The organism is Pararhizobium capsulatum DSM 1112, assembly GCF_030814475.1.
GTDB lineage: Bacteria > Pseudomonadota > Alphaproteobacteria > Rhizobiales > Rhizobiaceae > Pararhizobium > Pararhizobium capsulatum.
Map to the genome: position 1 here is coordinate 285,108 of NZ_JAUSVF010000001.1, position 115,343 is coordinate 400,450.

97 protein-coding genes, 1 tRNA gene and 1 pseudogene (2 of these 99 cut by a window edge) are annotated in these 115,343 nt (G+C 58.4%); 40 read left to right on the forward strand and 59 right to left on the reverse strand.

What is annotated here, in order from left to right:
* From QO002_RS01335 to QO002_RS01345, 3 genes are all read right to left on the reverse strand, one after another.
* A protein-coding gene (locus QO002_RS01335; RefSeq protein ID WP_307225932.1) for a RidA family protein crosses the window boundary here: on the reverse strand, positions 1-39 show its 5' end (the start). It extends 348 nt beyond the left edge of the window; only the first 39 of its 387 coding nucleotides appear in the window; it begins with the start codon at positions 37-39; the stop codon falls past the left edge of the window.
* Positions 40-45: 6 nt separating this feature from the next.
* Complete coding sequence (gene leuD / locus QO002_RS01340) at positions 46-651, reverse strand: 3-isopropylmalate dehydratase small subunit (protein WP_307225935.1); 606 nt, start codon at positions 649-651, stop codon at positions 46-48.
* Between the two features lie 163 nt (positions 652-814).
* A complete protein-coding gene (locus tag QO002_RS01345) occupies positions 815-1,060 on the reverse strand; it encodes a hypothetical protein (protein WP_307225937.1) in 246 nt (81 codons plus the stop codon).
* 114 nt (positions 1,061-1,174) lie between these two features.
* Here QO002_RS01345 and QO002_RS01350 point away from each other — a divergent pair, with 114 nt between their 5' ends.
* Both QO002_RS01350 and QO002_RS01355 read left to right on the forward strand, forming a co-directional pair.
* A complete protein-coding gene (locus QO002_RS01350; RefSeq protein ID WP_307225939.1) occupies positions 1,175-2,083 on the forward strand; it encodes an HpcH/HpaI aldolase/citrate lyase family protein in 909 nt (302 codons plus the stop codon).
* Positions 2,080-2,286, forward strand: coding sequence for a DUF1737 domain-containing protein (locus QO002_RS01355; protein ID WP_307225941.1), 207 nt, complete (start codon positions 2,080-2,082; stop codon positions 2,284-2,286). The genes QO002_RS01350 and QO002_RS01355 overlap by 4 nt, the downstream gene beginning before the upstream one ends.
* An 8-nt stretch (positions 2,287-2,294) precedes the next feature.
* On the opposite strand, the gene QO002_RS01360 is transcribed toward QO002_RS01355, so the two are convergent.
* Complete coding sequence (locus tag QO002_RS01360; protein ID WP_307225942.1) at positions 2,295-2,729, reverse strand: metallopeptidase family protein; 435 nt, start codon at positions 2,727-2,729, stop codon at positions 2,295-2,297.
* A gap of 164 nt (positions 2,730-2,893) precedes the next feature.
* Here QO002_RS01360 and QO002_RS01365 point away from each other — a divergent pair, with 164 nt between their 5' ends.
* The 6 genes from QO002_RS01365 (at position 2,894) to QO002_RS01390 (ending at position 13,252) form a co-directional block, all read left to right on the forward strand.
* Positions 2,894-3,826 carry an ImuA family protein gene (locus QO002_RS01365; protein WP_307225944.1) on the forward strand — a complete coding sequence of 311 codons (933 nt, stop codon included), beginning with the start codon at positions 2,894-2,896 and terminating at the stop codon, positions 3,824-3,826.
* A gap of 40 nt (positions 3,827-3,866) precedes the next feature.
* Complete coding sequence (locus QO002_RS01370) at positions 3,867-5,279, forward strand: Y-family DNA polymerase (protein WP_370878435.1); 1,413 nt, start codon at positions 3,867-3,869, stop codon at positions 5,277-5,279.
* Complete coding sequence (locus tag QO002_RS01375; RefSeq protein WP_307225946.1) at positions 5,276-8,692, forward strand: error-prone DNA polymerase; 3,417 nt, start codon at positions 5,276-5,278, stop codon at positions 8,690-8,692. Before QO002_RS01370 ends, QO002_RS01375 begins: the two co-directional genes overlap by 4 nt.
* 307 nt (positions 8,693-8,999) lie before the next feature.
* On the forward strand, positions 9,000-9,311 hold the full coding sequence (locus QO002_RS01380; RefSeq protein WP_307225948.1) for a (2Fe-2S)-binding protein: 312 nt from the start codon (positions 9,000-9,002) through the stop codon (positions 9,309-9,311).
* On the forward strand, positions 9,277-9,762 hold the full coding sequence (gene bfr / locus QO002_RS01385) for a bacterioferritin (protein ID WP_307225950.1): 486 nt from the start codon (positions 9,277-9,279) through the stop codon (positions 9,760-9,762). Before QO002_RS01380 ends, bfr begins: the two co-directional genes overlap by 35 nt.
* A gap of 457 nt (positions 9,763-10,219) precedes the next feature.
* Positions 10,220-13,252, forward strand: a complete 3,033-nt coding sequence (locus QO002_RS01390; protein WP_307225953.1) for a calcium-binding protein — start codon at positions 10,220-10,222, stop codon at positions 13,250-13,252.
* Between the two features lie 68 nt (positions 13,253-13,320).
* On the opposite strand, the gene QO002_RS01395 is transcribed toward QO002_RS01390, so the two are convergent.
* The 15 genes from QO002_RS01395 to rplU form a co-directional block, all read right to left on the reverse strand.
* Positions 13,321-13,848, reverse strand: coding sequence for an RNA pyrophosphohydrolase (locus tag QO002_RS01395; protein ID WP_307225955.1), 528 nt, complete (start codon positions 13,846-13,848; stop codon positions 13,321-13,323).
* Between the two features lie 64 nt (positions 13,849-13,912).
* Complete coding sequence (locus QO002_RS01400) at positions 13,913-15,112, reverse strand: divergent polysaccharide deacetylase family protein (RefSeq protein ID WP_307225956.1); 1,200 nt, start codon at positions 15,110-15,112, stop codon at positions 13,913-13,915.
* Between the two features lie 130 nt (positions 15,113-15,242).
* The gene (locus QO002_RS01405; RefSeq protein ID WP_307225958.1) at positions 15,243-16,565 is read right to left on the reverse strand and encodes a S41 family peptidase; all 1,323 of its coding nucleotides are present in this window, start codon (positions 16,563-16,565) and stop codon (positions 15,243-15,245) included.
* A complete protein-coding gene (locus QO002_RS01410) occupies positions 16,555-17,985 on the reverse strand; it encodes a murein hydrolase activator EnvC family protein (RefSeq protein ID WP_307225961.1) in 1,431 nt (476 codons plus the stop codon). Before QO002_RS01410 ends, QO002_RS01405 begins: the two co-directional genes overlap by 11 nt.
* A 127-nt stretch (positions 17,986-18,112) precedes the next feature.
* Positions 18,113-20,380: a diguanylate cyclase gene (locus tag QO002_RS01415; protein WP_307225963.1), complete on the reverse strand. Its 2,268-nt coding sequence runs from the start codon at positions 20,378-20,380 to the stop codon at positions 18,113-18,115.
* On the reverse strand, positions 20,373-20,855 hold the full coding sequence (gene rlmH / locus QO002_RS01420; RefSeq protein ID WP_307225965.1) for a 23S rRNA (pseudouridine(1915)-N(3))-methyltransferase RlmH: 483 nt from the start codon (positions 20,853-20,855) through the stop codon (positions 20,373-20,375). The genes QO002_RS01415 and rlmH overlap by 8 nt, the downstream gene beginning before the upstream one ends.
* 257 nt (positions 20,856-21,112) lie before the next feature.
* Positions 21,113-21,544, reverse strand: a complete 432-nt coding sequence (gene rsfS, locus QO002_RS01425; RefSeq protein WP_307233065.1) for a ribosome silencing factor — start codon at positions 21,542-21,544, stop codon at positions 21,113-21,115.
* A gap of 151 nt (positions 21,545-21,695) precedes the next feature.
* Positions 21,696-22,280 carry a nicotinate-nucleotide adenylyltransferase gene (locus tag QO002_RS01430; protein WP_307233067.1) on the reverse strand — a complete coding sequence of 195 codons (585 nt, stop codon included), beginning with the start codon at positions 22,278-22,280 and terminating at the stop codon, positions 21,696-21,698.
* 36 nt (positions 22,281-22,316) lie between these two features.
* Positions 22,317-23,597: a glutamate-5-semialdehyde dehydrogenase gene (locus tag QO002_RS01435; RefSeq protein ID WP_307225967.1), complete on the reverse strand. Its 1,281-nt coding sequence runs from the start codon at positions 23,595-23,597 to the stop codon at positions 22,317-22,319.
* Positions 23,590-24,756 (reverse strand): glutamate 5-kinase, encoded by a 1,167-nt coding sequence (proB, locus tag QO002_RS01440; protein ID WP_307225969.1) that lies wholly within the window; start codon positions 24,754-24,756, stop codon positions 23,590-23,592. The genes QO002_RS01435 and proB overlap by 8 nt, the downstream gene beginning before the upstream one ends.
* A gap of 1 nt (position 24,757) precedes the next feature.
* Complete coding sequence (obgE, locus tag QO002_RS01445; protein ID WP_307225971.1) at positions 24,758-25,768, reverse strand: GTPase ObgE; 1,011 nt, start codon at positions 25,766-25,768, stop codon at positions 24,758-24,760.
* 188 nt (positions 25,769-25,956) lie between these two features.
* Complete coding sequence (locus QO002_RS01450) at positions 25,957-26,538, reverse strand: GNAT family N-acetyltransferase (protein ID WP_307225973.1); 582 nt, start codon at positions 26,536-26,538, stop codon at positions 25,957-25,959.
* Positions 26,535-27,167 (reverse strand): GNAT family N-acetyltransferase, encoded by a 633-nt coding sequence (locus QO002_RS01455; protein WP_307225975.1) that lies wholly within the window; start codon positions 27,165-27,167, stop codon positions 26,535-26,537. Before QO002_RS01455 ends, QO002_RS01450 begins: the two co-directional genes overlap by 4 nt.
* Positions 27,168-27,294: 127 nt before the next feature.
* Entirely contained in the window at positions 27,295-27,564 is a 270-nt protein-coding gene (gene rpmA, locus QO002_RS01460; protein WP_158476700.1) for a 50S ribosomal protein L27, read from the reverse strand.
* A 33-nt stretch (positions 27,565-27,597) separates the two neighbouring features.
* Positions 27,598-27,975, reverse strand: coding sequence for a 50S ribosomal protein L21 (rplU, locus tag QO002_RS01465; protein ID WP_307225979.1), 378 nt, complete (start codon positions 27,973-27,975; stop codon positions 27,598-27,600).
* 293 nt (positions 27,976-28,268) lie between these two features.
* Between rplU and QO002_RS01470 the strand changes: the two genes are divergently transcribed.
* Positions 28,269-28,358 (forward strand) — tRNA-Ser (locus QO002_RS01470).
* A gap of 475 nt (positions 28,359-28,833) precedes the next feature.
* Here QO002_RS01470 and QO002_RS01475 read toward each other — a convergent pair.
* The 3 genes from QO002_RS01475 to QO002_RS01485 form a co-directional block, all read right to left on the reverse strand.
* Complete coding sequence (locus QO002_RS01475) at positions 28,834-30,270, reverse strand: DUF6880 family protein (protein ID WP_307225981.1); 1,437 nt, start codon at positions 30,268-30,270, stop codon at positions 28,834-28,836.
* 239 nt (positions 30,271-30,509) lie between these two features.
* Positions 30,510-32,171, reverse strand: coding sequence for a methyl-accepting chemotaxis protein (locus tag QO002_RS01480; protein WP_307225983.1), 1,662 nt, complete (start codon positions 32,169-32,171; stop codon positions 30,510-30,512).
* A gap of 1 nt (position 32,172) precedes the next feature.
* A complete protein-coding gene (locus tag QO002_RS01485) occupies positions 32,173-32,523 on the reverse strand; it encodes a hypothetical protein (RefSeq protein WP_307225985.1) in 351 nt (116 codons plus the stop codon).
* A gap of 484 nt (positions 32,524-33,007) precedes the next feature.
* Here QO002_RS01485 and QO002_RS01490 point away from each other — a divergent pair, with 484 nt between their 5' ends.
* Positions 33,008-33,907 (forward strand): alpha/beta hydrolase, encoded by a 900-nt coding sequence (locus QO002_RS01490; RefSeq protein ID WP_307225987.1) that lies wholly within the window; start codon positions 33,008-33,010, stop codon positions 33,905-33,907.
* A 29-nt stretch (positions 33,908-33,936) separates the two neighbouring features.
* On the opposite strand, the gene QO002_RS01495 is transcribed toward QO002_RS01490, so the two are convergent.
* The 7 genes from QO002_RS01495 to QO002_RS01525 all read right to left on the reverse strand — a co-directional run bounded on the left by QO002_RS01495 (position 33,937) and on the right by QO002_RS01525 (position 42,055).
* Complete coding sequence (locus tag QO002_RS01495; protein WP_370878529.1) at positions 33,937-34,674, reverse strand: ATP-binding cassette domain-containing protein; 738 nt, start codon at positions 34,672-34,674, stop codon at positions 33,937-33,939.
* 18 nt (positions 34,675-34,692) lie between these two features.
* Positions 34,693-35,892: an alanine racemase gene (locus QO002_RS01500; RefSeq protein WP_307225991.1), complete on the reverse strand. Its 1,200-nt coding sequence runs from the start codon at positions 35,890-35,892 to the stop codon at positions 34,693-34,695.
* An 11-nt stretch (positions 35,893-35,903) separates the two neighbouring features.
* On the reverse strand, positions 35,904-36,893 hold the full coding sequence (locus tag QO002_RS01505) for an ABC transporter permease (RefSeq protein ID WP_307225993.1): 990 nt from the start codon (positions 36,891-36,893) through the stop codon (positions 35,904-35,906).
* 65 nt (positions 36,894-36,958) lie between these two features.
* Positions 36,959-38,020: a substrate-binding domain-containing protein gene (locus QO002_RS01510; RefSeq protein ID WP_307225995.1), complete on the reverse strand. Its 1,062-nt coding sequence runs from the start codon at positions 38,018-38,020 to the stop codon at positions 36,959-36,961.
* Positions 38,021-38,051: 31 nt separating this feature from the next.
* Positions 38,052-39,314 carry a M20 family metallopeptidase gene (locus tag QO002_RS01515; protein ID WP_307225997.1) on the reverse strand — a complete coding sequence of 421 codons (1,263 nt, stop codon included), beginning with the start codon at positions 39,312-39,314 and terminating at the stop codon, positions 38,052-38,054.
* On the reverse strand, positions 39,311-40,525 hold the full coding sequence (locus tag QO002_RS01520) for an ROK family transcriptional regulator (RefSeq protein WP_307225999.1): 1,215 nt from the start codon (positions 40,523-40,525) through the stop codon (positions 39,311-39,313). Before QO002_RS01520 ends, QO002_RS01515 begins: the two co-directional genes overlap by 4 nt.
* Positions 40,526-40,696: 171 nt before the next feature.
* Positions 40,697-42,055 carry an amidase gene (locus tag QO002_RS01525; RefSeq protein WP_307226001.1) on the reverse strand — a complete coding sequence of 453 codons (1,359 nt, stop codon included), beginning with the start codon at positions 42,053-42,055 and terminating at the stop codon, positions 40,697-40,699.
* Positions 42,056-42,225: 170 nt separating this feature from the next.
* Between QO002_RS01525 and QO002_RS01530 the strand changes: the two genes are divergently transcribed.
* Positions 42,226-43,437 carry a TIGR03862 family flavoprotein gene (locus QO002_RS01530; RefSeq protein WP_307226003.1) on the forward strand — a complete coding sequence of 404 codons (1,212 nt, stop codon included), beginning with the start codon at positions 42,226-42,228 and terminating at the stop codon, positions 43,435-43,437.
* 13 nt (positions 43,438-43,450) lie between these two features.
* On the opposite strand, the gene QO002_RS01535 is transcribed toward QO002_RS01530, so the two are convergent.
* The 4 genes from QO002_RS01535 to QO002_RS01550 all read right to left on the reverse strand — a co-directional run bounded on the left by QO002_RS01535 (position 43,451) and on the right by QO002_RS01550 (position 48,413).
* The gene (locus tag QO002_RS01535) at positions 43,451-44,788 is read right to left on the reverse strand and encodes a sensor histidine kinase (protein ID WP_307226005.1); all 1,338 of its coding nucleotides are present in this window, start codon (positions 44,786-44,788) and stop codon (positions 43,451-43,453) included.
* Entirely contained in the window at positions 44,785-45,447 is a 663-nt protein-coding gene (locus QO002_RS01540; RefSeq protein ID WP_307226006.1) for a response regulator, read from the reverse strand. Before QO002_RS01540 ends, QO002_RS01535 begins: the two co-directional genes overlap by 4 nt.
* An 83-nt stretch (positions 45,448-45,530) precedes the next feature.
* Positions 45,531-47,171: a phosphoethanolamine transferase gene (locus QO002_RS01545; RefSeq protein ID WP_307226008.1), complete on the reverse strand. Its 1,641-nt coding sequence runs from the start codon at positions 47,169-47,171 to the stop codon at positions 45,531-45,533.
* Between the two features lie 84 nt (positions 47,172-47,255).
* Positions 47,256-48,413, reverse strand: coding sequence for a fumarylacetoacetate hydrolase family protein (locus QO002_RS01550; RefSeq protein ID WP_307226010.1), 1,158 nt, complete (start codon positions 48,411-48,413; stop codon positions 47,256-47,258).
* Between the two features lie 341 nt (positions 48,414-48,754).
* Between QO002_RS01550 and leuB the strand changes: the two genes are divergently transcribed.
* Complete coding sequence (gene leuB, locus QO002_RS01555) at positions 48,755-49,867, forward strand: 3-isopropylmalate dehydrogenase (RefSeq protein WP_307226012.1); 1,113 nt, start codon at positions 48,755-48,757, stop codon at positions 49,865-49,867.
* A 108-nt stretch (positions 49,868-49,975) separates the two neighbouring features.
* Here leuB and QO002_RS01560 read toward each other — a convergent pair whose 3' ends face one another.
* The 5 genes and pseudogenes from QO002_RS01560 to QO002_RS01580 all read right to left on the reverse strand — a co-directional run bounded on the left by QO002_RS01560 (position 49,976) and on the right by QO002_RS01580 (position 56,312).
* The gene (locus QO002_RS01560) at positions 49,976-51,862 is read right to left on the reverse strand and encodes an MFS transporter (protein WP_307226014.1); all 1,887 of its coding nucleotides are present in this window, start codon (positions 51,860-51,862) and stop codon (positions 49,976-49,978) included.
* A gap of 190 nt (positions 51,863-52,052) precedes the next feature.
* On the reverse strand, positions 52,053-53,303 hold the full coding sequence (locus QO002_RS01565; RefSeq protein ID WP_307226016.1) for an ABC transporter permease: 1,251 nt from the start codon (positions 53,301-53,303) through the stop codon (positions 52,053-52,055).
* Positions 53,300-53,989: an ABC transporter ATP-binding protein gene (locus QO002_RS01570; RefSeq protein WP_307226018.1), complete on the reverse strand. Its 690-nt coding sequence runs from the start codon at positions 53,987-53,989 to the stop codon at positions 53,300-53,302. Before QO002_RS01570 ends, QO002_RS01565 begins: the two co-directional genes overlap by 4 nt.
* 9 nt (positions 53,990-53,998) lie before the next feature.
* A pseudogene (locus QO002_RS01575) lies at positions 53,999-54,462 on the reverse strand (hypothetical protein).
* 92 nt (positions 54,463-54,554) lie between these two features.
* On the reverse strand, positions 54,555-56,312 hold the full coding sequence (locus QO002_RS01580) for an alkaline phosphatase (RefSeq protein ID WP_307226020.1): 1,758 nt from the start codon (positions 56,310-56,312) through the stop codon (positions 54,555-54,557).
* Between the two features lie 402 nt (positions 56,313-56,714).
* Between QO002_RS01580 and QO002_RS01585 the strand changes: the two genes are divergently transcribed.
* Together QO002_RS01585 and QO002_RS01590 are read left to right on the forward strand one after the other, a co-directional pair.
* Positions 56,715-57,749, forward strand: coding sequence for an aspartate-semialdehyde dehydrogenase (locus tag QO002_RS01585; RefSeq protein ID WP_307226023.1), 1,035 nt, complete (start codon positions 56,715-56,717; stop codon positions 57,747-57,749).
* A 209-nt stretch (positions 57,750-57,958) separates the two neighbouring features.
* Complete coding sequence (locus tag QO002_RS01590; RefSeq protein ID WP_307226025.1) at positions 57,959-58,780, forward strand: lytic murein transglycosylase; 822 nt, start codon at positions 57,959-57,961, stop codon at positions 58,778-58,780.
* Between the two features lie 69 nt (positions 58,781-58,849).
* On the opposite strand, the gene QO002_RS01595 is transcribed toward QO002_RS01590, so the two are convergent.
* The gene (locus tag QO002_RS01595; protein ID WP_307226027.1) at positions 58,850-59,491 is read right to left on the reverse strand and encodes a carbonic anhydrase; all 642 of its coding nucleotides are present in this window, start codon (positions 59,489-59,491) and stop codon (positions 58,850-58,852) included.
* 179 nt (positions 59,492-59,670) lie between these two features.
* On the reverse strand, positions 59,671-60,546 hold the full coding sequence (gene pdxY / locus QO002_RS01600; protein WP_307233070.1) for a pyridoxal kinase PdxY: 876 nt from the start codon (positions 60,544-60,546) through the stop codon (positions 59,671-59,673).
* 277 nt (positions 60,547-60,823) lie between these two features.
* On the opposite strand from pdxY, the gene QO002_RS01605 reads away from it, so the two are divergent.
* The gene (locus QO002_RS01605) at positions 60,824-65,611 is read left to right on the forward strand and encodes an NAD-glutamate dehydrogenase (RefSeq protein ID WP_307226029.1); all 4,788 of its coding nucleotides are present in this window, start codon (positions 60,824-60,826) and stop codon (positions 65,609-65,611) included.
* A gap of 133 nt (positions 65,612-65,744) precedes the next feature.
* Positions 65,745-67,112 carry an MFS transporter gene (locus QO002_RS01610; protein ID WP_307233072.1) on the forward strand — a complete coding sequence of 456 codons (1,368 nt, stop codon included), beginning with the start codon at positions 65,745-65,747 and terminating at the stop codon, positions 67,110-67,112.
* Positions 67,113-67,164: 52 nt separating this feature from the next.
* On the opposite strand, the gene purH is transcribed toward QO002_RS01610, so the two are convergent.
* The 4 genes from purH to htpX all read right to left on the reverse strand — a co-directional run bounded on the left by purH (position 67,165) and on the right by htpX (position 73,186).
* Positions 67,165-68,775: a bifunctional phosphoribosylaminoimidazolecarboxamide formyltransferase/IMP cyclohydrolase gene (purH, locus tag QO002_RS01615; protein ID WP_307226032.1), complete on the reverse strand. Its 1,611-nt coding sequence runs from the start codon at positions 68,773-68,775 to the stop codon at positions 67,165-67,167.
* 187 nt (positions 68,776-68,962) lie between these two features.
* On the reverse strand, positions 68,963-70,648 hold the full coding sequence (locus tag QO002_RS01620; RefSeq protein ID WP_307226034.1) for a heparinase II/III family protein: 1,686 nt from the start codon (positions 70,646-70,648) through the stop codon (positions 68,963-68,965).
* Between the two features lie 187 nt (positions 70,649-70,835).
* Positions 70,836-72,230, reverse strand: a complete 1,395-nt coding sequence (locus QO002_RS01625; RefSeq protein ID WP_370878436.1) for an RsmB/NOP family class I SAM-dependent RNA methyltransferase — start codon at positions 72,228-72,230, stop codon at positions 70,836-70,838.
* On the reverse strand, positions 72,227-73,186 hold the full coding sequence (gene htpX / locus QO002_RS01630; protein WP_307226036.1) for a zinc metalloprotease HtpX: 960 nt from the start codon (positions 73,184-73,186) through the stop codon (positions 72,227-72,229). Before htpX ends, QO002_RS01625 begins: the two co-directional genes overlap by 4 nt.
* Positions 73,187-73,317: 131 nt before the next feature.
* Here htpX and QO002_RS01635 point away from each other — a divergent pair, with 131 nt between their 5' ends.
* Positions 73,318-73,527, forward strand: a complete 210-nt coding sequence (locus QO002_RS01635) for a DUF1674 domain-containing protein (RefSeq protein ID WP_307226038.1) — start codon at positions 73,318-73,320, stop codon at positions 73,525-73,527.
* Positions 73,528-73,709: 182 nt separating this feature from the next.
* On the opposite strand, the gene acs is transcribed toward QO002_RS01635, so the two are convergent.
* Entirely contained in the window at positions 73,710-75,659 is a 1,950-nt protein-coding gene (gene acs / locus QO002_RS01640) for an acetate--CoA ligase (protein ID WP_307226040.1), read from the reverse strand.
* Between the two features lie 232 nt (positions 75,660-75,891).
* On the opposite strand from acs, the gene QO002_RS01645 reads away from it, so the two are divergent.
* Positions 75,892-76,590, forward strand: coding sequence for a DUF1013 domain-containing protein (locus QO002_RS01645; RefSeq protein WP_307226042.1), 699 nt, complete (start codon positions 75,892-75,894; stop codon positions 76,588-76,590).
* A 74-nt stretch (positions 76,591-76,664) separates the two neighbouring features.
* Here the strand turns inward: QO002_RS01645 and QO002_RS01650 are convergent, their stop codons facing one another.
* Positions 76,665-78,578 carry an AMP-binding protein gene (locus tag QO002_RS01650; RefSeq protein ID WP_307226045.1) on the reverse strand — a complete coding sequence of 638 codons (1,914 nt, stop codon included), beginning with the start codon at positions 78,576-78,578 and terminating at the stop codon, positions 76,665-76,667.
* Positions 78,579-78,676: 98 nt separating this feature from the next.
* On the reverse strand, positions 78,677-79,336 hold the full coding sequence (locus QO002_RS01655; RefSeq protein WP_307226047.1) for a YggS family pyridoxal phosphate-dependent enzyme: 660 nt from the start codon (positions 79,334-79,336) through the stop codon (positions 78,677-78,679).
* A gap of 228 nt (positions 79,337-79,564) precedes the next feature.
* Between QO002_RS01655 and leuS the strand changes: the two genes are divergently transcribed.
* The 3 genes from leuS to holA are packed head-to-tail and all read left to right on the forward strand — an operon-like array spanning position 79,565 to position 83,746.
* On the forward strand, positions 79,565-82,195 hold the full coding sequence (gene leuS / locus QO002_RS01660; protein ID WP_307226049.1) for a leucine--tRNA ligase: 2,631 nt from the start codon (positions 79,565-79,567) through the stop codon (positions 82,193-82,195).
* The gene (locus tag QO002_RS01665; protein WP_307226051.1) at positions 82,182-82,706 is read left to right on the forward strand and encodes an LPS assembly lipoprotein LptE; all 525 of its coding nucleotides are present in this window, start codon (positions 82,182-82,184) and stop codon (positions 82,704-82,706) included. The genes leuS and QO002_RS01665 overlap by 14 nt, the downstream gene beginning before the upstream one ends.
* A 5-nt stretch (positions 82,707-82,711) precedes the next feature.
* Positions 82,712-83,746 carry a DNA polymerase III subunit delta gene (gene holA / locus QO002_RS01670; RefSeq protein ID WP_307226054.1) on the forward strand — a complete coding sequence of 345 codons (1,035 nt, stop codon included), beginning with the start codon at positions 82,712-82,714 and terminating at the stop codon, positions 83,744-83,746.
* Between the two features lie 57 nt (positions 83,747-83,803).
* Here holA and QO002_RS01675 read toward each other — a convergent pair whose 3' ends face one another.
* From QO002_RS01675 to hemE, 8 genes are all read right to left on the reverse strand, one after another.
* Complete coding sequence (locus QO002_RS01675; RefSeq protein ID WP_307226056.1) at positions 83,804-84,691, reverse strand: ParB/RepB/Spo0J family partition protein; 888 nt, start codon at positions 84,689-84,691, stop codon at positions 83,804-83,806.
* 38 nt (positions 84,692-84,729) lie between these two features.
* Complete coding sequence (locus QO002_RS01680; RefSeq protein WP_307226058.1) at positions 84,730-85,524, reverse strand: ParA family protein; 795 nt, start codon at positions 85,522-85,524, stop codon at positions 84,730-84,732.
* A gap of 20 nt (positions 85,525-85,544) precedes the next feature.
* A complete protein-coding gene (gene rsmG, locus QO002_RS01685) occupies positions 85,545-86,180 on the reverse strand; it encodes a 16S rRNA (guanine(527)-N(7))-methyltransferase RsmG (protein WP_307226061.1) in 636 nt (211 codons plus the stop codon).
* A complete protein-coding gene (mnmG, locus tag QO002_RS01690) occupies positions 86,177-88,057 on the reverse strand; it encodes a tRNA uridine-5-carboxymethylaminomethyl(34) synthesis enzyme MnmG (RefSeq protein WP_307226062.1) in 1,881 nt (626 codons plus the stop codon). Before mnmG ends, rsmG begins: the two co-directional genes overlap by 4 nt.
* A gap of 72 nt (positions 88,058-88,129) precedes the next feature.
* Entirely contained in the window at positions 88,130-89,440 is a 1,311-nt protein-coding gene (mnmE, locus tag QO002_RS01695) for a tRNA uridine-5-carboxymethylaminomethyl(34) synthesis GTPase MnmE (protein ID WP_307226066.1), read from the reverse strand.
* Between the two features lie 101 nt (positions 89,441-89,541).
* Positions 89,542-90,807, reverse strand: a complete 1,266-nt coding sequence (gene rho / locus QO002_RS01700; RefSeq protein WP_307226068.1) for a transcription termination factor Rho — start codon at positions 90,805-90,807, stop codon at positions 89,542-89,544.
* Between the two features lie 197 nt (positions 90,808-91,004).
* Positions 91,005-91,547 carry a protoporphyrinogen oxidase HemJ gene (gene hemJ, locus QO002_RS01705; protein WP_370878437.1) on the reverse strand — a complete coding sequence of 181 codons (543 nt, stop codon included), beginning with the start codon at positions 91,545-91,547 and terminating at the stop codon, positions 91,005-91,007.
* A complete protein-coding gene (hemE, locus tag QO002_RS01710; RefSeq protein WP_307226072.1) occupies positions 91,544-92,584 on the reverse strand; it encodes a uroporphyrinogen decarboxylase in 1,041 nt (346 codons plus the stop codon). Before hemE ends, hemJ begins: the two co-directional genes overlap by 4 nt.
* A 405-nt stretch (positions 92,585-92,989) precedes the next feature.
* Between hemE and QO002_RS01715 the strand changes: the two genes are divergently transcribed.
* Genes QO002_RS01715 through dnaQ form a run of 5 tightly spaced genes read left to right on the forward strand, consistent with a single transcriptional unit; the run spans position 92,990 to position 96,586 of the window.
* On the forward strand, positions 92,990-93,811 hold the full coding sequence (locus QO002_RS01715; RefSeq protein ID WP_307226075.1) for a pyruvate, water dikinase regulatory protein: 822 nt from the start codon (positions 92,990-92,992) through the stop codon (positions 93,809-93,811).
* 29 nt (positions 93,812-93,840) lie between these two features.
* Positions 93,841-94,440, forward strand: coding sequence for a Maf-like protein (locus tag QO002_RS01720; protein ID WP_307226077.1), 600 nt, complete (start codon positions 93,841-93,843; stop codon positions 94,438-94,440).
* Positions 94,433-95,293, forward strand: a complete 861-nt coding sequence (locus QO002_RS01725; RefSeq protein ID WP_307233076.1) for a shikimate dehydrogenase — start codon at positions 94,433-94,435, stop codon at positions 95,291-95,293. The genes QO002_RS01720 and QO002_RS01725 overlap by 8 nt, the downstream gene beginning before the upstream one ends.
* Entirely contained in the window at positions 95,290-95,877 is a 588-nt protein-coding gene (gene coaE, locus QO002_RS01730) for a dephospho-CoA kinase (RefSeq protein ID WP_307226079.1), read from the forward strand. The genes QO002_RS01725 and coaE overlap by 4 nt, the downstream gene beginning before the upstream one ends.
* Positions 95,878-95,881: 4 nt before the next feature.
* Positions 95,882-96,586 (forward strand): DNA polymerase III subunit epsilon, encoded by a 705-nt coding sequence (gene dnaQ, locus QO002_RS01735; RefSeq protein WP_307226081.1) that lies wholly within the window; start codon positions 95,882-95,884, stop codon positions 96,584-96,586.
* 71 nt (positions 96,587-96,657) lie between these two features.
* Here the strand turns inward: dnaQ and secB are convergent, their stop codons facing one another.
* A complete protein-coding gene (secB, locus tag QO002_RS01740) occupies positions 96,658-97,149 on the reverse strand; it encodes a protein-export chaperone SecB (protein WP_307226083.1) in 492 nt (163 codons plus the stop codon).
* Positions 97,150-97,238: 89 nt separating this feature from the next.
* Entirely contained in the window at positions 97,239-97,763 is a 525-nt protein-coding gene (locus tag QO002_RS01745; RefSeq protein ID WP_307226085.1) for an FxsA family protein, read from the reverse strand.
* 136 nt (positions 97,764-97,899) lie between these two features.
* On the opposite strand from QO002_RS01745, the gene QO002_RS01750 reads away from it, so the two are divergent.
* From QO002_RS01750 to gyrB, 5 genes are all read left to right on the forward strand, one after another.
* A complete protein-coding gene (locus QO002_RS01750) occupies positions 97,900-98,598 on the forward strand; it encodes a Tim44/TimA family putative adaptor protein (protein ID WP_307226087.1) in 699 nt (232 codons plus the stop codon).
* Positions 98,599-98,611: 13 nt separating this feature from the next.
* Positions 98,612-99,724, forward strand: a complete 1,113-nt coding sequence (gene mltA, locus QO002_RS01755) for a murein transglycosylase A (RefSeq protein WP_307226090.1) — start codon at positions 98,612-98,614, stop codon at positions 99,722-99,724.
* Positions 99,717-100,283: a Smr/MutS family protein gene (locus QO002_RS01760; RefSeq protein ID WP_307226092.1), complete on the forward strand. Its 567-nt coding sequence runs from the start codon at positions 99,717-99,719 to the stop codon at positions 100,281-100,283. The genes mltA and QO002_RS01760 overlap by 8 nt, the downstream gene beginning before the upstream one ends.
* Positions 100,280-100,657, forward strand: a complete 378-nt coding sequence (locus tag QO002_RS01765) for a helix-turn-helix domain-containing protein (RefSeq protein WP_307226094.1) — start codon at positions 100,280-100,282, stop codon at positions 100,655-100,657. The genes QO002_RS01760 and QO002_RS01765 overlap by 4 nt, the downstream gene beginning before the upstream one ends.
* Before the next feature lie 149 nt (positions 100,658-100,806).
* Positions 100,807-103,245, forward strand: coding sequence for a DNA topoisomerase (ATP-hydrolyzing) subunit B (gyrB, locus tag QO002_RS01770; protein WP_307226096.1), 2,439 nt, complete (start codon positions 100,807-100,809; stop codon positions 103,243-103,245).
* Between the two features lie 84 nt (positions 103,246-103,329).
* Here the strand turns inward: gyrB and QO002_RS01775 are convergent, their stop codons facing one another.
* Positions 103,330-103,929: a nitroreductase family protein gene (locus QO002_RS01775; protein ID WP_307226098.1), complete on the reverse strand. Its 600-nt coding sequence runs from the start codon at positions 103,927-103,929 to the stop codon at positions 103,330-103,332.
* Between the two features lie 396 nt (positions 103,930-104,325).
* Between QO002_RS01775 and gabD the strand changes: the two genes are divergently transcribed.
* A complete protein-coding gene (gabD, locus tag QO002_RS01780) occupies positions 104,326-105,786 on the forward strand; it encodes an NADP-dependent succinate-semialdehyde dehydrogenase (protein WP_307226100.1) in 1,461 nt (486 codons plus the stop codon).
* 102 nt (positions 105,787-105,888) lie between these two features.
* The gene (locus QO002_RS01785; RefSeq protein WP_307226102.1) at positions 105,889-106,692 is read left to right on the forward strand and encodes an aldolase/citrate lyase family protein; all 804 of its coding nucleotides are present in this window, start codon (positions 105,889-105,891) and stop codon (positions 106,690-106,692) included.
* Positions 106,693-106,707: 15 nt separating this feature from the next.
* Here the strand turns inward: QO002_RS01785 and QO002_RS01790 are convergent, their stop codons facing one another.
* Positions 106,708-107,586, reverse strand: coding sequence for a GntR family transcriptional regulator (locus QO002_RS01790; RefSeq protein ID WP_307226104.1), 879 nt, complete (start codon positions 107,584-107,586; stop codon positions 106,708-106,710).
* A gap of 286 nt (positions 107,587-107,872) precedes the next feature.
* On the opposite strand from QO002_RS01790, the gene QO002_RS01795 reads away from it, so the two are divergent.
* The 7 genes from QO002_RS01795 to QO002_RS01825 form a co-directional block, all read left to right on the forward strand.
* Positions 107,873-109,378 (forward strand): UxaA family hydrolase, encoded by a 1,506-nt coding sequence (locus QO002_RS01795; RefSeq protein ID WP_307226106.1) that lies wholly within the window; start codon positions 107,873-107,875, stop codon positions 109,376-109,378.
* 25 nt (positions 109,379-109,403) lie between these two features.
* The gene (locus QO002_RS01800) at positions 109,404-110,423 is read left to right on the forward strand and encodes an aldo/keto reductase (protein WP_307226108.1); all 1,020 of its coding nucleotides are present in this window, start codon (positions 109,404-109,406) and stop codon (positions 110,421-110,423) included.
* A gap of 27 nt (positions 110,424-110,450) precedes the next feature.
* Positions 110,451-110,897, forward strand: a complete 447-nt coding sequence (locus QO002_RS01805) for an RbsD/FucU family protein (RefSeq protein WP_307226110.1) — start codon at positions 110,451-110,453, stop codon at positions 110,895-110,897.
* 266 nt (positions 110,898-111,163) lie between these two features.
* Positions 111,164-112,150 carry an ABC transporter substrate-binding protein gene (locus QO002_RS01810; protein ID WP_307226112.1) on the forward strand — a complete coding sequence of 329 codons (987 nt, stop codon included), beginning with the start codon at positions 111,164-111,166 and terminating at the stop codon, positions 112,148-112,150.
* Between the two features lie 114 nt (positions 112,151-112,264).
* Positions 112,265-113,818 carry a sugar ABC transporter ATP-binding protein gene (locus QO002_RS01815; RefSeq protein ID WP_307226114.1) on the forward strand — a complete coding sequence of 518 codons (1,554 nt, stop codon included), beginning with the start codon at positions 112,265-112,267 and terminating at the stop codon, positions 113,816-113,818.
* A 30-nt stretch (positions 113,819-113,848) separates the two neighbouring features.
* Positions 113,849-114,823, forward strand: a complete 975-nt coding sequence (locus QO002_RS01820; protein ID WP_307226116.1) for an ABC transporter permease — start codon at positions 113,849-113,851, stop codon at positions 114,821-114,823.
* Positions 114,824-114,892: 69 nt separating this feature from the next.
* Positions 114,893-115,343 carry the start of a zinc-binding alcohol dehydrogenase family protein gene (locus QO002_RS01825; RefSeq protein WP_307226118.1) on the forward strand. 569 nt of this gene lie beyond the right edge of the window, so only the first 451 of its 1,020 coding nucleotides appear in the window; its start codon is at positions 114,893-114,895; its stop codon lies off the right edge, out of view.

Here is a 115,343-nt window from a genome sequence, read left to right on the forward strand (position 1 = left end):
CGGCGAGCCGGATGAAACCAGTTTGCGTGGACTTGGCATCGACGCTCAGGCCCAGGGATGCAACGTGGCGTTTGCCTTCTCGAACGTGTCGATCGAGGAGACCTTCTCCAGTGTCAGGCCGATATCGTCGAGACCGTTCAACATGCAATGACGCTTGAAGGCGTCGAGCTCGAAGGTGATCTTGCCGCCATCCGGGCCGGTGATTTCCTGGCTTTCCAGATCGACCGTCAGCACGGCATTGGAGCCACGGCTGGCGTCGTCCATCAGCTTTTCGAGATCTTCCGGAGAGACGACCACCGGCAGGATGCCGTTCTTGAAACAGTTGTTGTAGAAGATATCGGCAAAGGACGTGGAAATCACGCAACGGATGCCGAAGTCGAGCAGCGCCCACGGCGCGTGCTCGCGCGAGGAACCACAGCCGAAATTGTCGCCAGCGACGAGGATCTTGGCGTTCTGGTAGGCCGGCTTGTTGAGGACAAAATCCTCGTTGACGGAGCCGTCTTCGTTATAGCGCGCTTCGGCGAAGAGGCCGGTGCCGAGGCCGGTGCGCTTGATCGTCTTCAGGTAATCCTTCGGAATGATCATATCCGTGTCGATGTTGACGACGGGAAGGGGCGCGGCAACGCCGGTGAGCTTGACGAACTTGTCCATGACTGTGCGCTTTCAATTCAACGGGACACAAGAAATTGCGTCCAGCGTTTAGATCAATTCTGCGCCAAAATGAAGGAAAATCTGCTCTGCTGGCACTTGCAAACCGCCCGATCGCAGGCATTGCCGAGACAAGGAAGATATTGTCCCGGCAGAAGGCATGTCATCAGAGATCGATGATCGTGCCGCGGCCGTCGTTCCAGATACGCGGCTCCCGTCGCGGACGTGTGCTATTCGCGCGCGCTGTCGCACGAACAGGCTTGGGGGAGAGACGCGCCGAAACGGCACTTCCCACCATCAGCACGGCCACGATGCCGGCCAGGGCCAATCCGAGCGACGCCGTAAAGACGAATGCCATCAGCGTGAACGCGATGCCCGCGGCAGTCAGGAGAAAAGAGCGAATGCTTTGCATGTTCATCACCTTTCGTTACCCGGAATGTGGGATGGCCGGAGGAGCCTTGCAAGGGGCAGCGTCCATACGCATGTCTGCCTTGCGAAAATGGCGAAAGCCGGGCACAAAAGCTTCATGAATTCTACCATCGACCGACATCCTGCCCGCCTGCGGCGCTCCGTTCTCTGCGTTCCCACCGACAATGAAAGGGCGCTTGCCAAGATCGCCGCGCTTTCCTGCGATGCGGTCGTCTACGATCTTGAAGATGCTGTTCTGACTGACAGGAAGGCCGAGGCCCGCGCCATGCTGGCGAAACATCTGGGCGCATCTCGACCGATCGGCATCGAGATCATCATCCGGATCAACAGTCTCAACACCCTTTTTGGGGAACAGGATCTCATCGAGGCAATCGGACTGCAGCCGGATGCAATCCTGCTGCCCAAGGTGGAAAGTCCTCAGGACATTCAGATCGTCGCCGATATTCTGGCGGAAGGAGATGCGCCCGACGGCCTTCGTCTCTGGGCCATGATCGAGACACCGCGCGGTGTGTTCAACGCGGCCGCGATTGCCGAAACTGGCCGTACTCGTGGTGGCAGGCTCGATTGTTTCGTGCCCGGCCTGAACGATCTTCGCAAGGAAACCGGCGCCGCAGCCTTGCCTGGGCGGCAATATCTCGTTCCCTGGCTGATGCAGATCCTGCTTTCAGCCCGCAGTTGCGGCCTCGATGTGATCGATTCCGTCTTCAACGATTTTCGCGATGGTGAAGGCCTCGATGCCGAATGCCGCCAGGGCCGCGATATGGGTTTTGATGGTAAGATGCTGATCCATCCGGCCCAGATCCAAGCAGCCAACGCGCATTTCGGGGTCTCGCCGGAAGCCACAGCCGAGGCAAATGCGATCATCGAGGCCTTCGCTCTAGCGGATAATGCCGGCAAAGGCGTCATCAATCTCAGCGGGCGGATGGTCGAGAGACTGCATCTCGACCAGGCCCAGAAAATCGCCGCCAAGGTGAAAGCCATTCAACGCAAGGACCGAACTGCATGAAACTCTACCGCTTCCTCACCGGCACGGACGACGCCGCCTTCTGCCACCGCGTTACCGACGCCCTCAACAAAGGCTGGTCCCTGCACGGCTCGCCGGCACTCTCCTTCAACATCCAGACCGGTCAGCCGATGACTGGTCAGGCGATTGTCAAGGACGTCGAAGGTAAGGATTATCATCCCGACATGAAGCTTTCGGAGCAGTAGGGGCGGCTTTAGCCGCCCACATGCTCCACGCCGGCTTCGATCCGCTCCATGTCATCGTCCGAAAGACCGAAATGGTGGCCGATCTCGTGGATCAGCACATGGGTGATGATATCACCCAGCGTCTCCTCGTTTTCGGCCCAATAGTCGATGATCGGACGGCGATAAAGCGTGATCCGGTTCGGCATTTCGCCGGTTTCCATGGTAAAGCGCTCGGTGATGCCACGGCCCTCGAACAACCCGAGGAGATCGAAGGGTGTTTCCAGCGCCATATCTTCGAAGACGTCGTCGTTCGGAAAATCCTCGATCTCGATGATAAGATTGCTGGCAAGGGCACGGAACTCCTCCGGCAGATGGCTGTAAGCCTCCAGCGTAAGCGACTCGAAGGTACTGATTGTCGGCGCGTGACGTTCCCGCCAATCGCCTGTCTGGTCTATATGGGCCATGGATACTCCTTGCCCCTCATATAGCACTTTGCCCGGCTTTTTCGAGGGTTCGCATGCCCATGCACAGCCAAAGGAATAAATTCTCAAGATTCAATCGTTGACTCTTTTGAGAAGCTCTGGAATCAATAGGAACATAACAGGAACAAATTGAATTGGAGACAGTCATGGTTGGCACGGCCATGGCGCGTGAGCGGCTTTTTGCGCTCCGTGAAACAATCGCCCGGCTTGAGGGCAAAACGACACCTGAGCGTGTGGTCGCTCCTCCGATGGATGGAGCAACCCTTGAGCGAAAGACAACACGTCGTCTCAGTCTCGGGATTGCTGCGCTCGATGAGGCCCTGGGCGGCGGCGTGCCGCTTGACGGCTTGAGCGAAATCCGTTGCCGGCTTCTGGTCGATGCCGGTGCCGCCAGCGGTTTTGCAGCAGCATTGATGTCGCGGTTGCAGGCTGAGGAAGAAGAACAGCGCGGCCGATCGGCATCTCCGGTGCTCTGGATTGGCGAGACGGTGGCAACGATGGAAGCAGGCATGCCCCATCCCATCGGGCTCTTTCATTTCGGCCTTGCCCGTCGGAACTTCTTTCACGCCGCGCCGCGAAAACTCGACGAGGCGCTCTGGCTTGCAGAAAGCGCCGTGGAAAGCCGTGCTTTCTGCGTCATCATCTTCGAGGTCAGGGGCAATCCTGCTCATTTCGGCCTGACGGAAAGCCGGCGGCTCAGCCTCAGGGCCAAGGCGGCAGGCAAGCCTTTGATCGTGTTGCGGGCGGGTGGCGAAGAGGAGGCGAGCAGCGCCGCCTGTCGGTTTCTCGCCGAACCTGCACCTGCCCGCCCCCGCCCCTTGCCGGATGGTTCGGAGCTTGCAGGCAGCATCGGCAATCCTGTTTTCCGCCTGACCCTCGAGAAAAGCCGAAGCCCGGCTCCTTTTTCCCTGTTTCTGGAGTGGAATTCCCATGACCGCCGATTTGTTTTACTCGAACAACCGGAGCATCTCGCCGTCGACGCACCCGCGCATTCTGGCGCTCTGTTTTCCGCACCTGCCGACAGATCGGATCGCACGGCGCAAATGGGGTCCGTCCTGGCGTTCGACCGGGCGTCCTGAGGGACCGGCATTTGCCTGTGCCGGTCGACACGAAAACACCATGCGCCTGACCGCCCTCGACGAAAGAGCAGAAGCGATCGGTCTTCGCAAACATCAGGGCCTGACAGAGGCACGCGCGCTCTATCCGCAATTGGAAATCGAGGAGGAAAGCCCGGCAAAGGATCGCGACCTGCTCCTGTCCATCGCCGACTGGTGTGATCGCTATACGCCACTTGTGGCCCAGGATGGCGACGACGGCCTGTTTCTCGATATCACTGGGTGCACCCATCTGTTCGGCAGCGAGGAGGCTTTGCTTGAAGACGTTTTGCGACGTCTCTTTGTCATAGGGTTTGATGTGCGCGGAGCGGTGGCGTCTTCACCCGGTCTTGCCTGGGCGATCGCACATTTCGGGCGCGGCGGCGTCGTTAAACAAGAAGAGAACGTGCGCAATGTGCTCTTTCCCCTCCCCATCCAGGCACTTAGGCTTGAAACGAGCCTTGTTGCCTCCCTGAGCAAACTCGGCCTGAAACGCATCGGCGACCTTGCCATAGCCCCACGCGCACCGCTCGCACGCCGTTTCGGCACCCGGCTGCTGCAAAGGCTGGATCAGGCGCTTGGCCGTGAGGAGGAACCAATCTCGCCGCGGCGCCCGGTCGCGAACCTGTCAGCCGAACGGCGGCTGGCCGAACCTATCGTCTCGCAGGAGGATATTCTGTATCTTACAACCCGGCTCGCCGCTTCCTTAAAGCGTGGTCTAGAGGCGCGCGGCGTCGGAGGGCGACGGTTCGAACTGGTGCTTTTCCGGGTCGATGGCAAGGTTTTGCGCATCGCCATAGGTGCATCCCAACCGTTGCGGGATCCTGAGCGCATCAGTCGGCTGTTTTCAGAACGGCTCGCCGCCATCCATGACGATCTCGATGCGGGCTTCGGTTTCGAAATCCTGCGCCTCAACGTCCTGAGCCAGGAGGACTTCAACGCGCGTCAAGGCGATTTCGCGGGAAAGGAACAAAGCGAGACCTCGCTACCGGATTTCATTGATCGGGTTTCGGCCCGACTTGGTCCGGATTGCCTGCACGGCTTTTTTCTGCAGGAGAGCCATATTCCCGAAAAAGCCGCCGTCGCCATACCAGCCGCCGCGAACCTGCGGATGAGAACACCCATCGATGTCACCCCACCCTCTGTCGAACGTCCCTTGCGGCTCCTCAAACATCCCGAACCCATGGAAGCCTATACCGCCGGTGTGCCTGACGGTCCGCCGGGCACCTTCCGCTGGCGGCGGACGCTTCACCGTACGGCCCGTAGCGAAGGGCCGGAAAGAATAGAACCGGAATGGTGGAACAACCCCCAAGACGCTCGGGTGCGCGATTATTTCCGACTAGAGGACGAGCAGGGTTATCGCTTCTGGATTTACCGCGAAGGCTTTTATAGCGACGGCGTTCCGCCTCGCTGGTTCGTTCATGGGATCTTCGCATGACAGCCGAACCCGATTTTTGCGAGTTTGGCGCCCGCACCAATTTTTCCTTTCTGGAGGGCGCATCCCAACCGGAGGAAATGGTGGTGGCCGCTTCAGCATTGGGCCTGGCGGGGCTCGGGATTGCCGACCGCAATTCGGTTGCCGGCGTTGTTCGCGCCTGGCGGCAGCTGAAAGTGCTCGAAGAAAAATACAAAAATCCGGAATCCAGAAGCGATGACGAAAAGAAGGAAGGCCCTCCTCTCAAGCCAGTCGAGCGATATCAGCCAGGCGCGCGCCTGGTCTTCTCCGACAATACGCCGGATATCCTAGCCTATCCGCAGGACCGGCGTGGATGGGGAAACCTCTGCAGGCTGCTCAGCACTGGAAACCTGCGCGCCGAAAAAGGAACCTGCACTCTGTTCCTGGCCGATCTGCTCGAATGGGGAGACAGGATCATGCTGGCCATTGTTCCGAATGCAGCCACTGTCCTTGAAAAGACGGGTTTCGAAAGCCTTGATGATTGTACACGGCGGATCCGGGAACGCTTCCCCAAAACACTCCATATCGCCCTCTCTCCCGCTCGTGATGGGCGGGATGCTTTGGTTTTTGCCCATCTCGCCCAGTTGGCGGACAAGCATCGCCTTCCCCTCGTCGCCACCAACCAGCCGCTTTATCATGGGCCAGACCGCCGTCCCCTATCGGATATCGTGACCGCCATTCGCGAAGGTGTTCCGGTCGCCAAGGCCGGGTTTCGCCTCGCACCAAATGCGGAGCGCCATATGAAGCATGGGCACGAAATGACGCGGCTGCTGCAGCGTTACCCGGAGGCGGTCGCCAATAGCTGCAAGTTTTTTAGCCGGCTTTCTTTTTCGCTCCAGGAGATCAGTCATAATTATCCCGATGAGAGCATTGACGGAGAACATCCCTTTGAGACCCTCAAGCGTTTTACCTATGAGGGTGCGGCAAAGCGTTATCCTGAGGGCATTCGTGGCAAGGTCCTTGCTCAGATTAACTACGAACTCGATCTTATCGGGCGTAAGGACTACGCGGCTTACTTCCTTACAGTCTACAAGATCGTCCAGCATGCCCGCTATGAACTCAAGATCCTCTGTCAGGGGCGTGGCTCGGCGGCAAATTCGGTCATTTGTTATTGCCTGGAGATTACCGAAGTCGACCCCGGCAAAAGCACGTTGCTTTTCGATCGCTTCCTGTCGATGGACCGCGACGAGCCGCCGGATATCGACGTCGACTTCGAGCACGGCAGGCGCGAGGAAGTCATCCAGTATATCTACAAGACCTATGGCATCGCCCATGCCGGCCTGACTGCGGGCGTGACCACCTATCGCAGCCGTTCGGCCGGCCGCGAGGTCGCCAAGGCCTTCGATCTTGCCGAGGATGTACAATCCGCGATCTCTCACGCCGTCAGCGGCTGGTGGACGAAGGAACTCACGGAAGCGGATGCGCGTGCCGCAGGGCTCGACATCAGCGATCCGACGACAAAGAACGTGCTTCACTACGCAACGACATTGATGGGTTTCCCCCGCCACCTGACCCAGCATGTCGGCGGCTTCGTCATCACCCGCGATCGGCTCGACGAGGTCGTGCCGATCATGAAAACGGCAATGCCGGATCGCTACATGATCGAATGGGACAAGGACGATCTCGACAGCGTCAATATCCTGAAGATCGACATTCTGGCGCTCGGCATGCTGACCTGCATGCGCAAGGCCTTCGCGATGCTGCAAAGCCATTACGGCGTCACGAAAACATTGGCCGACCTCGGCAATGCCACGCATGAGGATGAAAAGCCGGTCTACCACATGATCTGCCGCGCCGATACGATTGGCGTCTTCCAGATAGAAAGCCGTGCCCAGATGAGCATGCTTCCACGACTGCGACCACGCCGCTTCTATGATCTCGTGATCGAAGTGGCGATTGTCCGGCCAGGACCAATCCAGGGAAACATGGTTCACCCCTATCTCAAGCAGCGCGAGGCTGCCCGCACACCCGGTTACAGGACACCTTTCCCGAAGGAGGAACTGCGGCCTATCCTCGAGCGGACATTGGGCGTCCCCCTGTTCCAGGAACAGGCCATGCAGATCGCGATCACCGCCGCTGAATTTCCACCTGCGAAGGCTGACCAGTTACGCCGATCCATGGCAACATTCAAGCGCACCGGCAAGGTCAACAGCTTCAGGGATGACATGGTCAATGGCATGATCAGGCGGGGGTATGAGCGCGACTTCGCCGAACGCTGCTTCAGGCAGATCGAGGGCTTCGGCGAATACGGTTTTCCTGAAAGCCATGCCTCCTCCTTCGCGCTGCTCGTCTATGCCTCCTCCTGGGTCAAGGCCTATTATCCGGATGTCTTCTGCGCGGCGCTTTTGAACTCCCAGCCGATGGGGTTTTACCCAGCCGCCCAACTGGTGCGCGATGCCCGCGAGCATGGCGTCGAAGTGCGGCCGGTGGATATCAACTTCTCGAACTGGGATACGCTCCTCGAAGAGGCCGCCTTTAACAGGCAGGACATCGATCGTCGTCATGAAACAATGATCGCGGTCATCCGCACCCGCCATGCCGTTCGGCTCGGCTTTCACCAGGTCACCGGCCTCTCCGAAACGGACATGATGGAGAAGCTCGTCGCCCATCGCGGCGATGGTTATACTTCGATCCGCGACCTCTGGCTGAGATCCGGGCTGGAGAGGCCGGCAATCGAACGGTTGGCTGATGCCGATGCCTTCCGCTCCCTGGGGCTATCGCGACGTCAGGCTCTCTGGGAAGTGCGCGCGCTTGATGGCAAGAGTGCCGCCGAAAAACTGCCGTTGTTCGACCTCGCCGGTCATGAAGACCTTCAGAGCGAGCCGGAAACGAAGCTTCCGACCATGCCCGCCGGCGAAGAAGTAATCGAGGATTACCGCCGTCTCTCCTTGTCCTTGAAGGCGCATCCAGTCTCGTTCCTGCGCGACAGGCTTGCGCGGATGGCCATTTTGCCGAGCCGGGCGCTTCTCAATGTGCAAAACGGGCGCAGAGTGACGATCGCCGGCCTGGTGCTTGTGCGTCAGCGTCCTGGCTCGGCCAACGGCGTGATCTTCATGACGCTGGAAGACGAAACGGGCATCGCCAATGCCATTGTCTGGCCGGCGACCTTTGCGCGTTACAGGACAATCGTCCTTGGCGCCCGGTTGGTAAAAATCAGAGGCAAGCTGCAGAGTCAGGATGGCGTCCTCCATGTCGTCGCCGAACACATGGAAGACATGACGTCGATGCTTGGCCTGCTTCTCGAACCATCACCGGTACGAAACCCTTTTGCCGACAATCAACAAGGCTTCCAGGACTCGACACAATACGAAACGATCCCTCCAAAACGGATCGCAAGAACCATCTCAGCCGACGCACCCGCCGCCGTGATGCCGAAGGGGCGCAATTTCCATTGATTCCCGGATGCACACCTAAAATTGCAAAAATAACTAGAAGATACGCCCCTGCGTTGATAACGCACTTCCATGTAACAAAAAGTGTAAAATATTTTTTGATCAAAAAATGGTGAAAGCGCCACGATGTCAGAATTTTGTGATCAAGTTATTTTTCCATAAACAGATGAAAATACGATGTTTTTTATCAAGTTTAGAATTGATCTAAATAATTCACCGGCAAAATACAGTTAGGTTTTTTGTTGACAACAAATGTCCGCTTTTGCTTTATGAAAAAAATTCAGTGCTTTGCGTATGACGGGCAGACAACATGCTGGTTTGCAGCTGTAATTTCATCAGCGAAAAAGAGATCGAAGAGACGATCATCGACCTTCTCAATGAAGACTGTTGGCAGTTGATCGTGCCGGCGAAAGTCTACCACGCCATGGAAAAACGCGGCCGCTGCTGCGGCTGTTTCCCCAATGTCGTCGATATCATCATCCGCACGACCGAGCAGTATCATGCCGGCCGCGACTCGACGGACGTCGAAATATTTGATTTCATGAACCGCCTCAAAAAATTCCATGAAGAAAACAGGAGAGCGGACATTGAAAGGCGACAAAAAAGTCATCGAGCAGCTTAACGAAGCGCTCTATCTCGAACTCGGTGCAGTCAACCAATATTGGCTTCACTACCGCCTTCTCGACGATTGGGGCTATACGCTGCTCGCCAAGAAGGAACGCGCCGAATCGATCGAGGAAATGCAGCATGCCGACAGGCTGGTTTCCCGCATCATCTTCCTCGAAGGCCATCCAAACCTGCAGACCGTCGCACCGCTGCGTATCGGCCAGAATGTCAAGGAAGTGCTGGAAGCGGATCTTGCCGGTGAATACGACGCCCGCAAGGCCTACAAGAATTCCCGCGACATCTGCCATGCCGCCGGAGACTATGTCTCCATGAAGCTTTTCGAAGAACTGCTGATGGACGAGGAAGGTCACATCGACTTTCTGGAAACCCAGCTCGATCTTCTGAATTCTATCGGCGCCGGGAAATACGGGCAGCTCAACTCCGCTCCGGCCAACGAAGCCGAATAATTTACGCCAGAAGACAGGAAAGCCCGCCCGACCATGTCGCGGTGGGCTTTTTTATGCCGAAATTTATGGCCGCGTCAGAAATTTCCCTAATATTTCAAACAGATAAAAATACCGCTCCGGGTAAAGGACGAGGTCTCGTGTCTGCCGATATGCCACAATCCTGAATTGCGTCTTCGCTGATTTTTCCGCGTTTTCTCTGTTGTTCCCGCAGGAACATAAACAGTGCCCCTGCCCGATATACCCATAGGCATCCGATTGAAAAGGCTGAATGTCCAGCCTTCAGACCGGAACGGCAATCGAAGGAATCCGTCATGGATGGAACAGTCTAGTCGCGTCCAACCCTGAGCCTGGTGCAACCGCGCCTCCGGCTCGTTCCAAACAGCTCGAAGACCTTGCACCGCAGACCTCCCGGTCTGCGAACGATGGCCGCATTTCTGCAACCAACCCGGAGAATAAAATGGGTACGATAATGGGTACGCCGAATGTGGATACGCTGATCGGCAGCGATCTGGAAGATGATTTCATCATGGCCCTAGCGGGCAGCGATAAGGTCAATGGCGGCATGGGTGGCGATACGATCTATGCCGACGATGGTGACGATACGGTCAATGGTTCCTTCCAGAACGACTTCGTCCTCGGCGGAGCCGGCAACGATACGTTGAACGGCAACAGCGGCAACGATTCACTGACGGGCGGCGGCGGCAACGACACGTTGAACGGCGGAAGCGGCCGGGACACACTCACCGCCGGAACAATGTCAGAAGCATCCGGTGACGTCGCCGACGGCGGCTCCGGTACCGACCGGCTAGCGATCGACTATGCTGCTTCGACGACGAAGCTCGATATCACCATCAAGGACTGGATTACATCCCAGACGCTCACGGGTGGCATTCAATGCAAGAACGTCGAATCGTTCCAGATCACCGGCAGCGAGTTCGGCGACAAGATCACTGGTGGCAACTATGCCGACTTCTTCATGGGCGAGGAAGGCAGCGACACGCTTTACGGCGGTCGCGGCAACGACATGCTCCTTGGTGGCACCGGCAATGACAAGCTCTATGGCGGTTATGGCGTGGACTACCTCTCAGGCGACGAGGGCGACGATACACTCTACGGCGACAAGGGCATGGACTTCCTGAATGGGGGAATTGGCAACGACAAGCTCTATGGTGGTGATGGCCTCGACTGGATCAATGGCGACGAAGGAAACGACACGCTTTCGGGCAGCAATGGCAACGACACACTCAACGGTGGAAGCGGAAACGACACCCTCTCCGGCGGAGACGACGGCGACTTTCTCGACGGCGGGACGGGTAACGACACCGTGGAGGGTGGCTCGGGTGATGACACAACCACTTACGTCTACGACGAAGGAAAGGATATCATCACGGATAGCAGCGGCAGCGACCGGCTGATCCTCAAGGAGGTCACCGGCAATTTCACCTCAAAAGCCGCAACCGAAGTCAACACCATCTCCGGTGGCACGACCGTCAAGGGCTTCGAGCACTACACGATCGAGGCGACGGGTACTGGAAAGAACACCATCAAGACCCTCTCCGGCAATGACCAGATCGACGTTGGGGCAGGTGATGACACGGTGGACAGCGGTTCCGGCAATGACCGGATCTATACCGGCCTTGGCAAGGACACCGTGACTGCAGGCAGCGGCAACGACTATGTCAGCCTTGGCGATGGCGGCGCAGACAAGGCCGACGGGGGGACCGACACGGATATCGTCGTGGTCGACCGGCGATCCGCAACGACGGCCCAGACGTTCACCGCAACTGGCAGCACCGCAACCATCAGCGATGGCACGAGCCTGAAAAACTTCGAAAACTATGTCGTCTCCTTCGGCAAGGGCAACGACATGGTAAAATCGGTTGGTTCCGCCAAAAGCGTCGAGTTCTACGGCTATGACGGTAACGATACGCTGATTGGTACCGTGGGTAATGACAGGCTCGACGGTGGCGACGGCAATGACAGCCTGAAGTCCGGCGACGGTAGCGACAGCATCTACGACAACGGCGGCACCAACACGATCGATGCCGGCAAAGACAATGACTTCGTGTCCGTTGGCGATAGCTATGATGGCAAGTCCACCGGCAACTACGCCGTACAACTCGGCGATGGAAGCGACAATTTCTATCGCTCTGCCTCGACGGGCAAGCTGACACTTGATGGTGGCGCAGGTACCGACCTCGCCAGTATCGATTTCAGCAAATATACCAAGGATATCACCTTCAAGCTGTCACCATCGGTCACGGTCACCAATGCGCCTGTCACCATCAAGAACGTTGAACGTGTCGCCTTGACTGGCGGCAGCGGAAACGATGTCTTCACCGGCGGCAATCTCAGCGACGACCTGCGCGGCGGTACCGGAAACGACACGCTTTCCGGTGGTGGCGGCAACGACCATATCCTCGGCGGCACGGGCAATGATACGCTGCGCGGCGGAGATGGCGACGATGATATCTACGCCGACGGCCCAAAGCTCTATGGCGGCAGGGATGCGGTCTATGCCGATGCCGGCAACGACGTCGTCTATATGGGGATAGGTGACAAGGCCGATGGTGGTAGCGGCTCCGACCGCATCGCGATCGACGCCGGGGATCAGACGAAGGACATCGCTTTCAACTTCTCCACCGGTTCCGTCAACATCGATCCAGGCACATCGTTCAAGGCGTTCGAAGCCCTCGATTACTACGGCAGCAAGGGCAAGGACACCGTAACCGGCGGCGGCCTCGATGATGTGCTGTCCGGCAACGCCGGCAACGACATCCTGCGCGGCGGCAGCGGCAATGATGATCTGGAAGACGGAAACGGCAGTGACCAGCTGTTCGGAGATGCCGGAAACGACTTCCTGCTGCGCACCGACGCTCTGGGCAAGGATGTCTTCGATGGCGGTTCGGGTATTGACACCCTCTCTTTCCGGCCCGGCGCGACCTCGGTCGTTCTTGACCTCATGACCCAAAGCAAGAACAAGGGCATGGCCCTTGGCCTCACGGTCAAGAACATCGAGGTCATCAACGGAAGCGGCAACGACGACGATATTCGCGGTGACGCCAAGGACAATGTCTTCAACGGCGGTGACGCGGACGACGTCCTCGACGGGCGTGACGGCAACGATACGCTCAATGGCGGCGCAGGCGACGATTGGCTGACGGGTGGCAAAGGCAACGACAAGTTTGTCTTCGACTTTGCCGGCCGCGATGACGAGGAAGGTGACGTCATAACCGACTTCACCCGAGGTCAGGACAAGCTGGTCATCGACAAGAGCGACTACGGCATCGCTTCCGGCGACAGCACCGTCACTCTCGTCGTCGGCGCAGACCCGGTTGCCACCAGCACGAAGGGCACATTCCTCTTCGAAAGCGACAATGCCCGCCTGTGGTTCGATGCCGACGGCAAGGGCGGGGATGCTGACCTGGAACTGGTTGCCATCCTCCAGAATGTCAAAACACTCTCGACAAGCGATTTCAGCTTCATCTGATATCGCTCAAGAAAAGGCGTCGCGTCCGGAAGGGCGCGGCGTTTGATTCACGTGAAAACGTGAAATTATCAGCCAGCGAGATGAGCAAAGGCTGCAACAACCTCGTCATAGACCTTGCGCTTGAAAGGCACGATCAGCTCTGGCAGTTCCTGCATCGGTTTCCAGGCCCACTCGTCAAATTCTGCCTCATGCCCGCCCGGTGGCGGATCGATCGCAATCTCGCTTTCTGCACCTTCGAAGCGGAAGGCAAACCAGCGCTGCGTCTGACCGCGATACTTTCCTTTGAGACCAATACCAATCAGATGCTCCGGCAAGTCGTAGTTGATCCAACCGGGAGCTTCCGCCAACAGGGAAACACTCTTCATTCCCGTTTCTTCGTAGAGTTCGCGGTAGGCAGCCTTCAGCGGGTCCTCTCCCTTGTCGATGCCGCCCTGCGGCATCTGCCAGAGTTGGGGAGAGCTGTCATATTCCGAGTTGCCGATTGCAATACGGCGACCGGCCCAAACCAGTCCCTCCCGGTTCAACACCATCACGCCGACGCAGGGTCGATAGGGAAGATCCTCCGCCTTGACCGGCCTGCCTTTTTCCTTGCTCATAACCCCTGCCCTCATCCAAGTTCTGCCGCTATTCGAGACACCTCCCGAACACCTTGGCTATATCCTATTGTTGTTGCGGATCCTTGACGAGAGACGAAACCCCGACAAATTCGATCCCCCGGGCGGAAGCCTCATCGACCCATTGCTCAATGGCGGAGACACTCTCGTCGAACGCCGAGGCAACGCCAATGGCGGAGCCGTTGCGCCGCGCAATACGCTCAAGTTCGTCGAGTTTCTTCAGGATTGCAGTCCGATCGAGCTGGCCATCAACCACGAGGTCGGCAAAGCCCTGCGGCACGTCGAGGGTTTCCGCCAATGTGCCAGACAGGGACTGCGCCGAGGTGCCATCGTCGAGAAACAGCAGCCCTCGCTTCGATATGTCCCGCATCACAGGTTCCAGCGCGTCCGCATCCGACAGAAAACGCCCACCGAGAAAATTCATCACGCCGGCATAGTTGGTAATTTCCGCAAGAGCCGTGTGAAACAAGGCGAGGTTGGTCTTGGCGCCGACATCGACACGAAGGGTCAAAGGTCCTGGATCGTTCGCCGGATAGTCGAAGGGCTCGAACGGTATCTGCAGCAATATCTCGTGCCCCTGGCGCCGCGCTTCCTGCATCCAGCGCTGAAGACTGTTGCCAGAGGCTGCAAATGCTAACGTCACCTCTGGCGGAAGATCACGGATCGCATTCTGCGTTCCGGTCTGGCTGAGCCCCAGGCCACCAACGACGAGACCGATGCGAACGCCACGCGCTCCGGACCATGGACGGGCATACTGGTCCATTGGCCGCAAACCATCCGGGCCGATAATCGGCAACTTCCCTTGCGGGCTTTCTTCCAGCAGATCGTCGTTGGGGATAGCCGCCATCCGCGGATCCTGCCCCTTTTTCTGAACTTCGATGAATGCTGGACCATCACCGTCACGCTGCTTGGGCGAATATTTGGTGACGACTGCGCCATTATCGGTCAGCGTCTCTTCGACGTTGGCGCCCGAGAGCGCGCCGCTTTGCTTTTGCCCCTGCCGCGGCTTTTCCTCCTGACCGGATACCGGCTTGCCTGCCGGCGCACCCGCCTCTGCCACCACCCGTTTTTCCGGTTCTGCCTTGCGCAGGCCGGAAGGTGACAGGAATGCCCAGGCAGACACGCCTGCAAGCGCAAGAACACCAAAGGACAAGGCCAGACGGGACATGGAAAAGCGGGAACGGGAGGTCCCAGAAAGGCGCGTCTTGCGATTTTGCCCAAGAGGCGCGTTCAGATCTGTTCCCAAGGATGAAACCCGTCGACCGGAGGTGGCATTTTGGCTGCAGACGAAGTGCGGCCGTCTCAATAAACAGCCGCCCGGCACTAGGCCGGGCGGCGTGATGATTCTAAACGCGAATGCGGCCGTGTCGCAAGGATCAGGGCTTCAACTCGGCCTTCTCCGGATTAGCCGGGAAGGACGGGTCCGTCTTCTTGCCGCGCAACAGGTCCAGCGCGTAGTTGAGCTGGATATCGTCCTTTGGTTCCGGCGGAACATAGGCGACTGAACCGGAGCCTTCTTCCGTCTCGTTCTGGCCCTGGATATGGCCGCGAAGGCTCGACTCGCTGGTCGCCTCGACCTTGCCGAGCAGTTCCGGCGGAAGCGGCTGATCGACCTTGATGTCCGGGGAGATGCCCGTGCCCTGGATCGATTTGCCGGACGGCGTGTAGTAGAGCGCCGTCGTCAGGCGAAGCGCACCGGCCTCTCCCAGCGGAATGATCGTCTGTACGGAACCCTTGCCGAAGGAACGGGTGCCAAGCACAGTCGCCCGCTTCAGATCCTGCAGTGCACCCGCGACGATCTCGGAAGCCGAGGCCGATCCGCCATTGACCAGCACGATAACCGGCTTGCCATCTGTCAGGTCACCCGGTGTCGCATTGAAGCGGCGGGTTTCATCGGCATTACGGCCACGGGTCGAAACGACTTCCCCCTGCTCGAGGAAGGCGTCAGAAACATTGATCGCCTGATCGAGAAGGCCGCCCGGATTGAGCCGGAGATCGAGCACGTAGCCCTTCAGCTTGTCGGCCGGGACATCCGCCTTGATCTTTTCGATCGCGGTCTTCAGGTCGTCATAGGTCTTTTCCGTGAAGGAAATGACCCGCACATAACCGACATCACCTTCGGTGCGGAATTTCACGGCGCGAACCGCGATCACATCGCGAATGATCGTCAGATCAATCGGCTTCTCGGCACCCTTGCGCAGGATGGTGAGCTTGATCGGCTTACCGACCTCGCCGCGCATCTTGTCGACCGCCTCTTCAAGCTTGAGGCCGCGAACGTCCTGGCCATCGATCTTCGAGATGAAGTCACCGGCGAGAACGCCGGCGCGAGCGGCAGGCGTGTCGTCGATGGGGCTCGTCACCTTGACGAGATCGTCCTCCATCGTGACCTCGATGCCGAGACCGCCGAACTCACCCTTGGTCTGGGTGCGCATGTCTTCCGCGTCCGTCGCGTTCATGTAGCTCGAATGGGGATCGAGCGACGAGAGCATGCCGTTGATCGCGTTTTCGATAAGCTTGTCGTCCTGCGGCGGCGTGACGTACTGAGCACGAACGCGCTCGAACACATCGCCGAAGATCGCCAGTTCGCGATAGGTGGACGGATTTGCGGCGACGGCCGGGATAGTGGCCGAATAGACCACGCCCATGGCGGTCGCACCCATCAGTGCCCCGACCAGAACAAGTGATGCCCTACGTATCATTGCGTGCCTTTCCGGTGTCTTGAGCGGTCCACCAAGGTCGGGAATCAACCGGTTTTCCATCTTTTCTAAATTCAATGTAAAGCGTTGGCCGATCCGTTTCCAGCGCCAATGCAGTTGCACTCGCCACTCTTTTTGCCCCCATGACCGCAAGCGGTTCGCCGGCGACGACGAACTGGCCCTGCTGCACGTTGACAGCATCCATTCCCGACAGAACGACATGATAGCCGTCGCCGGGATTGAGGATGATCATCTGGCCGTAGCTGCGGAACGAACCCGCAAACACGATCCATCCGTCCGATGGCGCGGTCACGACCGCTCCCGCATCGGTTTCGAGCATCATGCCCTGAAGACTATGCCCCGTACCATCCGCATCCCCGAACCGCCGAACCGGCTTGCCGGCAGCGGGATAAACAAGTTTCTTCTGCAAATCCGAAAAAGCATATGCAGGCGCAATGCGGTTTTTGTCGGGCACGGCAGTCCTGGCCAATTCCCGAGCCTGCTCCCGCTGCGCTTCCGACATCAACCGCTGCCGCTCGACTTCGGCCCGCGTGGCATCCGCTGCAGCGCGTACCGACGCAATCTCGCCTTCAAGAGAGCCGATCAGGCCCTCCAGGCTGGTGGCTTGCGCTGCAAGCTCTTCCGATTTCCGGCGCTCGGACAGCAATTCCGCTTCGCTTTCGTCGCGAAGCCTGGATTTCTCCACCATCAGAAGCGACATGCGCCGCTCCTCTTCCATCCGGGCGGTCATATCGTCCGTCAGGGATTTCTTCTGCGCGGCAATATCGATGCGCACGGAAGACAGCGCCCTGAGGTCTGCAGCGAGATTTTCGGTTTCCTTGCGAATTCCGGGCACCACGGCGCCAAGAAGGATCGCGCTTCGCACTGATGCAAGCGCGTCTTCCGGTGCGACCAGGAGCGCCGGCGGCGGGTTTCGCCCCATCCGCTGCAACGCCGCAAGCACTTCCGCCAGCACGCTCCGCCGGGCGCGAAGCGACTGATGAACCGCATCCTCCTTCGAGCGCAGATTGCCCAGCTTAGCTTCACCATCAATGATCTGCTGCTCAAGTGCTTGCCGCTTGCCGGCCGATTCCACCACGGCAGCCCTCAGGCTTTCGCCGGTCTTTTCCAGTTCTGCGATACCCTGTTCAAGCGTTGCCGTCCGTTCCTTTGACAAGGTGATGGATTTCGACAGGGCATCGAGTTCGCCGCGCGTCTTGTCACGTCGCTGAGAGAGATCGGCTTCCGGGTTTGTTGCTGTCTGCTGGGAGACGGGCGGCAACTCCTGAGCCCAAACCGGTGTTCCCACCCGTGGCAGGATCAGAGCAGGCGTCGCCGAAAGCGCAAACACGATACAGCAAAGCGACGCACGCGCCGTCTTAGGCTGCTTGTCTTGTGTGCCGTTGCCCTGGAATACTGTCATGCTGCCTTTGCGCCGCGCCCAATTGTCTTGCGAATCTAAGCTGATTTGGCCCTTCCGCCAACAGCCATTCCGCGCAATTACGGCGGCCGCGTGGCAGGGAAATCACCAGTCGCATAATGAGCGGTGATCAACCGACTGCGGCCCGTTGTCGAGGCGGGGCCTGGTTTTGGCGGAGACATATTTGTATCTGCTCGAGGGCCATGGCGGCAAACCCGGCAAGGAGCGTGTGCTGTTCTCGTGTAAAGCCGCTGTGGGGCACCGTATCCACGACACAAAGCGTTCCGATTGTCACTCCGCTTTGTGGCTCCTTCAGCGGCGCTCCGGCATAAAACCGAAGGCCGCGGTCACCCTTTACCAACTCGTTTCCGGAGAAACGGACATCGCGTGCCGCATCGAGAACGACCATTGTCTCCGAACTGCCAAGCGCATGGGAACAGATGGCAAGATCGCGTGAGGTCGATTCGATTTCAATGCCGAAACGCCCGACGAAACGCTGCTCTTCGGCATCGACGACAGTGACTACCGCAAGGCTCATACCCAATGCCTGGGACGCCATCTGGCTTATATGATCGAGGGATTGTTTTGCCGACGGCGTGAGCGCGCTCAGCACTTTTTCAACGCATGCCAGACGCTCGGCCTCGTCGGCGGGCGGTAAGGCAGGAATGCCGTTCTTCACCACGTCATGGCTGATGACCCGGTTGCGCCCGCTGCGCTTGGCGCCGTAAAGCGCCTCATCGGCACATGCGACCAGTTCTTCCATGCCATTTGGCGGTTCATTCGAATGCGGTTCGTAAGTCGCAACGCCGAAACTCGCCGTTACATAACCGAAACTCGAGCGCGCATGCCCGATTCTCAGATTTTCGATCGCCAACCGAACATCCTCTGCGATGCGATCCGCGGTGGCGGCATCCGTTACGGGCAGGATAATGGCGATTTCTTCCCCACCGTACCGCGCCACGATATCGGTGGTACGCTCCAAGCGCTGGCGAATGGTCTGGGCAATGAGCCGCAGACAATCGTCACCCTTCTGGTGACCATAGAAATCGTTGAACATCTTGAAACGATCGACATCGACCATGACAACGGAAAGTGGCGTTGCTGTTTCGCGTGCGTCGAAAAAAGCATCTTCCAGGCAGGTATCGAAACGGCGACGATTGAACAGACCGGTCAGCTCGTCGACATGGGCGAGCCTTCGGTAGCGCATTTCACTACGCCGCCTGTAGCGGAACTCCCGCGCCAGCATGATCGAAAGGAAGACCACACAACCGGCAAGAGCCGCAAAGGAAATCGCCGTGATGGAGGCTAACCGAAGCCAGCCGGCATATATTTCCTCCACGGACAAACCGACCGCGATGATCAAGGGAAGAGATTGAGCCTTGGCAACACTATAGAGTCTTTCGACTCCATCGATAGCCGAGGGCGTTACGAATGGTTCCTCGGCCGTCGCCAGCTTCCAGAACATCTGGGTCGTCACATAGTTCGTGCCGATAGCGCCCTGAATTTCTGGCGCGCGCAACAGCAATGTACCATCTGTGCCGTAGAGGCTGATGGCACCTTTTTCGCCCAGCTCCAGCGAACTGAACAGCGGGAGGAAGGCCGACAGGCGAAGGGAGAATACGGCAACGCCCGAAAACTTGCCCTTGGCATCCGTAAGCCTCCGGCTGAGAATAACAGCGGCTTCCTTCAAGGGAGAAATACTGACCATCTTTGCCGTAAAAAGCAGATCCTGCTTGCTGCGCTCATGGGTGAAGAAGAAGGCTTCGTTGGCAAAATTCGTACGCAAACGCGAACCGGTTTCAGAACTGAGCGTCAAATTCCCCTTGGCATCGAGAACATAGATTTCGCCAATTCCCACATCGCTTCCGGAGCCGCCCAGGAAAGCCCGGCGCTTCTGAGGATCAAATTGGAAATCCGGATCGACGCGCAACATTTCGCGCACCGACATCAGGGCTTGATCAGCCCCATGGAAAGTTTGCATGATCTCGCGCTTGACGGATACGCCGAGATTGTTTGCGGCCACCTCGGCCTGCGCCCAGTCCTGGTGCCGCTGGTCGGAAAGCAACAGACCGAAAAGCGCAATAAAGCCCGAAAGCGTGGCGACGAGCACAATGGTCCAAAGTATGACAGTAACACGCCGGCGACGGGACAACGCGACATCGTCTGCCGACAGAGTATGGGATGCGCCTTTCAACGATCGTCCTTCCGAAAGGGACGCGGCACGCACATTGAAAACGATGCTCCCGCAGTCTTTCGCAGCCAGGAACTGCGGTAGTGACCGTAGCATCGCGACGATTAACACCCTGTTACGGGAAAGCCTGCGTGCTTCCAGCGTAAAGCAACAGCCATAGGCAGCGCGCGGCACAACCGAACCACCGCTGAACTTCGTATCAGACACGATGATAGGGATGGCCCGAAAGAATGGTAACCGCGCGATAAAGCTGTTCGGCAATAAGGATGCGAACCAGCTGATGGGGCCATGTCAGCTTGCCGAGACAGAGCACGGCATCGGCTCTGGCATAAAGCGAAGGATCAAGGCCGTCCGCGCCACCGATTACGACGGCCAGATCGCGCTTTCCCATATCGCGGTAGGATCCAAGCAAAGAAGCGAAAGCGGGAGAATCCATCGCTTTGCCGCGCTCATCAAGCAGAACGAGCAGGGCTCCTTCAGGCAACGATTTCTCGATCATTGCCGCTTCTTCGCGCTTTCGCGTGTCTGCACTGGATGCGCGGCTTTCGGAAAACTCCGCCACACGCGAAAACTCAAGCCCGATGGCAGGGCCGGCCTTGGCAAAACGATCGAGATAACGAGCAGCAAGATCCTTTTCCGGGCCGGCCTTCAGGCGCCCGACGGCAAAAAGACCGATCCGCATCGCTTCACTCCATCCTGTACGTTATCGCCCGACTGGCGACACGTCCCAATCAAGGCAGACAAATGCTTCCGCCCCAACATATTCGTTGGACACGGGGCGCATTTCGCGCCAGCCGACCACTGCAATATGCCTGCAGTATCGGCAACTTCGTATTTTATCACACAAGACTTCCCGAAGCCTGCGGCTGCAGAGCTACACGAAAGTGCCCCATCATAATCGCTTTTCAGGAAACGCTCCCGAAAGCGATGATGCAAGGCCTAGTGCAATCGGCCATCTTCCATGTCCGGCGCGGCCCACATCTTCTCGATGTTGTAGAACTCGCGGATTTCCGGACGGAAAACGTGGACGATGATATCGCCGCCGTCGATCAGGACCCAGTCACCGGTTTCCAGACCTTCGACGCGGGCATTGCCTAGCCCTTCGTCCTTAAGATCAGAAATCAGATGGTCCGCAATCGCCGTCACATGCCTGTTGGACCGCCCCGAGACCACAACCATGTAGTCCCCAAGCGCCGATTTTCCGGCAATGTTGATGGTGACAATATCTTCCGCTTTCGAGTCCTCAAGACTTGTGAGGACCAGGTGAAGAGCACGTTCGGCAACATCGCTGCTTTGAACCGTGCTGTGCGGGAAAATGCGTGTGACACTTCCCTTCGCGTGTGCTGTTGTCAGGGACTTTTTCCTTTCCAGTTGAACAGAACAGGCACTACGACTCGTTTTGTCAGACGAACCGTCACACCAAATGTAGTCATCAATGCCTTAACGTTTCAAGACATGAGAAATAAATGATGGATTGTTCCCACGTTTTTGAAGCAAAGGGCAACGGCGAATCGTGCCCTGCTTAATCCGCCTTTGCCCTGAGCGCCGTGGAGCTTAAAGGTGAGCGTGGACCATGGATGAAGGTCCAGGCAGGTGCTGCGCGCGATGCAAGGCTTGCGGCATCGTCTTCGTCGATCCGCGCATACTCGAAGGTTTTGGCCATTTTTGACGAGAGATAGGCCAAGGTCGCTCCCGGCCGGTCGATGACGGCGATCGGATATGTCTTGGCGATCGCCTGCCAGTCCTGCCAGAGATGGAAGCTCTTCAGATTGTCCGCCCCCATGATCCAGACGAAGCGCACACCGCGATTTTTTTGTCGCACTTTTTCCAGGGTGCGCGCGGTGTAGCTCTGCCCCAGCGCCTGCTCGAACGCAGTAATCTTGATGCGGGGGTCGTGGGCAATCTTTTCGCAGAGGGCAATGCGTTCGGAAAGTGGCGCCAGCTGGTTGCGGCTTTTCAGCGGATTGCCCGGCGTCACCATCCACCACAGCTGATCGAGCTTCAATCGGCGCAGCGCAATATCGGCCACCAGCTCGTGGCCGGCATGGGGCGGATTAAAGGAGCCGCCAAACAACCCGACGCGCATGCCCGGCTCGACATGCGGCATCTTCAGATAGGCAGGGTTGACGCCGGTTTCATTCACTTAGGGGCGAACCTGACCATTACCGCGCACCCGGTACTTGAAGGATGTCAACTGCTCGACGCCGACCGGCCCGCGGGCATGCATCTTGCCGGTTGCAATGCCGATCTCGCCGCCCATACCGAACTCGCCGCCATCGGCGAACTGGGTCGAGGCGTTGTGCACGAGGATGGCGGAATCGATCTCGGCAAAGAACCGCTCGACGACGTCAGGATCTTCCGCAATGACCGCCTCCGTATGGGAGGAAGACCATTTGCATATGTGCTCGATCGCGCCTGACACCCCATCAACCAGCGCAACCGAGATGATGGCATCAAGATATTCCGTCGCCCAATCCTCTTCCGTGGCAGCGATCAGGCCGGGCATCATGGCGCGCAGTTCTTCGCAGGCTCGGATTTCGCAGCCCGCTTCAATCAGCGCCGTGAGCAGCGGCATGACAAACCGATCCTTGGCCGCGCGATCGATCAGCAAAGTCTCGGCCGCACCGCAAATGCCGGTACGCCGCATCTTGGCATTGATGACAATCTTCTTCGCCATCTCCACGTCAGCGGACGTATCGACATAGACGTGGCAGACACCCTCAAGATGGGCAAAGACCGGCACCCGCGCCTCGTTCTGCACGCGTGCCACAAGGCTCTTGCCGCCACGGGGTACGATCACGTCGATCATTCCGCCAAGTCCCGTCAGCATGGCACCAACCGCTGAGCGATCTGCCACCGGCACCATCTGGATCGCGTGCTCTGGAAGCCCGGCATCCCTCAAGCCTTGCACCAGGCAGGCATGGATAGCCTGTGATGAATTGAGGCTGTCGGAACCGCCACGCAGAATCACGGCATTGCCGGCTTTCAGGCACAGCGCGCCAGCATCGGCTGTCACATTCGGACGACTCTCATAGATCACGCCGATTACACCGAGCGGCGTGCGAACGCGCTCGATATGCAGACCGTTCGGCCGGTCCCATTCCGAAATGATATGGCCGACCGGATCTGGCAGGTCTGCAATGGCGCGGATTGCATTGGCCATGTCGAGCACACGATTTTCCGTGAGTGTCAGGCGATCGAGGAAGGAGGCGGCTACACCCGTCTCACGGGCATTTTCAAGATCAAGCGCATTGGCGGCAAGGATCTCGTCCTTGCGGGCGACGATCGCACTTGCCATGCTGACGAGAGCGGCATGCTTGCGCTCGGCCGAGGCGATGGCCAATGGCCGGCTGGCAGCGCGCGCCTGACGGCCGATGACGGCCATGATTTCTTGGATTTCTTTTTTGCGTGCATCGTCAAGCATGTGCGTCACTCCTCTCCGGCTCGGCCTCCCGCCTGGCCGCCGTCATTACCATGTCGTCCCGATGAACCATGGCCGAACGCCCGGCATAACCGAGAATCGCGGCAATCTCCGCCGATTTGCGGCCCGCAATCTGGCGGGCTTCATCGGCATCATAGCCGGCAAGCCCGCGCGCGATCTCGCGGCCTTCCGATCCGATGATCGCAATGGTATCGCCGCGGCTGAACGAACCTGTCACCTGCCGCACGCCCGCCGGAAGCAGGCTCTTGCCGGAACCAAGTGCATTTTCCGCACCGGCATCGATCACGATGCTGCCCGCCGGCAACAGTTGCCCCGCAATCCAGGTTTTTCGCGCGGTTACGGGGAAAGCCGAAGGTGCAAACCAAGACGACCGCGCACCCTCGACGATTGCCTGCAGGGGACGATCCGTCTTGCCGGAGGCAATGATCATCGCGCAACCGGCGACCGTTGCGATCTTGCCGGCGTCGATCTTGGTGCGCATGCCGCCACGCGACAATTCGGAGGCCGCACCGCCCGCCATCGCCTCGATCTCGGCGGTAATGGCAGGAATGGTTTCGAGAAAACGCGCTTCGGGATCGAGATGCGGCGGCGCCGTATAGAGCCCGTCAATATCCGACAGCAGCACCAGCAGATCCGCGCCCGTCATGGTCGCGACGCGCGCGGCCAGACGATCATTATCGCCATAGCGGATTTCCGAGGTGGCGACCGTATCGTTTTCGTTGATAATCGGCACCGCACCGATCTTCAGAAGCTGGCTGATGGTGGCGCGCGCATTGAGATACCGGCGGCGTTCTTCAGTGTCGCCTAGCGTCAACAGGATCTGGCCTGCCACGATAGCGTCCAAGGAAAGGCTTTCCGACCAGGCGCGGGCAAGCGCAATCTGTCCCACCGCTGCTGCTGCCTGGCTCTCCTCGAGCTTCAGGACACCGGACGGCAAATCAAGCACGCTGCGACCGAGCGCAATCGCGCCTGAGGAAACGACGAGCACATCGATACCCTTCGCCTTCAGTGCGGCGATATCAGCGCACATGCCATCAAGCCATTGTTTCTTCAGACCCGTTCTGCGATCGACCAGCAGCGCCGAACCGATCTTGATGACGATCCGGCGGTATTTCTCCAGCGGTTTGCGGGTCGCGGCCATGTCAGTCGTCGTCCCCAACCGTCTGGGCTCGTACAATGATATCGCGCAAGCCCCGGAGCGTCTCCGTCATGCCGGTCCCGACGATGGCAGAGAGCAGGAGCGGGGTCTGGCCACAGGCCTTTGCCAGCGCCTTCTGCTTGTTCTTCAACTCGTCCGGATCGAGCACATCGATCTGCGACAACGCGACAATCTCCGGCTTGTCGAGGAGCTCACCACCATAGGCTTCCAGCTCGGCCTTCACCGTCTTGTAAGCCTTGGCGACATCTTCTTCCTGTGCGGAGACGAGGTGCAGCAAGACGCGCGTGCGCTCGACATGGCCGAGAAACCGGTCACCAAGGCCAATGCCCTCGTGGGCACCTTCGATCAGGCCGGGAATATCGGCAAGAATGAACTCGCGGCCATCGATCGTTGCGACGCCGAGGTTGGGGTGCAGCGTCGTGAACGGATAATTGGCGATCTTCGGGCGGGCACGTGTGCAAGTCGCCAGGAAGGTCGATTTTCCGGCGTTGGGCAGACCGACCAGACCCGCATCGGCGATCAGTTTCAGCCGAAGCCAGATGGTTTTTTCGTCACCTTCCAATCCCGGATTGGCCCAGTTGGGCGCCTGGTTGGTGGAGGACTTGAAATGCGTATTGCCGAAACCGCCGTTGCCACCGGCAGCAAGACGAAACCGCTGCCCCTCGGCGATCATGTCGACGATCAGCGTTTCCTGATCTTCCTCGAAGATCTGTGTTCCGACAGGCACCTTCAACGTCACATCCGCACCACCCGCACCAGTTCGGTTGCGGCCCATGCCGTGGATGCCCGTGCCTGCCTTGAAATGCTGCTGGAACCGGAAGTCGATGAGCGTGTTCAAACCGTTGACGGCTTCAACCCACACATCGCCGCCGCGTCCGCCGTCACCACCATCGGGACCGCCGAACTCGATGAACTTCTCGCGCCGGAACGACACGGCACCCGCCCCGCCGTCGCCAGAGCGGATATAGACCTTCGCTTCATCGAGAAATTTCATCGTCTTGCCAATCGTCGTTGTACTGACCGCAGTGAGCCGCCATCGATATAGCCGCTGGCAGCTGAGGTCAAAGATTATCCTGTCATTTCCGCCCTGCCGAAGCACTCCGATGCCGGTTTAGGCTCGATAGACTTGCAGGGCATATGAAAAATGCGCCGGGAATACCCGGCGCATTTGTTTTCAAAGGATCACGACTTGCGCAGTCCTGCTGCCGTCACTGCCGTTTCGATATGGCTAACCACGGCATTTCGCGCCAGAGCGTAGATATCGGTACAACCGGTGATCTCGAAACCGAGCTTGCGCTGCAGCTTCAGCGATGCCTGATTATCGGCGAACACACCCGAATGCAGAACGACCTGCGGCATGCGCCGGAAGAACCGTTCCACCGCGGCATGCACCGCTTCACGGGCATAGCCCCGTCCCCAGTAATACCGGTTCAGCCAGTAGCCGATGTGCCATTGCCCATGGCGCACCTCCAGCCCGACGCAGCCGATATGAACATCGTCTCCATCGGTGATGGCGAGCGTCCAGCCGGCATAGAGGCCGGAATTCTGGCGCACCAGCCAGTCCAGCGCATCCTGCCGGAAATAGGGCGTTGCTACCCGCGCCAGCATACGCGAGACCTGATAATCGCCGAGCGACTGGGCAACCGCATCGGCATCATCAAGCCGATGGGGCCGCAGGATCAGCCGCTCCGTGTGAATGGTCGGACAGGGGCCGAGATCGGACTTTGCAGTCGCGACCGGTCGTTCACGCAGATGAGCGGTCATCTCCGACCTCCCCAGCTGCGCAACGACATCCAGGTCTTGCGATCAAGCCTGTACCATTCGACGGCCATCATGCCGCCGAGCGCCAGACTGTCGACCATTCCACTTCCCTGGAACTGGAAGCCGCATTTCTGGATGACCCTCCGCGATGCGACGTTCATGACCCGGCACCGGGCATCGATCTGGTCGATGTCGCGGGTGCGGAAAGCCATGTCCGTCAGTGCCTGGGCAGCCTCTGTGGCATAGCCCTCGTTCCAATACGGTTCGCCCAGCCAATAACCGAGCTCGGCCGTCTTGCCGTCGGCGTGCGGTTCGATACCGCAACAACCGAGAAACGCGCCATTATCCGCTTTGGTGATCGCGTAGACGCACTTGCCAATCGCGCCCGTCTTTGTACGTCGTACAAAATCCGCAGCGTCGGCCACCGTATAGGGATGCGGCATGCGCGAAACCATGGTGGCGATATTGGCGTTGTTGGCAAGATGGGCAAGGGCGTCGATATCGTCTTCATGCGGCGTGCGCAAAACCAGCCGTGGCGATAACAATATCGGGCAATCGGTCCTTGACCGTTGAGGCCTCAACCTCTCCTCGGGGGACCGGGACTGGTCCTGCCGCAACAATTCGGTTTGCATCTTAAATCCTCCAAAGACACGAAAAAGGGGAGTTGGGTATTGCCCCATCTCCCCTTTTATCTTTGGCGAAAACCAGATGCGGTCAGCCGGGTCGATGAGACGCCGGCTGTTTTAGAGCGCTACCGGCTTATTCCGCTGCTTCCGCTTTCGGCATGACAGACACGTACACGCGGCCATTGGCCTTGGTACGGTAGTTCACGTTGCCTGCCGTAAGCGCAAAAATGGTGTGGTCCTTGCCGAGGCCGACATTGGCGCCCGGATGCCACTGCGTACCGCGCTGGCGCAGAATGATGTTGCCCGGAATGACGACTTCGCCACCGAACTTCTTCACGCCAAGGCGCTTGGAGTTGGAATCGCGACCGTTGCGCGAAGAACCGCCAGCTTTTTTGTGTGCCATGGTATGTCTCCTTTAAACCTTAGATCCGTTGTCTCAGTTTGCAGCTTCAGCGGCAGCGTCTTCAGACTTCTTGGAAGCCTTCTTCGCCTTCGCGCCGGCAACAGCAGCGATGTCCAGGATGCGGACAGTCGTCTGGTGCTGGCGATGACCGCGCGAGCGCTTCGAGTTCTGGCGGCGACGCTTCTTGAAGGCGATGACCTTCTTGGCGCGACCCTGTTCCACGACCTCGGCGCTGACAACGGCACCTTCGACAAACGGAGCACCGATGGTTGCATCGGCACCGACGCCGACCATCAGGATCTCGGTGAATTCAATCTTGTCGCCTGCTACGCCGTCGAGCTTTTCGATCGTGACGACATCATTGGCGGCCACGCGGTACTGCTTACCGCCGGTCTTGATGACTGCGAACATTTTTTATCCTTTCATGTTCGTTTCGGCTCTCCACCCAGAGGGTAGGGCCGTCTTTTTGCCAGTCGGACAATGACGGAACCAAAAGGCCCCGCCGGTGAACGGGCGCAACAGGCACCCGGCGCGGTGAGGACATGCCACACCACTTCAGGAGCCGCGATTAATGGAAGAGACAAAAACTGTCAAGACGAGGCGGCTGATTTTACGTCATTTTCATGAAATCGCCCCCTTGCCATCCTGCACGTCTGCCGCTATGAACCGCCTCGCGCTTCAAAAGCGTCGACCAAGGATGACCCGGAGAGGTGGCTGAGTGGTCGAAAGCACCGCACTCGAAATGCGGCATACGGGCAACCGTATCGTGGGTTCGAATCCCACCCTCTCCGCCATTACCAACCTGCCAAGGCTTCCTCGAGCAGCCACCTTCCTCCATCTTGGATACCATTACCAAATTGGCAAGGGCCAAACTCTCGGCACGACCAACGATCTTCGACGCATTCCGTAGTGCAGATCCGCAATTTGATGATCACAGCCGGCGGGATTGGGTAATGCTCATTGGTCAGACATATGGTTCTGACGTCTTAAGAAAATGCGGTTTTCCCAGCACGTCGATCGGCGTATGTTGAAACCGCGTTGTCTCTTCCGGATATCTCAACCCTCATTGATCTGGAGAGTGTCAGGTCTTGAAGGAGATCGCTTACGGCCGAGTAATGGAAATACGACACTCTTGCAGCTTGGCTCCACGCCTATCTTGTGGGCTGCATAGTCATTGAAAACCACCGTACCGAAGTTTGACGCGGTAAAATAATCGAAGGCGGAATGCTCGACGGCGTTAACTTCCGGGAAGAAAAAGGTGAAGGCGGATTAATCCACCAAGCTCCAAAAGCCATGCTTCTTGCCGTGTCGGCTCTTCAGCTGCGCCACATAGACATCGTGGGACGGGCTGTCGTTGAATTCAAGAATGTGAGGGGCAAGAGCTGCGCACTTCTCAAGATGACGCGCCGCATGCTTGTATCGGCTCGATCGTCCGCTATCGAGCGTGAAGTCGATCATGGAGCGAAGAACGATCGTCGCGGCGAGCGGGTGCTTCTCGGCCAGAGCTTCAGCCGCCGGCGTCATCAGTTCGTAGAGGTCACCGTCGAGCTCTGCCCTTCGCGTCACGATCAGCTTGCCGGCTTCATCGAGCATCGGCCAGCGCAGGAAAAATTCCATTGCCTGGTGAACATTCGGGAACGCCTGAACGTATGCGAACGCCTTATCCTCGGCCTCAAGATCATCGAAGTCGGCTAATTTTTTCAGGAACGCGCGCAGATGCACGTCGTTCAGCGATTGCTCGAACCACCTCCATCGATCGGCCTGGGCTTCGTCTGCACGTCCCAAGGCTTCGAGCGTGGCGAGCCGAGCGAGTTGCCATTCCATGGGAACGTCGGCCCGGCCTTTGGTCTCGATCTCGTCCAGCGCCTGGAGCGCTGCAGTGGCTCGTCCTGCGGACAGCAGCCGGCCGGCGATGTCAGCGGCTACCAAAGGCACCCTAAGTGTCTTTCCAGGCTGCTGGGCGATATAGGCATCAACGTCGCCCTGAGCGTCCGCGATCTCCTGCAGAGCAATCCGCGCCGTCAGCTCGCGATGATTCCCATAGACGTCGTCTTCGTAGATCGGACTTCTGCTACTCCAGCCGATGACCCGACGGTCGCTTTCAGCGGGCTTCTCCTGGGGCTCCTTCGACCATCGAATGAACAAGGCCTTCAGATGTTCGAGGCCTTTGTTGCCGAGCGCCGCAACCATGCCTGTGATCAATTGGTCATACTGGCCATAGCCATTGTCCTGAACCGCTGAGAAGATCTTGGTGGCAAGGATCTCGGGATCGATACCGGCCGCCCCGGCGATGACGCCGGCGTCGGTGCAAGCCTGGTGGAAACTTTCAATAAGCGAACCGCTGCCGTCGTCGGATCTCTGGAAAATTGAATCGGCGATGGCGAGAAACTGCCAGATCAGTTCGAAGCCCTCTTGCGGATCATCGACGGCGACAACATCGACGATCGTCTTGCGCTGCGTTTCCAGATCGGCCTTGAGCGCCTTCACCTTGCGCCAGTTGATAAAGGTTCGGGCACGAGCAATGCTGGCAAGGCGCTTTCGGACCTCGCGGGAGACCTCGGCACTGCTGTGATTGCCGGCAAGCTCCATCCGAAGTCGCCGCTTATGAGCGGCGCTGCCGGTGCTGATTTCTATCAGAAGTTCGGCAAGCCTCTGAGCGCCAAGTGCCTCGAGATTCTTCGCATTCAATGTCGTCTTTGCTGCCATTTGTCTCGCCATCTGGTTCGCGCCAACCTTACCTTGCGAGGGCTGGAAGTCCAAGATCGGAGGCCAGAATAACCCTCCTTGGTTCCGCTCCTGGAGCATCATCGGCATGATCTTCAACCATTGATTGAAGGTCACATGGCAACGATCGGAAAACTCCGAGAGCGCTGGCGAGCCCAGGTTCACTCGCGACCACGGCATACTCCATGCCCGGCTCTCCTGAGCTGTCATCGAACACTCTGTCAGCTTGCGCGTCTGGCGGTCTGGCTGATGGTGACTGCGCCTTCACCGAAGGTCGCAGCCCCGGATGTTTTCTGCGAGGTTCTCGCAAACTCACCGGCCATGTCTCCGAGCTGGAACTGGCCGATCATGAGGCGCAAACGACCGGCTTCCTTCGCCAGGATTGCGCTTGCTGCATTGGTTTCCTCGACCATCGCGGCATTCTGCTGCGTGACCTGATCCATTTTGTTGACCGCAGAATTGACCTCTGCAAGTCCCATCGACTGCTCTTTAGCCGACGTCGCAATTGCATCCATATGCATGTTGATCGTAACGATGTAGCCCTCGATGGTCTTGAGCGCCTCCCCCGTCTCGCTGACGAACCGAACGCCCGTCTGGACCTCTTCCGTGGAGTTGCGGATAAGTTCCTTGATCTCCCTTGCCGCCTGCGCAGAGCGTTGCGCAAGTTCGCGCACTTCCTGCGCGACGACAGCAAACCCCTTGCCCGCCTCGCCTGCCCGTGCCGCCTCGACACCTGCATTCAAAGCGAGAAGGTTGGTCTGGAAGGCGATCTCATCGATCACACCGATGATGTTCGAGATCTGGGATGAAGAATGCTCGATCCGCTGCATGGCATTGACGGCATTGGACACCACGGCCCCCGAATGAGCGGCACTCTCGTTAGCCTGGCGCGCCACGGAACGCGCTTCTTCTGTTCTTCTTGACGAGTTGGTCACATTCGCGGTGATCTGATCAAGGGCGGCCGCCGTTTCCTCAAGCGAGGCGGCTTGATGTTCTGTCCGTCTCGACAGGTCATCGGCGCTGTGGCGAAACTCCCGCGTGCCGTCGTCAATATGCACCGTCGTGTCGTTCACCGCACGCAGTGTCTTGCCGAGTTGATTGACCGCAGTGTTGAGATCGTGACGGATGGCTTCAAACTCCGGTGCAAGCGGGTCTGACAGCTCGAAGCAAAGCTCGCCGGAGGCAAGCCGACGCAAGCCGCCTGCTATGCTTTCCGTCGCCCGATTGCGGCGATCGTTTGCGTCTGCCTCCTTTTCGGCAGCCAATTGGATGCGCTCCATCTCGGCCTTGGCTGAGACGATCTGCTGCTGCGCGATTTCATCGCCTCGAAGCTGAGCAGCCGTGGCCTCCTCAGTTGCTTTCTCTGCCAGCAGCAGCGCGGACGTGAGGGCAAACGTAATTGCGACGAGCACGCCGCTCTCGAGAACAAGGATGGCGGCGTGCAGGACAACACGAAGGATGTCGCTTTGCTCGGGAAAAACCGCCCAGGGGAGAACGAAATAGAGGGCCAGGTGATGGGTCGCAACAACGGCCGTATATCCCAGAATAGCGCGCCAATCGATCCAGGCCGCGCAGATAGCAAGCGTGGCGAAGAAATACATGTGCATGTCGATCTGGAGTGAAGATCCTGAAAACGTGTAAACCAAAACCGCTACCGCAGCCGCATGGGCCATGGAGGACACCAGACGTGTCGTTGGGCCGGTGCGATCGATCATCCAGCAAGCCGTTGCCACGCCGGCGATCAGGACGCTCGCAGCAACCGAAACAACATCGAAACCTTGCGGCCGCATGCCGTTGCGTAGTAGAATAACGGCGACGTCGATCCACAGCAGGGCGAGAATTCCGGAGGAAACGGTCCTGCGGAGATTGTAGAGAGCGTTCATTTCAAGTTTCCTGTTTACATGCGGAACTGACCGCTCCGTTGACAACGAGCCAAGCCCCTGCCTTCATCAAACGGGCCGGAAAATCTGGAGCCTCCGAATAGGCGAGGCTGATCCAGGGTCTTCCGCTGTTGGTGACCAGCATCCCATCGGCGGCGGCTATAATTGAGACAACCGACTGAGGAGTTTTTGTGGGGTTGGTGATGACGACCACGAACGGTCCACGTGGAACCATCCAGAGTATCGACAACAGCGACACGAACAGTGCGAACGTCCAGCCCACGATCGTGATGCTCAGTGGCCGTTCCGAATCCGAGTGGGGCGCCAAAGATTGCTGACCGTATACCAACGGCATGACTTCGCTTTCTCCCCTCTACGCCAAGGGCGATCGGAAGGAATCTGGCCTGAAGGCAATATCATTTCACCATAGGGCGGAAAGGCGCGCCACACGCACCTGATTGATTGACCCCAGCGATCGATGACATGGGACCTTGAGTCTAATCTAGGGAAAATTGACGAAAAAATCGTTACTGAAAGCGCCTGTGAAAGCATTGTCGGATGTGATTCGATGACCGCTAAACAGGCGATGTTCCGAAACCTCGGTTCCAATTTTTTCGCGCAGGCACCAATCCCATTCTCTCCGCTACTACCTGTGCTGCCAAGGTTTCTTCTCGCAGCTTTCTTCCAGGGCAAAAGCGGGTTTTTGATCCTTCGAAAGGGCCGTCCAAAGACTTGGCCGAAACCTGTGGTTTCCATTGCAGATGCCCGCTGCACTGCTTGTCTCATGCATCGGCAGTCCTGTACTCGTCACGCTCTCGTCCGCACCTCGAAGGGTTCACATGATCGATCGTACCAGCGTCTATTCAATGCCCGGAACATGCTTTGTCGATCTGACGCCCGCAACGGGCGGTGAGCGATATCGTATATTTCTTTCTATTCCCGAAGGGCCAGCGCCGGCCGGGGGATGGCCGCTTCTCGTTCTGACGGATGGCAACGCCACTTTCCCCTTCGCCGTCGCCAGCCTCACCACGCAGGCACCTTACCCAACGGGAACGAATGTCGACTGGGGAGTGATCGCGGCGATCGGTTATCCCTGCGATGAGGCCTATGATCCGCTCCGGCGTTCCTGGGATCTGGGACCTCCGCCCGGCAAGTCCTATCCGCCGTTCACCGAGGGCGGTCCTCCGGTTGTCACGGGAGGGTCCGGCCAGCTGCTGGGCTTTATCGAGGATACGCTTTTGCCGTGGATCGCAGAGAAGGTGGCTCTGGACAGGGGGCGAAGAACACTTTTCGGACACTCCTTCGGGGGACTTTTTACCCTCTATGCGCTGTTTGAACGTCCAGGCCTGTTTGCCAATTGGGTTGCGGCCAGCCCCTCCATCTACTGGGAGGACAGCGAAATCCTCAAAAAAGAAACTCAACGTCGAGACGCACCCGGCAATGCACCCTTTTTGCATCTGTCAGCCGGCGAATATGAGGGTGATGAACTCGCACCGTTCCAGCGCCAGAGTGAGGACGCTACCGCTCGCCTTGAGAAGAGAAAGCTGACGCAAACCGTCTCGCTCGCGAGAGAAATGGCGCAGCGCCTGGATGGCACCGTCGATGGATTGCGCACCCAGTTCGAGCTCTATGCCGGGGAGACCCACATGTCTGTTCTTGCTGCCGCGGTAAACCGCGCAATCGCTATTTCGTTCGCCGTTAACGGTGCAGAAGACGGCATCGTTAAAGGAAGCCCTTGAGAACAATCGATATCCGGCCCGGTCCGGCCTCAGTGAAGACCCGTTATCATCGAGACGATCTCATTCTTGTCGGTTTCCGACGTCTTGCGGACGCCGATCTGCTTGCCGCGCCGCAGCACGCAGATGCGGTCGGCAAGCTTGAAGACCTGATCGAGACTGTGGCTGATGATCAGGACGCCGATATCGCGGGTTTTCAGGGATTGCACGATGGTTTCGACCTTCGCTGTCTCCGCCACGCCCAGTGCGGCCGTAGGTTCGTCCAGGAGGATCAGCTTGCTCGCCCAATGGGTTGCACGCGCAATCGCCACACCTTGACGCTGACCACCCGACAGATCACGGATCGTCGAATGGGCGGACGGAATGCGCACATCGAGATCCGTCACCAGCTTCTCGGTTTCGGCGATCATGCGGCGCCGGTCCAGAAGGCCAAATCGGTTTACCGGCTCACGACCCAGGAACATGTTCATGTAGACCGGCTGCTGGTCGGCGAGTGCAAGGTCTTGGTAGACGACCTCGATACCGTGGGCACGCGCCATCGTGGCGTTTGCCATGGAAACGGTTTGGCCTTCGATCGCCACCGAACCTGCTGTCGGCGCATAGACCCCCGAGATGATCTTGATAAGCGTGGATTTTCCGGCGCCGTTGTCGCCAACCAGTGCCACGATTTCGCCGGGATGGACATCGAGCGAGAAATTCTCGATCGCGGTGATCGCGTCGAAAGTCTTGCGAATACCCTTCAGGGACAGAACCGGCTCAGATGGAGTCATTGTCATCGTCTTGTCTCCTCAAACCGGCCAAGCCGCGGCTTCGCCGAAGCTGTTTTCGATTGTTTCGACCTTCGGCGCACCGCGGGAAATTCCCGACACGCCAACGACGTAAGCGCGGGTCACGAAAGCCTGGCCGCGAAAGCCGAAGACAGCCGTGTCTCCAGGTCTCGGAGACTGCGGTCCGCTGGCGTCAATCATCGCGTAATAATCGATGGCCGAGGGTGGTGGCACCTCGACACGTCTCAATGCGGAGGCAGCGGTGGAGGGTTCGCTCCCCACAAGCGCCTTGACGTCATAGTCCGGGAAGATGGGATCGATATAGAAGCCACCGCCGAAGCAGTAAGCCTTCCCGCCGTGCAGGTGCGAAACCTCGGTGAGATAGAGAACAGCAGGCAGCTCCGGAAGATCCTCTACCGCATGCAGCGCGGTTGTGCCGTGCAACCCGTTGCCCGGCTCACATTGCGTGGCTCCAGCCTCGGCAAGAGCCTGCAGCAGAACCGATGAGGTAGTCCCCGGCGCATTGACCTCGATATCGGCCCGGCCGGCATGCATCAATGCATCACGCGCGCGGGTCAGGGTATCGAGATTGGCGGTTGGCAGGACCTTGCGCTTGCCATGGTCGAAAAGAAGCGCCGGGAAGGTGGTGATGCCGGCAAAGCAACCTCCTTCAATGGCATCCAGTTGCTCGGCGACAGCCACGATGTCTTCTGCAGGAAAGCCGCCTTCGTGCCCCCGGTAAAATGTATCTCCTTCTGCGCAAATCCTCGCGAGCAGCTTCTGCATGTAGCCGGACCGTTTTGCACCGGCAGCGGCCTCCCTTGCCTTCGCATCGTTGAAGACAGTCCAGTAGTCGGGTCGAAAACGATTGGCCGCGGCATCCGCCTCATGGCGCGCCACCTGCTGGAGGTGCCCGAGATGGCCGATCGTCAGGCCAGCCTTGCTCGCAGCCCGCGCACAGGCCATGTCGACGGCGACTGCACGGTCGATCCCGCCGCGCTTGACGGCATCGCAGAATGAACTCGCCCGCCCTACCTGTTTGGTCATGGCGAAGATCTTCAGTCCATGCTTGTCGGCTTCCGATTGTAGAATCCGGGCATTGGCTTCGACGGCATCGAGATCAAGCACATAGGCGTTTGCGGGGATCAGCCCCTTCTGGTGAAGCGCCATTGCGCTTTCAATGAACGCCGGATTGCGGCGGCGAAGAACGTCGAGAAACATGGCAACCTCCCTTAGCGTGCTTTTTCGCGCAGCGAGACGGCGACTGCAGCGAGAATGATGAGACCACGAACGATCATCTGGTCGGATACGGAAAGACCCATCAGGATCAGCCCATTGTTGAGCATGCCCATCATCAATGAGCCGACGAGCGCACCGATGACCGAACCCTTTCCTCCATTGAGCAGCGTGCCACCGACGATGACGGCGGCGATGACCGTCATCAGGTCGCTTTCGCCCAGCGTATACTTCGCAGCCTGAAGGCGACCGGCATAGAGCAGTCCGGCCAGCGCGGCGACCCCGCCACTGATCATCATGACGGCAACGCGGATACGCGCAACGCTGATGCCCGAAACGCTTGCCGCGCGGCTGTTATCGCCAGTGGCAAGAACATGGGCTCCAAATCGCGTCTCACGATAGATGATATGACCGATCGCCACCGCAAGAACGGTCCACCAGACGAGCGAGGGGATGCCAAGGATCGAGCCTGAGCCGAAAAAGCCGGTAAAGGTCGAGTTTGTGACCGGGATCGAGCGCAGATCGGTCAACGACCGCGCGACACCGGCAAAGAGGCCCATCGTCGCAAGCGTCACCAAAAATGATGGCAAGCGCACATAGGCGACTAGCAGGCCATTGATCAGGCCGATGAGCAGACCGCAACCCAGGCCGATGACAATGCCGGCGGCAATACCATAGGTCTCCATCGCAACGGCTGCGGCAAGTGCGGCCACGGCAACGGTGGAGCCGAAAGACAGGTCGATCTCGCCGGCAGAGAGCACGAAGACAAGGCCAATAGCCATGATCGTCGCCGGCGCCGTCTGAAGCATGATATTGGTGAGGTTGCGCACCGTCAGAAAGCCGCTGTCTTTCAGCACGAGAGCGAAGAACAGGAAGATGGCCAGGAAGCCGAGATAGACGACATATTGCTGGAAGTTGATGCGGCGGGAAAGGCGCGCGAAAGGGGTAACGGCGGCAGGTGCGACACCGTTCGAAGACTGTGGCATGGAGTAATCCTCCGTAAACCGGCGGGAGAGGCGAAAGGGCGATGATCCGCCCTTTCGCGCGGGTTTTACTTCAGCGCGTCGAGAATGGACTGCGGTGCATCGCGGTTTAGCGATTCCTTCCAGCCATCGGCCACATTGGCCTTGGTAACCGTCAGGGCAGGGGCGACAACGAAGGCAGGAGCGTCCTGGCCGAGCAATGATTTCAGCCCGGCAGCAGCCATGGCGCGACCAAGTTCATAGGCCTTGTCGGCGACAAGAGCGACCACCGCACCGCCCTTGACCATGTCAAGACCGACAGGCTCGGCGAGATCGAGTGTGACGATCTTGGTCTTGGTGTTGCCGGCGGCGCGCAAGGCGGCGAGCACCCCGTCTGCCGGCTCAGCCCAGGTCACATAGATGCCGTCGAGATCAGGATTCTGCAGCAGCATCGCGGAGGCCAGTTCCTCGGCGCGCGCCGGATCGGTGATACCCTGCTGGGCGACGATCTTGATGTCGGGATAGTCCTTCTCGATGGTGGTCTTGAAGGCATTGTCGCGCTGGTTTGTCACGTAATAGGTGGCATCGTGGAAAATCCAGCCTACCTTGCCTTTGCCGCCAATTGACTTGGCCAATGCATCGGCCGCCTGCTTGCCCATCTGGAAGAGATCGTCGGTGACGATCGCCGCATAATCGGTGCCGTGCTTGTAGCCGGACGGGACATTGGACAGGAAGACGAGCTTGGTGCCATCGGTGACCGCTTGGCGGAAAGCTTCCGCGGAGGTGACCGGATCGAGCGGCAGGGCGAGGATGACGTTCGGCTTGGCGGCGAGCGCGGTTTCGATATCGCTGCGCTGGCGCGCGGCATCAAAACCGGCATCGGTGGTTACGACCACCTCAACCCCAGCGCGCGCGAACTCGTCCTTGGCGCCGGCAGTCACGGCGTTGACGAAATCCGAAGACGTATGCCAGAGCAACGCGGCCTTATAGCCCTTGTCCTTCAGTGCGGCCAGATCGGCATCGGTCAACGCGACGACTGCGCTCGGCGTGGCCGCTTCGCCTGCAGGGCCGACTGTCTGCGCGACAGCGGGTGCAGTCGCTAGCAGCAGTCCGGCAAGAATGGTGGCATTCAGCAGTTTCCTCATAAGCATTTTCGTTCCCTCTTTTCTATGGTTGAAGTGCTTAGTCCGTCACCCCGCAATAGCGGGTCATAAAGGTCGCGAAGGCGACGATGCCGGCGAGATATTCCTCGGTCTCGACGCGTTCCTCGAATGTGTGGCAATTGCGGATGTCGCCCGGTGCGCAGTAGACGGCGGGAATTCCCAAGCGATTAATGAAGAAGGGCGTTTCCGACCAGAACGGAGCGCCCTCAATGATACCCCGTCCCTGCATGGCACCGGAGACCGCTTCCGACAGCATGGTCACCTCCGGCAGATCCGTTGCAATTTCGGCTGCCGTCCCGCCAAGCGCATGGTCACGACCGGCAGGATAACTGATTTCCACACCGATCTCGGGATCGGCTATTGCGCCACGAATGACGGTTTCCAATTCGCTCGCCGCAGTGTCCAGAGATTCTCCCGGCAACAATTTGCGAATCAGCGACAATTTGCATTCTTCCGGTACGGCGATAAATCCGCCGCCCTGCAGCCCGGTGATCAAAAGGAAGCTGCGACCGATCAGGTCGTGGGAGGCGCGGGTAGAAACGTCCTCCGAATGCCGCCACAAGGCCGACATGACGGCATGGCTCGCCTTCAGCGCATCCCTGCCGAGTTCCGGCACGCCGAAATAAGCCGATTTTCCCGTGATCGTTATATCGGCGATAAAGAAACCGATCTGGGCTGGATAAACAGAAAGGCGCGTTGGCTCGACATAGACGACGAAATCGGGCCTTTCGATTTCACCCGTCTCGATCCGACCGACATAGTCCTTGATGCCCGCCGAAATACCGGTACCGGGCTCGCCGCTCTCCTCGTCACCGACAAAAGCAAAGGCAACATCGCCGCCCAATGTGACACCAGCGCGATCAAGGAGCGAGAGCGCTGCGAGCGCCGTGCAGATCCCGGCCTTGAGGTCACCGGCCCCGCGACCCCAGATCTGCCCATCGATGATCGGCCCCGAAAATGGATCTTCGCGCTCCGTGCCGGCCCAATGCTCCCGCCAGCCCTCGACATGCACGGTATCGGTATGGCCGATGAACAGCAGCCGCTTGCCGGCTGACTTGCCCTTGCGCTCGCCCCAGATATTTGGCCGTCCCGGCAAAAAATCGGCCTTCTGGACCGCATCAATGCCGCGTAACCGCATCTGCTCTTCCAGATAGGCGACGAAATTGGCTTCATTGCCGGTTACGCTGTTGCGGCCGATGGCCCCGCGCAGAAGATCGATCGCCACCTCCCGATCCAGAGCCTGAAGAAACCGCTCCTGAAGACCATCGGCACGATCCGTCATTGTGCAGCCTCCCGCTTCACGACGACTGCGGCCGGCGGCAATGAGATTCTTCCCTCGGGCGCATCAGCCCCGAACAACGTATTGTGCAGATGGCTGAGGCCGATTGCCGCCGCACCGATAAGGGCGGCGCGGGCACCGAGCTGGCTTGCCTCGACATCAACGGGGTAGGGGAAACATTTCGGCAGGAAGGTCCGGACACGATCGAGGATTTCCGGCCTCAAGCCAATGGAGCCGCCCAGAATGACCTTCTGCGGATTGGCCACGGCTGCAATCGCGCCGATGCCGCGGGCAAGATAGCGCCCGGTATCATCCAGTACCTTGATCGCGGTCATGTCACCGGCGGTCGCCCGATTGAATATCGCGGGAACAGACAGTGTTTCGCCCGAGGCCGCCCTGAAGCGCTCTATAATCCCCCCCGAGGCGACGGCACGTTCAAATGCGCCTGAACGAAGCGACTCCGCCTCAAACGGATCCGCACCGAAGGGCATGAAGCCGAGTTCACCAGCCGCATGGCTTGCACCACGCACAAGATGACCGCCGACCATGAGACCACCGCCAATACCCGTGCCGACTGCGATATAGGCAAGATTGTCGACACCTTGTCCCTGGCCGAGCCAGTTTTCGCCGAGCACGGCGAGGTTGACGTCATTTTCGAGCATGACATCACATCCGAAGCCCACCTCGAAGGCTGCCGCGACATTCATCGCGTCGAAGCCTGAAATATTGGGAGCAAGCAGAATGCGCCCCGTTACATCATCCGGTGCCCCGGGAGCCCCGATGACGGCGAGGCGAATGCGCTCGCGCGATATCCCCTGACTTTCAGCAGAGCGGAAACACATTTCGACGATTTGATCGATCACCGGCTGGCCGCCGCGAGCATTGGTCGGCGCCACCTCTTCCGCAACGATCTGACAGGTAAGATCGGCGATTGCCACCCTGACCTTGGTACCACCGAGATCGACGGCGGCAATATAGGCCGCATCCGGTACGAGTTCATAAGTGACGGCGGTGCGTCCGACATGGCCGCTGGTGCGTCCGGTTTCGCGTACCCAACCCTCGATCTCGAGCTGGCGGACGATCTCGGAAATTGTCTGTTTCGAAAGACCCGTCTGCTTGGAAATCGATGCGCGCGAAATCGGCCCGCCATGCACGATGGCCTCCATGACGGCGCGTTGGGAAAATTTGCGCGATATCCGCAGGGTTTCGCTCACGACCACCTCATTTAATTCGTTCAGTTACCGAACTAACTAGATTGCCAAATTTTTGTCAAGCTGCCGCGATCGAAAATTCTCGCGCGGTCTTTGATCAGAGAGTCATGGAGAGGAATTAGCTGGGCCCGGCTTCTTAGCCGGGCGGCGCATCAGCGCAAAGGACAATGCTCGCTAAAGAAGTTGAGGTTCCAAGCCTGCAGATTCATCAGTGTCATTCGGTAAACCTAGCGTTGCGAGCAATACCTCGACGGCGGCTGCCGTATCGAGGAGCCTCCGATCCCCGCCGTTTGCCCCCATGAGCATGATGCCCGCGGGTAGACTTGTGGTTCGCAACGGCAGAGTGATCGCAGAAAGGTCGAACTGGTTGGCAACCTGCGTGTTGCGCAAAAGCAGATCCTCGACCCGCCTATATTCGAATTCGTCAGTTTCCACTGTCGCGATCGGTACTGCGGATATGGGGGTCGCGGGTAAAAGAATGGAGTCAAAGCCAGCGATCCGTTCATCCATACGTTGGGCAAGAACGACGCGCGTGTCAAGAATAGCCTCAAGATCAGCCGTGTTGACTTGCGCCCGCCGCCGCAAGGTAGATGTTACGCGCTCATCAACCAGGGGATTTTCATCATTCAGCCAGCCAGCATGAACACGGCTTGCCTCTATGCCTGCGATCGAGCCGATCTGTGTTGCCTGGCGAAACTCCTCGAGAAGATCGTCAATCATCACGTCGACGATCTCGCAGTCAGCTTTGCGCAATCGGCCTACAACCTGGTCAAAAGCTGCTAGGATATCGGTCTGCGTATCCTGGAAAAGTCGCCCGCGGGGAATACCGACCTTCAGCTCAGAGAGCGGCACGGTCTGTAGCGGCGAGGGAACTTCACCGGCCATGATGGCATCGGCAAGCGCGCAGTCAGCAACCGTACCCGCAAGCGGCCCGATGGAATCAAGGCTCGGCGCAAGTGGAAACGCGCCGACCAGCGGCACCCTCCGCGCAGTTGGTTTGAACCCGACAATACCATTCAAAGCCGCCGGAATACGTACGGACCCTCCGGTATCGGATCCGATGGCAATGTCGCAGGTGCCTTCCGCCGCAGAAACGGCTGCGCCAGAGGAGGAGCCACCAGGAATGAGCGCTGCGTCAAATGCGTTTCCCGGCACAGGATAATGCAGGTTGAGACCGACTGCAGTGAAAGCGAATTCCGTCATGTGAGTCTTGCCAAGGATGATCGCCCCGGCATCCCGAAGCCGGCGAACGATTACGGCATCTTCGGTGGCCGCAGCTTCCTGACGGCGAATGACCGAGCCGGCCAGGGTCGGTTCGCCAGCAATATCGAACAGGTCCTTGATCGAGATGATCTTGCCATCCATCGGGCCGAGACTCTTTCCGGCTGCGAACCTCGCATCTGCCGCACCGGCTTCCGCACGGGCCGAATGAGGGTAGAGCGTGACATAAGTCCGCTCCTGATCCCGACGCGCATCAAGACGCGTCAGAATATCTTCGAGGCGGTTGCGAATAGGACCTTGCTGCTTGATCATGCCAACCCGATTTCAGTTAAGAGACGAAAAATTCTTAGCAGGTCGATTGACCAAAACCAGCTATCGATTCTCATGGGCTCAAGGCGATTTGTCCCGTTGGATATAGGCTGGACACTCGCAAAATCTCGGCGCACTTGCGCAAGACTGCCGCTCACGCCATGAGTAGCGCCATGACGCAGAAGATGCAGAACATTGCCGTGATCGGCGCAGGCCCGGCCGGCCTGATGGCGGCAGAAATGCTGTCGCATGCCGGCCATCATGTGACAGCCTACGAAGCGATGCCGTCGGTGGCGCGCAAATTTCTGCTTGCCGGAAAATCGGGGCTGAACATCACGCATTCCGAACCGTTCGAACAATTTGCAAACCGCTTCGGCCCTGCGAACGCCGCCCTGCGCCCTGCGCTTGATGGCTTCACGCCGGAGCAGGTGCAGACATGGGCTCATTCGCTTGGGACAGAGACATTTGTAGGCACCTCCGGCCGCGTTTTTCCAAAGGTAATGAAGGCGTCTCCCCTGCTCCGATCCTGGCTGAAGCGGTTGGAACAGCAGGGTGTAGCGATCCTGACACGGCACCGCTGGATCGGCTTCACGCCCACGGGTGAACTGCGCCTTGAAACGCCCGATGGAGAGACGTCGGTCGCCTGCGAAGCAACCCTTCTCTCCCTCGGTGGTGCAAGCTGGCCACGGCTGGGGTCGGATGCGGCCTGGGTGCCGGAGCTTGGACGCCTCGGCGTTGAGATCGCTCCTTTTCGTGCTGCCAATTGCGGCTTCGATGTGGACTGGAGCGACATTTTTCGCGACCGTTTCGCAGGCGCGCCGCTGAAATCCGTAACAGCCACATCCGATGCCGGCACGTTTCCCGGCGAATTCGTCGTGACCCGAACAGGGATTGAGGGCAGCCTGGTCTATGCCCACGCCGCAGCCTTGCGCGACCGGCTGGAGAGCGGACATGAAACATTGCTGACAGTCGATCTTGCCCCTGGTCGCCCGATCGAAAAACTGGCAAGAGACCTTGCGAAGCAGGGCGGCAAGGCGAGCTTGTCCAGCCGTCTGCGCAAAGGAGCTGGAATAGAGGGGGTAAAGGCCGGACTTGTCAGAGAATTGGCCGGCAGCGGCGATGCAGCACAATTGGCAGAGGTCATCAAGGCGCTCCCAATTCGCATCGTGAGACCCCGCCCGATCGCCGAGGCGATTTCGTCGGCTGGCGGCATCCTCCTCACCGAGATCGATGAAAATTACATGTTGAAGCGATTGCCCAAAATCTTCGTGGCCGGAGAAATGCTGGACTGGGAAGCGCCGACGGGCGGATACCTGCTGACAGCCTGTTTCGCCATGGGCAAGGCGGCAGCTGAAGGCATAAGCCGCTTTCTCGCTCAAAAGTAAGTTGGCCGTGACCTTATAGAACGATGCGAGCTTCCACCCCGTCACTCGCTCCGCTTGCCGGGGAACGAAGTTCGAAAGTGCCGTTCATCTGAGCGATGAGCTTGGTGACGATGGAAAGGCCGAGGCCAGACCCAACCGCCGTTGTTTTGCCCCGAGCGAAGCGGGCCGTCAGACCCGAAAGGACGTGGGCATCAATGACCGGACCGCCATTGGAAATGGAGATTGCCCCGTCTCTGTTTATACGAACGCGCACCGGCTGTTTGATATCGCCATGGATAAGCGCATTTTCGAGAAGATTGCGCATCACGATCGCAAAGGCATCGCCATTGATCGGTCGAACAAGCGTTGCCCCCTCGGCGATCTCCAACTCTATCGCGCCTTGAATCGTGGCAAGCCGCCTCGTCTCGTCGATAACTGCACGAAGAATGGGAAGCATGTCTTCCGGCGTGTCGATGACGGCAATACCAGCCTCGGCACGCGAGAGCTGCAGGAGCTTTTCGGCAAGCCGGCCGAGATTGCCGAGCGAGCGGGCGATTTGCCCTGCCCGGACTTTCTGCGGCCCATTGTCCAGCTCCTGGATAAGACGTTGGGTCTGCGCCAGGGCACCAGCGATGGGCGTACGAAGCTCATGGGCGCTGTTGGCCGTAAACTCCCGCTCCGCTTCCAAAGCGATCGTCAATCGCTCGAGAAGGAGGTTTACCGACCGGGCAATCGGTTGAAGTTCGACCGGCAGGCGGTTGTCGTCAATCGGCGCCATATTGCCGCCGTCCTTGCTGGCAATCTGGGCACGCAGGTTCTCGACAGGCTTCAGGATCCGACGAACAATCAGGCGGATAGCAAAAATGCTGCAGGGTATCAGCACCAGCAGAGGCAGAAGCAAGGTACTTCCACCCTCAACGGCCGCTTCCCGCCGAAACGATAGCGGATCAGCCACCTGGACGAAGATCTTGTTGTCAGGAGAAACGGCGGTGTAAATACGATACGCCGGCGTATCATGGTAGCCACGCTTAAGCGGTGCTTCGAGCAGTTGACCACTCAGGGCGTGCGAACGCAGCAGCACCGCACCGGTCCCGTCGCGAACCTGATAGGTCAGGTAAGCTTCTTCCGGCAAGGTATCCGACTCGATTCGGCCCGGACCATCGCCGTCATCCTTGCGGGCCAGGTCATCAAGCACCAGCGGTAACAAGCGCTCAGCAGTCTCTTGCAGGACGCTATCGAAGATTTCGCTGAATTCGTCGAGCATGACCATGATGCCAAGACTTGCCGCAACCAGCCAGAAGGCCGTAACAGTGCTCGTCAAGGCGATGATCAGTCGTCGGCTCATACTTGCCGCGGCAGGCCTTTTCGTCATGCCTTCGCTTCCAGGCTATAGCCGAGCCCGCGCACGGTGCCGATGCGTTCCTTGCCAATCTTCTTGCGAAGCCGGCTCACATAGACCTCCACGGTGTTGCTTTCGATCTCGGAACCGAAGGCATAGAGCGCTTCCTCGATCTGTACTTTCGAGACAATTGCACCCGGTCGCTCAAGCAATCTTTCAAGCACGGCCCATTCGCGGCCACTGAGCGAAACTGCATCGCCATCAACGGTCAGATGACGGTTGGCCTGATCCACGGTGATCCCCGGCAAACGAACGACGGAGGCGGGTTTGCCCTGATATCGCCGCGCTACGGCATGGATGCGCGCCGAAAGCTCGTCGAGATCGAAGGGTTTTACCAGATAGTCGTCAGCGCCGCTGTTAAGCCCCTCGATCCGGTCGCTGATCTGATCGTGCGCCGTCAGGATAATCACCGGCGTCGCATCCTCCCGGCCGCGAAGCTGTTTCAACAACCTCAGGCCGGAGCCATCTGGCAGACGCAGATCCAGGAGGATGAGCCCATACGCCGTAACACGCGCAGTCGCCTGTGCATCCGCGATCGTACCGAACCAATCAACAGCGTGCCCAGCCGCGATCACATGGTCGCGGACGGCCTCGCCCAGGATTTCATCGTCTTCCACCAAAAGAATTCGCACGCGCCGCGTTCTTTCTTCCATCTCGCCCGTCGCAAACTACCGCAAACATAGAGCAAAATGAAAGCTTGCAAAGCCATGACACTTCAGGACATCGGCGCCAGTCGACAGGAAGCAAGCACATCCAGCGATGCATCGTAAATCGAAGTTTCGACGTTCATCATGCCAAGCACGCTCTGGAACAGGTTGTCATGCGAGCGCGGTTGATCGAGCGTCTTCTCAACACACGATCTTTCAACGCCCGTGGTTGCCGCGAAATCGTTGTCGAACCATAGGACGAACGGGATATGCGTCTGTTCCTTGGGAGCGATGAAATAGGGCATGCCGTGCAGGTAAACGCTGTTTTCGCCTAGCGATTCTCCATGATCGGACATGTAGAGCATAGACGCTGCAATCTTGTCGCCGTGGCATTTTAGCCGATCGATAATGCCAGCCAGAATATGATCGGTGTAAAGGATCGTATTGTCGTAGGCGTTGATAATTTCCTGCTGCGTGCAGGCCGTGAATTCCACCGAACGGCAATCGGGCTGGAATCGACGAAACTCATCCGGGTAGCGAAGACTGTATGCGGGGCCGTGGCTTCCGAGCTGGTGCAGCACGAGAACACTGTCGCCCTTGATCGTGTCAAGCCAGGCGTCCACCCGGTCGAGGAAAATGCCGTCCTGGCATTCACCATCCTTGCAAAACCGGGGGTCTTTGATCGCTGGCAGGTTCACGAAAGCGATCCTGTCGGCAACACCCTTGCTGCCGGTATTGTTGTCCCACCAGGCAATATTGATGCCTGCATGAGAAAGGACGTCAGGCAGTGTTTCGGTCGAAAGACCCTTGAGGTGCGTATATTTCTTGCGGGTATAGACGGAAAACATGCAAGGCAGGGACACGGCCGTTGCCGTGCCGCAACTCGTCGTATCCGGGAAATAGAGCACCTTCTGTGCCTTGAGTTCCGGATTGGTTTCGCGACTATATCCGCCAAGCGAGAAATCCGCAGAGCGTGCGGCTTCGCCGGCCACGATGATGGTAACCCGCGGCTTTTGCGATGGGATGCCGACGCTCACGCGTTTCGCGTCCGAACCGAGGGGCTCCACCAGAAGATGCCGCTCGCCGCCACGATCGATCGTGTAGTGGACAGCACTTGCCAAAGGCACGAAGGGATTGATGACCCGGGCGAGATCCTTGTGGGTCCGCACGGTGGACGCGAAAACGCGCGCCTGGCTCATCGCCGATATGGCAAATGCCAGCAGGCAGGGCAGGATGATGGCCAGGTTCCAGGCAACCTTCGACCAGAACGAACGATGGAGGATCTCGGTCCACGCAAGAAGAATGCACGGAAACACTGCCGTCAGCACAATATGCAGGAAAAGCCCCGGCGTCAGGACACGGCCCGATTCCGGCCCCGTGGTTTCCAGGACGTTCCGAATCATCTCGGTATCGACGATCACGCCATAGTTGTCGGTGAACCACGCCGCGAGGGAAGCCGTCAGGATCAGCAGCATGAAGACCGGCTTTGTCACGTATTTTACTGAAACTGCAGTCAAAACAGCGGTGAAGAGAGCAAGCAAGCCGATGGCAAGTGCGCTGAGGGTTACGATATTTCCAGCAAGATAGGTGTCGGCACGAACCCAGAACGTCCGGTTGAGAACAACCAGCAAGAACAGCGCGACAAGGAAGCTCAGCGTGGCGCTGCCGATGCGCGGTCGGTTGTTTGCAAGGAAAGCGAAGAAGGGCAAGAGACGAAATCCTGGGCCAGTTTGACTGGCTCCACATCTCGTCTCCTATCCTGACAACAACCTGAATATGGCTGCCAGACGTCGTCAGAGAAGTTTGCGATCCGCCAGATTGTGCATCAGTTGCCCGACACCGAAGGTCCAGGGGGCGCACTCGGTGGAAAGTCGGACGCGATTGGTAAGCGCACCAAGGTCCGGATTGGAGATCGTCACGATATCTCCGACCTTATGGGTGAAGCCCTGGCCGGGGATATCGCGATCCTCCACCGGGGCAAACAATGTGCCCATGAAGAGTGCGAGCCCATCCGGGTATTGGTGATGTCGGCCGATCGTCTGCGCAACGAGATCGAGCGGATCGCGGCTGATCTCCTTCATGGAACTGCGGCCGACAAGCACATAGCCGTCTTCACCCTTCACATGCAGGTCCAGGTCCGCGTTGCGAACCGTGTCCAACGAATAGCTCGCATCGAAAAGCCGAATGAAGGGACCGATCGCGCAGGAAGCGTTGTTGTCCTTAGCTTTACCAAGCAGGAGCGCTGAACGCCCTTCCACATCGCGCAAGTTGACGTCATTGCCGAGCGTGGCGCCCTTTACGCGCCCGTTGCTATCGACAACAAGCACAATCTCAGGCTCGGGATTGTTCCATTTCGAAATTGGATGCAGACCGACATCGGCGCCGTGTCCGACGGAGGAGAGGATCTGCGCTTTGGAAAAAACCTCGGCATCCGGGCCGATGCCAACCTCCAGATATTGTGACCAGACACCTTCTTCTATCAAGGCTGCCTTGACCTCTGCCGCCTGCGGCGAACCGGCTTTCAGATTGCGCAGGCTGTCGCCGATAATGGAAACGACCTTTTCACGGATTTTGACGGCAAGATCGGGATTGCCAGCGGCTCGCTCCTCGATGACGCGCTCTATCATCGAGCGTGCGAAGGTGACGCCGCAGGCTTTCACAGCCTGGAGATCGATAGGGGCCAGAAGGTGCGGTGTTTTAGCATCTCCAGCCGCCGTCAAAGACGCAGTCAGCATATCCTCGACCGTACCCAAAGCATCACCCGAACGGGACGCCAGGATGCCGACAGGGTCATCGTGCTCCAGGAGATCGCGCATCGTCGCGATATTGCCACTGGTGATATCGGTGACCAAACCTTCCCTGACGACTACAACCGAAGGACCGGAGAATTCGGGGCGCCAAACGCGACCGACAAAGGTTCCCCTTTTGAAGACGTCCGTCTGTCCTGTCATGTCCCTGCGCTCCTGTTTGATGCCCGGCAAAGCGGGTGGTTCTATTTTTCTCCGGGAGATGAGCACGCACGAGGGTATCTGATCAAGCACCGGACATGCAAAAGCCGGCCGCAGGGTCGGGCCGGCTTTCACATGAATGGAGGAAGAAGCTCTGGCGAAGCGCGATGCTCCGGTAGCCAAGAGGATCGCAGCATGGCGTCCGGTTCGTTGTTTTGCGGGAACTCAACAAATCGGTAGCAGCGCACGAATCTTTCTCCCACCGCATTTTCCTTGGCAGAAAGTTGCGTTAAGAACGCGCCCGACATGACGTCGAGACATTTTGCAAACACGAGGAATTCCCCATGACAGTGCGCAACCTGTTCCTTCTGCCCGGCGACGGCATCGGCCCGGAAGCCATGGCGGAAGTTCGCAAGATCATCGCCTACATGAATGATGAAATGGCAACCGGTTTTACCATCGACGAAGGCCTCGTCGGCGGTTCGGCCTATGACGCCCACGGCGCAGCCATTTCCGACGCGGACATGGGAAAGGCTATGGCGGCCGATGCAGTGCTGTTCGGCGCAGTCGGCGGCCCGAAGTGGGATGATGTCCCTTACGAAGTACGCCCGGAAGCCGGCCTCCTGCGTCTGCGCAAGGATATGGAGCTCTTTGCAAACCTGCGCCCGGCGATCTGCTATCCGGCGCTTGCAGCCGCATCGTCGCTGAAGCCGGAGCTCGTCGAAGGCCTCGACATCCTGATCATCCGCGAACTGACCGGCGGCGTCTATTTCGGCGAGCCGAAAACGATCACCGATCTTGGCAACGGCCAGAAGCGCGCCATCGACACCCAGGTCTACGATACCTATGAAATCGAACGCATCTCCGGTGTCGCCTTCGAAATGGCCCGTACCCGCCAGAACCGCGTCTGCTCCATGGAAAAGCGCAACGTCATGAAGTCGGGCGTGCTCTGGAACCAGGTGGTAACCGCGACCCACAAGGACAAGTATTCCGACGTGCAGCTTGAGCACATGCTTGCCGATGCCGGCGGCATGCAGCTGGTTCGCCAGCCCAAGCAGTTCGACGTGATCGTCACCGACAACCTGTTCGGCGACATGCTGTCCGACGTTGCCGCCATGCTGACCGGTTCGCTCGGCATGCTGCCATCTGCTTCACTAGGTGCACCGGATGCCAAGACTGGCAAGCGCAAGGCCCTCTACGAGCCAGTCCACGGCTCGGCACCGGATATCACGGGCAAAGGCATCGCCAACCCGATCGCGATGATCGCTTCCTTCGCCATGTGCCTGCGCTATTCCTTCAACCTGGTGAAGGAAGCCGACAACCTCGAAAAGGCAATCGCCAACGTGCTCGATCAGGGTATCCGGACCGGCGATATCATGGCCGATGGCGCTCGCCAGGTCGGCACCGTCGAAATGGGCGACGCGATCCTTGCAGAATTCAAGGCGCTTTCCGTTTGATCCTGGGATGGCTCCGGCCAAAACGGGAAAGACGCAATACTAATATCTGAAATAAAAAAGCCCGGTGCGACATCGCACCGGGCTTTTTTGTGCATGTTTTGAACAATGTCACTCCATCGCGTGGATGTCGCGATCCTTGGTTTCGGGCAGAAAGAGCATGCCGATGACCAGCGTGATGCCTGCAAACACGATCGGGTACCAGAGACCATAGTAGATATCGCCTTGGGCAGCACTCATTGCAAAGGCCGTTGCCGGCAGCAAACCACCGAACCAGCCGTTGCCGATATGGTAGGGCAGAGACATGCCGGTGTAGCGGATGCGGGTCGGGAACAGCTCGACCAGAAGAGCCGCGATCGGGCCGTAGACCATGGTCACGTAGATGACCAGCACGGTGAGCACGGCGATGACCATGACCCAATTTACCCGAGCCGGATCGGCGACCATCGTAAAGGCGCCGCCCTTGTCGATGGTGTAGACCGGCATGTCGGTGACACCAGCGGCTTCGGCCGCCGTCAGCAGCTTGGCCGCGACAAGCTCTTCGCCAGTCATGGTTGCCTTGTCGCCGCTGCGAACGGCTGCCGCATCGAGGGTGAGTTCAGGATTGGCGGCTACGAAGCCGTCAAGCTTGCTTTCCGGCACCTTCGCCGCACCGCGCACGAGCGGATAACCGCCGTCATGAAGCGCGATGTTGATCTGCTTTTCAAAGGCTCCGCCAAGAGCCTTTGCCTTGTCGCCGGCCGTAACCGCGTCGTAGCTGTTGACCGTTTCTTCGCCGATCTTGACGGTTGCCGGCGTGCCGGCTGGGCCGGGGACAACATCATAAGGCACCGAGTTGCGTGTCAGGAACGACGTCGCGATATCGCAGGACGTCGTGAACTTTGCCGTACCCGTCGGGTTGAACTGGAACTTGCAGTCCGCCGGATCGGCCGTGACGGTTGCGCGAACGCTTTCCTGTGCCTCGGCCAGCGCCGGATTACCGGCCCAGGTCAATGCCTTGAACAGCGGGAAATAAGTGATCATGGCGAGCAGAAGGCCGGCCATGATGATCGGCTTGCGGCCGATTTTGTCCGACAGCCAGCCGAAGAAGACGAAGAAGCCGGTGCCGATCAGCAACGAGGCAGCAACCATCAGGTTGGCCGACTGCCCATCGACCTTCAGGATGTTCTGCAGGAAGAACAGGGCGTAGAACTGGCCGGAATACCAGACAACGGCCTGGCCAACGACGGCACCGAACAGAGCAAGCAACGCGATCTTTGCGTTCTTCCACTGACCGAAGGCTTCGGTCAACGGCGCCTTGGAGCCCTTGCCTTCTTCCTTCATCTTCTTGAAAGCGGGTGATTCATTCATCTTCAAGCGAATCCAGACGGAAACGCCGAGCAAGATGCAGGAGAGCAGGAACGGAATGCGCCAGCCCCAGGCGGCGAATGCTTCCTTGCCCAAGATCATCTGAACAGCAACGATAACCACCAGCGACAGGAAGAGACCGAGCGTCGCCGTGGTCTGGATCCATGAGGTGAAATAACCTCGTTTACCCTGGGGCGCGTGCTCGGCCACGTAGGTCGCAGCACCGCCATATTCACCACCGAGCGCCAGACCCTGCAGCATGCGCAGCGCAATCAGGAGAATTGGAGCGGCAATGCCGATCGACGCCGCGCCGGGCAGGATGCCGACGAGGAAGGTCGATAGACCCATGATCAGGATGGTGACGAGGAAGGTATATTTGCGGCCGACGAGATCGCCGAGACGCCCGAACACAAGTGCACCGAACGGACGAACGAGGAAGCCTGCCGCGAAGGCAAGCAAGGCGAAGATGTTGCGGGTGGTTTCGGGATACGAACTGAAGAAGGTCGCGCCGATATAGACGGCCAGTGACCCATAGAGATAGAAATCGTACCACTCGAAGATCGTGCCGAGCGAGGAGGCGAAAATCACCTTCTTTTGCTCTGCTGTCATGGGGCCGGCCTTTTCACCGCCCACGGTCGCTACATTTGCCATTTCGATAGTCCTCCACTCAGAAACCGGCGTTGGAGCGCACCCCCGATGTTCGCAACCCTCCCTGGTCGCGAACGAAATGCACCACCGGAGCAGGATGGCAGAAAAGTCCAATCCCGCTAATAGTGCTTTCGGCTTATGACTTTAGTATAATATCAAGGGCATGATTACGGTAAACGGGCGACAAGAGCCTTCAGCTTCGCAGGGCCTGTGCTGGGGATTGCCGATAGGCAATGACCGCGGGGACCACCGCCAGAATGGCGGCAAACAACAGTATGGCACCGGCGTTGACGAGATCGATTTGCGCGAAGGCAACGGGGAGGGTGATCCCGCTTTGCCCTGCAAACAAGGCCGAAAGCAGTTTTGCAGCGAAATAACCAATGCCGAAGCCGAGAAGGATGCCGATCGCGTTCAGCACGAAAAGCTCAAGCCAGACAATGGAGAAGACTGCCGACTGCGGCGCACCGAGCGCGCGCAAGGCCCCGATCTGACGCCTGCGTTGACCGATGTGAACGACCGTAACCAGAAGAACCGCCGCAGCGACCAGGACCTGCGCGCCGATCGCAACTGCCGAAAGGACCTTCTTCGCATCTCCAAGCGTCGTATAAAGCGCGGTCAGAACCTCACCAGGAAAAACAGCGAGCGTGCCACCCCCCCGATATTCCTGTCGCAACTTGTAGGCATCGGCGATGGACTTCGGTTTGACAAGGATTGCCGGCAATCCGGGTGCGTCCCGATCCCAGTTTTCCGACACCGGCGATTGCGGATCGACATGGGCATGGGCGTGGGCAGCTTCCTCTTCGCCGTGCGCAGCGTCGTGGTCGCCCTCACGTTGGTCATGCTCGCCAAGCCCGTGAAGCGCCCACACCGACTGGATGGGGACGAGGATCGCCTTGTCCCACGCGGTGCCGGTGGGCTTCATGCGCCCGACGATGCTGTACGACAATTCCGTATGGGTCTCTCCGCCTTCATAGGCCGAGCCGTGCATCGGCTTGACGCCGTAGCCCATGGGCAAATCGACGGCGGCGCCGACGACCGCCTCGCCGGCAGTCCGGAACATCCGTCCTTCGTCGATGGAAGAAAGCTCCGAAATCAAGACCGTTGCAGTGCCGACGATGGGATAGCCGGAAAATGAGTCTCCCAAACCGACGGGAGCTGCCCAGGCAACTCTTGGATCGTAGGTCAGTTTAGCCAGTGTCGCACCCGGCAGAAGCGGCAGTGGGGACGCCTGCAGAAAGACGGAAGACAGGACGAGCTGGGTCTCGCTTCCCGGAGCACCGACGACGAGATCGAAATGGTCGGCTGCGCGCGCGCTGCCAAGCCGCAAGGAGCGCTCCTGCAGGGTCACCGCGACGCCCAGGGCCGTCGCAAAGGCAATCAGAAGCACGACGACGAGTGATCCGGCCCAGAGGCGACGCAGATCGGCAAGAATAAAGCCGGTCATGCCACTTTCCCCTCAACCGAACTGTCGCTCGCAATTCTTCCGGCGACCAATGTCAGGCATCGGTCGAGCTGACGTGTCAGTCGCGGATCGTGAGAAACCACGATCAATGTGCTTCCTTCGGCAAGCGACAGGGCGAGCAGCAAATGCGCGACAGCATCTGCGCTATCCGTATCGAGACTTGCCGTGGGCTCGTCGGCGATCAAAATGGAGGGGCGTCGCAGCAGAGCGCGTGCGATGGCAACGCGCTGCATCTCACCGCGCGACATGGTCTCCACAGATTGCTCCGGTCTTTGGAGGCCGACCTCGTGCAGAAGGGACTTTGCCCGGATTTCATCATCCTTCTTTGCAGCCCGCGACAGTCGCGCCGGCAACATGACGTTGTCGAAGGCGGAGAGACCTGGAAAGAGATGAAAATCCTGCATGAACAAGCCGATATTCATGCCTCGCCAGCGATCTCTCGCACGCTCGGAAAGAACAGCGATATCGGTGTCACCCCAGCGCACGTACCCGTCACGGACACGCTCAAGACCGGTCATGATATTGACGAGCGTGCTCTTTCCCGATCCCGATGCCCCGGTGATCACGACCCGGCTGCCCGGGGCTATGAAAAGAGATGGTACGTCGAGGACAGGCGAGGACAGGCCCGGATAACGGACAGTGACGGCATCAACGTTCAGTGAAAGCATTCTGAACGCTCAAACAGTCGCGTACTGGGCGCCGCGCAGACGCAACAGGCTGACGAAACCCGTCTCCGGATCCGTCCAGGAACCGTATTCAAGGGTTCCCTCCACCTCGATCGTCTGGGAAGGCTGCACGAAGGTCTGCTTTTCATCGAGGTAGACGACGACAATATTGTCCGGCCAGTCGGCATCGGACGAGCAGAACGGGCAAAGCGACATCGGGATTTCGGTGAGACAAAAAAGGCCGCCTCCGCCTTCAGGGGCGGCGCCATGAAGCCGCGCATGGACACATTTTGTCCCGCCAGCGATTTTATCTTGTCGGAAAATTCAAGGCCGAGAACGCCGAATTTCCCGTAGAACTCGTCGAAGCTGATGGTGGAAGACGCCCAGGTCAGCCTGCTCGAAAACAGGAGCGGCAGCGCCGCAAAGAGGCCAAGCGCCTCGCGACGGCTGCGCAAACGGGAAGAAATCGAATTCATGGCTTCATCTCCGTCTGGTCACGATCGAAGGTGACCATCTGAAAAGAATATCCGGCGAACCGCAAGGGTTCGCCGGATCGCAGCATCGCGGCTCAGTTCGTCTGCTTGGCGCCGAGAGCGAAAGCATCGGCCAGTACATGGTAGACATCGCTCTGTTCCATATAGCCCTTGAAGCCTTCCGACCCCGGGCCGGTTGACTGCAGGACGACGTCATCAACCGCGTGAACGCCCGAGTCGCCTTCACGCGGGATGTTGCCCTCGACAAAGACCGCGCCGGGCACGGTCTTGTACTCTTCGTTGGCAATATATTCTTTCTTTTCGTTCTGGATCGCCGGAACGAACGGGCCATCGAGCTTCGGACGGAAGGTCTCGTAGTGATCGGGGCCGTTGTTGGCGTTGAGGAACAGGCGGCGCGTCACATCGATCTTGTCCGGATAGCCGTCGCCGTTCTCATCCGTGTAGTTCGGGAAGCCGGCAGCGGCGTAGGTGCCGACCTTTTCGCGCATGTCGGTACCAGGCTTCTCGTCATCAACAGTGCCGAGGATCGAAACGCCGTGGGTGTGGTCGCCTGTGACGACGATGAGCGTATCCGGGTGCTTGGCCGCGAATTCGCGAGCGACGCCGATCGCCTTGTCGAATTCGATGGTTTCGACGACGGCGCGATCCCAGTCCAGCGGGTGGGACATCTTGTCGATATTGGCGGCTTCAACCATCAGGAAGAAACCGTCCGGGTTTTTCGAAAGCTGGTCGAGGGCGGTTTTCGTCATGTCAACCAGGCCGGGCTGATCCGGGAACTTGTCGACGGTGCCCTTCTTCAGGAAGCCGCGATCGAGCATCGCATCCATGTTACCTGTGTGGAACAGACCGAGGATCTTGCCGGTATTGGTGCCACTGGCGGTCTCAAGTTCGCTCTTGCTGGTGGCGAGCGTGTAGCCGGCTTCCTGGAAGAGTTTGACGTAGTCCTTGTCGTCCTTGCGCTTGGAACCGGGAGTGTCCTTGCCGAGGAAGTAGGCGGAACCGCCGCCGAGAACGACGTCCGGCTTGATGTCAAACATCATCCCGGTGATTTCCGGCTTGTCGGCGCGTTTGCGGGTGTGGGAAACGACGGCAGCGGGCGTCGCGTCCTGCAGTTCCGATGTCGTGACGATCCCGATCGACTTCTTCGTCTGACGGCGAAGAGCTTCCGCAATGGTTTCAACCTTCGGGTCGTCGAAGCTGTCGGGCGTGCGGTCCGCATAGACGCCAAGCGCATTGACGGCCGTCTTGTGGCCGGTCATGTAGGCCGACATGGTGTTGGCGCTGTCGGTCGCGACCGCTTCGGTCGAGGACGTGCCGATGAAGGCCATGTGGTCAAGGTCGTCCATGTTAAGGCGGCCGTTGGCCTTACCTTCGGTCATGCCCTTGGACATGATGCGGGCAGCGGTGCGATGCGCGACGGAGAGGCCATCGCCAAGCATGAAGATGACGTTCTTCGCCTTGGGCGTCGCTGCCGTGTTGTAAACGTCCCAGGTGACGGCCTTCGTTTCCGAGCCGCTGGTGACTTCAACCTTGTAGGCGCCTTCCGTCGGGATGGTCAGGCCGCGCAGGATAAGGGCAGAGCCAAGGATCTTGTCTTCCTTGCCCTTCTCTTCGGCGACAAACTCTGCATCCTTGCCAAGGATAGTCTTGTAATCCTGGCCATTGACGGTGACCTTGACGTCTTCCGGCTTCACCACACTGTCGAATTCGACTTTGAAATCGAATGGTGAACCCGCGAGAATTGTAGCACGGTCAAGGGGATAAACGGTCGTTGCCTGTGCAGCACCGGCGAGGATGGTCGTGGCGGCAAGTGCCGCGAGGATCGTGCGCATGTGTTTCCCTTTCGCTGACATCAAGTGATGGCTCCGAAATAGGCTGAGGGTATGACAGCGACGTGACACTCATTTGAAGTTTTGATCGACGCACGCGCCGCGGAACCCTGAAATGCCTTGACTCCTACGTGGAATTTACTAAGAGCAACAACACAAAGGAAACCGCCTCATGCACCGTCTTGGATATTCCATCGCTGCGCAGATCGCCCCGGCCATGAACGCCGAACGGGATGGTTTCTTCCTGTGCAATTCCAAAACTACGGCCAAAACGACGACGAAAACTGTCTGACGTCTCTGGCCCACCGCTCTCTCCCCGGCACGGCCGGGGACACGAAGCCCGCGTCCTTGATCGGCGGGTTTCTCCCAAAGCCCCCGCGGAGAGAAGAGAAAGAGAGCAAGACAATGGGTTTCAAGATCGCAGTCGCAGGTGCGACCGGCAATGTCGGCCGCGAAATGCTGAATATCCTCTCCGAGCGCGGCTTCCCCGCCGATGAAGTGGTGGCACTCGCCTCAGCTCGCTCGCAGGGCACCGAGGTTTCGTTCGGTGACAAGACGCTGAAGGTGAAGAACCTTGAGAACTATGACTTTTCCGACACCGACATTTGCCTGATGTCCGCCGGGGGCGCCGTCTCTCTCAAGTGGTCCCCGAAGATTGCTGCGCAGGGTTGCGTCGTCATCGACAACTCGTCCGCCTGGCGCTACGACTCCGAAGTGCCGCTGATCGTTCCGGAAGTTAACCCGGATGCCATTACCCAATTCACCAAGAAGAACATCATCGCCAACCCGAATTGCTCCACGGCGCAGCTCGTTGTCGCGTTGAAGCCGCTGCATGACTTCGCCAAGATCAAGCGCGTCGTGGTCTCGACCTACCAGTCGGTTTCCGGCGCCGGCAAGGAAGGCATGGACGAGCTCTTCAACCAGACCCGTGCGGTCTTCGTTGCCGATCCGATCGAATCGAAGAAGTTCACCAAGCGCATCGCCTTCAACGTCATTCCGCATATCGATAGCTTCATGGAAGACGGCTACACGAAGGAAGAGTGGAAGGTTCTGGCCGAAACCAAGAAGATGCTTGATCCGAAGATCAAGGTGACCTGCACCGCAGTTCGCGTTCCCGTCTTCATCGGCCATTCGGAATCGGTCAACATCGAATTCGAAAACGAGATCACGGCTGATCAGGCCCGCGACATCTTGCGCGAAGCGCCGGGTTGCCTCGTCATCGACAAGCATGAGAATGGCGGCTACATCACGCCTTACGAAAGCGCCGGCGAAGACGCAACCTACATTTCGCGTATTCGTGAAGACGCAACCGTCGAAAACGGCCTCAATATCTGGGTTGTTTCCGACAACCTGCGCAAGGGCGCTGCCCTCAACGCCATCCAGATTGCCGAACTTCTCGTCAATCGCGGTTTGATCAAGGCAAAGAAGCAGGCAGCCTGATCATAAAATGTGAAGCGTATGGCAATAAAAGCCCCGTCTGTTCCGTAAAAGAACGACGGGGTTTTCCGTAAGGGTATCCGCTGCCTTGAACAGGCAGCAACAATGGATCGGATTCACGTGAAACGTTGTAACCGAGTGAGCGTGACAGAAACCGCAAAGACTGACATCTTGCGGGGAATGATTTGAATTTGGCCATGACGGGGTTTTACATGCACAACACAAAGTGCGTTCTGGCGGGTTTCGCGGCAATTGCTGCTACCGTCTTCATGCCGGTATCGGCGTCCGCGGCGCAATGCGGAAACAATGCTGCAGGCTTTGACGCCTGGGTTCAGGACTTCAAGGCGGAAGCCGCGGCAAACGGAATCAGCAGTTCGGTTGTCAGCAAAGCCTTCGCCAACGTCAACTACAACAAGGCGACGATCCGCGCCGACCGTGGCCAGAAGAGCTTCAAGCTTTCACTCGACCAGTTCCTGCAGAAGCGCGGGGGTCCGACCATCGTTTCGCGCGGCAAGAAGATGAAGGCGCAGAATGCCGGACTCTTCGCCTCGATCGAAAGCCGATATGGCGTCCCAGCCGGCCCGCTCATCGCCATATGGGGCATGGAAACCGGCTTCGGCGGCTTCATGGGCAAGGAACATACGCTTTCGGCCGTCAGCACGCTCGCCTATGACTGCCGCCGCTCTGATTATTTCACCGAGCAACTTTATGCAGCCCTCAACCTCGTCCAGCGCGGCAACCTGAACCCGGATGCCCGCGGTGCCGCCCACGGCGAAATCGGCCAGACGCAGTTCCTGCCGGCGAATGTTCTGAAATTTGGCGTCGATGGTGACGGCAGCGGTCATATCGATATGGTTCGCTCGAAGGCCGATGCACTTGCCTCTACGGCCAACTTCCTGCGCGGCCATGGCTGGCAGCCGGGCGCCGGTTATCAGCCGGGCGAGCCGAACTTCGGTGCCATCCAGGGCTGGAACGCTGCAAGCGTCTACCAGCAGGCGATCGCCATCATGGGTGCCCAGATCGACGGCGGCTGATCCTCTATCCTGCCGACAGCCAAAAACGCCTGCTTCGCCGAGAAGCGGGCGTTTTGTATTTTAGCTCGCTCACGTGCCCGGGCGACGAAAATCTCCGGTGGCAGCATCCATGACCCACAGTTCGCCGGTGGAGATATCAAACCAGGCTCCGTGCAGATTGAGTTTCCCCCGCTGCTCAAGGATTTGGACGCAGGGAAACGTCCTCAGATTGGCGATAGAATGGCGGATCGATACACGCTCAAGCGCGCGCTGGCGCTCGCCGGCTGTCATGATGTTGTTCGATTGGATCTGCTCGGCAGCTGGCTTCAAAAGATTCATCCAGCGACCGATGAAATCACCCGGCGACAGCGGTTCGGCGTCGAGATCAAGCGCTGCCTTGATGCCACCGCACCGGCCGTGGCCCATGACGACGATGTCGCGTACCTTGAGCGCCTGGACAGCGAACTCCAACGCTGCCGACGTCGAATGATAATGACCATCCGGCTCATAGGGCGGCATCATGTTGGCCACATTGCGGACCACGAACAGCTCACCGGGCCCTGAATCGAAAATGGTTTCTGGCGCGGCGCGGCTGTCACAACAGGCAATGACCAGCGTCTTCGGCTGCTGACCGGTTTCCGCAAGGGCTTTGTAGCGCTGTTGTTGCTCGCTAAAGCGCCCGCTCATGAAATTGTTGTAGCCTTTGAGCAGGTGTTCTGGAAAACGCTGCATGACAGTCGATACCCCCGTCGATCCTTGAGATTCCTACAAATCCATGGCCGTCACGCGACACACGATTTCCGGCAGCGCTGCCAGACATGACCGACCAATCCGTTTAACCGCTGATCATCTATCGATGCAAGGGCCGTTACGACGACCGTCAGAAACGGACGACAGGATGCCCCTGTGCACTACCGATTTTTCCGTTGCGACGGATGAAGAAGCCGGCGCATCTGAACCATGGCCATTGGCGTGGACAGGCTCGACGCATCCTGCTCGAGCGTCAGTTCATCTGCACCGCGTTTGCGCGCACGGGCGATGATCTCGAAAACACCGGCGGTCGCCAGATGAAGCGCACGCTCTTCACTCAATCCTTCAAGAAGTCGGGCGAGGAAAAGAGCACTCAGCAGATCACCAGTACCGTTTGGAGGATTATCGATCAGACGATGCTCGGCAAGTAAGGCGTGGTTGCCGGAAAGATAGAGATTGCCGGTGCTGCCTGTCATCATCGGCAGCGCGGAGGTTACCAGCATCCGGGATGGCCCCAGCGAAAGGGCAGCTTCAAGAATGGCCGCATTCGTGTCCAGAGGAGCGCCTGAAAGCCAGGACAGTTCAAACCGATTGGGCGTTGCCAGATTTGCCAATGGCAGAAGTTGATCACGGATCGCAACAGCAGTAGCCTCGGGTACATAAAGCCCCCCTGCATCACCAATGACGGGATCACAGGCATAAAGCAGGTTCGGATTTTTTTGGCGCAGAGCGTCCACGAGACGTGCCACCGCATACGCCTGATGATGTCCCCCAAGATATCCGGACAGCACGGCACGGACTTCGCCTGTCCAGGGTGATCGAATAAGATCATCCACTATGGAATTGAAATCTCCCTCGGAGACCGTCACGCGGGTCGAAGGACCATGGCCCGGATGCCAGGGCAGGAGCACGGTGGGCAATGCCCACACCGGATAGCCCAGCGTCTCGAGCGCAAAGACAGCCGCTCGGTTTCCCACCGATCCGCGAACCACATGACTGGAGATGACAATAACGGCGCCGGGCACGGATTCGGACATGATAAGTTCCACTTTCGTTGCCTGATTCTGATCGCCCGCAACGCGTAGCGTGTCAACTGGAACCAAAAACGGCGGATTCCGCTCGAAAAGTCTGACAATTGGGTATTTTTCGGGCGATTTTGCCGTAAGAATGCGCAATTTCCCTTCTTTGGCGGCCCATTTTTGTGAAATTTCCGTCAAAATCGCTGCGAAAAGGCCAGAAGACCGCAAAAACAAATCGCAAACAGCGGACGTTCTGCTAGGTTCTGGCCAATTCATGATGCAGGGAGAGACAATCATGGGCGCGGGTACGAGTAATCCGAAACGGGAACGACAGATCGAGGGGGCTCAAGCTGTCGCGGTATCCCTTGGCGGGGATTTTCTTTCGCCGGATACTCTTTTCCGGCGTGCAAGCCAGGACGACCTGGCGGCGTATACGCCAGAAATGCTGGCCCTTTCGGCGCAGCACGCCCAGCGCGAAATTGATCATCGTCCGAAGGATACTCCCCGGGTAACGATCAGCGCCATTGATGGTGTCGCACCGGCCGGTACGCCAGTCTCGGTTCTTTGTGTGACCGACAGAAACATGCCGTTTCTCTATGATTCGGTGATGGGGGAGGTGACGAGCACCCACCGTGACATCCACATGGCGGTGCATCCGATCGTCGTGGCTGAAAAGGGGAAAGCCGCAAAGCTCTTCGATCCGGACCAGCCCAGCGATCCGGCGCTGCGCATCAGCCACATCCAGATTCACCTATCCCTGCTCTCCGAGCGCGAAGCCGAAGCACTCGCGGCGCGTCTGGAGAACGTACTGACCCAGGTCCATCAGGCCGTCGACGATTGGCCGGCGATGACAGCTCTGCTGGATGAGGCGATGAGTGAGCTCGAAGGTCACAATGCAGGACGCCGCAAGCGCGACCGCGACGAAGCACTTGCATTCCTGAGCTGGCTCAGAGCCAATAATTTCACGTTCCTCGGCATGCGGGAATATTCCTATACCGGCGAAGGCGAGACAGCCATTGTCGAGCGCGGCACCAGACATGGGCTCGGGATATTGTCCAATCCCGATGTGCGTGTGCTGCGGCAGGGCAAAGACGCTGTTGTGACCACGCCCGAGATTCTCGCCTTCCTGCAAGGACCGGATTACCTGATTGTCACGAAGGCAAACGTCAAGTCGGTCATCCATCGCCGTGCCTATATGGACTATATCGGCGTCAAGCGCTTCGACGCTGAGGGAAAGTGCATCGGCGAACTCAGGATCGTCGGTCTTTTCACATCGACCGCCTATACGCGTCCTGCAGCCGAAATCCCGCTCTTACGTTTCAAGGTGGAAAAAATCATCGACCAGTTCGGCTATGACCCGCAGAGTCATTCCGGCAAGATGTTGATGAATACGCTCGAATCCTATCCCCGCGACGATCTTTTTCAGATCGACGTTGGTTTGCTTACCTCCTTCTGCGAACAGATCAATGAATTGGGAGATCGACCGCGCGCGAGGGTCTTGCCGCGCATCGATCACTTCGATCGTTTTGTCTCGGTCATCATCTATGTGCCGCGCGAACAGTACGACTCGGATGTACGCGAAAAGATAGGCAATTATCTGAAAACCGTCTATGACGGCCGCGTTTCGGCCTATTATCCTGCGTTTCCCGAAGGCGGGCTTGCCCGCGTTCACTTCATCATCGGCCGATCCGGCGGAAAGACACCGCGCATTGCGCAGGCCAAGCTTGAAACTGCGGTCAGGGATATCGTTACGCGCTGGGTTGATCGCTTCGACCTGCTTGCGCGCGAGGACGGAATAACGATCGAGGCCGGACAGGCCTATCAGGCCGCCTTCACGCCGGCCGAAGCCTATGCCGATCTTACCGACATCTCGGCTTGCAGACAGAGCGATCCCATACGCATCGCCTTCTATCAGAAGTCGGGTAAGGGACCCCAATCACTGGAACTGAAAATCTTCCATGCTGATGAGCCGGTATCCCTGTCGCACCGTGTTCCACTGCTTGAAAATCTGGGTTTTCGCGTCATCAGCGAACAGACCCACGATATCGTGGTCAACGATGCATCCGACCGCCGGCTGGTAGTGCTGCACGACATGGAACTCGTGCATCGCGACGGCCAGATGCTCGACCTTGCAAAAATGGGACCGCTTCTGGAGGAGGCTTATCTCTCCGCCTGGAACGGCCTTATCGAAGATGACGCGTTCAATCGGCTCATTCTGCTGACCGGACTGGCAGCACGCGAAGTAACGGTCCTGCGCGCCTATGCCCGCTATCTTCGCCAGACCGGCATAACCTATTCGCAAGGCTATATCGCTGAAACGCTCAATAAATATTCCTCGATCGCCAGCGATATCTTCAAACTCTTTGTCACCCATCTCGATCCCGCTCTTGAGGAAAAGCCGCGCCAGAAGCGGATCAAGTCCCTGGAAACAGCCATCGAGACGGATCTTTCTGCCGTGCCAAGTCTGGATGAGGACCAGATTCTGCGCCGCTATGTCAACGCTGTAAAAGCGACCTTGCGCACCAACTATTTCCAGCGCGACATCACTGGCTTGCCGCATGCAATGCTTGCTTTCAAGCTCGATCCAAAGATGCTGGAAGGCCTGCCGGAGCCGCGCCCGTTCCGCGAAATCTTCGTCTACGGCACGGAAGTCGAGGGCGTGCATCTGCGCTTCGGCAAGGTGGCCCGCGGCGGGTTGCGTTGGTCCGACCGCGCCCAGGATTATCGCACCGAAGTTCTCGGCCTCGTCAAGGCACAGCAGGTCAAGAACGCCGTCATTGTTCCCGTCGGCGCCAAGGGCGGTTTCTATCCGAAGCTACTTCCGGCGGGCGGGACAAGAGACGAAATCTTCCAGGCAGGAACCAACGCCTACAAGACCTATATCCGCACGCTTCTGTCGATCACTGACAACATCGTTGGCCAGGACGTGATCCCGCCAGCTGACACGTTGCGTCTGGACGGCGATGATCCCTATTTCGTCGTCGCCGCCGACAAAGGAACGGCAACCTTTTCCGACACCGCCAACGCGCTGGCGCAAGAAGCAGGCTTCTGGCTGGACGACGCTTTCGCTTCGGGCGGTTCTGCCGGCTATGACCACAAGAAGATGGGCATCACCGCCCGCGGCGCCTGGGAAACTGTCAAGCGGCATTTCCGCGAGATGAACACCGATATCCAGACGACACCCTTTAACGTTGTCGGCGTGGGCGACATGTCCGGAGACGTGTTCGGCAATGGCATGCTGTTGTCGGAAAAAATCCGGCTGATTGCCGCCTTCGACCATCGCGACATCTTCATCGATCCTGATCCGGATATCGAACGGTCGTTCACTGAACGGAAACGGATGTTCAACCTGCCGCGTTCAAGCTGGCAGGACTATGATCGCGAAACGCTTTCCAAGGGCGCAATGATCATTCCGCGTTCCGTCAAGTCGGTCACATTGACCCCGGAAGCCGCCGCTGCCATTCATCTGGACAAGCAGCAGGCCACACCTTTCGAGATCATGACAGCGATCCTGAAGAGCCCGGCGGATCTTCTCTGGTTCGGTGGCATCGGCACCTATGTTCGGGGGCCTGGCGAAACCGATGCGGAAGTGGGCGACCGCGCCAACGATCCGATCCGCATTTCGGCCGACGACGTCGGCGCGCGCGTGATCGGCGAAGGTGCCAATCTCGGCGTCACACAACGCGGCCGCATTGCCTTCGGCCTCAAGGGCGGACGTTGCAACTCCGATGCGATCGACAATTCGGCCGGCGTCAACTCGTCGGACTTCGAGGTCAATATCAAGATCGCGCTGGCTTCAGCGATGAACGATGGCAAGCTTACCCGCGCCAAGCGCAACACGCTGCTTGCGTCGATGACCGATCAGGTGGCGCATCTGGTGCTGCGCAACAACTACGAACAATCACTGGCAATCTCCCTGACCGAGATGTTGGGTGCCGCCAATCGCACACCATTGTCGCGACTGATGACCCGGCTCGAAACCGAGGGGAAGCTGAACCGCAAGGTGGAGGTACTTCCCAATGATCAGGCACTCAGCGAACGCTATCAATCCGGCAAGGCACTGAGCCGCGCCGAGATCGGGGTGCTCCTGTCCTATGCCAAGATTGTTCTCTTTGACGAAATCGTCGAGAGCCAGCTGCCGGATGATCCCTATTTCCACGAAACATTGATGAATTACTTTCCGGCGAAAATGCACAAGCTGCACGCCGGTGATATCGAAACGCATCGCCTTCGCCGCGAAATCATCGCGACTGTCCTTGCAAACGACGTCATCAATCGTGGCGGCCCAGCCTTCGTCAGCACCATGATGGATCTGACCGGTTCGCTGCCGGCGGAAGTTATCAAGGCCGCTGTCCTCGCCTGGGATGGCTGCCACCTAGGGCGGATTAACGGCGAGATCGACGCTCTCGACACCATCATAGATGGCCGGGTGCAGAACGAGCTTTATCAGGACTTGAGCCGCGTCTTTGCCGTCGTCACCGAAAGGACACTGCGGACCAAGGCGGTTGGAGGTGCACTCGGAAACGCCGTTGAAGGCGTGCAGCAGGCGCTCGTGAAGCTCAAGCCGACCCTGCATGGCTCGGTCCCGGCAGATGCGACACAACAGATGCAAATGCGTGCCGCCTACTTCGTCGAAAAGGGCGTTCCGTTACGATTGGCAGAGGAAGTTGCCGGGCTTGAATTGATGACGGTCGTTCCGGAAATCATCCAGATTTCCGCCGAAACCGGTGTTACACTTGCCCGCACCGCGCAGAGCTACTTCGGCGTTACCCAGCATCTTCGGGTTGCCCGGCTTCTTGCTGCTGCCGAGAGAGTATCGGCGACCGATCAGTACGAGGCCATGGCACTTGCGCGCAGCGTTGGCGACATCGCGGCGGCACGACGCCAGATTACCATCGCCGCGCTCGCCGACAAGAAGTCCGAACGCAACCCAGTGCTCACCTGGCGGGAAGGCGATCATGACCGCATCGGCCGGATCAGCGACCAGTTGACACAACTCACGGAAACCGGTGAAACGACGCTTGCCAAGATCACCGTTGCGGCTGGTCTGCTGAGTGATCTTGCGCAGATGCATCCGAAATGAAAAAGTCCGCTGGCCCGGAGTAGATCGATCGATCTACTCCGGGTTTACGCGCGACCGCGGGAGCCGCGCCCAGATGATAGCCGGTCAATCCGGGCGGGAGCAGGACTTGCAGCAGACGAAACAGGCCGATGCCATGGGGCAGCAGAATGTCACCCGAGCCGGCCTCTTGGGCTGGATGCTCTTTGACTGGGCGGCCCAACCCTTCTTCACGGTGATCGTTACCTTCATTTTTGGCCCTTATTTCGTTTCCCGGCTCACGAGCGATGCTGACTATGGGCAGGCGATGTGGGGATACACACTGACCGTTTCCGGCATTATCATTGCAATTCTGTCTCCCATCCTCGGATCCATCGCCGATGCGACGGGTGCGAGAAAACCCTGGATCGCCTTTTTTGCCGTCATCAAGATCACCGCGCTTTCAGCGCTCTGGTTTGCTGCACCCGGCTCGCCGCTCGTCATTCCGTTGATCTGCATCGTGCTGGCCACGATCGCTGCGGAATTCTCGATCGTTTTCAATGATTCCATGCTGCCGAAGCTGGTGACGGAGGAGGAAACGGGCCGCATCTCCAATCTCGCCTGGGGGATTGGATATCTGGGTGGCATGATCGTGCTGATCGCCGTCGTTGCTTTGCTTGCCGGTAGTCCGGAATCCGGCAAAACATTGCTCGGTCTCGACCCTCTGTTCGGTCTTGATCCGGCGACGGGAGAGGATGCGCGCATCACGGGGCCGATCTCTGCCCTCTGGTACCTCGTCTTCATCCTGCCGATGTTCCTGTTCACCCCAGACACGAAGAAGACGGCAATTTCTGCTCGTGCAGCCGTCCGATCAGGACTGCGCGAACTTGGACATTCATTGCTCGAGTTGAAGCAACGGGAGGGCATGCTGCGGTTTCTTGTCGCCCGCATGATCTACCAGGATGGGGTGAACGGGCTTCTGGCACTCGGCGGCACATTTGCAGCCGGTATGTTCGCATGGCGAACCGTCGAGCTTGGGGTCTATGGGATCATTCTCAATGTTGTGGCGATCGGGGGGTGCCTCTACGCCAGCCGGCTCGATCGCAAGCTCGGTTCCAAGACCATCGTGATGGCAAGCCTCATATGCTTGGTGATCGCAACCCTCGGCATCGTTTCAACGGGACCCGGCTACACCCTCTTCGGCCTTTTACCTCTTTCCACCGACGACAGTGGGGGTCTCTTCGGCACAGCGGCAGAAAAGGCCTATATCGTCTTCGGCCTTCTTGTCGGGATCGCATTCGGGCCTGTACAGGCGTCGTCCCGTTCTTATCTTGCCCGCAGCGTGCGTCCTGACGAAGCTGGACGGTATTTCGGTCTCTACGCGCTGTCAGGCCGGGCGACTTCGTTTCTTGCACCGGCGTCTGTCGCGACCATTACCCTTGCCACAGGCTCCGCACGGTTGGGAATGATGGCGCTTGTCGCCTTTCTGGGGCTTGGACTGCTGCTCCTGCTGATGACCCCCTATCCGGCAAGCAAACGCGCATAAAAAACCTGCCGAGCAAAGAAGCGCGGCAGGTTTTCATGAGTGTTCGATACCGTCAGTGGCGGAAGTGGCGCATCCCCGTAAAGACCATGGCGATGCCGGCCTCGTCAGCCGCCGCAATCACCTCGTCGTCCCGCATAGACCCGCCCGGCTGGATGACCGCCGTGGCGCCGGCAGCGACCGCAGATAGCAGGCCGTCGGCAAATGGCAGGAACGCTTCGGATGCGACTGCAGAGCCTATCGTCAGCGGCTTCGGCAATCCGAGTGTCTTGGCAGCTTCTTCGGCCTTGATGGCCGCGATCCGCACGGAATCCACCCGGCTCATCTGGCCGGCACCAATCCCGACGGTCTGACCATTCTTGGCATAGACGACCGCGTTCGACTTGACGTGTTTTGCGACCCTGAAGGCAAACTTCATGTCGATCAGTTCCTGCGCGCTCGGAGCCCGCTTGGTGACGACCTTGAGTTCGAGATCCTCAACCATGCCATTGTCACGGGTCTGGACAAGAAGACCGCCGGCAACGGTTTTCGCGGTAAGCCCTGGCACGCGGGGATCAGGAAGGGCTCCGGTTACCAAGAGACGCAAATTGACCTTGCGGGCAATGATGGCCTTAGCCTCGTCGCTGACTTCAGGCGCAATGATCACCTCGGTAAAGAGCTTGACGATTTCCTCGGCAGTTGCAGCATCCAATGTCTGGTTCAGGGCGATGATACCACCGAAAGCGGAGGTCGAATCGCAAGCCAAGGCGCGCGAATAAGCTTCCAGAAGCGTACTCCCGGTCGCAACGCCACAAGGGTTCGCATGCTTGATGATAGCGCAGGCAGGTCCTTGATCGGCCGGAAACTCCGCCACCAGTTCAAAGGCCGCATCGGTATCGTTGATATTGTTGTAGGAAAGCTGTTTTCCCTGAAGCAAAGTTGCCGTGGCGACGCCGGGACGGTTTTCGCCCGTTACATAGAACGCAGCCTTCTGGTGGGGATTTTCGCCGTAGCGCATCTCTTCCTTCAACACGCCGCCAATCGTCCTGTGACGCGGCATTGGCGTGTCCAGAACCTCGGCGAACCAGCTCGAAATCGCGGTATCGTAAGCGGCCGTGCGCGCATAGGCCTTGGCAGCCATGGTGCGACGGAAGGCAAAACTGGTCGTGCCCGACGCAAGCTCCTCAACGAGCACGCCGTAGTCTGCCGGATCGGTGAGGATCGTCACATAAGCATGATTCTTGGCGGATGCCCTGATCATCGCCGGGCCGCCAATATCGATATTTTCGACCGTGGTCGGATAATCCTCGCCCTTGGCCCGCACTTCCTCAAAGGGATAGAGATTGATCACAGCAAGATCGATTCCGGTAATGCCATGCTTGGTCATTGCCTCGACATGCTCCGCATCGTCGCGGATGGCAAGCAAACCACCGTGCACGCCTGGATGCAGTGTCTTCACGCGACCATCCATAACTTCCGGAAAACCGGTAAGCTCCGATACGTCGTCAACCGGCAATCCAGCCTCTGACAACGCCTTATGCGTGCCTCCGGTCGATACCAGACGGATGCCCTTTTCATGAAGTTGGCGAGCCAGATCGACGATCCCGGTCTTGTCCGATACGGAAAGCAGGGCAGTACGGACAGTTACCTGATCCGGAGCGGGAATTTTCTTGGAGGCGACGGCCATCAGCAAGCTCCTTATGCGGCGCCGGAGCATGGGATCCGGCCGTGGGCTATGGTTTGGGTGCCGTTAGCATAGCTACGGCCGAGAGGAAACCGTGGGGTTCCGCAGTTGGCGGATATTTTGCCTTCACAAATCACCATCGCTTCGCGAGCAACCGGAGACTCCGGCTAAGTGTCGAAGCGGAAGCGCGTCATCCTTCGCGCGTCAGTATCCATTGAATCTCTGAGAGGTTCGCTGCGTTGAAGGCGATCAGAAGCTGTAGTGATTTTCGAACGCCGGAGGGATCAGCGAAGAAGATATCCTCTTCGATCGAGACCGGCGCATCGTGACAGGAAAACAGCCAGATCTCGCCATCCGGAGCCGTCAGATACACCTCGTTTTGGCTATGCTGGCGAAGCTTGATGGCCGGATGAATATGGAAACGCGCTTCCGCCTGGGCCGAAGCCGTTTCGCCAAGTTCGCCGCCATCCGGCTTCGTCAAACGATCTCGGCCGCGCAGCATCGTACCTTGAGCATTGAGGTTGAGATCGCGTTCGTGAAGAATTCCAAAGGCGTCGACATAGCCGTTGTGGCTGGCAACAACGGCTTCACCCCCGGTGGACTGACTCTCCCGTTCCACCCCGACCTTGGTCGCACCGCCGGTAACGATTGGTCCCAGGAAACGGGATTGGGACAATCGTGCGGACGAACGATCATTGATTGTCACCGTGGAATGCGCTGCCGTTGCCCGCGCCATCTGGCGAAATCTTTCGCCGGCGAATTTGGGTGAGCCTGAATTGATGATGTAGCGTTGTTTGCCCGATGACATCTCGAAGGACAGGCAGCCGGCATGAGCATTGCGCGACAGCTCTGGTGAAAGCGGAAGGCCGGTATCGACAATGACGGCCGTGTCACGCATCGCCAACCGCTCGTAACCTATATGCGGCATGCCCTTGAATGGTGCGCCGGAGGTTTCGTCATATCTGAGAACCGACATCAGCTCGTTTGCAAGGGTCGATGTGGCACCGTTGAATAACGCAAGTTCGCCACCCTGATGCCGAAAGAACCGCAAAGCCGGATACATGCGATCGATACATGGGATAAGCCGTGCCGGCAGATCGTGGCCAAGATTGACGTAAGTCTGGCGCAGCGGCAACAAATCGAGAAGCAGCTCCAGCCCGACGCGAGGATTGCGCGAGCAATGCCCGCCGTCAGGCAAAATTTGACGATCGAGTTCCTGATCGAGATTCCGCGCCGCCTTCCTGATGGAATTTTCCGAGGCCGGCATCGCTACCGAGGCCATGGCAAGCGCAATGCGGACCCGAAGCCGCGCTTCACCGTCGCGCGTCGTGTCAGCCACGTGCCTTAAGTAGCGCAGCTGAAATGCAAGACTTTTCAGAAAACGACGATAGAACGCGTGCTCGGTGTTTCGGAGAATAACAGGCGAGTGGGATAGCCAGGCGATGACCCTTTGCGCAATGATATCAGGATCCCAGGAAAGCCCCCCGATATGACGCCCATGGGTGATAATCCAATCATTCAACACTTGCCTTAGGCGAACGAAGTCCTTTTCCTCGCTGAGAGATCGCATATGGCGGACCCAACCGAAAGAATGCAGCCTGACCGCAAATTCATGGGAAGGAAGATCCAGTTCGAACGGAGATTCGCCCTCGGTGTCAAGAACCCGGCCAGCAAGTGGAAAACGGCCATCGATGATCTCATTGGCAACGAAAGGATCAACGGCCCGAAGATCCGTCGGCGCCACGATCAGGCGATCCGGCGTTCGGCCTGCAAAGCGACCAGCACTGTTGCGGCCCAAGGCAAGCCTGCGCGAAAATCGGCGCCAGCCCTCACGCAGATACAGATAGAGAAGCCTCTGGCGGTCCGAAAAACGCATTACGCCCGCATGTCTCCCCCAGTTCCAAGACGTGCCAAGCAATCACATGATGCAACACTGCCTAGCAAAATCAGTCCGGAATTGCCTAAACTTTTACGGATAATGCATTGTTGTCCGAGGAGGACGGTGCCGTCAATCGAATGCATGGAATGGATTGTTGACAGCCGGTTCACATCTCGTGATGAAACTAGACTGTGCGGCGCAAAACCACGGCATAAAAACCGTCCAAACCACCGGAAAACTCACCTTCCGGAGCAATCATGGCTGGTGTGGTTCGAAATTCGCCCAAAGGCGTTACGGCCTCTTCCAATCCGGGCCAGTCCGACTCCTGTATCGCAATACGTTCGCAGAGGCCGCTATCGACCACGCTCTTCGCAACATCCTCCCCCTCACTCCAATCGAGCGAGCAGTTAGAAAAGACAACGATGCCACCCGGCTTAACCAATGTCAGCGCGTGACGTAAAAGACGCTCCTGCAGGGCGGCAAGCTTTGCGATATCCTCCGGTCCCTTGGTCCAGAGAACATCGGGGTGGCGGCGGATGGTACCGGTGGACGAACAAGGCGCATCCAACAGAGCCGCGTCGAAGAGTTCACCGGTTGTGAACTTTCCCATATCGGCTTCGAGCGCATCGGCCGAAAATCCCAGACGCGCCAGATTGCGTTCCAGGCGCTTCAACCGGCTTCTGGACTGATCAAGAGCCGTCACCTCGCCGCCAGCGAGAACCAGCTGTGCGGTTTTCCCCCCTGGGGCGGCGCAGAGATCGATGACACGCTTGCCTGCAAGCGGGCCAAACAGCCGCGCGGGCAACGATGCCGCCGCATCCTGAACCCACCACTCGCCATCTTCGAAGCCGGAAAGACTGGGTACCGAACCGACAAAGCTGGCAAGCCGCACCGAACCAGTCGGCAATACCCGACCGTTCAGACGGCTGGCCCAGCCTTCGGCATCCGACTTGACGGTCAGGTCGATGGCAGCAGGCGTCAACAAGGCCTCTGCTATTTCGTTTGCATGGTCCTTGCCATAGGTCGCCACGAGGCGCTCATGAAACCACGCAGGGATAGCCGGAATGGTGGATCCGACTGTCGCAAGCAGATCGTGCTTTTCCCGCGAGAGCCGACGCAACACGGCATTGACCAGATTTGCGAACCGTTTCGTGCGCGGATCGGTCCTAGCCTGCTCGACAGCGAGATCGACAGCCGAGTGATCCGGAATATCGAGATAAAGGATCTGCGCTGCTGCAATCGCAAGCACGTGTTCCAACGTGCGCGCACCTTCCGGAAGGGGCGTTTCCAGAAGCGAACCGACCATCGCCTGGATGCGTGGCAACTGACGAAGCGCCGAATTGAGAATGGCGCGCACGAGAGCGCGATCGGCCTCGTTCAGGGCACGATAAGCGGGATTGCCGTTGGTCGCATCCAGCATGCCATCAAGAGACGTCTTGCGGTCAACCACTGCGGCCAGCATTTTTGCCGCCACCTGACGCGCCTGCAGACCCGGCTTGTCACTCCCAGAGGAGTTGAACCCCCAGGTTTTGCGGGGTCGTTTCGCGGGCGAATCGTTATTGCGGCTGTCAGATGTCAAGACCAGGGACCTTTTGGCGGTTCGGAGCCACCGCGTCCCAAGCCCGTTGATGGTACGGAGCGCGATTTGCGCACCGCCTTATCAGGCTGCGCCGGCGGCGTCGAGGCCGGGCGCATCTCCCGCGCCATCTGCTCGAGAGCCGCAAGACGGTTTTCCGTCGCCGGATGGGTGGAAAAGAGATTATCCATGCGTTCGCCGGAAAGCGGATTGATGATGAACATCGGCGCAGTCGTCGGGTTATGCTCCGCGATAGGGTTGGGGACCCGGTGCGCCGCACCGGCGATCTTGGCCAAGGCAGAGGCGAGAGCCATTGGCTTGCCGCAAATTTCCGCGCCGCGTCGATCGGCCGAATATTCGCGCGTCCGGCTGATGGCCATCTGGACGACCATTGCCGCGAGAGGTGCGACCACCATGGCGACAATCGTGCCGATGAAGCCTAACGGGTTGTTGTTCTCGCGATTTCCGCCGAAGAAGAATGCAAAATTGCCGAGCATGGAGATCGCCCCGGCGAGCGTTGCCGTAATGGTCATCGTCAGCGTGTCGCGGTTCTGGATATGGGCGAGCTCATGCGCCATGACACCCGCCACCTCGTCATAATTCAGCGCGTGAAGCAGCCCTGTCGAGGCGGCAACGGCTGCATTTTCGGGATTTCGCCCCGTCGCAAAAGCGTTTGGCTGGGGGCTGTCGATGACGAAGACTCGAGGCATGGGCAAGCCGGCACGACCTGCAAGGTCCCGCACGATGCCGTAATATTGCGGTGCGGAACGCTCGTCGACTTCCTGCGCATTGTACATGCGCAAGACAAGCTTGTCGGAATTCCAATAGGAAAACACGTTCATGCCTGCGGCAATAAAGAAGGCGATCATCATGCCGCTTTTGCCGCCGATTACAAAACCGACAGCCATGAAAAGAGCGGTCATGAGCGCCAGCAGCATTGCGGTGCGGATCACATTCATCGAAATCTCCCGACCTTCTCGATCAAATTTCTACTGCGTTTCACGTGAATCACGGTTTTCCTTCCCGCAGCTCTTGCCTATATGATGGGGTAACGAGGCCTCGTCTTCAATATTTCATTGGATTTTCCGCCATGACGCCTGTCAATGACAATGACAATAGGGATTTGCCGAAACTCGAGAAAAAGCTCTCACCTGCGGCAGAACGCGCCTTGCAGGAGGCAGAGGCGAGAAGACAACAGGCGCAAGCTGGGGAAATGCCGAAGGAACTCGGCGGCCGCGGCGGCCAGGACCCGGCCCGCTTCGGCGATTGGGAAATCAATGGGCGGGCTATCGATTTTTAGAGCTGATTTCCGAAGGAGATGAATCTGGCTCAATAACGCCCGGCTCCGGATCTCTCGTCATCTGCGACTATCAAAAGCCGTCTGAAACTACGCAATTTTTAGTTATTCCGGATGCATATCTCTGATCGCATCCAGTGCGCATCGGCTAACCCGCTTCGGGTTAGCCGATGCGAGAGCTTTCGCTAGGTTTTGTTCTGCCGGTTGGCGATCAGATCGTCGACAACGGCCGGATCTGCGAGCGTGGACGTATCCCCCAGGCTGGCAAAATCATCTTCGGCGATTTTTCGCAGAATACGCCGCATGATCTTGCCGGAACGCGTCTTGGGCAGGCCCGGTGCAAACTGGATTTTATCCGGCGTGGCAATCGGGCCGATTTCCTTGCGCACATGTTTGACCAGATCCTGCCGCAGCTCATCCGTGCCTGTCTGACCAGCCATCAGCGAGACGTAGCAATAGATGCCTTGTCCTTTGAGGCTATGCGGATAGCCGACCACGGCTGCTTCCGACACAAGATGATGGGAAACAAGCGCGGATTCGACTTCGGCAGTCCCGAGCCGATGACCCGAAACATTGAGCACGTCATCGACGCGACCGGTAATCCAGTAATAACCGTCTTCATCCCTTCGGCAGCCGTCGCCAGTGAAGTACCTGCCCTTGTATGTCGCGAAATAGGTCTGGGCGAAACGTGCATGATCCCCATAGATCGTGCGCATCTGGCCCGGCCAACTGTCGATGATGCAGAGATTGCCGTCAGCAGCGCCTTCCAATACCGCGCCTTCATTGTCCACCAGTTGCGGTTTGACACCGAAGAAGGGGCGGGTTGCCGAACCCGGCTTCAAATCCGTGGCACCTGGAAGCGGCGTGATGAGGATGCCGCCTGTTTCCGTCTGCCACCACGTATCGACGATGGGACTGCGGGCATCACCGACCACGTTATAGTACCATTCCCAGGCTTCCGGGTTGATCGGTTCCCCGACCGAACCGAGAAGCCGCAGCGAAGAGCGTGAAGAGCGCTTTACAAACGCATCGCCAGCGCCCATCAGCGCACGGATCGCGGTGGGCGCCGTGTAGAAGATATTGACCTTGTGCTTGTCGATGATTTCCCAGAAGCGGCCGGAATCCGGGAAATTCGGGACACCTTCGAACATGACAGTCGTCGCGCAGTTGGCGAGCGGCCCATAGACGATATAAGAGTGACCAGTCACCCAACCAACATCGGCCGTGCACCAGTAAATATCGCCCTCGTGATAGTCGAAGACATATTTGTGGGTCATCGAGGCATAGACGAGATAACCACCGGTCGTATGCAGAACGCCCTTCGGTTTTCCGGTCGAACCGGACGTGTAGAGAATGAAGAGTGGATCTTCCGCCTTCATGCGCGCCGGCGGGCAGTCGCGTGGTACGCTCGCCACTTCCTGATGGTACCAAAGATCGCGACCCGGCGCCCAGCCGGTCTTGCCGCCGGTGCGACGAACCACCAGAACCTTGTTGACAATTACATGCTGCTTGGCCGCGATATCGATCGCCGTATCGGTGTTTTCCTTGAGCGGAACAGGCTTACCGCCGCGAACGCCTTCATCGCAGGTAATGACAAAAGTGGATTCGCAATCGACGATGCGTCCCGCCAGCGCATCTGGTGAGAAGCCGCCGAAAACAACGGAATGGATCGCGCCGATACGGGCACAGGCGAGCATCGCGTAGGTCGCCTCAGGCACCATCGGCATATAGATGGTGACGCGATCGCCTTTCTTGACGCCATGCTTCTTCATGACATTAGCGAGACGGCAGACCTGCTCATGCAGCTCGTTATAGGTGATCTTCTTATCGATATACGGGTTGTCGCCCTCCCAGATAATGGCGACCTGATCGCCATGGGTCTTCAGATGACGGTCGATACAGTTGTAGGAAACATTGGTGATGCCGTCCTCGAACCATTTGATCGAAACCTTGCCGGTAAACGATGTATTCTTGACCTTCGTGTAGGGCTTGAACCAATCGATGCGCATCCCGTGCTTGTCCCAGAAACGCTCCGGATTTTCGACGCTTTCGCGATACCATTTCTGATAGGTATCGTTATCGATCAGCGCCCGGCTTTTGGCGGATTTCAGGACCGGATAGATCTTGGCGGACATGCAATTTCCTCCCTGCGTAGGCGATATCGGCGGCACATCTCCCGGTGCGCGCCATGCTCCGGCGCCATTCTTATCAGGTCAAACCACAGCGGCAATTAGACAAAAGGTCATTTGCTCAAGAAGAATTGCATTTCTGCGACGACGGAGGTATAGAAGCGCTCATTTCCCGGAAATCAGTGGTTACACCCCACGGCCCGCGACACCGGCGCGGACGGACAGAAGGACTATATCCATGGCTCAACAACTGCTTATGCCCAAGGCGACGGCCGTCTGGCTTGTTGACAATACTGCCCTGTCTTTCGACCAGATTGCACAATTCTGCAAGCTGCATCCGCTGGAAGTCAAGGCGATTGCCGATGGTGAGTCGGCTCAGGGCATCAAGGGTCTGGATCCGATCTCAACCGGCCAGCTTTCGCGCGACGAGATCGCTCGCGCCGAGGGCAACCCGAACCACAAGCTGAAGCTTTCCGAACCGAAGGTTCGTGTGCCAGAAAGCAAGCGCAAAGGCCCGCGCTATACCCCGGTTTCCAAGCGTCAGGACCGTCCGAACGCCATTCTCTGGTTGGTGCGCAATCATCCGGAACTGAAGGATGCCCAGATCTCGCGTCTCGTCGGCACCACCAAGTCGACGATTGAGCAGATCCGCGAACGCACCCACTGGAACTCGACGAACCTGACTGCAATGGACCCGGTGACGCTTGGTCTCTGCACCCAGATCGACCTGGACCTCGAAGTCGAACGCGCCTCCAAGGGCCGTCCGCTGCCGACAGCTGCGGAGCTCGGCGCAACTCTCGAATCCTCGCAGGAAACGGAAAAGCTCGGCTTCTCCTACGAGCGCGAGGAAGAGAAGGAAATGGACGCCGACGCCGTTTTCGCAAAGCTCAAGTCGCTGAAGTCCGATCGCAAGGACGACGAAGACGACGACTATTGAGCCGTCCGAAAAGGCTCATCTTCTGCATCCACAAAGCCCGGGTTCGTTGAGCCCGGGTTTTTTACGCGGAACATTCAGGAAGCCGCGCCTATCCCGCGCGCATTCAGCGCCAGTGTGATTTCTTCAAGCACGATGGGATCGTCAATCGTTGCCGGCATCTTCCAGCTTTCACGATCGGCGATCTTTTGCATCGTGCCGCGCAAGATTTTTCCCGATCGCGTCTTGGGCAATCGCTTCACGCAGATCGCCGTCTTGAAGGCGGCCACCGGGCCAAGACGATCGCGCACCAGGCCTATGACCTCTCGTTCAATTTCAGCCGCATCCCGTTCGACATTGGCGTTTATCACGAGGAAACCTGCAGGAACCTGGCCCTTGATCGGATCCGCGATGCCGATAACCGCGCATTCGGCGACATCCGCATGACTTGCGCATATCTCCTCCATTGATCCCGTGGAAAGCCGGTGCCCCGCGACATTGATGATGTCGTCGGTGCGCGACATGATGAAGATATAACCGTCATCATCGATGTATCCGGCATCAGCCGTGCGGTAGTAACCCGGAAATTCCGACAGGCATCCCCTGCGAAAACGCTCATCAGCTTTCCAGAAGGTCGGCAGGCAGCCGGGCGGCAGCGGCAGCTCTATGACGATATTTCCGAGCGTGCCTGCGGGGAGGGGATGACCGGCGTCATCCAGCACGCAAATCGTGTACCCGGGCATCGGGACAGCGGCGGAACCGTATTTCACCGGTAGGAGACCGAGGCCGAGCGGGTTGGCAGCGATCGGCCAGCCGGTTTCTGTCTGCCACCAATTGTCGATGACCGGCGTGCCGAGCACCGCCTCGGCCCAGCGCACTGTATCCGGATCTGCCCTCTCACCCGCGAGGAAAAGTGCCCGCAAGCTGGAGAGATCGGCACTCTTCGCTTTGACACCTTCGGGATCTTCCTTGCGGATAGCTCTCAACGCCGTCGGCGCGGTGAACAGAACCGACACTTTGTGATCTGCGATAACCCGCCAGAATGCACCGGCGTCGGGCGTTCCCACAGGCTTTCCTTCATAAAGGACCGTCGTGCTTCCGTTTAAAAGCGGTGCATAGACGATATAGGAGTGGCCGACGACCCAACCGATGTCGGACGCCGCCCAGAAAACCTCGCCCGGACCGATGCCGAAGATATTGGGAAGTGACCACCGGAGCGCAACCATGTGGCCGCCATTGTCCCGCACGATGCCCTTGGGCTGGCCAGTCGTGCCGGAGGTATAGAGAATGTAAAGCGGATCTGTCGCGCGAACGGCAACACAAGGAACTGCCCTCCCTGCCTGACGAGACCGCTCCATCGCGGCGGCAAAATCGATATCACGGATCTCGTCGATCGCGGCTTCTACCTGTTCTCGCTGCAGAATGAGACAACGATCCGGCTTATGCGGGCTTAAAGCAATCGCTGCATCGAGCAGGGGCTTGTAGGCAATCAAGCGGCCGCTCTCGACACCACAGCTTGCCGACACAACCAGCTTCGCCTCCGTATCATTGATCCGGACAGCCAGCTCGTTCGCGGCAAATCCGCCGAAAACAACGGAATGCACTGCCCCGATACGCGCTGCCGCCAACATAGCGAAAACAGCCTCGGGGATCATCGGCATATAGATGATGATTCGGTCGCCCTTAGAGATCCCCAGGTCAAGATAAACGGCGGCCAGGGTTTCCACCTCGGCCAGCATATCGCTATAACTGAAATGTTGAACACGATCGGTAACCGGGCTGTCATAGATCAGCGCATAGCGATCGCCGTGACCCGCCTCGACATGGCGATCGAGACAATTGCAGCAGGTGTTGGTTTCACCATCGGCAAACCAGTGCCCGTAAACGCCAAGCGTTCCGTCGAACGCGCGGTTGGGTTTGCGGTACCAGTCGATATCCTCGGCAGCTTTCCCCCAGAAAGCGTCGCTGCTCGTGTTCCATGCGCCATAGACAGCATGATAGCTCGTTGCCATCGCCATTTCCTCCACTCCCAACCGACACTATCGGCTCCTCATCTGCGAGACTAGGAGAACGGATGCTTCAGGAGAAGCCAGACGAAAGCCTAAGCTTCTTATCGCGTGCCGAAGATCGCCGAGCCAACCCGCACACTGGTCGCACCGAATTCGATTGCCGTCGTGAAATCGCCGGACATCCCCATCGACAGCCGATCGACAGCGCAACGCGACGCGAGCTTGGCAAGAAGAGCGAAATGCGGTCCCGGATTTTCATCGGCCGGCGGTATGCACATCAGCCCTTCGATCTCGATACCGATGGCGCCCCGGCAAAGAGAGACGAAGTCCACTGTATCGGCCGGAGCGATGCCCGCCTTTTGTGGCTCGAGTCCGGTATTAACCTGAACATACAGCTTCAGCAGGCGTTGCTGCTTGCGCATCTCCTCCGCAACCGCACGGGCGATCTTTTCGCGATCGATCGTTTCAATGACGTCAAACAGGGTAACGGCATCAGCCGCCTTGTTGGATTGGAGGGGCCCGATCAGATGCAGCTCAAGCCCGGGCGTCTCGCTTTTGAGCGCTGGCCATTTGGTTTGCGCTTCCTGCACCCGGTTTTCACCGAAAACACGCTGTCCTCCAGCAACAACCGGTCGGATTGCATCCGCATCGAAAGTCTTTGAGACGGCCACGAGTCCCGTGGACCCTTCCGCTCGTCCGGCATAACGTTCCGCGTCGCGAATCCGGCTCAGGACTTCGCTCAATCTGTCGATCACATCCATCTATCCCATCCCCGCGGTCAAATTGGCTCTCTGCCTTGAAAACTCAAGATTGCCGGACCAGATAGCGAAAGCAAACTCCGCTGCCAAGGGAACCGACCGACAAGCTGTCGCCAAGCCCCAAAGTTTCACCCCAACGCCCTCGAAAACTTGACGCTACGCCTGTTTCATGGTGAAGGTCACCCCAAATATCGAAGGGCATGCGCCCACTCAATTTCCGGAACATCTTTCATGGCCACCGAACGTTATAATCCGCGCGATGCCGAGCCCCGCTGGCAGCAGGAATGGGACAAGAACAGCGTCTACGAGACCGACAACAACGACCCGCGCGAAAAATACTACGTGCTTGAGATGTTCCCCTATCCGTCCGGGCGCATTCATATGGGCCATGTTCGCAACTACGCGATGGGCGACGTCGTGGCGCGTTACAAGCGCGCCCGTGGCTATAACGTCCTGCATCCCATGGGTTGGGACGCCTTCGGCATGCCGGCGGAAAACGCTGCAATGGAGCGCGGCGTCCACCCAGCTTCCTGGACCTACCAGAACATTCGAGCGATGAAGGCGCAGCTGAAGGTCATGGGGCTCTCGCTGGACTGGAGCCGTGAGTTCGCCACCTGCGATGTCGAATATTACCAGCATCAACAATATCTGTTCCTGGATTTCCTCGAGAAGGGCCTCGTCTATCGCAAGCAGTCGAAGGTCAATTGGGATCCGGTCGACCACACCGTGCTCGCCAACGAGCAGGTAATCGACGGCCGCGGCTGGCGTTCCGGAGCGCTGGTGGAACAGCGCGAGTTGACACAGTGGTTCTTCCGCATCACCGATTTCAGTCAGGACCTGCTCGATTCCCTCGATAAGCTCGATCAGTGGCCGGAAAAAGTGCGGCTGATGCAGCGCAACTGGATCGGTCGGTCGGAAGGCCTGACGATCCGTTGGGAAATCGCTGGCTCACCAATTGCGTCGGGAGAGACCGAGCTAACTGTCTATACGACTCGCCCCGACACCCTTTTCGGCGCCTCGTTCCTCGCGATTGCGGCGGATCACCCACTTGCGCGACAAGCCGCGGAAGATAACAAGGCAATAGCCGACTTCTGCGACGAATGCCGCCGTGCCGGTACCTCGCTTGCTGCCCTTGAGACGGCCGAGAAAAAGGGCATGGACACAGGCATTCGCGTCAGGCATCCACTGGACGCAAGCTGGGAATTGCCGGTCTATGTCGCCAATTTCGTGCTGATGGACTACGGCACGGGCGCCATCTTCGGCTGCCCGTCCGGAGACCAGCGCGACCTTGATTTCGCGCGCAAGTATGATCTTCCCGTTGTGCCCGTCGTCATGCCGAAGGACGGCGACGCCGCGACCTTCAACGTTGGCGATGAAGCTTATGTCGGCGATGGCGTGATGATCAATTCGCGCTTCCTGGATGGCCTCTCCACGGAAGAGGCCTTCGAGCGTGTCGCATCGACCCTTGAAAAGACTGAGATCGACAGAGCCCCACAGGCAGAGCGGAAAGTGAATTTCCGCCTGCGTGACTGGGGCATCTCCCGCCAGCGCTACTGGGGCTGCCCCATCCCCGTCATCCATTGCGAGGATTGCGGCGTGGTGCCTGTGCCGAAGCAGGATCTGCCGGTCAAACTGCCCGACGATGTCACATTCGACAAACCCGGCAATCCTCTCGACCGCCACCTCACGTGGCGGCACGTCGCTTGCCCGCAATGCGGCAAGGATGCGCGCCGGGAAACCGACACGATGGATACGTTCGTCGATTCGTCCTGGTATTTCACGCGTTTCACGGCACCCTGGGAAGATAAGCCGACGGATCCGAAGGTCGCCAGCCATTGGCTGCCTGTCGATCAGTACATCGGCGGCATCGAGCATGCGATCCTGCATCTGCTCTACTCGCGCTTCTTTACCCGGGCAATGAAGGCCACCGGTCACGTTGCTCTGGACGAGCCGTTCAAAGGTCTTTTCACGCAAGGCATGGTGGTTCACGAGACTTACAGCCGTGGTGAAGGGGCCCAGCGCGAATGGATCACGCCCGCTGAAATCCGCATCGAAGAGATCGATGGCGCTCGCAAGGCGACGCATATCGAGACCGGTGAACAGATCGCCATCGGCTCGATCGAGAAGATGTCGAAGTCGAAGAAGAATGTTGTCGATCCCGATGATATCATTGGATCCTATGGTGCCGACACCGCGCGGTTCTTCGTGCTGTCCGATTCACCACCGGATCGGGATGTCATCTGGTCGGAGGCGGGTGTGGAAGGATCGCATCGTTTCGTCCAGCGGACCTGGCGCCTGATCTCTGAAGCCTCTTCCGTGCTGCGACAGGCTTCCGCACAGCCGGCCGCGGCCGGCCCGGCACTTGAGACATCGCAGCTGGCCCACAAGACATTGAAGGCCGTGGAGGCTGATTATGAGAAGCTGGCCTTCAACAAGGCCGTTGCACGGCTTTACGAGCTGGTCAACGCACTGGCATCGCCGCTGACACAGGTCGCCGCCGGCAAGGCCGACAATGGCACCGTCAATGCCCTCAAGGATGCCGTCGTGATCCTGATCAACATGATCGCACCGATGATGCCGCATCTCGCGGAAGAATGCTGGCGCGAGATCGGCGGCAGCGGACTTATCGCGCAATCTCCCTGGCCTGCCTATGATGCAGCACTGGTGGCCGAAAACGAGATAACACTTCCCGTTCAGATCAACGGCAAGAAGCGTGCGGATTTGACAATTGCCCGCGATGCAGATCAGACTGAAGTCCAAAGCGCTGTCCTCGCCCTGGAGGCCGTCCAGGCGGCCCTGAATGGTCAGAGCCCGAAGAAGATCATCGTCGTGCCGCAGAGGATCGTGAATGTCGTTGTCTGAGAAAGCCCGACCCGCAACTCGTCTTGTTGCGATCGCAGCTATCCTTGTCGTGCTTTCAGGTTGTCAGGTTCGTCCGCTTTATTCGGAAGGGGCCAATGGTGCACCTGCGCAGAAACTCGCGTCAATCGACATCTCCGAGGCCGGAGACCGCGTCTCGCAGGAAGTGCGTAACCGCCTTATTTTCCTGGTTTCCGGAGGGGCCGGCGAGCCGGCTAATCCGCAGTACAAGCTCGCTTTGAACGTCAGCCGCGAGGTTACCGGCGTTCTCTACGAAACAGATGAGGCGGATACAGCCGATGCCGGCCGCGTCACCGTCAAGGCCGATTATAATCTGTCGCGTGCAGATACCGGGCAGACGGTGCGTTCGGGTGTTCGCAGTGCCATAGCGCTGGTGGACTTCCCAGATCAGGAATTCGCCAAACTTCGCGCCATCCGCGACGCGGAAAATCGTGCGGCCCGCGAACTCGCCGAGATTATTCGAGCCGACCTCGCCGCAGCGCTTGGTCGCTAACTGCCGTGGGCGAGATCAAATCCCATGAGTTTCACGGCTTTCTTCAGAAGCCGTTGGGCAGCAACAGGATTTTTCTCATATACGGGCCTGATCGCGGGCTGGTATCCGAGCGCGCCGCACAGATCGCTGCGAAGTCGGGTATCTCACTCGACGACCCTTTTTCCCTGGTAAAACTGGATGGCAGTGATCTGCAACAGAATCCGGGACGGCTTCTGGATGAAGTGAATTCCATTGGCCTCTTCGGCGGTGACAAGCTGGTGTGGATACGTGCGGCAGGCACTGAAAAGGGCCTGATCGATGCTTTCTCTTTCTTGGCCGAGGAACCTCCGGCTGCCAGCTATGTCATTGTAGAAGCCGGAGACCTGAAAAAGGGAGCGGGCCTTAGAAAGACCGCGGAAACGGCGCGCAGCGTTCTGGGTGTCTCCTGCTATGCGGATGACGCCCGGGCGGTCAATGCCTTGATAGACCAGGAACTTGGGCAAGAAAACCTTTCGATCACACCCGCTGCGCGACAACGGCTGTTGGAGACACTGGGTGGAGATCGCATCGCTTCACGCAACGAAATCAGAAAGCTTGCCCTCTATTGTCGCGGCCTAACCGCCGTCGAGGAGGAGCATGTCCTGGATATCGTCGGAGATGCGAGCGCTATTTCCGTCGATGATGCCGTCGATGCCGTCCTAAAGGGTGACGCGGATGGCTTGAACCGGGCAGTTCGCAAAATTGTTGCGTCAAAGACGGCCATCTTCCTGGTGCTTCAGGCTTGCCTCAAGCAATTCCAGCTTCTCGATCTCATGCGTTCCGAAATGGACGAGAAGCGCCAGCAGCCGGGGCAAGTGATCGCAACCATGGGCCGGCATCTGCATTTCCGGCGCAAGCCACTGGTCGAATCTGCATTACGACACTGGACAGGACCGGCACTCCAACGCGAGCTCGCCCGGTTGAACACCGCCGTATTTCAAAGCCGGTCAAGGCAAATCCTCGAAGACAGCATCGCCATGCACACGCTTCTGGCAATTACATTGCAGTCGGCTCGTCGATAACGTATTGATTTTTAACGGAAATCAAATTGTTACGGATACGAATCCATGCGGTGAGGCTCATCTGCGTTCAAGCAGACGGCAAATTTCCTCGAGTTGGTCGAGCGTCTTGTAGTCGATGCGCAAATGACCGCCGGCAGCCTTGTGATTTACGGTAACCTCCAGCCCAAGGCTATCCGTCAACGTACGTTCCAACGCCAGAGTGTCCGCATCTTTCTCCGGACGCGGCGGAGATTTGCCGAAGTTTGGATCATTCTGAGCGCGAATATCATTTTGCGCCAACCGCTCCGTGTCACGCACGGACAGCCCTTTACCAACCACCGAACGCGCAAGCGCCACTGGATCGGATGTAGGGATCAACGCGCGCGCATGGCCTGCCGACAGAGCGCCCGCCGACAGCATTTCCCTGACCGGATCTGGCAGTTTCAGGAGACGAAGGCTATTTGCCACGTGGCTACGGCTTTTGCCGATTATTTCCCCGAGATCGTTTTGCGTGTAACCATGCTCGGCAATTAGCTGTTCATAGCCAAGTGCCTCTTCAAGGGGATTGAGATCAGAGCGTTGAACATTTTCAACAATTGCGATTTCAAGCGCGGTGCGATCGTCCACATCCCGAACGATAACCGGGATATCAGAAAATCCTGCCAGTTGCGCAGCGCGCCAACGACGCTCGCCTGCAATGATTTCATAACGATCAGCAGAAATTGTGCGAACCACAATAGGTTGAACGATGCCGTGCTGCCGGATCGAGTTTGCAAGATCCTGAAGTTCACCCTCATCAAAACTGCGACGAGGATTGCGCGGATTGCGGGAGACGAATTCAATGGGTACGCGTCGATCCGCACTCACCGGTTTTGCAGGCGCATCGGGGGCCAATGGCTGATCCATCTCGCCGATCAAAGCCGCCAAACCGCGACCCAGCCGCCTTCTTGAATTGTCGTCGTTCATAACGGTTACTCACACATGTCGTTACGGTATCGAATCGGTCACGCAGCTTTGCGTTGCCGTTCACGCTGGATGACCTCGGATGCCAGCTGGAGATAAGCCTGGCTGCCGGCGCATTTCAGGTCATAAAGAATCGCCGGCTTGCCGTAGGATGGAGCCTCAGAAACACGCACGTTCCGTGGAATAAGAGTGTGATAAACCTTTTCCCCGAGATGGGTGCGTACATCGCTCACAACCTGCTGAGCCAGATTGTTGCGTGAATCAAACATCGTCAAGACAATACCTTGAATATCGAGTGTTGGATTAACGGACCTTCGAACCTGATCGACGGTTTCCAGCAGCTGACTGAGACCTTCAAGCGCGAAGAACTCGCATTGCAAAGGCACCAGCACCGAATGGGCAGCCGCCATCGCGTTCATCGTCAATAGATTGAATGACGGCGGGCAATCAACCAAGATATAGGAGTAGGTGAGGGCAGCTGGTGCGGCCAAGGCTTTGCGAAGACGGAAGATGCGATCACCCGCTTGAGCGATCTCCATTTCAATTCCCAGAAGATCCATTGTCGACGGTATGATCGAAAGATTGGGAACAACCGTCTCCTGGACGATTTCCTCGATCGCGTTCGAACCGATCATCAGGTCATATGAAGACAGCCGTCGGTCTTGGCGTCGGATGCCCAGCCCCGTGCTGGCATTCCCTTGGGGATCGAGATCGACAATAAGAACCCGCTCACCAATCGCCGCAAGGGCCGTCGCCAGATTGATTGCGGTCGTTGTCTTCCCAACGCCACCCTTTTGGTTGGCAATGGTAATGATCCGATTTTTTTCGCCTAGCATGTGCGCGTGTCCGCCAGTGGTTACTGTTTCCGCGAAAGATTTGCGATATCGAGAACCACAGAATCCCTCTCGACGACGCTCCCATGTTTTACCAGATCGAAATCAAACCGACTAACGGCTTTGTCGATCTCCTGCTGATAATCCCGGCCTTTATGAAAGAAAGCGCGGACATCGGGTCTATCAAGCATCCAGGGCGAGACGTATTCCAGCAAAAGAGGCAATTCGGCGAGAGCCCGCGCCGAAATCGCATCGCATGCTGGAATGGTTTTAGGCGCTTCCTCGATGCGAAGAGCGTGGACCGATCCACGTGCGCCCGTCTCCGAGAGGGCAACCCTCAGAAATGCTGCTTTCTTGTTGTTGCTTTCGACAAGGTGTACCCAACCTTCTTGATGTTCGCTCAACAGGATAGCCGTAATGATACCCGGAAAACCCCCACCACTTCCGAGATCCAGCCATCGTTTCGGTCCCGGAAAGAGATGATAGATCTGAGCACTATCAGCGATATGACGGGAGCGAAGATCGGACAGGGTCGATGGTGCAACGAGATTGATCGTCTTCGCCCACTTTTGAAAAAGTGCCGCAAAATGCTCGATCTTCTGAGACGTTTCACGTGAAACACGCAGGCCGTTCACCCCAAGTACGGGACTCGTATTCATTGCATTTTCGCCCCGGGCTGGTTCGATGCAACTTCCGCTTTCCGAATCACCGCCAGCAAAAGCGAAGCTGCGGAGGGCGTCATGCCGTCAACCTTCATCGCCTGGGCAAGATTGATGGGTCGTGTTTTTTGAAGTTTTTGCTGCAGCTCGATCGACAGCCCTGGCAGCCTTGTAAAATCAAAATCGACAGGAATAGCTCGGTTTTCTTCACGGCGCATGCCTGCGATGTCCGCCAACTGCCGATCCATATAAACAGAATATTTTGCGTCGATTTCCAGCGCCTCAGCGAGCTTACGTTCAATACCACCAAGTTCCGACCACGCCACCGTAAGCGTGTTTACTGAATGCTCTGCATACGAAAGGAGTTCATAGGCCGAACGTCGCTGGCCATCCCGATTCAGTTTCATCCCATAACTCGCACCCTCATTCGGCGTTAGGGTCAGCGCCTTAAGTCGAGCCTTGTGGTTTTCGAATGAAGAGAGCCACGACCCGAATTTCTGCGACCGCGCGGAAGATACGCAACCGAGCGCAATGGCCTCTGGCGTCAATCGCTGGTCTGCATTGTCGGCTCGAAGCGACAGTCGATATTCCGCGCGTGACGTAAACATACGATAGGGCTCTGCCACACCTCTGGACGTCAGGTCGTCGATCATCACCCCAATATAGGAATTCGTACGGCTGAAAATGTGGGCTTCGTTCCCTGCACAACGACGGGCAGCATTGAGACCGGCAACCAGCCCCTGTGCTGCCGCTTCTTCATAGCCCGTTGTGCCATTGATCTGTCCAGCGAGAAATAATCCCGGCAATTTGCGAACTTCGAGGCTCTGCGTCAACTCGCGCGGATCGACATGATCATATTCGATTGCGTATCCAGCCTGCAAAATAGCTACATTTTCCAGACCTGGGATGGTGCGGATAAAAGCTTTCTGAACATCCTCGGGAAGGGAAGTCGAAATGCCGTTTGGATAGACGGTGTGGTCATCCAGACCTTCCGGTTCTAGAAAAATCTGATGCCCGTCGCGTTCACCGAATTTGACGATCTTGTCTTCAATTGACGGGCAATAGCGGGGGCCGACACCCTCAATCTGTCCGGAGTACATGGCAGATTTACCGATATTGTCCGAGATAATTTTATGAGTCGCCTCAGTGGTTCGCGTCACGCCACAATCAATTTGTCGCGTTGTAATCCGGTCTGTCATAAACGAAAAAGGAACCGGATCTTCATCTGCAGATTGACGACCGACCGAGCACCAGTTGATTGTCCGTCCATCGAGGCGGGCGGGAGTGCCTGTCTTCAGGCGACCCAATTTGACGGTCAAACGCTCAAGAGTTTGCGAGAGCCCCATGGACGGTTGTTCTCCCACACGTCCCGCAGGTATCTTTCGATCGCCAATATGGATCAACCCCCGCAAGAAAGTGCCGGTGGTTAGAACAACGCTTTGAGCCGAGAAAACCCGTCCGTCCTTGAGCACGACCCCACGAACCCGGTTGTGCTTGGTGGAAATGTCAAAGGCGTCGCCCTCGATGACAGTCAGGTTCGAGATTGCCTCGATCTCTGCCTGCATCGCCAATCGATAGAGTTTGCGATCAGCCTGTGTCCTCGGACCGCGAACTGCGGGGCCTTTTCGGCGATTCAGCAGGCGGAACTGAATACCGGCTTGATCAGCAACACGCCCCATGAGTCCATCGAAAGCGTCAACCTCGCGCACGAGATGGCCCTTACCAAGACCACCAATCGCCGGATTGCAGGACATGACCCCGATCGTTTCCCGTTTATGGGTAAGAAGTGCAGTCTTGGCACCGAGGCGTGCAGATGCACTTGCTGCTTCCACACCCGCATGACCGCCGCCAATCACGATGACATCGTAGTCGAACATCTCTAACCTTCTACCCGTGCTGGAATCGTTTCACGTGAAACAGTTCCGAGGACTCGCTTTTGTTGCATGTCTTCATTTGCCGACGCAGAACTCTGAGAAGATGATCGACAACAAATCCTCTACATCGACACGGCCCGTTATCCGGCCCAGCGCGTCACCCGCAATTCGCAGATACTCCGCTTGTATGTCCAGGCCAAGATCGGCAGCCGCCAAACTAGAATGTATAGCGGTCCGCGCCTCATTCAAACAATCGACGTGACGACGACGCGAGGGGAGGGCGAAATTTGAAAATGCATTCAGATCTGGCAAGCGGCTAACGATCACGTCGATCAGTCTTTCCATGCCTTGGCCGGTCTTTACCGAGATCAGCACGTCAGCGGCGGACTTATCCCATAGATCCGGATTGGAATCAATCTTCGTGCCCACACGGATTGTCCCAACCGCCCCCAACTCGGGGAAATCGCACGGATTATCCGAGAGTGCGATGACAAGATCAGCCTTGGAGATCACGTTGCGCGCACGACGGATGCCCTCTTTCTCCACCAAGTCCTGGGTTTCCCGCAGGCCCGCGGTATCGTGCAGTTTTATCGAGAATCCGGCTAAGGAAAGATCGACCGATAGAACATCTCGCGTTGTTCCGGCTATCTCCGTTACGATCGCAATGTCTCGTTGCGCTAACGCATTGAGTAAGCTGGATTTTCCGGCGTTTGGCGCGCCTGCAATGACCACATTCAAGCCGTCACGAATAATCTCGGCAACAGCAGCGCCATCGAGGTGCGTTCCAATTTCCTCACCTAAAAGCGACATGTCCGCCCATACGGATGGTGAAACAGATCCGGGCACATCCTCTTCATCTGCAAAGTCCAGCTCGGCTTCAATCATCGCCCGCGCATGAACAAGCCGCCGCGACCACCCCTCGTAAAGCGACGACAGATGCCCGCTTGAATGTTCGACCGCCAGCCGTCTCTGCATCTCTGTCTCAGCGGCGATAAGATCTGCAAGACCCTCGATCTCAACCAGATCGAGCTTGTCGTTCTGGAAAGCGCGTCTGCTAAATTCCCCCGCTTCAGCGTGACGGCATCCGAGATATGCAAGCTCCGTCAAGACGGCTTCGACAACCGCCTTTCCGCCGTGAAGCTGCAGTTCCGCACAGTCCTCTCCGGTAAATGAGCCCGGACCTTTGAAGAAGAGTACCAGACCCTGGTCGATGAGTTGATCGTTACGTCCCCGAATCGAACTCAGTTTCGCCAGACGGGGCGCCGGAATCTTCCCGCTCAGCTTCGCCAGCACCTCGGTAGTCCGGGTTCCGCTTATTCGAATCATCGCCACGCCCGAGGGGAGTCCGCCGGACGAAAGAGCATAGATTGTATCGGATATACCCATGGACTCTTTCTCAGTTGTCGAATCCGGCTATTCATTTCGCGAAGCCGAAAAACAAAAAGCCCGAACAAGTCGGGCTTTCATCTTAGTCGAAGCGCAAGAGATCAGGTATTCATTGAATCGAAGAAATCGCCGTTCGTCTTCGTCTGCTTGAGCTTGTCGATGAGGAACTCGATCGCATCCGTGGTGCCCATCGGCGCAAGGATACGACGCAGAACAAAGATCTTCTGGAGATCCTGGCGCGGCACCAGCAGGTCTTCCTTGCGTGTCCCAGACTTGAGAATATCCATGGACGGGAAGATGCGCTTGTCGGCAACCTTGCGGTCAAGCACGATTTCCGAGTTGCCGGTACCCTTGAATTCTTCGAAGATCACTTCATCCATGCGGCTGCCGGTATCGATCAGCGCCGTGGCGATAATCGTCAGAGAACCGCCTTCTTCGATGTTGCGAGCTGCACCGAAGAAGCGCTTCGGGCGCTGCAGCGCGTTGGCATCCACACCGCCCGTCAGAACCTTGCCAGATGAAGGAACGACAGTGTTGTAGGCGCGCCCAAGACGCGTGATCGAATCGAGCAGGATGACAACGTCGCGGCCGTGCTCGACCAAACGCTTTGCCTTCTCGATCACCATTTCAGCAACCTGTACGTGGCGGGTGGCGGGCTCGTCAAAGGTGGAGGATACAACTTCACCTTTCACCGAACGCTGCATGTCCGTCACTTCTTCCGGCCGCTCATCGATCAGCAGGACGATCAGGTAGCACTCAGGGTGATTCGCCGTGATCGAATGGGCGATATTCTGGAGCAGAACAGTTTTACCGGTCCGCGGCGGTGCCACGATGAGGCCGCGCTGGCCCTTGCCGAGAGGTGCGATGAGATCGATTACACGCGCCGAGAGGTCCTTGGAGGTCGGAACCTCCAGCTCCATCTTGAAACGCTCGTTCGGATAAAGCGGCGTCAGGTTGTCGAAATGCACCTTGTGCCGGATCTTCTCGGGGTCTTCGAAATTGATCGTATTGACCTTGAGCAGGGCAAAATAGCGCTCGCCCTCCTTCGGACCCCGGATCGGTCCTTCGACCGTATCACCCGTCTTCAGTGAAAACCGGCGAATCTGGGAAGGGGAGATGTAAATATCATCCGGACCTGGGAGATAATTGGCATTTGCCGACCGGAGAAAGCCGAAACCGTCCTGAAGAACTTCGACCACGCCTTCCCCGATGATTTCAACATCCTGGCTCGCAAGCATCTTCAGGATGGCAAACATCAGCTCCTGCTTGCGCATGACGCTGGCATTTTCGACCTCGACTGATTCGGCAAAGGCGAGCAAATCGGTCGCGGTTTTGTTCTTAAGATCTTGTAGCTTCATTTCAGCCATGAAGGGGGACCACACTTAGCAGTTCGGAATGGAAGGTCGGCGTGCTTTAGGTAAGGGGAGCCGCACGAGAGGGGCAGACTCGTCTCTTTTACACATGCCACGAAAGATGAGATGACGCGAAAATAGCGATTCACATGGATCGCCGCAAGGGGCCTTCTGGATTTAACCGTAATTTCATCCGCAACCACGCGCTGATGTCAAAAAGGTTTCACCACCGCCATGATGACGATGGCGATCATCAGCACGGTCGGGGCCTCATTCATCAGCCGCCAGTAGCGAGCACTACGGGTATTTTCGTCGCGAGCAAAGCTGCGAACGGCACGGCTGAAAAGCACGTGAACACCCGTGAGAAGCACGACAAACAGAAGCTTCGCGTGGAGCCACCCGCCTTGAAACCCGTAGACACTCCAGGCGAGATAAAGGCCGAGCACCCAGGAGATCATCATCGCAGGGTTCATGATGACCTTGAGCAGGCGCTGCTCCATCATCTTGAAAGTCTCGGATTGCGGCGACCCCGGCTCCGCATCGGTATGATAAATGAACAGGCGCGGCATGTAGAGAAGCGCTGCCATCCAGGACATCACAGCGATGATATGCAGCGCCTTTATCCAGAGATAGAGATTATCCGGCTGGTAGACGAAGAGCCCTGCAAGCAGGGCGACAAAAATCCCGATCGCAACAAACGCTCTGATGCGCGCACGCCGGCCGGGAGCCCTGTCAACCTGCCTCTCCATGGTCACGCCGCCTCCCCTGAGCGTCGAACACGCGCAAGAAGCTGTGTGACATGCTCTGGATCTGCCTGCGGCGTGATCCCATGCCCCAGGTTGAAGATCAGCGGTCCATTCCCAAGAATGTCCAGGATCCGATCTATCCCCTCATCGAGAGCGATACCACCGGCAACGACCCGCATCGGATCAAGATTGCCCTGGATCGGACCGTCCTTCTGCAACTCCGCCGCAAAGCCCAGCGGAACCGACCAGTCGAGACCGATTGCATCCGCATCCGTCGCCTGCCTGTAAGTTTTCAGGCGCGTCCCTGCTCCCTTGGCAAAGGCGATGATTCGCGCCTGTGGCCGACGTGCCCGAACGCTGTCGATCATTCGACGGACGGGCCTGATCGCATAACGCTCGAATTCCTCCTCGCCGAGAACACCGGCCCAGGAATCAAAAATCTGAACCGCGTCGGCCCCCGCATCAATTTGTTCAACCAGATAGTCAGCCGATACGTCCGCCAGCAAACCGAGAAGATGGTCGAATGCCTCCGGGTGGCGATAGGCGAAAAGCCGGGCAGGGGCCTGGTCCGGGGTTCCCTGACCCGCAATCATATAGGTCGCGACCGTCCAGGGCGCGCCACAGAAGCCGAGAAGGGTTGTTTCTCCGGGCAGCTCCCGCCGCAGTTTCGTTACCGTCTCGATGACTGGCTTCAGGTGACCCGAGACGATCGATGGGTTCAGCCGATGGATCTCTCCAACATCGATCGGGTCCATTCGCGGTCCGTGGCCTTCCTCAAAGCGAACATTCCGCTTCAAGGCGTCGGGGATGACAAGGATATCGGAAAACAGAATCGCTGCATCGAAACCGTACCGACGGATCGGCTGCAATGTCACTTCCGTTGCAAGCTCCGGCGAATAACAGAGATCAAGAAAGCTCCCGGCCTGTTGGCGTGTTTTGCGATACTCCGGAAGATAACGACCTGCCTGCCGCATCAACCAGACGGGAGGAGGAGACAACGTCTCTCCCTGCAATACCCGAAGCACTTTGCGTCCTTGCACAGTCACGTCCACATGTCTCCAACTTAAAACAAAACTGAATCTAGAAGGTTTCTATTTCTTAGAGTCGGTGACTATCAAGGATTAAAATCCATCCCCACCTCATCCACAGGGCCGCCGCGTTGAGCAGCCGTGAGGAAAAAATTCGGCCAATCTGGCACGAAAGTTCGGATAGCCCGGAAAATTGTTTCGATTCAATTCGTTCTGCTCTTCACCACTTGAGACGTGTTTGTGGATAGGCTGTGAATGGGCGTGACATTTTGCCGTAAGCATGAGTCATCTTCACAGGGGCCGCGAAGTCTTCTCCGAGCGTGCGTCAATTGTGAATAACTCGGAAGTTTTCCCCTTGCCTTGGACGGGGGCGAGCCCTTAGCTGTTTTTGTCCCGCTTTATCAACAAGCCCCGGAGAATAACGTGGAGAACCAGAAAAACTATTTCCACCTGCATCTGATCTCCGATTCGACCGGCGAAACATTGATTGCGGCCGGCCGCGCCGCCGCTGCGCAGTTTCAGGCTTCCCATGCGCTTGAACACGTCTATCCGCTGATACGGACGCGAAAGCAGTTGGGGCAGGTGCTCGAGGCCGTCGATGGAGCGCCCGGCATCGTCCTCTATACCATTGTCGATCGCGACCTGGCCGATATGATCGACCAGCAATGCAAACAGATGGGCGTACCCTGCGTCTCTGTTCTCGATCCGATCATCGATATTTTCCAGACCTATCTGGGTGCCACATCCCGTCGTCGCTCCGGCGCCCAGCATGTCATGAATGCCGAATATTTTGCGCGCATCGAGGCCCTCAATTTCACGATGGATCACGATGACGGACAGCTGCCCGTCGATTTTGATGAAGCCGACGTCGTCTTGATCGGGATCAGCCGGACATCCAAAACACCGACCAGCATCTATCTCGCCAACCGCGGCATCAAGACAGCGAACATACCGATCGTGCCCAATGTGCCGCTGCCGGAACGATTGCTCGAGGCGACGAAACCCTTGATCGTAGGTCTGATCGCAACTGCGGATCGGGTTTCGCAGGTCCGACAGAACAGGGTGCTCGGGGCAACCCAGGGCTTTCATGTCGAAGAATATACCGATCGTGCCTCGATCGCGGAGGAACTGAAATATGCGCGCATGCTCTGCGCACGCAACAATTGGCCGATCATTGACGTGACGCGCCGCTCGATCGAGGAAACAGCGGCCGCGATCGTTGCCCTGAGGCCCCGGCTGCGGTAAATCCGCACTCCACTGTCCAGGACCCGTCTATGACCCCTTCTCTCGTGCTTGCGTCTGCAAGCCCCTTTCGCAGGATGCTGCTTGAAAACGCCGGCATCGCTTTTGGAAGTCAGGCTGCGGCCATTGACGAGCGGGCGATCGACGCCAAGCTTGAAGCGGAAGGGGCGTCACCGGAAACGATTGCCCTCGCTTTGGCTGCAGAAAAGGCTGTCGATATCGCAAGGCATTTTCCCGAAGCGGTTGTGATTGGGTCCGACCAGACGATGTCTCTTGGCGCGCGCGTCTACCACAAGCCACGAACTATGGACGAGGCGCGAGATCACCTTCTGTCTCTTTCAGGCCAGACTCACCAACTCAACAGTGCAATCGTGCTCCATCAGGACAAGGAGATTTTGTGGCGCCACGTGTCGTCGGCCCGGTTGACCATGCGTAATTTCGACCGGGATTTTGTTGAGCAACATCTTGCGCGTGTCGGTGAAAAGGCGCTTTCCAGCGTCGGCGCCTACCAGCTGGAGGGGGAGGGTATCCAGCTGTTTGACGCGATCGAGGGCGATTATTTCACGATTCTCGGTCTACCCATGCTGCCCTTGCTGGCTAAACTTAGAGAGATCGGTGTTCTCGATGCGTGATTCACGTGAAACATTTGTTAACCATGCTTTCGTTGCCGGCTACCCGGTCAAGCATTCGCGATCGCCTTTGATTCATGGATATTGGCTGGAGAAGTTGAAATTGCAGGGAAGCTACCGGACTCATGAAGTGACTCCGGATAATTTTCCCGGCTTCATACAGGAGTTGAAAAGTGGACAGTCCGGATTTATTGGTGGCAACGTCACCATCCCCCATAAGGAAGTTGCTTTCTCCCTCTCCGATCGGCCGGATGATTTGGCACGGGAAATCGGTGCCGCCAATACCGTCTGGCTGGAAGACGGTGTGCTTCATGCGACCAATACTGATGGCATAGGTTTCACTGCCAATCTCGATCAATCAGCACCTGGATGGGATGGGATCGAGACGGCTGTTGTCCTCGGTGCCGGGGGCGCAAGCCGGGCGGTCATCCAGTCCATTCGCGACAGGGGTGTCAAAACCATCCATGTTCTGAACCGGACGGTAGCGCGGGCGCGTGAATTGGCGGATTGTTTCGGGCCGGCGGTCCATGCGCAGCCGATGGAAGCCCTCTCGGATATGCTTCCCGGCGCCGGGCTTCTGGTCAATACAACATCGCTTGGGATGGACGGCGGAGAGGTACCCGCCTTCGATTTCAGTTCGATGCGTCCGGATGCTGTTGTCACCGACATCGTCTATGTGCCGTTGAAAACGCATATTCTGGCGCAGGCCGAAAGTCAGGGATTTCGCATTGTCGATGGGCTCGGGATGCTCCTTCATCAGGCCGTGCCCGGCTTTGAAAAATGGTTCGGAGTTCGCCCCACGGTCGATAGCGCGCTTCGCCAATTGATCATTGATGACATGGCGGCTCACACATGATCGTCCTTGGCCTTACCGGATCCATCGGCACGGGAAAGTCGACAACGGCGCAGATGTTTGTAGATCTGGGCATTCCGGTGAACGATGCCGATAAGGTCGTGCATGATCTCTACCAGGCAGAAGCTGTAGAGCCGATCGATCGGGCATTCCCGGGTGTCGTCGTCGATGGCTGCGTGGACAGGGGCAGACTTTCGTTGGCGCTCGCGGAAAGTCCCGCACGGTTCAAGGAATTGGAGGCCATCGTCCATCCGCTCGTTCGTCTGCGTGAAAAGCAGTTCGTCGAAAAGGAAAGAGCCGCAGGAACGCCGATCGTGGTGCTCGATATTCCCTTGCTCTATGAGGTTGGCGGCGAAGATCGTGTGGATGCCGTCGTTGTCGTAACCGCCGATCCAGACATTCAGCGCGAGCGTGTCTTGAAAAGACCGGGGATGACGGCCGAAAAATTCGATCTCATCCTCTCGCGCCAGATGCCGGACGACCAAAAACGTGCGAAGGCGGATTATATCATCGATACCGGCCTCGGGCTTGATTCGGCCCGCACGCAGGTCGGGGCACTTGTCGAACGTCTTCTGAAAAAAAGGTGACCTAATGCGCGAGATCATTTTCGACACGGAAACCACCGGTCTCGATAATCGTCTTGATCGGGTCATCGAAATTGGCGGCGTCGAACTCGACAATCACTTTCCGACCGGCCGGACGTTCCACGTCTACATCAATCCAGGCGATCGTCAGGTTCATCCGGATGCGCTTGCAATCCACGGCATCACCGATGAGTTCCTGAAGGACAAGCCGTCCTTTGCCAATATTGCGTCCGACATGATGGCGTTTTTCGGCGATGCCCGCTGGGTGGCCCACAACGCGAACTTTGATATGGGCTTTATCAATGCAGAGCTTGCCCGCATCGGCCAGCCACCCGTCGCGCCCGATCTGGTGACGGACACTCTGGCACTGGCCAGGCGTAAAAATCCAATGGGGCCGAACTCGCTCGATGCACTTTGCCGGCGCTACGGCATCGACAATGCTCACCGGACGAAGCACGGCGCATTGTTAGACTCCGAACTTCTGGCAGAAGTCTATATCGAGATGAGCGGCGGACGGCAGGCGGCTCTGGGTCTCTCCTCGCAGGAAAGCCGCGGCACCGAGCGGGAACAGGACGATACGATCGTTGTGATCGGCCAGAGACCGCGCCCGTTGGCGCCGCGTCTGACTGAAGAGGAACGCGCAAGCCACGATGCGCTGGTCGCCAAGATGGGTGCCAAGGCAATCTGGGGCAAATACGGCCAACCTCAATAAACCAGCCGCAATAAAAAATGCCCGGCTCGCGAGAACCGGGCATTCGGCTTAACAAGCAAACTCTTCCCAAATCAGTTCGGCGCGGCGGAAACCTGGGCACGAACCTTTTCTTCGGCCATGCGCTGCGTGAACATCTGCGCAAAGTCGATCGGATCGATCATCAGCGGCGGGAAGCCACCGTTGCGGGTTGCATCGGCAACGATCTGGCGTGCGAAGGGGAAGAGCAGGCGCGGGCACTCGATGAAGAGCAGCGGCAGCATGTGTTCCTGCGGAAAGCCGGTAACGCGGAAGACGCCACCATAGGCCAGTTCGACATTGAACAGAACCTTGTCGCCTTCCTTGGCTTCGGCATTCAGCGTCAGGACAACATCAAATTCCGCTTCGGAAAGCGGGTTGGCATTGACGTTGACATTGATGTTGATCGAAGGAGCCTTGTCGCGAGCCTGCAGCGAACGGGGGGCAGCGGGATTTTCGAAGGACAGATCCTTGATGTACTGTGCCAGAACGTTCAGGGACGGACTCTCCTGGGAGCCGCCGTTCGGGTTGGATGCGGTATCGGTCATGAGGCCTTTTCCTTGGGCTTGATGTGCTGTGGCCATCTAGCATTTCGCTCGGAGCCTTACAACCCGGAGCCCTGCCGCATCATGGAAGGCTAGCGCAACCTGTTCCGGTCATCCTGCTGTCCCGGCGAACGAGGTGCATCACGCGAATACTCGTCTTCCTCCAGGTCAACTACCTGCGGACCGCGCCGATGAACGTCGGAGGAGTTGTCTCCGGGGCGGCTTCCGGGTGAAAATCCGAAACCGGAGCCGACCGTGACGATGTTGAGGCGATCACGCATCACCTTCCAGGCGAGGTCTCGTACGGGTGGAAGAAAAAGCAGGATCCCGACAATATCGCTCAGAAAGCCGGGCAGGATCAGTAAAATGCCAGCGACAACGATCATGACCCCATGAACCAGTTCGCGCCCGGGATCGCCGCCACCAGCCGTTGCCTGCTGAAGTCGTCTCAATGTACCCAAGCCCTGAAAACGCAACAGGACTATTCCGGCGACCATGCTGGCAAGAACGAGCATCAATGTCATCCCGACACCGATTTCGTTTCCGACCAGAACAAAGGTCGCGATTTCCGCAAACGGCAACACAAGAAAAAGCGATGGAGCGATCAGAATACGCATGGAACCCACTCATTTATCGAGGAAATGCCATCCAACGGGCGCCTCGTTGCAAGGAATTGATATAGTCGTTTGAATGATGATGCCATGCAGACTATATGGGGTAACCTCAAGGCAAATTAACAGCGGTCTGGGTGGAATGGGCTCTTTCGACTTCGTCACATTGTTTTTTCTGGTCGCCGCGGTGATCATCTTCATCCAGTTGCGCAGCGTGCTCGGTCGTCGTACCGGCAGCGAGCGGCCACCGCTCGATCCCTATTCCAAGCGCGAAACCGCGGAAGGACCGGAGGCGACCGGCAAGGTCGTGCAGTTGCCGCGTCGGGATGGCAGCCCGGATGGCACGGCGAGCTATGCGGCAATCGACGCCTTCACGCCAGCGGGCACGCCGCTCAATGACGGTTTGCGCAGGATAGCAGATGCAGATGCTTCCTTCGATCCGAAGGAATTCGTCAACGGCGCCAAGACGGCCTACGAGATGATCGTCATGGCGTTTGCCGATGGTGATCGCAAGACGTTGAAGGGTCTGCTGTCCCGTGAGGTCTATGATGGTTTCGAAGCGGCGATTGCGGAGCGCGAAGCCAAGGGCGAGGTTCTGAAGTCCACGTTCGTCGGCATCGAAAAGGCCGATATCGTTCATGCCGAAGTCAAGGACAGCGAAGCGAGCGTCACTGTGCGGATCATCAGCCAGTTGATCTCTGCTACCTTTGACAAGGCTGGCGCCGTTATCGACGGCGATAGCGAGGCGGTGTCCGAAGTCAACGACCTCTGGACCTTCGCCCGCGATACACGCTCGCGCGATCCGAACTGGAAGCTGATCGCGACCGAATCCGAGAATTGATCGGACCGGCGCGATGGATTTCAGTCTGCAGCGGGTCGGCTTCTCCGACATCCCCGGTTGGCAAAACGATGATCCGGCTGCGGTCGTACGCGCGCTTGCTCGTTGTCATCGGCATGTCGTTTCGGTCAAACCCCACAAGACCGGCGCGCTCGGCGTCAGCTCGGACGATTTGGGGCTGGCCTTTGAGGCGGCATCGACTGTTGTCGATGCCCTGGCCCCCGAGGGGGCCAGGGATTTCTTCGAGACGCATTTCGTGCCTTTTCTCGTCCGCCCGTCGATGGGAGGGAGAGGTCTGGTCACGGCCTTTTATGAACCCGAAGTCGAGGTTCGGGCAGAACCGGACGCGCAATTTCGCTATCCCTTTTACCGCCGTCCGGCCGATCTCGTTGACCTCGATGACAGCAATCGGCCGTCCGGCATGGATCCCTATTTCGCTTTTGGTCGCCTCCGCGACGGAGCGATTGATGAATATCCGGATCGTAGCGCAATCGAGCAGGGCTATCTTCGCGGCAAGGGGCTGGAAATTGCCTATGCGAAATCCATCGTCGATGTTTTCTTCGCCCATGTTCAGGGGGCGGCCCGATTGCTGTTTCCGGGTGGCCGCGTAACGCGTGTCACTTATGCGGCAAAGACGGGCCATTATTTCTCAGGCATCGGAAAGCTTCTGATCGATCGCGGCGAGATCGACCCCAAGACCGTGTCGATGCAGAGCATTCGCCAATGGCTTGCCGAGAACTCGGATCGGGTTGCGGAGGTCCTCTGGCATAACCGTTCCTTCATCTTCTTTCGGGAGGCTGCGGTCGATGATCCGGTGCTCGGGCCTGTGGCCGCTGCAAAGGTAGCGCTGGAGCCGGGACGCTCACTTGCTGTCGATCGCGCGATCCACACCTTCGGCGTACCCTTTTTCATCAGCAGCGAGACACTGGTCCATATCGATGATGCCAAGCCCTTCCAGCGGCTGATGCTGGCGCTCGATACCGGTTCGGCGATCGTTGGCCCGGCGCGCGGCGATATCTTTACCGGCTCTGGTGACGAAGCTGGCCGACTGGCCGGCTCGGTGCGCAACGCGGCAGATTTTTTCATTTTCATTCCCAAGGCCGCAGCAGCAAGATACGGCGATGGCTAAGGATCGAAAGCTCTCGAGCGAAGACAGAATCCTCTGGGGCAAGGTTGCCCGCACGACCCGTCCCCTGCCGGGACGCATGGAAGATCTTGTCCATTTTGAAGAACCGGAGATTGAAAAAGCGCCTGAATCGCAGCAGCCCGCAAATTTCAAGGACGGGCGCTCCCTGTTGGAAGCCCTCGGTGTTGCACCCGAGCCGCCGAAGCCAACGCAGCACCAGCATCATCCTCTCGAGAAGCCGGTGAAGCGCAAGCTCGCCCGGGGACACCTGCAACTGGAGGCGAGGGTAGACCTGCATGGTATGATCCAGAGCGAGGCACACGGATTTCTGCTGCATTTCCTGATGCGCGCCCACGACCGCGGCCTGCGCCATGTCCTGGTCATCACCGGCAAGGGCACGTCGCTCGGCAGCGAAGGTACCTTGAAGCGAGCGGTGCCGATGTGGTTTTCCCTGCCGGAATTTCGGTCTCTGATTTCCTCCTACGAACCGGCTGCACGCACCCATGGCGGCGAGGGCGCGCTTTACGTGCGTCTCTCCCGGGCCAGGGGAGCGGCACCGTGACGCCCTTCGGCGAAGCCATGCATCGCCTGCGTCTGCAAAAGGGCGTTTCGCAAAAACAGATGGCCGCCGCCATCGGTGTTTCTGCCGCCTATCTTTCGGCCCTCGAACATGGAAAGCGTGGCGCTCCGAGCTTCGATTTCCTCCAACGCGTCGCCGGATATTTCAACGTCATCTGGGATGAGGCGGAAGAACTTTTCGGCTTGGCGGCGCTTTCCGATCCCAAAGCCGTGCTCGATACGTCCGGACTATCCGCTGGTCATACCGCCTTTGCCAACAAGCTTGCGGCGCGAATTCGCCGCCTTCCGGACGAAACCATCGCTGCATTGGAAGAAGTTTTGGAAAACCGGCGTTTTCCTGATAAGGATCGTGAATGATCCCCTGTTTTCTGCCGGTTTTAGCGCCTCGGGATTTGGAAGCGCCAACAGTTTCCCTATATTCACAACAGCCGTGGATCGGGTGATTCGCCCGTAATCGCCGTCAGGCCTCTTTAGAGGCTTGGAACCCTGGAAAGACTAGAAACTATATGACCGATACTCCTGAAACCGCCTCCGGTTCCAACGCCGAAGAATACGGCGCAGATTCCATCAAGGTGCTGAAGGGCCTCGACGCCGTACGCAAGCGGCCGGGCATGTATATCGGTGATACCGACGACGGCTCGGGCCTGCACCACATGGTCTATGAAGTCGTCGACAACGCGATCGACGAAGCGCTTGCCGGCCACGCCGATGTTGTCACGGTAACTCTGAATGCCGATGGTTCGGTCACGGTCACAGACAATGGTCGCGGCATCCCGACTGACATCCATAAGGAAGAAGGCGTATCCGCAGCCGAGGTCATCATGACCCAGCTGCATGCCGGCGGCAAATTCGACCAGAATTCCTACAAGGTCTCGGGCGGTCTGCACGGCGTCGGCGTGTCGGTTGTCAATGCGCTTTCCGTATCGCTGAAGCTGAAGATCCGCCGCGCGGGCAAGGTTCATGAGATGAGCTTCACCCACGGGGTTCCCGATGCCTCGCTGGTTGTGACCGGGGATGCGGGTGACCTGACGGGGACGGAAGTCACCTTCCTCCCGAGCACCGATACTTTTACCAAGACCGATTTCGATTACGGGACGCTTGAGCATCGCCTGCGCGAGCTGGCCTTCCTCAATTCCGGCGTTCGCATTGTACTGACCGATCGACGTCATTCCGACATCCGCCAGGACGAGTTGATGTATGATGGCGGTCTCGAAGCCTTCGTCGCCTATCTCGATCGCGCCAAGAAGCCACTGGTCGCCAAGCCCGTGGCTATTCGCGGCGAGAAGGATGGTATCACTGTCGAGGTGGCGATGTGGTGGAACGACAGCTACCACGAAAACGTGCTCTGCTTCACCAACAACATTCCCCAGCGCGACGGGGGCACGCATATGGCGGGCTTCCGCGGCGCGCTGACACGGCAGGTCGTTTCCTATGCCGATAGCTCCGGCATCACCAAGCGGGAAAAGGTTACGCTGCAGGGCGAAGATTGCCGCGAAGGCCTGACTGCCGTTCTGTCCGTCAAGGTTCCTGATCCGAAATTCTCGTCGCAGACCAAGGACAAGCTGGTTTCGTCCGAGGTTCGTCCGGTGGTCGAAAGCCTCGTCAACGAAGCGCTCAGCACCTGGTTCGAAGAGCATCCGACCGAAGCCAAGATCCTCGTCGGCAAGGTCGTAGAGGCAGCGGCTGCCCGTGAAGCTGCCCGCAAGGCGCGTGAACTGACCCGCCGCAAAGGCGCTCTGGATATCTCCTCGCTGCCCGGCAAGCTTGCCGACTGCTCGGAGCGCGATCCCGCAAAATCCGAGCTCTTCCTCGTCGAGGGTGATTCGGCTGGCGGCTCCGCAAAGCAGGGCCGCTCGCGTGAAAACCAGGCGATCCTGCCGCTGCGCGGCAAGATCCTCAATGTTGAGCGTGCCCGTTTCGACAAGATGCTGTCCAGCCAGGAAATCGGCACCCTGATTACGGCACTCGGCACCTCGATCGGCAAGGACGAGTTCAACCCCGAAAAGCTGCGCTACCACAAGATCATCATCATGACCGATGCTGACGTGGACGGCGCCCATATCCGCACCTTGCTGCTCACCTTCTTCTTCCGCCAGATGCCGGAACTGATCGAGCGTGGCCATCTCTATATCGCCCAGCCACCGCTCTATAAGGTGGCGCGCGGCAAGTCGGCGCAGTATCTGAAGGACGAGAAAGCGCTGGAAGATTACCTGATTTCGATGGGCCTCGAGGAAGCCCGCCTTGAGCTTGGCTCGGGCGAAGTGCGAGCCGGGCAGGATCTGCGCGAGGTCATCACCGACGCGCTTCGCCTGCGCACGCTGATCGACGGCCTGCATTCGCGCTATAACCGCTCCGTGGTCGAGCAGGCGGCGATTGCCGGTGCGCTTAATCCGGAATTGACCCACAATCAGGAACGTTCGCACGCGACGGCCGCCCAGGTGGCGACGCGGCTTGACCTGATTGCCGAGGAAACCGAACGGGGCTGGACTGCCGTGGTGGCTAGTGACGGCGGCCTGAAGTTCGAACGTATGGTGCGTGGCGTCAAGGAAGTGGCTTCGCTCGACATGGCGCTGATCGGCTCGCAAGATGCTCGCATGATCGACCTCCTTGCACCGCGGCTTGCCGAAATCTACGCGATCCCGCCGAAACTCTACCGCAAGGAAGGCGCGCTTGAAATCAGCGGCCCGCGCGCGCTGCTCGATTCGATTTTCGCAAGCGGTCGCAAGGGCCTGTCGATGCAGCGATACAAGGGTCTGGGAGAAATGAACGCCGAGCAGCTCTGGGAAACCACGCTGGATCCGAATGTGCGGTCGCTTCTGCAGGTCAGGGTTCCCGATGCCACGGATGCCGATGGTTTGTTCTCGCGCCTGATGGGTGATGAGGTGGAGCCTCGTCGCGATTTCATTCAGGAAAACGCGCTCAGCGTCGCCAACCTGGATATCTAGTTTTTTCAAAGCTGGTCGATGGAATCAAAAATGGCGCCGTGGGGGCGCCATTTTCGTATCGATTCCAGTTTTTCGAGAGAATGATTATTCTGCCACAAACGTGCCATTCAAGGCGATTTCCGAAAGCGGGCGGCGCGGGCTCGGCGTTTCGCGTGCCTGAAGATAATCCGGCAGCTGGGCCTTGTCGCCAAGACGGCCGATCGCGACCGCGGCTTCGATACGATATCCATCGGGAATGCCGAGAACTTCGGCGGCCTTGTCGAAATGAATGCCGGTCATGCCATGGGCCTGGAAACCGGAGATTGATGCCTGGGCGGCAATGGCACCCCAGGCGGCGCCCGTATCGAAGCTATGGCTATAGGAAGGCTTTGCCTCGGTAGAACCCGGCGCGACGAACTCGGTCTTCGAGACGATCAGGATCAAGGCGGAGGCACTTGCGGCCCAGCCCTGGTTGAAGTCGTTCAGCAGCGGAAACAACGTGTTCCACTGTTCAGTGCCACGCAGTGCGTAGACGAAGCGCCAAGGCTGCGAGTTGAAGGCCGAAGGCGCCCAGCGCCCAGCTTCCAGAATGGTCAGAAGTTCCTGCTCGGAAATGACGTCGCCATTATAGGCGCGTGGCGACCAACGGTTCAGGAACACTGGTGAGATCGGGTAATCGGCCTGGCGATGATTGCTCGCGGTCATGACGAAATTCCTGTTTGGGCATGCGGGTGTCGGCCCAGGCCATGCGATATTGTTCATTTTTGAAAGGGCAGCGTTTTCACCGTCGCGTTTTGCCCTATCTCATCTTCGGCTGGAGCTCGGCGGAAATGTTGGGAGCCTTTCCCGCCGGTACTCTCGATACATTCCCTCCGTCGACCTCTTCGGTATCGGGAGAGATAAGCTGCGTCAGCAATGGATATAATGATCTCGCGCCCAGCCGAAAGCCTCGATTTCGAGGATGGACTGTTTCCAAATGGTGACCAATTGTGAAAATCAGATCGCATTTTTCTCCGATACGAATTTCATGGCGGGAGATTGTGCAAGCTGAAAAAAAAGTTGTATAAGTTCTGTAGATTTTGAACAGAGGATCGCTTCCCCATGTCCGTTTCCTTGAAAGACCCGTCGCTTTTCCGCCAGGCCGCGCTGATCGGCGAAAACTGGATCGAGGCTGATCCCGACAATTCCATCCAGGTCAACAATCCGGCGACGGGCGAGATTATCGGCCGCGTGCCGAAACTCGGTGCCGCCGAGACCAAGATTGCAATTGAGGCAGCCCGGATCGCCCAAAAGGGCTGGGCTGCAAAGACAGCCAAGGAACGCGCGAGCGTCCTGCGCAAATGGTACGAGCTGATGATCGAGAACAAGGATGATCTCGGCCGTATCCTGACACTCGAGCAGGGCAAGCCACTTGCCGAAGCAACTGGCGAAATCGCCTATGGCGCGAGTTTCATCGAGTGGTTCGCGGAAGAGGGGCGCCGCGTCTATGGCGATCTTATTCCCGGCCATCAGCCTGACAAGCGCATCATGGTGATGAAGCAGCCGATCGGTGTCGTTGCCGCGATCACGCCGTGGAATTTCCCCAATGCCATGATCACCCGCAAGGCCGGGCCGGCCTTTGCTGCCGGCTGCGCCATGGTACTGAAGCCGGCTTCCCAAACCCCGTTCTCGGCAATCGCGATTGCGGTGCTGGCCGAACGCGCCGGCCTTCCCCAGGGCCTTTTCAGCGTCATCACAGGTTCTGCTACGGCGATTGGTGCCGAAATGACGGCAAGCCCGGTCGTACGCAAGCTGACCTTCACGGGGTCAACGGAAATCGGCGCCGAACTCTACAAGCAGAGTGCGCCGACCATCAAGAAGCTTGGCCTGGAACTTGGCGGCAACGCGCCTTTCATCGTTTTTGATGATGCCGATCTCGACGCAGCTGTGGAAGGTGCCCTGATCGCCAAATTCCGCAACAACGGCCAGACCTGCGTCTGTGCCAACCGCATCTATGTTCAGGATGGCGTCTATGACGCTTTCGCCGAAAAGCTGGCAAAGGCTGTTGGCAAGCTGAAGACCGGAAACGGCTTCGACGAGGGCGTAGTCCTCGGCCCGCTGATCGACCGGCCTGCTCTCGAAAAGGTCGAGGAACATGTCGCAGATGCCGTGAAAAAGGGTGCGCGCGTCCTGCGAGGCGGCAAGCCGCATGCGCTTGGCGGTACCTTTTACGAGGCAACAATCCTCGCGGATGTCACGCCGGATATGGCTGTCGCCCGTGAGGAAACCTTCGGGCCGCTCGCGCCCCTCTTCCGCTTCAAGGATGAGAATGACGTCATCAAGCAGGCGAACGACACCGAGTTCGGTCTTGCGTCCTACTTCTACGCCAAGGATCTCGCGCGCGTCTTCCGCGTCGCCGAAGCGCTGGAATACGGCATGGTCGGCGTCAATACCGGCCTCATCTCGACAGCCGAAGCGCCTTTCGGCGGCGTCAAGCTCTCTGGCCTTGGCCGCGAAGGTTCGCGCTATGGCATCGAGGAATTCACCGAGATCAAATATGTCTGCCTCGGCGGCATTGCCTGAGACACATCATTTGCTATGACAAGGGCCGGCCGGAGCACTTCGGCCGGCTTTTTCAATGAGACCGTTTCAGCGCCGGCGTTGCGGCTCTGTCGAGGAGATGCGATGCCCGCCCCCGTCAATCCCTTCAAGGCCGCGATCCGCGAGGACCGTTTCCAGCTCGGGCTCTGGGTGGCCCTGGCAAGCCCCTATGCCGCCGAAGTCGTGTCGGCCAGCGGGTATGACTGGCTGCTGATCGACGGCGAACATGGGCCGAACGATATTCCGCTGTTGAGCGCGCAGGTGCAGGCGGTCATGCGATCCGGCTCCCATCCGATGGTTCGCCTGCCTTGCGGCGAAGCGTGGATGATCAAGCAGATCCTGGATGCCGGCGCGCAAACCCTGCTTATTCCGATGGTCGAGAGCGTTGAACAGGCCAAGGCTCTCGTGAAAGCGGTGCGTTATCCCCCGCATGGCATTCGCGGGGTGGGCGCCGCGCTTGGCCGCGCTTCCGAATTCAGCCGGATCGGCGACTACCTCCAGACGGCAAACGAGCAGGTTTGCCTGCTGCTGCAGATCGAAAGCAGAGCGGGGCTCGAGGCCCTGGACGATATTGCCTCACTTGAAGGCGTGGATGGCCTGTTCATCGGCCCTTCGGATCTCGCGGCCGATATGGGTTATCTCGGCCAGCCGGGTCATCCGGCCGTGACCGCCGCGATCACTGATGCCTTCCAGCGCATCGCGAAGGCCGGGAAGGCAAGCGGTATTATGACGCTCGATCTCGGGCAGGCACATATCTATCGTTCGCTGGGCGCAAGTTTCATGGCGATCGGGACGGATGTCACGTTGCTGGTCGCGGCCACCGAGAAACTGCGATCTGATTTCATTTCCAGTGAATCCGGCTCTGCGAAACCCGTGTCCGGCTACTGACGCCGGAACTGGGATTTAGATTATGGACTGCAACAAGGTCTCGCGCGCCGATCGCAGATGGCGGCGGCAGGCTGTCTCGACCCTTGACGGATCGCGCGAGCGCAGGGCTGCGATATAGTCGAGATGCTCCTCCATCGCCCGGGCATTGCGTTGCCGTGCGTTGGTCTTGTTCCACTGGTAATGATAGTGGAAGACGATGGCGATGATGTCGTAGAAATCAACGATGAAGCGGTTGGCCGAGGACTTGTGCACCAGAAGGTGAAACCGCTCGTCGAGTTCGGAAAATTCCATGTAGCGATCGTCGATATCGGCAAGTATCTCGTGATGGACGGCCTCGATCCGGCTGAGGTCGATCCAGGCCGGGTGTTCCATCGGCAATGCTGCAAAACTTGCAGCGGAGCGTAGCTCGAACATTTCGCGCACTTCCGTCAGTTCCAGTGCAAACTGGCGGGTGAAACCCTTCAGGACCCAGTGGCTGTTCGGCCGTTTCTCGATTAGCCCGAAACGACTGAAACGGATCAGGAATTCCCGCACGCTCGTCGTGCCGATGCCTATGTCCCGGGCGATTTCCAGTTCGTTTATCTGCATTCCAGGCTCCGCACCACCGGCAAGAATCCGGCGCATGAAGCTTCGTTCGATAATGGCCGATAGAGAATCGGTTTCATCTTCCGGATAATAATCCTCCGCCTTCGGCTGGCGCAGAACCGTCTTTTCACGCTTGTTCCAGGCGATCAGGCCGAGCTCCTCCAGCCGGGTCAGTATGGATCGCACGGTCGTACGGCTGACGCCAAGGAGGTTGCCGAGTTCCGGTTCGGAAGGTAGGCCGGCCGTATCCGCCAATAGCGCAAGACAACGGTTGAAGGCATCCTTGAAGACTGTGTTCTGCTTGGCCATGAAACGCCGCTCGGTTCAAGGAAGGGAGGTGAACGGTACGCTGTAGCGCACGCGGCCTTAAATCGGAATCCCGTCAAGGTCCGTTGTCTGGACCGGGCTGCACCGAAATATCTTTGAGCGGGGTTCATGTGCCCTGAGCATTGGTTGCTTCCTCCGTTTTTCATACCCCGATTTGTGACGATGGGGCTTTGCCGAACATAATACCCATTGACGAGAAACTGTCTATTGTCGATAAAAGACAAAAATAGGCGAACGCGGCCTAAGAGAATTCGGAGGAGACACACGGGTGGCAGCACCTTCCTTTATCGTTCTTTCCCCTGAGGACAACGTCGCCGTGGCGTCAACTGCGCTTGAGGCAGGCGAGCCCTTGGTTGACGGTGTTGTGGCCTCTGGAAGAATCGATGGCGGCCATAAGGTGGCCATCCGTTCCATTCGGACGGGCGAACCGGTGATCAAATATGGTCAGGCTATCGGCCGTGCGACGGCAGATATCGGTGCCGGCGATCACGTACACTCGCACAATCTGGCTTTTGATCAGGATCGGCTTTCCGCCAGCGCTCCCGTGCCTGCGGAGGCGGCGAGTGAAGCGGAGAAGGCCCGAACCTTTCTCGGCTACCGGCGTGCTGACGGTCGGGCGGCGACGCGCAACTACATCGGCATTATCGCCAGCGTGAACTGTTCCACCACCGTCTGTCGGGCCATTGCGGAGGCCGCCAACCAGAAGATTCTGCCGCGCTACGAGGGTATCGATGGCTTCGTGCCGATCGTGCACGACCAGGGTTGCGGCATGAGTTCCACGGGCGATGGCATGAAGAACCTGCACCGTACGCTCGCCGGCTATACCCGCCACGTCAATTTCGGCGGCGTTCTGATGGTCGGGCTCGGTTGCGAGGTCAATCAGCTCACCCTGTATGGGCAGGCGGGCAGCGGTGAGGGCAAGCGTCATTTCAATATTCAGGATGCGGGCGGATCGCGCCGCGCCGTGGAGAAAGCGCTGGGCGTGCTTGAGGAAATTGCCGCCGAAATCGGATCGGTGAAGCGGATTCCGATCCCCGTCAGCGAGATCGTCATTGGCCTGCAATGTGGCGGCTCGGACGGCCTGTCGGGTATCACGGCCAATCCGGCGCTAGGGGTGGCTGTCGATATCTTGGCTGGCGCCGGCGGCACCGCAATTCTCTCGGAGACCTCGGAAATCTATGGCGCCGAACATCTGCTGCGCAGTCGGGCCGTCAATGAAGCGGTGGCGCAGAAGCTCGATGGCCTGATCACCTGGTGGGAAGGCTATGCCGAGATGCACGGTGCATCGCTCGACAACAATCCTTCGCCGGGCAACAAGCGCGGAGGGCTGACGACGATCCTGGAGAAATCCCTGGGCGCCGTCGCCAAGGGGGGACGTTCGCCGCTGACGGCGGTCTACAATTACGCCGAACGGGTTAGCGAACGTGGCTTGGTCTTCATGGACACGCCCGGCTACGATCCTGTTTCCGCGACGGGTCAGGTCGCAGGCGGTGCCAATGTCATCGCTTTCACGACCGGCCGCGGCAGCTGTTTCGGTTCACGACCCGTGCCGTCGATCAAGCTGACGAGCAACACGACGCTCTATCGTGCAATGGAGGAGGACATGGACATCGACTGCGGTACCATCGCGACGGGCGATGCCACGATCGCTGACATGGGCCGTGCCATCTACGACCTGATCATCGAAACCGCTTCAGGCGCCAGGACCAAAAGCGAACTCTTCGGTTATGGCGACAACGAGTTCGTGCCGTGGCACCTCGGCGCAACGTTGTAGGGTCTGGGAATGGCGGGGAGGAAATATGAAAACGAGACAGATCGGCAAGACCGGGCTCCATGTTACCGAATACAGCTTCGGCACGGCGGCACTGGGCGGGCTTTACCGGACCTGCCCCCGCGAAAGCGCCATGGAGACGCTTCAGGCTGCCTGGGATGCCGGCCTCCGCTATTTCGATACCGCGCCCTACTACGGACTGGGTCTGGCCGAGCGACGGACGGGAGACTTTCTGCGCGACAAGCCGCGCGACAGCTTCGTGCTCTCAACCAAGGTCGGCCGGCTCTTGCACCCGGTGCCCGACAATGCAGTGCCGGATTATTCGTATGTCGATCCGCTCTCCTTCGACGTGACCTATGACTACAGCTACGACGCGATCATGCGTTCTGTCGAGTTCAGCTATGCGCGGCTTGGTCTCAACCGCATCGATATTCTCTATGTGCACGATATCGGCGCCTATACCCACGGTGCCGCCCGCAACGCCGTCCTCCTTGGCCAGCTTCTCGATTCGGGGCTGAAGGCTCTGGACGAATTGAAATCGAGTGGGGTCATCTCGGCCTACGGGCTGGGTGTAAATGAAGTTCCTGTTTGCCTCGATGTCATGCGCCAAGCCGATATCGACTGCATCTTGCTCGCTGGCCGCTATACCTTGCTGGATCGATCCGCAGTGGCCGAACTCCTGCCGCTTTGCGAGGAAAAAAAGACCTCTGTTGTCGTGGGCGGCGTTTTCAATTCCGGAATCCTTGCGACGGGACCGGTTGCCGGCTCACATTTCGATTACATGCCGGCCGCGGCAGATGTCCTGGAGAAAGTTGCGGCTATGGAAGCGGTCGCACAGTTGCAAGGGTTGCCTCTTGCGGCCCCTGCAATCCAGTTTGCCCTGGATCATCCCGCTGTGGCCTCGGTTCTGCTTGGAACCGCAAAACCTTCAAGCCTCGTCCGCAACATGGAACTAACGAAGGCCAAGATCAGCTCGGATGATCTTGCGACTTATAGTAATTACACCCTCGTCGCGCCCGCATTGGGTGAGAATGCTGTTCGCGTATGACCGACGAGACAAGGAAGGATGAACTGAATGCTGAAGGGAATTCACCCCTTGCTCGGGCCGGAATTGCTGCACGCGATCCGCACCATGGGGCATGGTGACGAAATCGTCATTGCGGATGCAAATTTTCCGGCAAGCACCATGGGCCCAAAGGTCGTGCGCGCCGATGGTGTGGATGCGCTGTCCATAACCGAGGCGGTGCTTGCTCATATGCCGCTGGATACCTTTGTCGACGAGACGGCCTGGCGCATGGAAGTGGTCGGCGACCCGACGGCGGAGCCGGAAGTCTGTGTGGCGTTCCAGAAACTCGTCCACAAACTGGCGGGCGATTTCAAGGTCGTCCCGATCGAGCGTTTTGCCTTCTATGAGCGTTCCCGCAAGGCGGCCTATATCGTCGCCACGACCGAGTTCAGGCTCTACGGCAACATCATTTTGAAGAAGGGTGTCGTGCTTCCCGAGGAGCTCTACAAACCCTGAGAGGGAGAGTTATTGGATTAAAAATTCCGATGCTCAGAAAAATAGAACAAATCTACCATTTTTCTGTTGCTTTTCGGATCAGCTGATATAGCCTCGCTTGCGGGGCGATCGGAGAGAGGAGAACTTCGATCGACGGCACAAGCGATGTCCTGGAGGTTAGGGCATTGCGGCCACTCTGATGTTCTATCGATAAAATCGGATCATGTGCGCCTGGTGGCCCGATCGAAGGACAGCTGACTTGAGGGCGCTTTGGAGGAGAACAACACATGACGATCATGAAGCATATCCTGTCGCGCCGCGCCTTCACGAGCTTGGCCGGCGCAGCCGTCCTTGCAACGATGATGCCCGCTGCATCCTTTGCGCAGGACGTTACCATTCCGATCATCGTCAAGGACACGACGTCCTTCTACTGGCAGATCGTTCTGGCTGGCGCCCGCGCGGCCGGCAAGGATCTCGGCGTCAACGTTCCGGAGCTGGGCGCCCAGTCGGAATCCGACGTCAACGGCCAGATCAGCATTCTGGAAAACGCCGTCGCTGGCAAGCCGGCTGCCGTTGTCATCTCGCCGACCGAAGCCAAGGCGCTCGGCCAGCCGATCGATGAAGCTGCCAAGTCCGTTCCGGTGATCGGCATCGACTCCGGCGCTGATTCCAAGGCCTTCAGCTCGTTCCTTACCACCGACAACGTCCAGGGCGGCCGTATTGCCGCTGATGGCTTGGCGGCTGCGATCAAGGAAGCGACCGGCAAGGAAGAGGGCGAAGTTGCTCTCATCACCAGCCTGCCGGGTGCCGGTTCGCTTGAGCAGCGCCGCGAAGGCTTCCTCGATCAGATCAAGACCAAGTATCCGGGCCTCAAGCTCATCGCCGACAAGTACGCCGACGGTCAGGCTACTACCGGTCTCAACATGATGACCGACCTGATCACCGCCAACCCGAACCTTGTCGGCGTCTTCGCGTCGAACCTGATCATGGCTCAGGGCGTTGGCCAGGCGATCTCGGAAAACAAGCTTGGCGACAAGATCAAGGTCATCGGCTTCGACAGCGATGAAAAGACGGTGTCTTTCCTAAAGGACGGCGCGCTCGCTGGCCTCGTCGTGCAGGATCCCTATCGCATGGGTTATGACGGCGTGAAGACCGCCCTTGCCGTTTCCAAGGGCCAAAAGGTCGAGGCCAATGTCGATACGGGCGCAAACCTCGTCACCAAGGCGAATATGAGCGAGCCGAAGATCGACGCGCTCCTCAACCCGAAGATCTGAAAATGATCGCCGCGCCGGTTTGATCCGGCGCGGCTTTCTTTGTTGACGGCCTGCTTAGGCGGGCTCGCGAAACAGCGGAGGAGACCGCGGTTTCGTCATAGGGAGGCAGCGTTCATGACGAGCTTGGAACAGGTTGCGCATCGGCACGACGACAGTCCGGTATTGGCCGAGGCAAATCGCGTTCCGCCGGGTTCGCCGATCCTCGAACTCAAGGGGCTTCAGAAGAATTACGGTTACGTGCAGGCGCTGAAGCCGGCGACGGTCACCTTCCTGGCCGGCGAGATCCACGCCATCGTCGGCGAAAACGGCGCCGGAAAATCAACCCTCATCAAGCTCCTGACCGGCGTCATCACCCGCACGGCCGGCGAAATCCTCTGGTGCGGCAACTCCGTCGCGCTGGCGACTCCGAACGAGGCGATCGCGCGCGGCATCAATGCCGTACATCAGGAAGTGGTGCTTTGCCCTCATTTGAGCGTCGCCGCCAATCTTTTTCTCGGTGACGAGATCAACCGCAACGGTCTGATGCGCAAGCGGCAGATGGAGAAGATGGCCCAGGCCGTTCTTGACGATCTCGGTTTCCATTTGCCGGCCGCGGCGGTTTTGAGTTCACTCACCATCGGCCAGCAGCAGCTGGTCGCCACCGCCCGCGCCGCCATGCGCGGCACGCAATTCCTGATCTTCGACGAGCCGACCGCCTATCTCACCCGTCAGGAATCCGCGCAGCTGTTCAAGCTCATCCGCCGCCTTCAGGGCGAGGGCGTGACCATCGTCTATATCAGCCATCGTATGGAAGAGGTCTTCGAACTGGCCGACCGCGTGTCCGTCCTGCGCGACGGCACCCATGTCGGCACGCGCCTTGTGGGCGAGACCAATGAAAACGAGTTGATCGCCCTGATGATCAATCGCTCCATCGAGCAAATCTACCACAAGGAAGAAATTCCGCTTGGCGAGACCATCCTCGAGGCGCGGGGTTTAAGCGGTCCCGGCTTCGAGAATGTGTCGTTGTCCGTTCGCGCCGGCGAGATCGTCGGGCTCTACGGGCTGATCGGCGCCGGCCGCAGCGAATTTGCGCTCGGCCTCTATGGCCGCCATTCGACGACATCAGGCGAAATCCACTGGATGGGCAAGAAGGTCGATATCAGGGACGAGCGCGCGGCCATGGACCTCGGCATTGCCCTCGCGCCGGAAAGCCGCCGCGATCAGGGCCTTTGCCTCAATCTGCCCATCGGCCTCAATATCAATTTGCCAGTGTTCAAGCGCCTCAGTCGAGGCCCCGTCATCAGCCGCAAGGACGAGGCAGCCAATGCCGACAAGCAGATCCGCGATCTCAGCATCAAGACGCCCAGCAGGCGGGTGCTGGTCTCCAGCATGTCGGGCGGAAACCAGCAAAAGGTCGTCATCGGCAAATGGCTGAGCCACGGCGCGCGACTTTTCATCTTCGATGAGCCGACGGTCGGCGTGGATGTCGGCACCAAGGCGGAAATCTATCGGCTGTTCGCCACGCTGCTGAAGGGGGGTGCGGGCATCATCCTGATCTCCTCCTACCTGCCGGAAGTCTACGAACTTGCCGATCGTCTGCATGTCTTCCGCCGCGGCCAGCTGGTCGGCAGCCATGATTTCCACGCCGCATCCCATGAAGACGTGCTCGCTGAAGCGATCGGCGTCTAAGCAATAAGAATGAAGAGGGAGAACATCTAAATGGCTATCACTCCATCCGATACGGTCGCGGTCGCGCCCCGGCGCGGGATGAACGTCCTCTTCAGCCTGACGCTGATCGGCCTTCTTCTCTTCCTGTGGATTGCGCTCGGGCTTGGAACGGCAAGCTTCTGGACACCGCTCAACATCTCGAACCTGCTGCGCCAGGGGGCGATGACCGCGATCCTCGCCGTCGGTCAGACCTTCGTCATCATCACCGCCGGCATCGACCTTTCCGTGGGCGCAATCGTCGGTTTCTCCAGCGTCATCCTCGCCTGGCTGCTGCAGGCCGGCGTGCCCCTCTGGCCGGCGATCGCGTTGACACTGCTCATGGGTGTGGCGATCGGCGTGTTCCATGGTTTCGGTATCGTCCGCATGGGCCTGCCGCCCTTCATCATCACGCTCGCCACACTGACCTCTCTGCGTGGCATCGGTCTGCTGCTCACCAATGGCTCGACGATCTCGATCACCAACGAGGCCTTCACCAATTTTTCCCGCGCCGATTTCCTCGGTATTCCCAGCCTGTTCTGGATGGTCATCTTGGTGGCGGTGCCGGCCTACATCTTCCTGCATCTCAGCCGCTGGGGTCGCTATCTCTTTGCCGTCGGCTCCAACCGCGAGGCCGCGCGCCTCTCGGGCGTCAATGTCAACCGCACCATCTACATGGCCTATATCCTGTCGGCGACCTGTGCCGCGTTCGTCGGCGTACTGCTGGCGTCCCGCATCGGAATCGGTAATGCAACGCAGGCTGAAGGCTGGGAGCTGCAGGCGATTGCCTCCACCGTGATCGGCGGTACCAGCCTCTTCGGCGCGGTCGGCTCGATCCACGGACCACTGATCGGCGCCTTCATCCTTGCGACGATCAACAACGGCGCCAATCTCCTGAACGTCAACTCGTTCTGGCAGCGCATCATCACCGGTCTGCTGATCATCATCATCGTCTACTTCGACCAGCTACGCCGCCGCGGCTCACGCTGAAACCAGAATCTGGTCTGTCTGCGCTTCGGACAGGCCCATGCCGCAGGCGGCTGAAAACCGAGGAATGCCATGAAAGCGGTCCTATGTAACGAGCCGGGGCAGCTTGTCCTTGCCGATGTCCCGGCGCCCGGCGCGGTGCCGGCCGGCTGGGTTCGCCTCGCCGTCAGCCATGTCGGTATCTGTGGCACCGACTACCACATCTACGAGGGCAAGCATCCCTTCCTGCAATATCCGCGAATCATGGGGCACGAGATTTCCGCGCGGGTTACTGAGCCTGGAGAGGGGGTTTCGCTCGAACAAGGCAACCTCGTCATCGTCAATCCTTATATTGCCTGCGGCGATTGCGGCGCATGCCGGAAGGGAAAGCAGAACTGCTGTACCAATATCCGCGTTCTCGGGGTCCACACTGATGGCGCCCAATGCGAGGAAATCCTGGTCCCGGAAGAAAATCTTTACCCGGCTGACGGCCTGTCGCCGGCTGCGGCTGCAACAGTTGAGTTTCTGGCGATCGGTGCTCATG

What these genes read in the sequence shown, in the direction of transcription:
- leuD (WP_307225935.1), bottom strand. Translation starts at nt 651, where the DNA reads ATGGACAAGTTCGTCAAGCTCACCGGCGTTGCCGCGCCCCTTCCCGTC.
- QO002_RS01345 (WP_307225937.1), bottom strand. Translation starts at nt 1,060, where the DNA reads ATGCAAAGCATTCGCTCTTTTCTCCTGACTGCCGCGGGCATCGCGTTC.
- QO002_RS01350 (WP_307225939.1), top strand. Translation starts at nt 1,175, where the DNA reads ATGAATTCTACCATCGACCGACATCCTGCCCGCCTGCGGCGCTCCGTT.
- QO002_RS01355 (WP_307225941.1), top strand. Translation starts at nt 2,080, where the DNA reads ATGAAACTCTACCGCTTCCTCACCGGCACGGACGACGCCGCCTTCTGC.
- QO002_RS01360 (WP_307225942.1), bottom strand. Translation starts at nt 2,729, where the DNA reads ATGGCCCATATAGACCAGACAGGCGATTGGCGGGAACGTCACGCGCCG.
- QO002_RS01365 (WP_307225944.1), top strand. Translation starts at nt 2,894, where the DNA reads ATGGTTGGCACGGCCATGGCGCGTGAGCGGCTTTTTGCGCTCCGTGAA.
- QO002_RS01370 (WP_370878435.1), top strand. Translation starts at nt 3,867, where the DNA reads ATGCGCCTGACCGCCCTCGACGAAAGAGCAGAAGCGATCGGTCTTCGC.
- QO002_RS01375 (WP_307225946.1), top strand. Translation starts at nt 5,276, where the DNA reads ATGACAGCCGAACCCGATTTTTGCGAGTTTGGCGCCCGCACCAATTTT.
- QO002_RS01380 (WP_307225948.1), top strand. Translation starts at nt 9,000, where the DNA reads ATGCTGGTTTGCAGCTGTAATTTCATCAGCGAAAAAGAGATCGAAGAG.
- QO002_RS01390 (WP_307225953.1), top strand. Translation starts at nt 10,220, where the DNA reads ATGGGTACGATAATGGGTACGCCGAATGTGGATACGCTGATCGGCAGC.
- QO002_RS01395 (WP_307225955.1), bottom strand. Translation starts at nt 13,848, where the DNA reads ATGAGCAAGGAAAAAGGCAGGCCGGTCAAGGCGGAGGATCTTCCCTAT.
- QO002_RS01405 (WP_307225958.1), bottom strand. Translation starts at nt 16,565, where the DNA reads ATGATACGTAGGGCATCACTTGTTCTGGTCGGGGCACTGATGGGTGCG.
- QO002_RS01410 (WP_307225961.1), bottom strand. Translation starts at nt 17,985, where the DNA reads ATGACAGTATTCCAGGGCAACGGCACACAAGACAAGCAGCCTAAGACG.
- rlmH (WP_307225965.1), bottom strand. Translation starts at nt 20,855, where the DNA reads ATGCGGATCGGTCTTTTTGCCGTCGGGCGCCTGAAGGCCGGCCCGGAA.
- QO002_RS01430 (WP_307233067.1), bottom strand. Translation starts at nt 22,280, where the DNA reads ATGCCGCATGTCGAGCCGGGCATGCGCGTCGGGTTGTTTGGCGGCTCC.
- QO002_RS01435 (WP_307225967.1), bottom strand. Translation starts at nt 23,597, where the DNA reads ATGCTTGACGATGCACGCAAAAAAGAAATCCAAGAAATCATGGCCGTC.
- proB (WP_307225969.1), bottom strand. Translation starts at nt 24,756, where the DNA reads ATGGCCGCGACCCGCAAACCGCTGGAGAAATACCGCCGGATCGTCATC.
- obgE (WP_307225971.1), bottom strand. Translation starts at nt 25,768, where the DNA reads ATGAAATTTCTCGATGAAGCGAAGGTCTATATCCGCTCTGGCGACGGC.
- QO002_RS01450 (WP_307225973.1), bottom strand. Translation starts at nt 26,538, where the DNA reads ATGACCGCTCATCTGCGTGAACGACCGGTCGCGACTGCAAAGTCCGAT.
- QO002_RS01455 (WP_307225975.1), bottom strand. Translation starts at nt 27,167, where the DNA reads ATGCAAACCGAATTGTTGCGGCAGGACCAGTCCCGGTCCCCCGAGGAG.
- rpmA (WP_158476700.1), bottom strand. Translation starts at nt 27,564, where the DNA reads ATGGCACACAAAAAAGCTGGCGGTTCTTCGCGCAACGGTCGCGATTCC.
- rplU (WP_307225979.1), bottom strand. Translation starts at nt 27,975, where the DNA reads ATGTTCGCAGTCATCAAGACCGGCGGTAAGCAGTACCGCGTGGCCGCC.
- QO002_RS01475 (WP_307225981.1), bottom strand. Translation starts at nt 30,270, where the DNA reads ATGGCAGCAAAGACGACATTGAATGCGAAGAATCTCGAGGCACTTGGC.
- QO002_RS01480 (WP_307225983.1), bottom strand. Translation starts at nt 32,171, where the DNA reads ATGAACGCTCTCTACAATCTCCGCAGGACCGTTTCCTCCGGAATTCTC.
- QO002_RS01485 (WP_307225985.1), bottom strand. Translation starts at nt 32,523, where the DNA reads ATGCCGTTGGTATACGGTCAGCAATCTTTGGCGCCCCACTCGGATTCG.
- QO002_RS01490 (WP_307225987.1), top strand. Translation starts at nt 33,008, where the DNA reads ATGATCGATCGTACCAGCGTCTATTCAATGCCCGGAACATGCTTTGTC.
- QO002_RS01495 (WP_370878529.1), bottom strand. Translation starts at nt 34,674, where the DNA reads ATGACTCCATCTGAGCCGGTTCTGTCCCTGAAGGGTATTCGCAAGACT.
- QO002_RS01500 (WP_307225991.1), bottom strand. Translation starts at nt 35,892, where the DNA reads ATGTTTCTCGACGTTCTTCGCCGCCGCAATCCGGCGTTCATTGAAAGC.
- QO002_RS01505 (WP_307225993.1), bottom strand. Translation starts at nt 36,893, where the DNA reads ATGCCACAGTCTTCGAACGGTGTCGCACCTGCCGCCGTTACCCCTTTC.
- QO002_RS01510 (WP_307225995.1), bottom strand. Translation starts at nt 38,020, where the DNA reads ATGCTTATGAGGAAACTGCTGAATGCCACCATTCTTGCCGGACTGCTG.
- QO002_RS01515 (WP_307225997.1), bottom strand. Translation starts at nt 39,314, where the DNA reads ATGACGGATCGTGCCGATGGTCTTCAGGAGCGGTTTCTTCAGGCTCTG.
- QO002_RS01525 (WP_307226001.1), bottom strand. Translation starts at nt 42,055, where the DNA reads ATGATCAAGCAGCAAGGTCCTATTCGCAACCGCCTCGAAGATATTCTG.
- QO002_RS01530 (WP_307226003.1), top strand. Translation starts at nt 42,226, where the DNA reads ATGACGCAGAAGATGCAGAACATTGCCGTGATCGGCGCAGGCCCGGCC.
- QO002_RS01535 (WP_307226005.1), bottom strand. Translation starts at nt 44,788, where the DNA reads ATGACGAAAAGGCCTGCCGCGGCAAGTATGAGCCGACGACTGATCATC.
- QO002_RS01550 (WP_307226010.1), bottom strand. Translation starts at nt 48,413, where the DNA reads ATGACAGGACAGACGGACGTCTTCAAAAGGGGAACCTTTGTCGGTCGC.
- leuB (WP_307226012.1), top strand. Translation starts at nt 48,755, where the DNA reads ATGACAGTGCGCAACCTGTTCCTTCTGCCCGGCGACGGCATCGGCCCG.
- QO002_RS01560 (WP_307226014.1), bottom strand. Translation starts at nt 51,862, where the DNA reads ATGGCAAATGTAGCGACCGTGGGCGGTGAAAAGGCCGGCCCCATGACA.
- QO002_RS01565 (WP_307226016.1), bottom strand. Translation starts at nt 53,303, where the DNA reads ATGACCGGCTTTATTCTTGCCGATCTGCGTCGCCTCTGGGCCGGATCA.
- QO002_RS01570 (WP_307226018.1), bottom strand. Translation starts at nt 53,989, where the DNA reads ATGCTTTCACTGAACGTTGATGCCGTCACTGTCCGTTATCCGGGCCTG.
- QO002_RS01580 (WP_307226020.1), bottom strand. Translation starts at nt 56,312, where the DNA reads ATGCGCACGATCCTCGCGGCACTTGCCGCCACGACCATCCTCGCCGGT.
- QO002_RS01585 (WP_307226023.1), top strand. Translation starts at nt 56,715, where the DNA reads ATGGGTTTCAAGATCGCAGTCGCAGGTGCGACCGGCAATGTCGGCCGC.
- QO002_RS01590 (WP_307226025.1), top strand. Translation starts at nt 57,959, where the DNA reads ATGCACAACACAAAGTGCGTTCTGGCGGGTTTCGCGGCAATTGCTGCT.
- QO002_RS01595 (WP_307226027.1), bottom strand. Translation starts at nt 59,491, where the DNA reads ATGCAGCGTTTTCCAGAACACCTGCTCAAAGGCTACAACAATTTCATG.
- pdxY (WP_307233070.1), bottom strand. Translation starts at nt 60,546, where the DNA reads ATGTCCGAATCCGTGCCCGGCGCCGTTATTGTCATCTCCAGTCATGTG.
- QO002_RS01605 (WP_307226029.1), top strand. Translation starts at nt 60,824, where the DNA reads ATGGGCGCGGGTACGAGTAATCCGAAACGGGAACGACAGATCGAGGGG.
- QO002_RS01610 (WP_307233072.1), top strand. Translation starts at nt 65,745, where the DNA reads ATGGGGCAGCAGAATGTCACCCGAGCCGGCCTCTTGGGCTGGATGCTC.
- purH (WP_307226032.1), bottom strand. Translation starts at nt 68,775, where the DNA reads ATGGCCGTCGCCTCCAAGAAAATTCCCGCTCCGGATCAGGTAACTGTC.
- QO002_RS01620 (WP_307226034.1), bottom strand. Translation starts at nt 70,648, where the DNA reads ATGCGTTTTTCGGACCGCCAGAGGCTTCTCTATCTGTATCTGCGTGAG.
- htpX (WP_307226036.1), bottom strand. Translation starts at nt 73,186, where the DNA reads ATGAATGTGATCCGCACCGCAATGCTGCTGGCGCTCATGACCGCTCTT.
- QO002_RS01635 (WP_307226038.1), top strand. Translation starts at nt 73,318, where the DNA reads ATGACGCCTGTCAATGACAATGACAATAGGGATTTGCCGAAACTCGAG.
- acs (WP_307226040.1), bottom strand. Translation starts at nt 75,659, where the DNA reads ATGTCCGCCAAGATCTATCCGGTCCTGAAATCCGCCAAAAGCCGGGCG.
- QO002_RS01645 (WP_307226042.1), top strand. Translation starts at nt 75,892, where the DNA reads ATGGCTCAACAACTGCTTATGCCCAAGGCGACGGCCGTCTGGCTTGTT.
- QO002_RS01650 (WP_307226045.1), bottom strand. Translation starts at nt 78,578, where the DNA reads ATGGCAACGAGCTATCATGCTGTCTATGGCGCATGGAACACGAGCAGC.
- QO002_RS01655 (WP_307226047.1), bottom strand. Translation starts at nt 79,336, where the DNA reads ATGGATGTGATCGACAGATTGAGCGAAGTCCTGAGCCGGATTCGCGAC.
- leuS (WP_307226049.1), top strand. Translation starts at nt 79,565, where the DNA reads ATGGCCACCGAACGTTATAATCCGCGCGATGCCGAGCCCCGCTGGCAG.
- QO002_RS01665 (WP_307226051.1), top strand. Translation starts at nt 82,182, where the DNA reads ATGTCGTTGTCTGAGAAAGCCCGACCCGCAACTCGTCTTGTTGCGATC.
- QO002_RS01675 (WP_307226056.1), bottom strand. Translation starts at nt 84,691, where the DNA reads ATGAACGACGACAATTCAAGAAGGCGGCTGGGTCGCGGTTTGGCGGCT.
- QO002_RS01680 (WP_307226058.1), bottom strand. Translation starts at nt 85,524, where the DNA reads ATGCTAGGCGAAAAAAATCGGATCATTACCATTGCCAACCAAAAGGGT.
- rsmG (WP_307226061.1), bottom strand. Translation starts at nt 86,180, where the DNA reads ATGAATACGAGTCCCGTACTTGGGGTGAACGGCCTGCGTGTTTCACGT.
- mnmG (WP_307226062.1), bottom strand. Translation starts at nt 88,057, where the DNA reads ATGTTCGACTACGATGTCATCGTGATTGGCGGCGGTCATGCGGGTGTG.
- mnmE (WP_307226066.1), bottom strand. Translation starts at nt 89,440, where the DNA reads ATGGGTATATCCGATACAATCTATGCTCTTTCGTCCGGCGGACTCCCC.
- rho (WP_307226068.1), bottom strand. Translation starts at nt 90,807, where the DNA reads ATGGCTGAAATGAAGCTACAAGATCTTAAGAACAAAACCGCGACCGAT.
- QO002_RS01720 (WP_307226077.1), top strand. Translation starts at nt 93,841, where the DNA reads ATGACCCCTTCTCTCGTGCTTGCGTCTGCAAGCCCCTTTCGCAGGATG.
- QO002_RS01725 (WP_307233076.1), top strand. Translation starts at nt 94,433, where the DNA reads ATGCGTGATTCACGTGAAACATTTGTTAACCATGCTTTCGTTGCCGGC.
- coaE (WP_307226079.1), top strand. Translation starts at nt 95,290, where the DNA reads ATGATCGTCCTTGGCCTTACCGGATCCATCGGCACGGGAAAGTCGACA.
- dnaQ (WP_307226081.1), top strand. Translation starts at nt 95,882, where the DNA reads ATGCGCGAGATCATTTTCGACACGGAAACCACCGGTCTCGATAATCGT.
- secB (WP_307226083.1), bottom strand. Translation starts at nt 97,149, where the DNA reads ATGACCGATACCGCATCCAACCCGAACGGCGGCTCCCAGGAGAGTCCG.
- QO002_RS01745 (WP_307226085.1), bottom strand. Translation starts at nt 97,763, where the DNA reads ATGCGTATTCTGATCGCTCCATCGCTTTTTCTTGTGTTGCCGTTTGCG.
- QO002_RS01750 (WP_307226087.1), top strand. Translation starts at nt 97,900, where the DNA reads ATGGGCTCTTTCGACTTCGTCACATTGTTTTTTCTGGTCGCCGCGGTG.
- mltA (WP_307226090.1), top strand. Translation starts at nt 98,612, where the DNA reads ATGGATTTCAGTCTGCAGCGGGTCGGCTTCTCCGACATCCCCGGTTGG.
- QO002_RS01760 (WP_307226092.1), top strand. Translation starts at nt 99,717, where the DNA reads ATGGCTAAGGATCGAAAGCTCTCGAGCGAAGACAGAATCCTCTGGGGC.
- gyrB (WP_307226096.1), top strand. Translation starts at nt 100,807, where the DNA reads ATGACCGATACTCCTGAAACCGCCTCCGGTTCCAACGCCGAAGAATAC.
- QO002_RS01775 (WP_307226098.1), bottom strand. Translation starts at nt 103,929, where the DNA reads ATGACCGCGAGCAATCATCGCCAGGCCGATTACCCGATCTCACCAGTG.
- gabD (WP_307226100.1), top strand. Translation starts at nt 104,326, where the DNA reads ATGTCCGTTTCCTTGAAAGACCCGTCGCTTTTCCGCCAGGCCGCGCTG.
- QO002_RS01785 (WP_307226102.1), top strand. Translation starts at nt 105,889, where the DNA reads ATGCCCGCCCCCGTCAATCCCTTCAAGGCCGCGATCCGCGAGGACCGT.
- QO002_RS01790 (WP_307226104.1), bottom strand. Translation starts at nt 107,586, where the DNA reads ATGGCCAAGCAGAACACAGTCTTCAAGGATGCCTTCAACCGTTGTCTT.
- QO002_RS01800 (WP_307226108.1), top strand. Translation starts at nt 109,404, where the DNA reads ATGAAAACGAGACAGATCGGCAAGACCGGGCTCCATGTTACCGAATAC.
- QO002_RS01805 (WP_307226110.1), top strand. Translation starts at nt 110,451, where the DNA reads ATGCTGAAGGGAATTCACCCCTTGCTCGGGCCGGAATTGCTGCACGCG.
- QO002_RS01810 (WP_307226112.1), top strand. Translation starts at nt 111,164, where the DNA reads ATGACGATCATGAAGCATATCCTGTCGCGCCGCGCCTTCACGAGCTTG.
- QO002_RS01815 (WP_307226114.1), top strand. Translation starts at nt 112,265, where the DNA reads ATGACGAGCTTGGAACAGGTTGCGCATCGGCACGACGACAGTCCGGTA.
- QO002_RS01820 (WP_307226116.1), top strand. Translation starts at nt 113,849, where the DNA reads ATGGCTATCACTCCATCCGATACGGTCGCGGTCGCGCCCCGGCGCGGG.